This window comes from Arthrobacter sp. StoSoilB19, from assembly GCF_019977275.1.
Classification (GTDB): Bacteria; Actinomycetota; Actinomycetes; order Actinomycetales; family Micrococcaceae; genus Arthrobacter.
Map to the genome: position 1 here is coordinate 3538397 of NZ_AP024650.1, position 115084 is coordinate 3653480.

Sequence of the window (115084 nt, forward strand, 5' to 3'; positions counted from 1 at the left end):
ACGGTGTCGAACGTCCTGAATTATCCGGACCGGGTGTCGGCACGGACCAAGGAACGGGTCCTGCGCGCCATCGATGAACTTGGCTTTGTCCGAAACGACGCCGCCCGGCAACTCCGCGCGGGCCACAGCCGCACCATCGGACTCATTGTCCTGGACGTCGGCAACCCCTTCTTCACCTCCGTGGTCCGCGCCGCCGAGGACGCCGCCGCACTGCAGGGAAGCGCCGTCCTGCTGGGCGACAGCGGCCACAACGCCGGCCGGGAGGCCAATTACATCGACCTCTTCCAGGAGCAGCGTGTCCAGGGCCTGTTGATTTCGCCGGTGGGGGACATCACGGAGCGGCTGGACCTCCTCCGCGAGCGCGGGGTGCCCACGGTGCTGGTGGACCGGCTGGCTGACGAATCAAAGTTCAGTTCAGTCGCTGTGGATGACGACGCCGGCGGGTACCTCGCAGCCCGGCACCTGCTGGACACCGGCCGCCGCCGGCTCGCCTTCGTTGGCGGCCCCACGTCCATCCGGCAGGTGGCGGACCGCCTCCAGGGTGCCCGGCGGGCCGTGAAGGAGGAGCCGGACGCCACGCTGGAGGTGCTGGATTCAAAGGGGCAGACGGTCCTTGCGGGACGCAGCGTGGGCGACATGCTGGTGCAGCGCGGCCGGGCGGAACTGCCGGACGGGATCTTCTGCGCCAACGATCTTCTGGCCCTGGGTGTCATGCAGTCACTGACCATGACGCACACGTTCCGCATTCCTGAGGACGTGGCCTTGATCGGCTACGACGACATCGATTTTGCCGTCTCCGCCGTGGTGCCGCTCTCCTCCATCCGCCAGCCCACCGAGCTGCTGGGCCGGACAGCCATCGAGCTGCTGGCCGAAGAAGTGGAGTCCCAGAACCCCGTCCATCGGTCAGTGGTCTTCACGCCTGAGCTTGTCATCCGGCAGAGCACGGCAACGACCGCCGGCTGACAACCCCACCGGCCAGGCTAGTTTCCGCCCTGCTGCAGCCACTTCATGGACTCATCCCGCGAAGTGAAAAAGCGGGTGGGGCAGGGTGGGATGTGGACGCCGAGGAAGAAGTTGGCGATGATCCGGTCCACCGGACTTGCCCCGAGCAGCGCGATGCGGTTGGCCGCACATGGAATGGAGAAGACCGACCGCGCATCCCTGCTGACGGCCTCCGTGGTGGCCATATCCACCAGCATGGGGTAGCTGCCATCCCCGGCTATCCGGTTCACCGTCGCCATGGCCGCCTGCGCATCCTGGAGTTCTATCCGGACACGAGGTTCCCAAATGAGATGGATGATGCCATCGGTGCGCAATTCCACGGTGCCCTTGCCACCGTCGACCGTTACGGGCTCCATGACGCCGCCTCCCTCCAGTGGGCAGTTGCTGAACCCCTCTATCTTGCCCCACGCATGGACAGCCAGGCGCGCGCCACTCCCCGGACCACGGGCCTGCCCTCCGACGGGCTTGACTGATCAGCATGCTTACTAATAGGTTGGTCGACGTGCCCGTGGCCTGGATCACCAGTCAAACGCCACGTGTCGCGGCCCGCCAGGGCTGCATTTGAAATGAACTGCATTTGAAATAAACAGTTCCGCCGGGGTTCTCCATGGGGGCGGAGCCTCGGAGGATTCATTGCGCCGCCACCCGGCGCTGAAAGGATTTACCGAAAATGCGAACCAAGGTCTCAGCTTCAATCACCGCTCTCGCCCTCTCCGGCGCCATGCTCTTTGGCATGGCAGGCCCGGCCACGGCAGCAGCACCCGCGGCTCCTTCTGCCGCCTCCCAGTCATCAAAGGTTGCCGGCGTTACGGGCACCATCAACCAGACCATCGACGGCGTAGGCAGCTTTGCCGGCTCCTTCACCCCCACCGGCTTCGATGCCCAGGACGGCCAGCTCATGGTCACCGGCCTGGTGCAGGGCACCTTCACCGACCTCGCCGGCAAGGCCACCCAGGTGAGCCAGACGGTAACCACAACCGCCGCTGCTGCACCCACCACCATGGCCGGCGGCGGCGGTGGCGGCTGCGACGTGGTGAACCTTGTCCTCGGCCCGCTTCACCTCGATGTCCTGGGACTCAACGTCGACCTGAACCAGGTGGTATTGGACATCGTGGCGCAGTCCGGCGCAGGCAAGCTGGTGGGCAACCTCCTGTGCGCCATCACCGGACTCCTGGACGGCGGGACCGGCCTGAGCGGCCTGGCCAACCTGCTCAACCGGGTCCTGGGACTGTAGTCTCCCAGCACTCCAACAACCAGGTATTGCCAAGAGCGGGCGGCCCTTCGAGGCCGTCCGCTTTTGCGCTGTCCCCCCAAGTTTTTGCGCTGTCCCTAAAGCCTCTCCACCACCAGGTTCCGGTAGGCAGCCCGGAGCGGAGCCATCTGCCGGAAGCCGATCCGGCCGCCGCCAAGCACCCTTCCCGAGGGATCGTCCCACTCAAAAAGGAGCAGGCCGTTGATGGAGAATGCCACCCGGGGCCCGTCCTTCACCACCTCCAGCCGGTAGAAGCCGGCGGCATCCTCCGCGGGCGGCAACGGGTCCGCACCCTGCGCCACCAGCTCAAATCCCGCGCTCTTGCGCAGGTTGCAGGTACGGAAGGCACGCTCGGACGGGTGCTTGTGCCGGAAGTAGGAGACGTGCAGGGTGTTGATGTCGCCGGAGTGGTACTGGGGATAGAAGCCCGTCCGGGTCGCAAGGGCCGGGCTGAACAGGTCCAGCCCGGCCTGTCCTGTGGCTGCAAGGAACAGCATGGCCAAGCCGGGCTCCGCGAGCGGCCGGAAGTCCCAGCTGATGCGGATGCCGTCCGGGAAGTCCCGGGGGCACCAGACCGTCCAATGCGCGTGGTCGCCGAACTCCTGGTCGTCCAGTGCGCCGGACAGCTCCAGGGCTCCTTCATGGCTCCCCATCCGCAGCGGCCCTTCCGCCACCCAACCGGCCACGTCATCCGGTCCTGCCAGCGGGTTGCTGTAGAGGATGCCCGTCTCCAAGCCCGTCGTGCCCACCTAGCCGCGTCCCGCCGTCGTACTTAACTCTTTGGTGCCGGCCGCGCCGTATCCCAGCGAACCAAGCTGCCGGGCCACTTCCCCCGCCACCAACGCAGCCCCGGACTGGGAAAAATGGGTGTTGTCCGCCAGGCCGGCAGGCCAATGTGCGTGCTCCCCGGGCCCGAAGTGGCAAAAGAGCTCCCGGGATCTGTCCGGCCCCAGCCGGCGGTACAGGCGCCGGGTCCAGGCATTCAGGTCCACGACGGGGACCGCCAGCTCCAGGCCGAGTTCGCGGACCACCTCCGGATAGTCCTCCAGGCTTTCCGCCAGGACAGCGTCCGACGACGGCGCGTCCAGGAAGTGCCGCCGCTCCACGGAGGTGCACAGCACCGCAGCCGCGCCCCGGTCCCGGACCTCCCCCACCATGGCGCGCAGGTTGGCCGCGTAGCCGGTCCGGGCGGCCAGGTGCTGCTTCTTCTGGTCGTTGTGGCCGAACTGGATGAGCACCGCGTCGCCTTCACCGGCCTCCGCCAGCAGCGCCGCCCACAGCCCGTCATCGCGGAAGGACTCCGTGCTGGCCCCGCCCTTGGCGAAGTTGTGGACCGCTCCCCACCTGTACGTGAGCGGAGGCAGGTGTGCACCCCAGCCGCTCATGGGGAACTCATGGGTGGGACAGTTGGCCACGGTGGAATCTCCGGCCAGCAGGATCTTCATGGTGTCTTTCCTCAACGGGCGGATCAGCCTTTCACGGAACCGATGAGCATGCCCTTGGCGAAGTGCTTTTGCAGGAACGGATAGAAAATAAGGATGGGCAAAGTAGCCACGACGATCACGGCGAACTTGATGCCCTGTTCCGGCGGAATGTAGTTGGGGTCCACGTTGCCGGTTCCCAGCAGGTCCGAGGCGGCGGTGACCTGGCGGAGGTACATCTGGAGCGTCCACTTGGAGTTGTCGCTGAGGTAGAGCAGGGGCGACATGAAGTCATTCCAGATGCCCACGGCGTAGAACAGCGCGAACGTTGCCAGGACCGGTTTGGACAGCGGCAGCAGGATCCGCCAGAGAATCCCAATCTCGGTGGCGCCGTCCATCTTGGCTGATTCCTCAAGCTCCGCGGGGAGTTCCTGGAAGAAGTTCTTGATAATGATCAGGCTGAACGGGTTGATGGCCGCGGGCAGGATCAGGGCCCAGTAGGTGTTGAGCAGGCCCAGGTCCTTGACCAGCAGGAAGGTAGGGATCATGCCGCCGGAGAATACCATTGCGAAAACCACCAGGGACAGGATGACGTTCCTGCCGCGGAGGGTTTTCTTGGCCAGCGGGTAGGCCATGGTCACGGTGAAGGCCAGCTGGACCAGGGTGCCCACCGCGGTGACCAGGATGGTGGTCACCAGAGCGCGGATGAACGCCGGGGTGGCAAAGATGTATTCGTAGGAGCCCAGGGTGAACTGCTCCGGCCACACGAAAAAGGCCCGGCGGGTGATGTCGGCTTCGTTGGCGAAGGACCCGGCGAAGACGTAGACGAACGGCAACAGCGTGATGATGCCGATCAGGGACAGGAAGACGTAGTTGACGGCATCGAAGACGCGGCCGCCGCGGGTGTTGTGGATTTTCATGGCTAGAACAGTCCGCTCTGGTTGAATCGCTTGGCCAGGGCGTTGGTGCCGAAGATCAGCAAAATGCCCACCAGGGATTTGAACAGGCCCACCGCGGTGGAGTAGCTGTAGGCACCCTGGGTGATGCCCACGAAGTAGACGTAGGTGTCAAAGACATCCGCCACTTCCCGGTTCAGGGCATTGGTCATCAGGTAGATCTGCTCGAAGCCCGTGTTGAGCATCTGCCCGATGGCCAGGATCAGCATCACGATGATCGTGGAACGGATCGCGGGAAGGGTGATGTGCCAGACCCGCCGAAACCGGCCGGCGCCGTCGATGATCGCCGCCTCATACTGGTCCTGGTCCACGGTGGACAGAGCCGCCAGGAAGATGATGGTCCCCCAGCCCGTGTTTTTCCAGATTTCCTGCAGCACGATCAGGGGCCGGAACCACGCGGGGTCGGACAGGAAATCAATGTGGGTGCCCAGGACGTTGTTCAGGAGCTGGAACAGCGGGCCAATATCCAACGCGAACAGCAGGAAGCTCAGCGATGCCACGATGGTCCAGGACAGGAAGTGCGGGATATACACCAGCGTCTGGACCGTACGCTTCAGGATGGACAGCCGGACCTCGTTGAGCAGCAGCGCCAGGATGATGGTCAGCGGAAAGGCCACGCCCAGGTTCAGGAAGGCCAGGATCAGGGTGTTGCCCAGCAGCCGGGGAAAGTCGGGGTTCGCGAAGAAGTCCTCGAAGTTCCGGAACCCCACCCAGGGGCTGCCGTTCACGCCAAGGAACGGGACGTAATCCTTGAACGCGATGGACACCCCGTACATGGGGGCGTAGCGGAACACCGCGAAGTACACCACACCGGGCAGGAGCAGCAGGTACAGCCACTTGTAGTGGGCGAAATGGACAGAGAACCTGCCCCCGGTCCGGGGAGCGGTGGCATTCCCGCGCGTCTGCTCCCCGGCGAGGGTGTCAATGACAGGGGCTGCCATTTACTTGTTGTCCTGCCACAGCTTGTTGATCTCTTCCTTGACCTTGTTGCCGCCGCTGGTGCCCCACAGCTTGATGGCGTCCTTGAGGCCCTGCTCATCGATCTGGCCGGCGAGGTACTTGATGCGCGCATCGGCCACAATGTTGTCCAGCTGCGCACCCTTGGCAACGTAGGTTTCTGAGACGTAGGGGGCGGCCGGGTTGTAGACGGCGCTCTTCAAGTCTTCCGCCATCACTTCGGTGCGCTTGTCGAACACCTGCTGCTCGTAGCCGGTGGGCTGCTTGACCGGGTAGAACTGGTTGCCCGCCACATTCATGCCAAGCTGCGCGTAGCTCTTGATATCGGTGGTCACAGCCTTGCCCTCAGCGGTCTCGGGCTTGATGGTGGCCGCTTTGCCGTCCTCCACCGTGAAGTTCACGCCTTCGATGCCGTTGTTCAGCAGGACGGCCACGTCCTTGCCGTTCATGGTGTTCAGGAACTGCAGGACCTTGCCCAGCTCGGCCTCGCTCTTGACACTGGCCTTGGGAATGGCCAGGAATCCTGAGTAGCCGTCGGTGGGGTGCGCGTGCAGTTCGCCGTCGGGTCCTTCGAGGTTGCCCACGAAGCCCACCTTGTTCTGGAAGTTGTTGGGGTCTGCCTGCTTGAACAGGTTGATCAGCACGCTCACCCGGGAATCGACGTCGACAATGATGCCGCCCTTTCCGTTGAAGAACGGTTCGTTCCACTTGGTGCTGTCAAAGGTGGCGAAGTCCGGGTTGATGAGTTTTTCGTCCACCATCTTCTTGATGAACCGGTCCGCCTCGAGGAATTCGTCCGTTTCGAAGCTGGGGATGAGTTTCCCGTCCCGCTCCGTCCAGCGGTTCCCCGCGCCGTACCACTCCTCAATCACGTCGTAGGGGCTGTTGGTGCCCAGCGCACCCCACTTAGGGATGGTGATGCCGTAGGTGTCGTTCTGGCCGTTGCCGTCCGGGTCCTGTTCGGTGAAGGCCTTGGCCACCTTGTACAGGTCCTCCACGGTCTTGGGCGGCTGGAGACCCAGCTTGTCCAGCCAGTCCTGCCGGAACATGACGGCCGTACGCATGGGGGCGCGGCCCCGGAATACCCCAAAGACCTTGCCGTTGACGCTGGCGTTCTTCTGGATGTCCGGAAGAGTTGTCTTGAGGTTGGGGTACTTGTCCAGCTTGTCCGTGAGGTCCCAGAAGGCGCCGGCCTGGGCGTTCTTCACAAAGCCGGGTGTCTTGCCCTGGATCACCATGACCTGCGGGATGTCGGATCCGGCCAGCGTGATGTTGGTCTTGTCCTCATAGGAGGCGTTGGGGGCCCAGTTGATCTTGACCTGTTTGCCGGTCAGTTCTTCCAGCTTCTTCTGGACCGCGCCGTCCGCTGCTGGCGGCTGCGCCTCCAGGAACGGGGCCATGATGGAGACCGAGGTGAGGTCCGCAGCGGGAGTGTTGCTCCCGCTGCAGGCCGTGAGACTCAGTGCCGTGGCGGTGACGACGGCGGCGGCCAGGGAAAGTTTCCTGCGGATCATATTCTTCCTTTTCCACTTCGTTGGGGTACTTGGGGGTTGTTCCGCCCCTTGTTGATACGTTTCAGTCACGTGTCCGGGCAGGTCTGGGCCACATCAATGCAAGCGGCCGGCTGCCCGGGGGAAGTCAGGCAGTCGAGGCCTGCTGGAGGGCTGGCGGGACGGCTGGTTCCGCCACAGCTGCTACGGCCGCGTCATTGGCGGTGAAGAAGCGGTCACACAACCAGCCGGTGAGGTAGAGCCAGACGCCGATACTGAAGAACGGGATCAGGCCCGGAAGGCTGCCGCTGGCATAAACCACCGCGGCCGAAACAAAGAGCAGGATCACCGTTCCCGCCAGGTGCCGCACCGCAAACCGGGAGGACACCAGCAGGTACTGCGCCATTGGGAGCTCATACCGCGCATACATGGGGAACACGTAGCAGGCGGCACCGGCCACGAAGATCGCCGCAACGAAAATGCCGGCCGCCATGAGCTGCGAAAAGAGGCCTGCGCCCCGGGAGAAGTAGTTCCAGTTCAGGACAAGCGCCGCTGCGATGGCCATGACCGGGAGTGAAAGCATGTTCGCCCTGGGGAAGCTCCGGAAGTATGCGGCGGTGAAGCCACGCAGCAGAGGAGCGGCGTCCCCAGCGGCCCGCTTGCGCACCGCAATCTGGGCGGCGGCAGTAGCCGGTCCAGCACCGAAGACCCCCAGACCCAGAACGGTGAAGGCGATCCACAGCAGATTGAGGCAGGCTATCCATACGAGCGTGTCAAAAAATGAGTAGGCGCGCGCACTCAAGGTTCCGGACAGCATGCCGCAATCCCCCTTCTCCATCGTTGCAGAGGCGAAGCGGAAAGTGGTCCGCATCACGCCAGTAATCGGTTCCTCGAAAATCTAGCCCTCCCTCCACACCCGGGTCAAGCGGGATTTTGAATCGTTACATAGCTGGACGGGGGACGCCTGCATACCGCACACTAAAAGGTGGAAAGCGCTTGCTGGACTGCTGCGCACCTCGATGCTGGTACCCGCAGGCCGGTGCCCGGGCAGAACGGAGAACCATTGGGAACAGCAACGGAAGCCGCCGGCGGCGGCGCCGGGACAGTCGCCGCACCTGCTGCGGCAAGGATTGCCCTGGTGGGGGTGCACGGCTTTGGCACCCATCACCTTCGGAACCTCGAACGCCTCCAGGCGGCCGGGAGCGTTGAACTGGTGGCCGTGGCGGACCCGCAGCCGCCGGCACCCGGCGCCGTCCCGCCGTCGGCCGCTGTTTACCAGGGGCTCGATGACCTCCTCGAGGCGACCCGGGACCTGGACCTGATCATTGTGGCTACGCCCATCCAGACCCATGCCCCGCTGGCCCTGGCCGCCCTCTCAACGGACGCTGAGCTGTACCTGGAGAAGCCTCCCGTGGCCTCCCTCGTGGACTTCAACCGGCTGTGTTCGGCGGCATCGCAACCGCGCCGGGAGGTACAAATCGGCTTTCAAAGCCTCGGCTCGCACGCCCTGAAAGCCATCGAAGAACTGGTTGCCGCCGGAACCATCGGAACCCTGGAAGGCATCTCCGCCACCGGCCGCTGGGTGCGGGACAAGGCCTACTTCAAGCGCTCCCGCTGGGCGGGAAAACGGAGCATCAATGGGGTGGACGTGGTGGATGGTGTTGCCACCAATCCACTTGCGCACGCCGTGGCAACCGCGCTGCGGATTGCCGGGGCGCGCACCACCGCGGACCTCGCTTCCGTGGAGACCGACCTGTACCGTGCCAACGACATCGAGTCGGATGACACGTCCGTGATCCGGATCCGCACCGCTACGGGCCTGCCGATCACCTGCGCCCTGACCATCTGCGCGTCGGAATCCGTGGAGCCCTATGTCACCCTTCAGGGCTCGGCCGGCAGTGCGGTGTTCCACTACACCGAGGACCGGCTCACCATCGAGACGGCGTCCGGGCGCACGGAGGAGACCTACGGCCGCGACGACCTGACGGAGAACCTCCTGGCCCACCGTGCCCACGGCGTTCCGCTGATCAGCAGCCTGGTGGACAGCGGGGCGTTCATGCTGGTGCTTGAGGCCGTCAGGACAGCACCGCGTCCCGTTCCCATCGATCCAGCGCAAGTCCGGTGGGAAGGCGAAGGCGATGCAGCCCATGCCGTGGTGGTTGGCATCGAGGACGCCCTGGAGCGCGCGGGCCGGCAGCATGCCACGTTCAGTGAGCTTGGCCTCCCCTGGGCTGCCGCCAAACCAACTTCCTTCGAAATCCCGGCCTCATGAGGGGCGTGGAGGAAGCCCCAGACCGCGAGGCCGCAGCGATTTCGGAAGACGCAGGGCAGCTCCACGCCATCAACCTCCTGACGGACGGGCTTGCCTCGTGCCTGACCGCCGCACTGTCACCTCAGTTCAGCTGGCAGCTGGGGCAGGGCGACGACGGCGATCCCGCCATTGCGCGGCAGACCGGCTACGAGCTTGAGGTCCAGGATGCCCCGGGCGCCGTGCTGTGGAACTCGGGGCAGGTGCCGGCCTCCTCCCAGCGTGGGGTTCCGTACGGCGGTTCCCGCCTTGACGAGGACACCGACTACGCCTGGCGCGTGCGCATCCGGGACGCCACCGGTGTCCCCGGTCCCTGGTCCGCCCTCCAGCCCTTCAGCACCGGCCTCACGGACAGTTCGTGGCGGGCCGGCTGGATGGGACGCGTCCCGGGTGGACGGGCCCCGCTGGAAGTGCTCGACCACGCACTCCGGGTGGCAGGTTCCCCCTTCCTCCCTGTTCCCTGCCCTGCGCTGCCCAGCTTCCGGATTGACGCCCGGGTACGCCCCGTGATGGGCCGGGCCGGCCTGCTCCTGCGCAGCAGCGGCCCCGGCACCGGCCTGCTGCTGGAACTGGGCGCCACGGGGAAAGTGGTGCTCCGCCACGCCCCTGCATGGGAGATCCCCTCCCCCGCGGCTCCGGAGACGGCATTAATAGCCAGCGCCCAGGCCACCAACGCGGCGTCCGGCACCTGGCGGAACCTTGCGGTCAGCGATGATGGCCGGATCATCCGCGTCGCCGTGGACGGCGCCGAACTGCTGGCGGTTGACCTCCCTGTTGACGAAGGCGGCGCAGCCATGCTTGCGCTGCACCAGGGCCCGCGGAGCCAGGCCGAGTACGCCTCCCTGCGCGTCGCCGGGACTGCCGGTGGACGCGAAAACCTGCTGCTGGACCACCGTTTCGACACGGACGCTGACCAGGCCCTGGCATGCCTGGCGCACTGGCCCCGAACCACCCTTCACCGCCAGCCGGATGAGTGGACCCTGTTCCGGACCACCTTCACACTCGGCGGGACCGTGCGGCGTGCCCGGCTCTACGCCGCAGCCCACCATCACGGCCAGTTCTCCGTGGCAGGAACGCACTGCCTCAGCACCACCTCGTTCGGCTACCCCGGCGAGGGCTATTACGACGCCGCCGACCTTACGGAGCTCCTCGCCGGACACCCCACGGACACGCCCGTGCCGGTGACGGCCCTGCTTCACTGGTACGGCCCGGGCCAAGGCCGCGCCGCCGGCATCCCCGGCCTCCTGGTCCGGCTCACCGTGGACTACGACGACGGGCGCCGGGAAATCCTTGCCTCGGGCCCTGGCTGGTCCGCCGGCGAGGCGCCGTACCGCCAGGCCGGCTACCGCAACGACGAGGGCGATCCCGTCGAGCACCTCGACGGACAGGCAGCCGCGTCCCTTGACGCGGCTTTTGACCTGCCGGCCGCCATCCCCATTGCCGGCCACCCGTCGTCGGACTTTCCCCGGCTGCACCCCCGCAGGACCTTCCTTGCCGGCGGGTTCGTGGCGCCACGGCAGTTCCTGACGGCCGACGACGGCACAATGGTTGCCGACTTTGGCCAGGTCATCGCCGCGCGGCCGGAGGTGGACTTCCTGGACGGGGTGCCCGGGCGCACCGTGATGCTCCGGGCCGGCTACGTCCTGCGCCCCGATGGCAGGGTGGACGCCGGGAAGACCGCCAGCCAGAACACCGACATGTCCTTCCCCTACACCCAGGCTTCCGGGCCCCAGCAGTACCGGGCCTCAGTGCATCTGGGCTTCCGCTACCTGGAGCTTCCCGGCGTGGATGCCGCGGAAGTCTCACGCGTTGGCGCCGCCATCGTCCATGCCAGCCACCCCGCCGAGGGCAGCTTCAGCAGTTCGGACCCAACCCTGGACGCGGTGTTCGGCCTGCTCCGCGATTCTGCGCTGCATGGCATCCAGGAACAGTTCGTGGACACTCCCACCCGGGAAAAAGGCCAGTTCCTGGCCGACGCCGCGAACATTTCCTATGCCACCATGGCGCTGTTCGGCGAACACGCCTATACGGCGCAGGCGCTGCGGGAGTTCGCCTGGTCAGCCTGCCGCTATTGGCATGACGGGGAGGAGAAGGGGCGCTACAACGCTGTCTATCCCAACGGCGACGGGAAGCGCGACATCCCCGATTTTTCCCTGATGCTGCCGGAATGGGCGGAGGAGTACCACCTGCGCACGGGTGACCTTGCCCTGGTCCGGGAGTTGCTGCCGCACCTGCGCGACACGGCCGACTATGCGCTCCGGTACATTCCGGCGGAGGGCCCGACGGCGGGACTGGTCACCAGGCTGGGCGGCGGCTCCGGACCCTACCTGCACGGCATCGTCGACTGGCCGGCGCCCGGCCGGTTCGGCTACGACATGGACTGCGCGGCCAAAACCACCGTCAACGCCCAGGCCTACTCGGCCCTGGTGTCCACCGCCCGGCTCTGCGGCGCGGCCGGCGACCAGGACGCGGCGGCCCACTATGCCGGCATGGCCCGCACCCTGGCCGGCGCGATCCGCAGCCGGCTGCGCGTTGGCGGGGTGATGGTGGACGGGCTCCACGAGGACGGGACACCCAGTTCCCACGCTTCCCAGCACGCCACGTCCTTCCCGCTGTCGCTCGGCATCACTGACCCCGCCTATGCTGCTGCGGATGCCGCCCGGATTGCCGGAATGGGAATGCGGCAGGGACCCATGACGGTCCACCGGCTGGTCCGCGCGCTGGTGGACCAGGGCATGACGGACGCCGTGCTGGACCTGCTCACCGGCAAGGGGCAGCCCGGCTGGGCACGGCTCCTGGACCGCGGGGCCACCTTCACGTGGGAGGCGTGGGACCTGGTTGACGGCAGCGACTACAGCCAGTCGCATGCCTGGTCCGCGTCCGTGCTCAAGGAGATCCTTGAGCACCTGCTCGGCATCCGGTACGCCGTGGCCGGCGGCACCGAAGTAGTGGTCGAACCACCGCTCTGCCGGCTGGAGCATGCCCGCGGCAGCGTCCCTACCGGCAACGGATACGTTCAGGCCGGCTGGCACCGGCGCGGCGGCCTGGTGGAACTGGAATGCACCATTCCACCCGGAACCACGGCAATCGTCCGGCTGCCCGACGGCGCCTACGGGGTGAAGGGGCCCTCCGCGGATGCCGTCGTCGTACCTTCCGTCCCGTTGCTCGCAGCGGCCGGCGCCGCCAGGGAATTCCGCGTGCACACCGGCACCTGGACGTTTACGGCCCGGTAGTTGCCACGGGAGGACGGGTGCGCCGCCCGTGCCGCCAGAGCAGGAAGCCGATGACCACGGCGGACAGCATGCCCAGGCAGCCGGTGACCACCAGCCCGGCCCGGACACCGAACTGCTCGGTCAGCCAGCCGGCCAGGAGGCCGCCGCAGGCATGCCCGCCCAGCAGGAGCGGCAAATACAGGGCCATCACCCGGCCGCGGATAGCGGGACCGGCTTCGAGCTGGACGGCCGTGGCGGCGGAGGTCAGGAACAGCAGCGTCATCACACCCACCACCAGCAGCATCGCCACGAACAGCACCAGGGTGGGCATGAGCGCGGCCACCAGCTGGGACAACCCGAAGAGGGCCGCCGCGGCCACGATGCCCTTTCGGCCCATGCTGCCCAGCCGTGCCGCCAGGAGTGCGCCTGCCAGTGCGCCCAAGGCGCTGACCGTGTTGAACAGGCCAAAGCCTTCCACCCCGTTGTGCCACACCCGCTCGGCAAAGGCGGCAAGGACCACCGGCCCGTTCATGCCAAAGGCGCCCAGCAGCCCGGCCAACACAATAAGGAGCAGCAGGCGCGGCCTCTCCCGGACATACCGGAAGCCGGCAAGGACCTGGCCCCGGCCCCTTTCGGCCGGTGCGCCGGGGTGCAGTTCGTGCAACCGGATGCCGGCAATCAGGCCGAGCACCACAACCCCGATCAACGCATTCAAAGCGAACGCGGCCGCCGGTCCTGCCTGCGCAATCACGATGCCGCCCAGCGCAGGCCCGGCCATGGCGCCCAGTTGGGACAGGGCGTTGTTGAGTCCGATCGCCGGGCGCAGGGCGGCGTCGCCCACCACTTCATTGACGAAGACCTGCCTGGTGGGCTGGTCCACTGCGGCGGTGACGCCCAGGGCGATACAGCTGCCGTAGACCACCCAGACGGTCAGGGTGCCGCTTGCCGCCCATGCCGCCAGCCCAAGGCCCAGGAGCACGATGACGGACTGGCACACCATCATGATCCGGCGCTTGGGGAAGAGGTCCACCACCAGTCCGGCCAGCGGGCCCACCACCAGCATGGGCAGGAACTGCAGGGCGACGGCGGCCCCCACCGCCGCGGGGCTTCCGGTCAGCTGCAGCACCAGCCAGTCCTGCGCCAGCCGCTGCATCCACACGCCAAGGCTCCCGGCCAGCTGCATGGCCAGGAACAGACGGTAATTGTGTTGGCTGAGGGGGTGGTACCAGCGGGCCCGGGTGGTACCGGGACTGGCGGCGGGTCCGGAACGGGTTCGTCGGGAAGGCACAGCTACCGGAGGGTGCGGTGGGAACGGAGTTTGACTGCGGCCGCGGCGAGGATCAGGGTGCCGGGGACCACCACGAAGAGCGCCGCGAGCATCCAGACGAACACCACGGCGCAGAACAGCGCGGCCGCGAGGAGCAGCGAACCGGTCCAGTCGCGCAGGGAGATGTCCTTGCCGGTACGGAGGGCCTGGTGCCACATGTTGTTGCCGGTGGCGCCGGTGGGCTGTCCGTCGGACCAGGCGGAGGCGGTGCGGAGCAGCACGATCGCCGCCCCGGCCGCCAGGACCAGGGTGGCAGGCAGCACCACACCACGGCCGGGAAGCTGCCCCACCCAGGCCAGCAGGAGGTTGAGGACAATCACGACGGCGGCAGCCGCCGTCGTGAGGCCCAGCTTCCAGCTGCCCGGCAGGGCCTCCTTGAAGAGGCTCCAGAGTCCGCGGACCGAATCATCCCGGCCCGCCAGGTGGCGTTTCAGGTGGGCGATGCCGGCGGCGTAGGCGGCGGGGATAGTGACCAGCGGGATGGACAGCACCAGCACCAGCAGTCCTGCCAGGAGGGTTTCGGAGAACAGGGCAAACCTGTTCACCGGGATGGGCTCGTGCTGGTGGGCTGCCGGTGTGGTGCTGTCCATGATGCTCATTTTTCTCTCCGTTGACCGTTAGCCCTTGAGGCCCTGGGTGGAAACGCCTTCGACGATGTACCGCTGGAAGATCAGGAAGAAGATCAGCACGGGGAGCAGGGCCAGGACGGACATGGCGATCATGGCGCCGTAGTCCGAAGACTGGGTTTGGTCCACGAAGAGGCGCAGGGCCAGGGGCAGCGGGTATTTGTCGGGGGTGTTCAAGTAGAGCAGCGGGCCCAGGAAGTCGTTCCAGCTCCAGATGAAGGAGAAGATCGAGGTGGAGATCAGGGCCGGTTTCATCAGGGGCAGCATGATGGAGGTGAAGATCCGGACGTGCCCTGCGCCGTCGATGCGGGCTGCTTCGTCGAGTTCGGAGGGAAGGTTTCGCATGAACTGGACCATGAGGAACACGAAGAACGCGTCTCCGGCGAGGAACTTGCCGATGAGCAGGGGAACGTAGGTGTCCACCAGTCCGAGCTGCTGGAAGATGATGTACTGCGGGATGATCACCACGTGGAACGGCAGCAGCAAGGTGGCGATCATCATGCCGAAGAACACGCTGCGGCCGGGGAACTTGATCCGGGCGAAGGCGTAGGCGGACACGCTCGCTGAGAGGATGGTGCCCACGACGGCGCCGACGGCCAGGATCAGCGAGTTGGTGAAGAACTGCAGGGTGGAGACCCCGCCGATGCCGTCCATCGCGGTGGCGAAGTTGTCAAAGCTGAAGTTGTTGGACCACAGCGAGGTGTTCTGGCCGCCGATTTCCGAGTTGGGTTTGAACGCGGAGGCGATCATCCACAGGGCCGGGTAGAGCACCACGCAGGTCAGCACGAGCGCTGCGGCGTGGAAGATGGTGCTCTTGGCGCGTTTTGCGCTGCTGGATTCGGATTTCGGGTTGTAGGCCGGGGCGGTGGCGCCCGGGGCCGGCTGGACGGGGGTTGCCGTGGTTGTCATTTTGCATCACCGCTGTAGTGGACCCAGGACTTGGACGTGCGGAAGAAGATCAGGGTGATGATGCCTACCACGATCACCAGCAACCATGCCATGGCTGAGGCGTAGCCCATCCGGAAGTCGCTGAAGCCCCGCAGGTACAGGTAGAGGGTGTAGAAGAGGGTGGATCCGGCGGGGCCGCCTTCACCGTTGGAAATGATGTAAGCCGACGCGAAGATCTGGAACGCGTGGATGGTTTCCATCAGGAGGTTGAAGAAGATCACCGGGGAGAGCATGGGCCAGGTGATGTTGAAGAACTTCCGCACCGGACCGGCACCGTCCATCGATGCCGCCTCGTAGAGTTCGCCCGGGATCTGCTTCAGGCCGGCCAGGAAGATCACCATCGGGGCGCCGAACTGCCACACGGTCAGCAGGATCATCATGGGCATGGTCATGGACGGATTCCCCACCCAGCCGCCGATGTTGATCCCGAAGAAGGACAGGCCCTGGTCAACGGGTCCGGAATCGCCGAACATGGCCTTCCAGACGATCGCGATGGACACCGAGGCCCCAATCAGGGACGGGGCGTAGAAAGCCGACCGGTAGAAGCCCTGGCCGCGGCGCTTGCTGTTCAGCAGCATCGCCACCGCCAAGGCCGCGGCGAGCTTGAGCGGGGTGCCGAAGACCACGTAGGACAGGGTCACGCCCACGGACTGCAGGAACCGCTCGTCCTGGAAGAGGGTGGCGTAGTTGTCGAAGCCGATCCACTTGGGCGGCTCGAACAGGTTGTAGTTGGTGAACGACAGGTACAGCGAGGAGATCATCGGCCCGACCGTCAGGGCGATGAAACCCAGCAGCCAGGGCAGCAGGAAGGTGTAACCGGCGCGGGCATCCGCCCCGCGCTGCCGCGACTTGCGCGGCAGCGCGGTACCGGAGTGCCCCTGGCGCCTGCTCAGGGTTGGGCTTTGAGTCACGAGTTCAATCCGTCAGTCGTGAACACTCGATCGGCACTGGCCGGATCAGGCATTCTGCTTGATGAGGTCTTCGGCTTCCTTGAACCACGCGTCGACGGCACCGTCAACGGTGAGCTTGCCGTAGTTGAGGTCGGAGGCGATCCGGCCGAACGACGCTTCGAGCGTGCCGAAACCGACGATGGGCGGCTCGGGTGCGTCCTTGAGGTACTGCTCGATGGACTTCTCGTAATCAACCACCAGCTTGTCGGCGCCATCGAACGTGGTGCCGTCGCGCTGGGTCTTGGAGGCCGGAACGCCGCGGGAGGTCTTGAAGATCTGGCCCACCTCGGGGTCGTTGACCATGAAATCGATGAAGCGTGCGGCAGCGTCCTTGAACTTGGTCTTGGCGCTGGCCACCATCAGCATGGACGGCTTCAGGAACAGGCCCAGGTTGTTCGGGTCGTCCGAGGGTACCGGTACCAGCTTGAGTTGCTTGGCACCGCTGTCGGCCAGGTATCCGGCCATGAAGTTGTCCCAGGTAACCTCGGCGGCACTGACGTTGGAGCCGAACGGCGACTTGGGCTTGAGCTGGGTTACCCGGTCTTCCGGCACGAGGGCCTGGGTGCCGCGCAGCTTCGAGTTGAGGTTCCACCAGGTCTTCAGGTCGTCCTTGCTGAATCCCAGCTTCCCGTCGCTGGTGAAAGCCTGGATGTTCTTCTGCCGGAGCCAAATGTTGAACTGCCACCACACGCCGGTGAAGTCCGTGGAGCCGTACAGGGTGCCGTTGCCTTTGTCCCCAACTTCCTTCAGGAATACCTGGAATTCGGACCAGGTCCACTTACCGGTGGGTTCGGCGATGCCCAGGGAGGCCAGCTTGGCGGGATCGTAGTAGACCGCGAAGGCGTTGGTGCTGGTGGGGATGCCGTAGGTCTTGCCCTTGATCTGGCCGGACGGCAGGAGTGACTTCTCGAACGCGGAGGTATCGATCTTCACTGTGCCCAGGTCCAGGAGCTGGTTGCGCTGGCCGTAATCGCGCAGGTAGGACAGGTCCCACTGCATCACGTCAGGCAGGCCGCCGCCTGCCGCTTCGGTGGCGCGCTTCTGCCAGTAGCCGGCAAAGTCCGTGAAGTTGCCGTTGACCTTGATGTCCGGGTTCTTCGACTCGAACAGGGCGATGGCTTTGCGGGTCCGCTCGGCGCGGTCGTCGTTGCCCCACCAGGTGTAGTTGATGGTCACGGGTTTTTCAGCGGATCCGGTCTGGCCGGACGAGCTGCCTCCGTTCCCACAGGCTGCCAGGGCTGCGGCAGATGCCGTGCCGATGGCCACGGTTGTGAGGAAATGCCTTCTGTTGATCACGGGAGCCTCCTTGCTCTACGGGTGCCTGGCCTGGCTCGGTCTACAACGTAAGTAGTGAGCTGGCTAACATGGCGTCTGAAACGATACAATAGCTGCATTCGGATCAATGGGCAAGCGTTTTCCAGGCCCTCAGGCAAGCGTTTTCCAAGAAAGCGTTTCCTTACTGTAAGGCAGCACCTCAGTCGACAAAGGAGTCCCATGACACAGCAGGAAAGCACCCGCCCGTCCAAAGTTTGGAGCAACGTCGGGGGCATCGCATTCGGGGGCGACTACAACCCCGAGCAATGGCCCGCGGGTGTCCGGCTGGAGGATCTGGAACTCATGCAGGAAGCGGGCGTGAATTTCCTCAGCGTCGGCATCTTCTCCTGGGCCCTGCTGGAACCCGCGGAAGGGCACTACGAGTTCGGCTGGCTGGACGAAGTCATGGACAACCTCGCCGGGGTCGGCGTTAAAGTGGCCCTGGCCACCGCCACCGCCGCGCCTCCCGCCTGGCTGGTCCGCAAACACCCGGAAATCCTGCCGGTAACGGCTGACGGGACCGTGCTGGGACCAGGCTCACGGCGGCACTACACGCCGTCGTCGGCCGTGTACCGCCGCTACGCCGCCGGGATCACGCGCGCACTCGCCGAACGGTACAAGAATCACCCCGCGCTGGCGCTGTGGCACGTTGACAACGAACTGGGCTGCCACGTCTCGGAGTTCTACGGGGAAGAGGACGCAGCCGCCTTCCGCGCCTGGCTCGAACGCCGGTACGGGAGCATCGATGCCTTGAACGCCTCCTGGGGCACGGCATTCTGGTCCCAGAACTACAGCTCCTTCGACGAAATCCTGCCGCCCGCCGTCGCCCCGTCCACCCTGAACCCGGGCCAGCAACTGGACTTCCAGCGGTTCAACTCGTGGGCGCTGATGGACTACTACCGGGAGCTGGTGGCCGTCCTTCGCGAGGTGACCCCGGACATCCCCTGCACCACCAACCTGATGGCCTCAAGTGCCACCAAATCCATGGACTACTTCAGCTGGGCCAAAGACCTGGACGTCATCGCCAACGACCACTACCTTGTGGCCGCGGACCCGGAACGCCACCTGGAACTCGCGTTCAGCGCGGACCTCACCCGTGGTATCTCGGGGGGCGACCCGTGGATCCTGATGGAGCATTCGACGTCGGCCGTTAACTGGCAGCCGCGCAACCAGCCCAAGATGCCCGGCGAGATGCTGCGCAATTCACTGTCGCACGTGGCACGCGGGGCCGACGCCGTGATGTTCTTCCAGTGGCGGCAGAGCTATGTGGGCTCCGAGAAATTCCATTCAGCGATGGTCCCGCACGGCGGACGGGACACGCGGGTGTGGCGTGAGGTGGTGGAGCTCGGCGCGGCACTGAAACGCCTCGAACCCGTGCGCGGTTCGCGGGTCCAGTCGCGTACCGCCATTGTGTTCGACTACGAGGCCTGGTGGGCCACTGAGATCGACTCCAAGCCGAGCATCGATGTGAAGTACCTGGACCTGCTGCGGGCGTTCCACCGGTCGTTGGTCCTGCGCGGAGTCTCCGTGGACCTGGTGCATCCGTCAACGTCACTGCAAGGCTACGACCTGGTGCTGGTGTGCACGCTGTACGCCGCGTCCGATGAGTCCGCTGACAATGTCGCCGCTGCGGCCGACTCCGGCGCAACGGTGCTGGTCAGCTACTTCAGCGGGATCGTGGACATGCAGGACCATGTGCGGCTGGGCGGCTATCCGGGCGCCTTCCGTGAGCTCCTGGGCGTAAGGGTGGAGGAGTTCCATCCGCTGCTGGCCGGGGCGCAGCTGAAGCTGGGCGACGGCACTGTGTCATCCGTCTGGAGCGAACACCTGCACCTTGCCGGCGCCGAGGCCATCCAGACCTTCACCGAATACCCGCTGGAGGGCGTCCCTTCCCTCACCCGCCGGCCCGTGGGTTCCGGGGCTGCCTGGTACTTGGCCACGTTCCCCGATGCCGACGGGATTGAGGCCCTGGTTGACAAACTGCTGGCCGAATCAGGCGTATCCCCCGTTGCCACTGCCGATCCCGGAGTGGAAGTGGTGCGACGCCGGTCCGCCGACGGGCGCAGCTTCCTCTTCGCGATCAACCACACGCGGGCGGATGCCGCCGTCACAGCCGCCGGTGTGGACCTGCTGACCGGTGAGCAGTTTCCGGGTACAGTTCCTGCCGGCGGCGTCGCAGTGGTGGCTGAAAGCCAGGCGCAGCAAGCCGGCAGCCGTACAACTGCGCTTTAAACAACTCCGCCCCGGAAAGGAACCATCGGTTCCCGCCGGGGCGGAGCTGCCACCCGCCGTCGGACATCTGGGTGGGGAGGCACCCACCCATGTTGTCCGGAGCCGTGTTGGCGGTGTGGAGTCCTACTTGCTGATGGCCGACTTCATCTCGTCGGTGGCCTTCTTGCCGGCATCATCCGGGGACAAGCGCTCGAAGAGGACCTCAGAGGTGTAACGCTTGATGATCTCCTGGATGGCACCGGCTCCCTTCGGCGGCGGCGCCGGCGCCTCGCCGAGCTCGTCTTTGATCTGGTCGATGAACTTGACCACCTTGACATCGGCCGGGGTGAGTTTCGGCTGGATCGCGGCCCGCACGTCGGAGTTGGGGTAGACACCCCGGTCAGCGAGGAGGGCCTCGCCGGCTTTGACATTGTTGGTCAGGAAGTTGATGAACTTGGCCGTTTCCTGCGGGTGCTTGGTGCGCGAGGAAGCTGACCAGAACTGCGACGCTTTGTACCAGAGGCCTGCATCAGCGGCAGAGCCGGTCTTGGTGGGGAACCGCAGGATCTTCAGGTCCCCGCCGCTTGCCTTTTCCAGGGCCGGCGCCTGGTTGGACCACCAGAAGGCCATTCCGTTCTTGCCTGTTGCCAATCCGCTCTGGTCAAGCGGGGCAGCCTCGGCTTCCACTACCTCGGACGCGGATGGGACTGCTTTCTTCTGGCTCAGCTGCTTCAGGAATGCCCACCACTCGGCGATATCGCTCGGCTCGAAGCCCAGCTTTCCATCGGAGGTATACAGGGATTTGCCGTTCTGCCGAAGCCAGACACCCAGGGACGCCTCGTCAGTTCCATAGGCTGCAGCGCCGTAGGTCCCCTTGGGCGACTTGGCGGTGATCTCAGCGGCAATGCGGCCAAAGTCGTCCCAGGTCCACTTGCTATCGTCCGGGAGCGGAACCCCGGCAGCCTGGAAGACGGCAGGATTGGCCAGGATGGTGGCCGCGTTAATGCCGGCGGCAATCCCCGTCAGCCCCTTCTCGCCCTTGCCTGCGTTGAGTGCTGCCTCGTCCAGCTTGGACGTGTCGATGTCGTACTTGGACAGGTCAAGAAGGGCGCCGCGGCTGGAGTACTCCGTGATGTACTTCTCGTCCATCTGAATGATGTCCGGGGCATCGTTGGCTGCCACCTGCGTGGCCAACTTGTCCCAGTAGCCGCTCCAGTCCCCAAACTCCGGCTTGATCTTGATCTTGGGATTTTCGGCTTCGAATTGCTTGATGGCTTCCTGCGTCAGTTGGGCGCGTTTGTCGCCGCCCCACCAGGAGAAGCGAAGCTCAACGGTTCCGTCAGCGTTCTGGGGAGTGGCTCCCCCGCCGCAGGCGCTGAGGGCAAGGACGGCGGCGACGGCAGCGGCGACCGCACCTGCTGTACGGGTTCGGCGCAATGGGCGTGAAGGTGGTACCCCTGCCGGCTGCTTGGCAGCGGATGCAGGACGGGGAAATAGCGGCACTGTTTGACTCCGATCTTCTTTGATCCAGGTGCGGTGATGTTGGGGCTGGCCGGTGGCATAGCCGTCGAGGTTTCGAAGGCCGGCCACAGTCCGCGAAAGCGCTTTCTGTACCTAATGCTACAAGTTCATTACTTGTATTACAAGATGCGGACGAACTGCGCCCGTCCTGTGACGCACGAACGGCCCGTCGCTGGCGACGGGCCGTTCGAACAGATAGTGCAGGGTGGTAGCGCGGCGACGGGCGAGGCCTGCCGTTATTTGATTCCGGTGGTGGCGATGCCCTTGATGAGGAACCGCTGGCCGAAGAGGAAGACCAGGAAAACCGGCAGCAGGGACACGATGGACATGGCAAACAGGGAGCCCCAGCTCGTGGCCGACTGCGAATCCACGAAGGCCCGCAGGGCCACCGGAACCGTGAACATGTCCGGGTCCGTGAGGTAGATCAGGGCGCCGAAGAAGTCGTTCCAGGTCCAGATGAAGGTGAAAATGGTGGTGGTGGCCAGGGCCGGCACCATCAGCGGCAGAATCACGCGAAGGAAGATGCGCGGGTGGCCGGCTCCATCGATTCTGGCGGCCTCGTCAAGCTCCTTGGGGATGCCGCGGATGAACTGCACCATGAGGAAGACGAAGAACGCATCCGTGGCGAGCAGTTTGGGGACGATCAACGGCCAGAAGGTGTTCACCCAGCCGATCTGCGAAAACAGGATGTACTGCGGAACGATCACCACGTGGAACGGGAGCATGATGGTCAGCAGCATGATGCCGAAGAACAGCTTCTTGGCGGTGAACTGCAGGCGGGCGAACGCGTAGGCAGCCATCGAGCATGAGACCAGGTTGCCCAGGATCGATCCAATCACCACGATCGCGGAGTTGATCATGTAGTGGCCGAACGGATGGGTCAGGGCCGACCATCCGGACGTGTAGTTGCTCATTTCCAGGCTGTTCAGCCACAGGCCCGGTTCACGGAAGATCATCTCGTTCGGGCGCAGCGAGGACACCACCATCCACAGCAGCGGGTAGATCATCAGCGTGCCGGCGAGGATCAGAATGCCGTGCTTCATCAGCGATTTGCTGCGCTGGGCACGGCTGAAGGCCAGGGTTCCCCGGGACTCGCGGACCCTGGGCTTGCGGTTCGTAGGCTTGCCGGCGCCCCCGGACTTCTTCTCCGGGGTGGGCAGCGTCTCAAGCTTAGTCGTCATAGAAAACCCAATACTTAGAAGCGATGAAGTTGATGGCAGTGAAAACGCCGATGATAAGCAGCAGCACCCACGCCATGGCTGAGGCGTAGCCCATGTCGAACTGGCCGAAGCCCTTTTGGTAGAGGTACAGGGTGAAGAACATCGTCGAGTCGGAAGGTCCGCCGTTGCCGCCGGAGACGATGAACGCCTGGGTGAAGGACTGGAACGAACCGATGATCTGCAGCACCAGGTTGAAGAAGATAATCGGGCTCAGCATCGGCATGGTGATCCGCCAGAACTGCTGCAGCGTGGTGGCACCATCCACCCTGGCCGCCTCATAGTACATATTTGGGATCTGTCGCAGCCCCGCGAGGAAGATGATCATGGGAGCGCCAAAGGTCCAGACGTGCAGCAGGATGATGGATCCCAGGGCGGTGCTGGGATCCGAGATCCAGCCGGGACCCTGGATCCCGAACATGGCCAGCACCTGGTTGACCAAGCCCGTGGTACCGAAAATCTGCTTCCACAGGATGGCGACGGCCACCGAACCGCCCAGCAACGACGGAAGGTAGAACACCGAGCGGTAGAACGGAAGGCCGCGGAGCCCCTTATCCAGGACGAGCGCGATCAGCAGTGCAACAGCCAGCTGCAGTGGAACACCCACCAGGACGTACGTGAACGTAACCCGCAACGAGTTGTGCAGCCGGGCATCGCTGAGCATCCTGGTGAAGTTGTCCAGCCCCGTCCATTCAGGCGGCTGCAGCAGGTTGTAGTCCGTAAAGGACAGGTAGAGGGACATCAACATGGGGCCGATGGTGATGGCCACCAGGCCCACCAGCCACGGGAGCAGGAAGATGTAGGCGGCCTTGTTGTCCCGCCTGTTGGCCTTCTTCTCCTCAGCGGTGGCTTTGCCCTTCCGCCGGCTCAGCGAAGACAGTTCGCTGATGGCGCTCACGGTTGCTGCTCCGTCACGGACAGCAGGCACGCTGCCGCCGGCAACTGGGCCGGACGGCGCGTCCTGGGAATATGTTTTGCGGCCATGTGGTCTCCTTCGGTCATCGTGGCCTCCACGTTTCGGTCATCGCCAGGCGATGGGGGATCGGGACTCCCTTTGCGGGCCCGCTGCATGCCCGCCAGGGCTGGAGCGGTTCCGCCCGCCGGGAGCGTCGTTTTAGAAAGCGGCTCCGTACCAAAGTAAACGGTTTCTTGACTCCTGTACAGCCCTTTGTTAGTTTTTGAGAAAACGTTTTCTGTTACATGTGGCAGGGGGACGTGACTACCAAATATGAGGGGACAACAATGAGGTTTGGTCTCAGGAAATCGGTAATGGGAATCACCGGCGCCGCCGCCGCACTGGCTATGGTTCTTACCGGCTGCGGCAACAGCCCGCAGGCCGGGAAAGTAGGGACTGCGGAGGATCCCGTCACGATCCGGTTCGCATGGTGGGGCAACGACTCCAGGGCAAAGACCACCATGGAGGTCATCAAAGCCTTCGAAGCCGCCAACCCCACCATCAAGGTCCAGGGCGAGAACACCGAATTCAGTTCCTACTGGGACAAGATGGCCACCCAGATCGCCGGCGGAACCACCCCGGACGTGATCGCCATGAGCGGCGCCTACCCCAGCGAATACTCCAGCCGCGGCGTCCTCCTGGACCTCGACAAGGTCAAGGACCAGATCGACACCTCGAAGTTCGCCGACGGGACCGTTGACTTGGGCAAGATCAACGGAAAGCAGTACACCATTACGGCGGGCGTCAACTCCATGTCCATGGTCCTGGACCCCAAGGTCTTCGAGGCCGCCGGGGTGCCGCTGCCGGACGACGAAACCTGGACCTGGGACGACTACGCGCGGATCGCCGCGGAAATCACCAAAAAGTCGCCCGCCGGCACCTTCGGCACGACCCCCATGGCCAACGACTCCTTCCTTGCCGTCTGGGCGCGCCAGAATGGCCAGGAGCTCTACACGGACGACGGCAAGAAAATGGGCATCAGCGAGGACACGCTCGCCAAGTGGTTTGAGCTCAACAAGAAGCTGATGGAAACCGGAGGCGCCCCCTCCGCGTCCCAGACCGTTGAGGACGGTTCCGCGCAGCCGGAACTGACGCTGATGGGACAGGGGAAACAAGGCATGAAGATTTCCTGGAGCAACCAGATGACGTCCTACTCGGGTGCACCCCTGGTCATGGCCAAGCTGCCGGGTGAGAGCAAACAGCCTGGCGCCTGGCTGCGGTCCTCGATGGAATACGCCATCTCGTCCAAGTCCGCGCAGCCCAAGGAAGCGGCCCTTTTCATCAACTACCTGGTCAACAACATGGATGCAGCGTCCAAGATCAAGAGCGACCGGGGCATGCCTGCCAACACCGAGCTGAAGGCGGGCATCACTCCCCTGCTCAAGGAAACACAGCAGAAGGAGGCAGCGTACCTGGACCGCATCGCCGCCCTGAAGGTCGAGGCCCCCAAGCCGTTCCCGGCAGGATCATCCGCAACCCTGGAAGTTTTGAACCGTTACAACACGGATGTACTCTTCGGGAAGATCTCCCCAAGGGACGCAGCCAAGGGCATGATCTCCGAGGTTAATCAGAACCTCGCGTGAACCGGACCGACCGCGCTGTAATAGCAGAATCACCGCCGAAAGGAGGCAGGCTGGATGACCCCGACAGCACGCCCCAGTGCCATTGCCGGCTATGAAGACTGGCCTGCCTACGTCCGGAACCATCCACGGCATCAGGCCTCCGCCCCTCCTGCGCAGGAGTTCTCGGACGCCTTGGGTGTTCCCGGCGCATGCGCACCTTCCGGACCAACCGTGCACTGGGAGGAAACGCACGACGGCGCCACCACCTCCCAGCTCAGCTGGCAGTTGGGCTTCGGCCCACGGACCACGGGCTGGCTGGTCCGGCCGGCCGGAAGCTCCGGGCCCCTGCCGGGGGTCCTGGCGCTGCACTGCCACGGCGGCAACAAGTTCGGCGGCGCCGACCGGCTGGTGGAACTGCCGGACAACCATCCGTCGGCGGCGGCAGCCCGCGCCGGCCACTACGACGGCCACGCCCTGGCCACCGACACCGCTCGCCGCGGCTTCGCTGTGCTGGCCCATGACTCTTTCGCCTGGGGCAGCCGCAAATTCGACCTTTCTGCTCCCCCCTGGCGCACTTCCGCCGCACTGGACGCGCGGCGGGCACAATGGCGGGAGGACGGCGTCGTACCTTCCGACGCGGACGATTACAACGCTGCTGCGGGCTTTCACGAGGACACGGTGGCCAAGGCCGCAGGGCTGCTCGGCAGCAGCCTGGCAGGCATGGTGGCACACGACGACCTCGCCGCGCTGGACATCCTGGCGTCCCTGCCGGACGTCGACCAGGACAGGCTGGGCTGCATCGGATTCTCCGGCGGCGGCGGCCGTTCCCTGGCCCTGGCAGTCCTTAGTCCGCGTATCCGGGCCGCCGTGGTGTCCTGCATGATGACCACCTTCGAGTCCCTGCTCCCGGCCTACCTGGACGCCCATTCGTGGCTGCTGCAGACTCCCGGGCTGTGGAAGCTGGGCGACTGGCCCGAACTCACCGCCCGCGCAGGAGCCGCCCGGTTCCTGGTGCAGTACGCCCTGGCCGACGATCTCTTTCCGGAAGACGGAATGCGCCAGGCGCACCGGATACTGGAATCCCTGTACGGGGGCACCGACAGGTACACGGGCAGCTTTTGGCCCGGCGGGCACGTCTTCACCGCGCCCATGCAGGACGAAGCCCTTGAGTTCCTGGCCAAGACGCTGGCCTTCTGACCCTCTTCCACAACCTCCCCAAGGACCCACGTGACCACACAGCATTCGGCGGAATCCACACACCGGCAGCCCCCGTCCACAGACCTCCCCAGGGTGGCCCTGGTGGGCGTGCACGGCTTCGGCGAGCGGCACCTTGCCAACCTGGCCCGCCTTGAACAGGCAGGCGCCCTTGAACTGGTGGCCGTCGCCGATCCCAACCCGCCGCAGCCCGGCAGCCTGGCCGGTTCGGTGGCTGTGTACCCGGACATGGACGGGCTGCTGGCCGCCCAGCCGGGCGTCGACGTCGTCATCATTGCCACCCCCATCCAGACCCATGCTCCCCTGGCCCTCGCCGCCCTGTCAGCGGGCAAGGACGTGTATGTGGAAAAGCCGCCGGTAGCATCCCTCGCCCAGTTCCAGGACGTGCTGGCAGCCGCCGGGAAAGCGGGCCGCCTGGTCCAGGTAGGCTTCCAGAGCCTGGGATCGCACGCCCTGCCCGCCATCAGGGACCTGGTGGCCGCCGGGGACATCGGCACCGTCCTGGGCATCAGCGCCACCGGCCAGTGGCTCCGGACCACGGCATACTTCAAGCGCTCGCGCTGGGCCGGGAAGCGCAGCCTCGACGGCGTGGACGTGGTGGACGGCGTGGCCACCAATGCCCTGGCACACGCAGTGGCCACCGCCCTGCATCTGGCCGGGGCACCCACCCTGGCGGACATTGCCTCCGTGGAAACGGACCTGTACCGGGCCAACCAGACCGAAAGCGACGACACCTCCGTGCTGCGCGTCCGCACTTCCCAGGGAACCACGCTGCTGTGCGCCCTCACGCTCTGCGCCCCGGAACAGCTGGACCCCACCGTGACCGTGCACGGAACCCTGGGTGAAATCACCCTTTCCTACACCAGCGATGAGGTGGTCATCACCACGCCCGACGGCGAGCGCCGGGAGACCTACGCGCGGACGGACCTGCTGGAGAACCTGCTCGAGGCCCGGGCCACGGGGGCTCCCCTGCTCTGCGCCCTTGAGGACACCGGCGCGTTCACTGCCGTCCTGGAGGCCATCCGCACCTCTCCGGCACCGGCCCCGATCGACGCCCGGTACGTCTCCTGGGAGGGCGGGGGCGACGACGCCCACCCCGTGGTCCCGGGCATCACCGACCTGATGGCCCGCGCCGTCAAGGCGCAGGCAACGTTCGCCGAACTCGGCGTCCCCTGGGCCCGCACCCTGCCGCCCGCCCGCACCCTGACCCTGGACGGGCACCCGGTGGCGGACTACCAGGACGGCAGCCACATCCGTGCAGTGTCCTCCCCCCGCCCCTACCTGCACCCGGTCCGGACACTGGCCGGAACCGTGGTGACGGACCACCAGCCGCTGGACCACGTGTGGCACCTGGGGGTTGGGGTGGCGCTGCAGGACGTGGACGGGGTGAATTTCTGGGGCGGCCGCACCTATACCCGGGAAGCCGGGCAGTACGTCTGGCGTCCTGACCATGGCAGCATCGTCCGCACCGCCACCACGGCGGTGCAGGCCGACGCCGGCGAAGGGCGTGCGGGCAAGCTCCAGGAAACCCTGGACTGGAACGGGCCCGACGGTGCCCCCATCCTGGTGGAGGAGCGCTCCTGGGCGTGGTCCGGCGTCGCGCCCTCCATCTGGCGGCTGTCCCTCGACTTCGCGCTGTCCCCCGCCGGTGACAAGCCGGTCAGCCTGGGCAGCCCGGGATCGAACGGACGCTTCGAGGGCGGTTACGGTGGCTTCTTCTGGCGCCTGCCCCCTTGCGGTGACGCCGCGGTCTGGACGCCCGCCGGTTCCGGCGAGGCGGAGACCCACGGAAGCGTCACGCCCTGGCTCGCCTGGTCAGGAAAGTTCGACGGCGGGCCCGCCACCCTGGTGTTCGTCGCACCGGAAGGGTCCACGGATCCCTGGTTTGTCCGGGTGGACGGCTACCCCGGAGTGGGCCAGTCCCTGGCATGGGACGCCCCCGTGATGGCCCGGCCGGGCAGTCCCGTGCGGCGGCGCGTCACCGTCTTTGTGGCCGACGGAATCCTGTCCACAACCGACATCGAAGATTTGACCAACCAGCAGGGGGAGCCGTCATGAGCCAAACAACAACATCAGCCGTTTCCGGGCGGGAGGCGCGGGTGGCTCCCGGGTCCAGGACGGACCGGGCCATCAAGCGCCAGCGTGTCCTGGACATTCTCGACGCCGCCGGGCATGACTCCGTGCTTCTCACCACGAACACCGCCCTGACGTGGTACCTGGACGGCAGCCGCGTCCACATCAGCCTGGCCGGCGATCCCATCGCCGCCCTGCTGGTGGACCGGGACGGCGACCACCTGGTCACGTTCAACAACGAAGCCGGCAGGATCGCGGCCGAGGAGCTTCCCGGCGGCGTCAACCTGCACACCGTGCCCTGGTACGGGAACCTGCACCAGGCCGCGGCCGCCGTCGGAAACGGCTCCCGGCCGCTGGCGGAAGCGGACGTCTCTTCGCAGCTGCGGGCCGCCCGCCAGCGGCTCCTTCCCGCTGAAAGCGCCCGCTATTCCACCCTCAGCGCGGAACTGGCCGCCATGATGACCGATGTCCTGTCTGCCGCCCGCCCCGACACCACGGAATTCGAGCTGGTTTCGGCCCTGGCGGGCCGGGTGGTGGCCGCCGGCGCGGAGCCGCTGGTCCTGCTGTGCAACGGCAGCTCCCGCACCACCTTCCGGCACCCGTTGGCCACGCACTCCCCCCTCGGCAGGCGTGCCATGGCCGTCGTGTGCGCCCGCCGCGACGGCCTGGTTGCCAACATCACCCGCTGGATCAGGTTCGACGCCGGCACCCAGGAAGAGCGCGACGCCGAGGCGCGCATCGCGGCAGTGGAAGCGGATGTTTTTGACGCCACCGTCCCGGGAGTCGGGCTGGACAGGATTTTCGCCGAGATCCAGGCATCCTACGTGCGGCACGGTTTCGGGGCGGACCAGTGGGAGCAGCACCACCAGGGTGGTCCGGCCGGCTACGCGGGCCGTGACCCGCGGGTGACATCCGAAGCCACCGACACTGTGGTGCTGGACCAGGCCTTCACTTGGAACCCTTCCGGCCCCGGCGTCAAGATCGAAGACACGGTACAGCTCACGGAATCCGGACTTCGAGTGCTCACCGTGGACCCGCGCTGGCCTGTGGCCACCGTGAATGGGCTGGACCGGCCGGTGACGCTGCAGCTGTAAGGCGCTTCTGCAGGCATCACGTAAGCCCCGGGACCTTGCGGTCCCGGGGCTTAGTTGATGGTCCTGCCGGCCCTTGGCTTACGGAAGCTGCAGTTCACCGTCCACGCGGCGCGGGATGCCCAGGGGGTTGTCCTCACGCAGTGCCGGGTGCAGCACTGCCTCCGGGGCGTCCTGGTAGGCCACCGGCCGCTGGAACCTGCGGACCGCCGTCGCGCCCACCGAGGTGAACAGTGACGTGGTGGCCGGGTACGGGCCACCGTGCTGCTGGGCCCAGTTGACGGCCACGCCCGTGGGCCAGCCTTCGAACAGGACGCGTCCTGCAAGTCCGGACAGCTGCTCCACCAGGCCTGCGATGTCCTCACCGGGCTGGGCGTGCAGGGTGCCGGTCAGGCTCCCCGGGACCTTGGCCAGGACGGCGGACAGTTCGTCCTGGCCCGTGTATTCGATGAGGATGGTGGTGGGGCCAAAGCACTCCTCCAGCAGCTGCTCCGGGCGTTCCAGCACCTTGGCGGCGGTGGTGGAGAAGACCACCGGAGCGGCGCCGTTGGCGGCCGCGTCCTGGTCCACGGTGCCGCTGACCACCTCCACGCCGTCGACTGACGCGAAGGCGCGCAACCCGTCCGGGTAGGCTTCCGCGATCCGGCTGGTGAGCATGCCCAGGGCTGGCTTGTCCTTGCTGGCCTCCGCCACGGCCCCGGCAAACTGCGTCCCCGCGGGGATGAACACCAGGCCCGGCTTGGTGCAGAACTGGCCCGCCCCAAGGGTGAAGGAGCCCGCCAGTCCGGCGGCGAGTTCCGCGGAGCGTGCCTCCAGTGCCGCCGCGGTGATGACCACGGGGTTCAGGCTCCCCAGTTCCCCGTAGAACGGGATGGGGTCGGGGCGGGAGGTGGCAAGGTCGAACAGGGCCCGGCCGCCGGGGATGGACCCGGTGAAGCCCACGGCCTTGATGGCGGGGTCCTGGACCAGGGCTGTTCCCACTTCACGGCCGTGGACCAGGGCGAACAGGCCGTCCGGTGCACCCGCGCCGCGAAGCGCCTCCGCCACGATCTCCGCCGTGCGTTCGGACAGCCGCAGGTGGCCTGAGTGTGCCTTGACGATGACCGGGCACCCGACGGCGAGGGCCGAGGCGGTGTCACCGCCTGCCACGGAGAAGGCAAACGGGAAATTGGAGGCGGAAAAGACGGCAACAGGGCCGATGGGCTTGAGGATCCTGCGGAGGTCAGGCCTGGGCGGGGTGGCAGCGGGATCCGCGTGGTCGATGATGGCTTCAAGATAGGAACCCTCAGTGATCACCCGGGCGAACAGGCGCAGCTGGCCGGTGGTGCGGGCCACCTCCCCCGTCAGCCGCGGGGCACCCAGGCTGGTCTCGGCGTCCGCGATGTCCACCAGTTCAGCAGCATTGGCGTCCAGGGCGTCAGCCACCGCGTTCAGCCAGCCGGCGCGCTCTGCGTCAGGGGCTGCGGCCGAGATCCTGGCTGCTGCTGTGGCCGCAGCGGTGAGCTCTGTCAGGGAAAGCGTTGCAGTTGTCACGTCAGGTACCTGTTCGTCGTATGGAAGTTCATGGCTGCGGGGTTTCCCGGAAGCGGAAGCCCAGTCCGGGCCGGTCCGCCAGGGCCACCCTGCTGTTGGCGAACCGCACCGGCGACGGGCCGGCCAGGATCCCCAACTGTTCGAAGGATGCCTCCTCGACGTCCTCCACCATAGTGGGCTCCGCCAGGGTCAGGGCCAGCTGCCCGGACAGTTCGGGCAGCAGGTGCGGCATGATCTTGATGCTGTTGGTCCGTGCCAGCTCAACGATCCGCCGGAACGGGGTAATGCCGCCCACCCGGATGATGTTGGGCTGGATGATGTCCACCGCCTCCGCCTCTATGAAATCGCGGAACCGGTAGATGGTGTGCAGGTTTTCGCCAAGGGCGATGGGCACGGGCGAGTGCTTCCGGAGCCTGCGGTAGGCCCAGAGATCGTCCGCGCGGATGGGTTCCTCCAGCCATTCCAGCCCGAATTCGGCCAGCACATCGAGGGCCCGGAAGGTGGTGGGCAGGTCCCACCGCTGGTTTGCGTCGATCATGAGCCTGCGGTCCGGGCCCAGGACGGAGCGGACGGCGGCAACGCGTTCGCGGTCCTCGCGGAGGTCCGGTTTGCCCACCTTGATCTTCACTGCCTGGTGGCCGGCGGCAACCCAGCGTTCAGCCTGCGCCACCAGCTCGTCCAGGGTGTAGTGCAGGTTCACGCCGGAGCCGTAAACCTCGGCTGATTCCTGCCGCTGGCCCAGCAGGCCGGTGACCGACGTCCCGGCACGGCGGGCCTGCAGGTCCCACAGCGCCAGGTCCACACCAGCCATGGCGATGGTGGTGAGCCCTCCGCCGCCGGCCTCGTGCAGCCGCTTCCAGAGCACGTCCCACACCCCCTCGGGGGTGGCGGGCAGACCGGCGATGAAAGGGGCGATGTCGTGATCAAGCAGCGCCTTGACTGCCTGGGGACCGATGGTGGGCGTCCAGGAGAAACCAAAGCCCGTGCCGCCGTCGTCCGTGTGAACCTCCGTGGCGATCACGTGGTTCTCCGGCGCCTCTGCGCCCCAGCTGCGGCGCAGCGGAACGGTGAGGAGCCGCGTCGACAGGCCGGTGATGCGCGGAACGGTACGGACGGCTTCGGCCGCCGGTGCGCCCATCAGTGCCCGGCCAGCTCGTAACCCTTGGCCAGGATGGCCTTGAGCTCCACGAGCTGTTCCTCCGTGGGGTCCACCAGCGGCGGGCGGACGGAACCCACCGGCATTCCGCCCAGCCGGAGGCCCGCCTTGATCAGGGAAACGCCGAAGCCGGGGGTCTGGTCCCGCAGGCGTACCAGGGGTGCGTAGAAGCCCTCAAGGAGGGCGTTGCGCCGTTCCTCGTCTCCGGCAGCGTAGGCATCGTAGTAGGCCTTGGCGATCTCCGGGGCCATGGCGAAAGCCGCCGAGGAGTATAGCGGGATGCCCAGACCGCGGTACGCGCCCTGCGTCAGTTCGGCGGTGAGCAGGCCGTTGAAGAAGGCGAAGTCCTTGCGGCCCGTTGCCTTGACCGCGGACACGATTTCCTGGGCGAGGCCCACGTCGCCAAGACCATCCTTGAAACCGATGACCTTGGGGTTGGCGGCGAGCTTGGCCATTGACGCCGCGGTGAATTTGGCGTTGCCGCGGTGGTACACGATGACCGGCAGGCTGCTGGCGTTGGCCACGGCCTCGATGTAGGCCACCAGCCCGTCCGTGGGGCCGGTGACCAGGTACGGCGGAAGCACCAGCAGCGCGTCGGCGCCTGCTTCCTCGGCAGCCCGGGCGGCTGCGAGGGCGTGGCCCAGGGGTCCGCCCGCACCGGCCACCACAGGGACTCGCCCGGCAACGACCTCGACGGCGGCCGCCACCACGGTGCGGACCTCCCCGATGCTGAGGGCGTGGAATTCGCCGGTGCCGCAGGCGGGGAAGACGCCGCCCGGGCCGAAAGGCAGCCGGGAGCTGATGTGTTCCTTGAGCAGTTCCACGTCAACGGCACCTTCGGCCGTGAACGGGGTGACGGGGAAGAACAGTACGCCGTCGAATTTCATGATGTCTCCTTGCCTCCGGCGCTGGCGGTAACCAGCGTGGAAGCCTCGTCGTTGAGGGTTGGGTGGGACTTGAGTTCTGTGCGCCAGCTGCGCTTGGGCTGCCAGCCGAGCAGTTCCCGGGCCTTGGCAATGGAGAACGCCGGGTTGGTTCCGGTCAGGCCGGCGCTGAGCGCTTCGCTTCCCGGCAGGAATTTTGGCATCAGCTCCGCCAGGGGCGCGGTGGCCAGTGCGTCGGCTGCCCCTACGAAGAAGGTTTCCCCGTTCGGAATGTCCGCCATTTTCTGCAGCAGCAGGTCCAGGAAATCAGCCACATCCCGGGCGTCCACGTAGTTGAACAGCGCCGGAGCGGAGAGGGCGGGGTCGGCCAGGCGTTCGGCGAGCGTGTGCCCCTGCTGGGTGGGGGCACCGTCCCATTCCTCCGGCGAGATGACAAAGCAGGGACGAAACGCCGCGTACCGGATCTTCTCTCCCTGCGCCGTGGCGAACATCTGCATGGTCTGCTCGGCGATGAGCTTGGACAGCGCGTAGGCGTTCCAGGGCTTGGGCGGCGTGCGCTCGTCCAACGGGAACGACGGCGGCAGCCACCCCGCCGGGCATCCGTAGCCCAGGACCGTGGGGCTGCTGGCGGTGACGATTTTGCCAACGCCCAGTTCCGTTGCGGCGCTGATGACCGCGAAGGCGAGCCGGGTGTTGGTGGCGAAAATGACGTCCTCGGGTGCGCTGAACGGTACCGCGATCGCCGCAAGGTGGATGACGGCGTCGGGCCTTGCATCCCGAAGGAGGCGCAGTGCCTCGCCCGGCGCCAGGAGGTCCGCGGTCTCCTGGACGACGCCGGCCGGCAGGAGCCCGGCGGGGACGGCGTCACGGTCAACCGAGACCACCTCATGGCCCGCCTGGGCCAGCCCCGCCACCACGCTGCGGCCAAGGCGGCCCGCGCCGCCGGTCACGAATATCCTGCTCATGGTTTTTCCTCTACTTGGCGCGGCGAAGGTCGACGCCGAGGTCCAGGTCCTCGACCCGGACGGGCAGGGACGATTCCAGGGAGCGGTTGCCTGCGATGCCCACGGACACTGAACGCAGGCCGTCCAGGTAACCGGAGGGCCGGCCCAGGGGGTCCTCGCCCGGTCCGTTGAAGAGGTCCGACAGCAGCAGTTCGTCACCGCCGCCGTGCCCGCCTTCGCCGTTGACGATCGGCACCTCGTAGGCGGCCTCCCAGTGGCGCTGGACCACCAGCCGCTCGCCGTTGCGGCGCACGGCGTCCTCTTCCTCCACGGGGGTTGCGGAAGGGTCCACGACGGTTTTCTGGTCGGTGCTGTGCAGGACGGCGGCGCGTTCCACCACTTCAAGCTCCGCCCGGCCCTCGGTGCCGTTGACCGCCACCCGGTAGCCTTCCCAGGGGCTGTGCGCGTTCAGCGAGTAGCTCAGGCGCGGCCCACCCTGGTACTCCACCACCAGGGCCAGGTTGTCCTCAATGGTGATGCCGGCGGTGAAGACATCCTGGTCGCGGCGGTAGCCGTCGTAGTGTTCGTTGTCCAGGAACAGTGCCTTGAGCCGCTCGTCCTCGCGCAGGTCCAGCGCGAAGGGGTCCTTCTCGCCGGCGGGGGCATCGGCGTCGGGCGTTCCCCGTTCCGGGCGTGGGCCAAGGCCGCGCTCGGCAGCGTTCTTGTCGCCATAGAACTTCAGGCCACCGGAAGCGAAGACCCGCTCCGGGACGTCGTCGATCCACCAGTTGACCAAGTCAAAGTGGTGCGACGCCTTGTGGATGAGCAGCCCGCCGGAGTTCTTCTTCTCACGGTGCCAGCGGCGGAAGTAGTCCGCGCCGTGGACGGTGTCCAGGACCCAGCTGAAGTCGACGGACGTGACTTTGCCGATCACGCCGCTCTGGATGATTTCCTTGAGCGCGCTGTTGCGGGGCGAGTAGCGGTAGTTGAACGTGACCACCACGTTCCGGCCGGTTTCCTGGACGGCCTGGGTGATGCGGCGGCAGCCTTCGGCATCGATGGTCAGTGGCTTTTCGACCACGACATCCGCTCCGGCACGAAGACCCTCAACAATATAGTCCGCATGGGTGTAGTCCGGGGTGGTGACAATAATCCGGTCGATGCCGTTGGCCTGGATAAACGCTGTCAGGTCCGCGGGATCAAAGGACGCCACCGGTCCCGGCGCGCCCAGTTCCTGGATGAGCTTCTGGTAAAACTCCACGCGTCCGGGATTCACATCGGAGAACGCCACCAGTTCGGCGGTATCGGCGTGCTTGCCGAAGATGGCCCGGATGTACATCTCGGAGCGGCCACCGGTGCCGATCAGGGCGATGCGGGTCTTCCCGCCGTCCTTGGCAGTGGCCTGGGCGGCAGCTGCGGCCGACGTCGTCTCGGCTGTGTTGACCATGGGGTCCCTTTCGAAAGCTCATTGAACGGCCGTGGGAACGGCGGCTGTGGATCAGCGGCGGCACTCTGCTGCACCGGTTGGAAAAGCAGGCGAGAAAGCGTTTTCTCAGTTGTCTATAAAAGTTCTACCAACCCCGCGGGGCATTCGTCAACCATTTCCCGCGCTGAGGGAAAGCGCTTTCTTCGCTCCCGGCGCAGGACATCTGCCGGCGGTCCGGGAAAACGGCTGGGAAAAGCATAGAAATCGCTTTCCTACGCCCGTATATGCTGTCTTTCAAAGCAGGTTGCCATCACGGCCGGCCGCCCGGGCACCAACCGGTCGCGGCAGCTCCGGCGGATGGCGCAAACGAAGGGTTCCCCATGGCCAGGAAATCGGCAAGCGGCAGGATCGGCATCGCAGATGTCGCCGTGAAGGCGGGAGTCTCCCATGCCACCGTTTCGCGTGTCATGAACGGAAACTTCACCGTGGACCCGGACATTGCCGCCAGGGTCCGTGCAGCGGCCGCCGAACTGAAGTACCAGCCCAATCCCGTGGGCCGCAGCCTGGCCCTGGGCAAGACGGACACCATCGGCATTGTGGTGCCGGACCTGGCCAACCCCACCTTCCAGGCGATCCTCCGCGGCCTGAGCCGGGCAGCCGCCCAGGACGGTTACCGCGTGCTCATCGCGGACTCATTCGAAGTGTCCAGCGAGGAGTCCATCCTCGCGGGCGAGGCGCGCCGGCGCTGCGACGGGCTGGTCCTGTGCGCCCCGCGCATGTCCGATGCGGAACTGGAGGAGATCGCACCCTCGCTGCACCCGCTGGTGCTGATCAACCGCACCACCTCCACTCCGAACGTGCCCAGCCTGGTGGTGGACTACGGCCAGGGCGTCCAGGACATCGCGGGGCACCTTGTGGAATTGGGCCACACCCGCCTGGCCTTCCTCGCGGGCCCGCCCCGCAGCGCCTCCAATGAGATGCGGCTCAAGGGCCTGGAGGCCTTCAGGGCCGCCCACCCCGAGGTGGAGGTGACCATGCTGGAGGGCGGCTCCGACTTCGACACCGGGCACGAAGCGGTGGATGCCGTCCTGGCGAGCGGGGCCACAGGCATCCTGGCATTCAATGACCTGGTGGCAATGGGCCTGATGAGCGGACTGCATGAGCGCGGCCTGGACGTCCCCGGGGACATTTCCGTGACCGGCTTCGATGACATCCCCTTCGCCAGGTACACGACGCCGGCCCTCACCACCGGTGCGGTCCCCATCACCGAACTGGGCGAGCAGGCCTGGCACCAGCTCCGGGCGCTGATCCGGAAGGAAGGCAATGCGTCCACGGGCAGCCGCTACCAGCCGCGGCTGGAAGTGCGGGCCAGCACCGGGCCGGCCAAGGCGCCGCGCAGCACGGTCCACGGCTGAGCCTTTCTGTACGCTCCGCCCAGGCTTATCCCGCGCCCAGCCCGGCCTCTTTGTAGAATCCCTCGATGTGGGCCGCCACGAGTTCCGCGGCCCGGGCGCCGTCCCCATTCCTGACCGCAGCGAGGATGGCGTGGTGTTCGGTGCGCAGGCGCGACGCTGTGGCTTCCCAGTCCGGCAAGGTGGCCGTGAGTTCGGCAGCGTAGCCCTGGATGGCTTCCCGGAGCGACCCCATCATGGCACTGACCACCGCATTGCCGGCGGCGTTGGCCAGGGCCAGGTGGAACCGGACATCGAGGGCCAGGAAATCGCTGGCCGAGAGTCCGTCCGGGGCATCCATGGCCGCCAGGAGCGCGGCAGCCCCGTCAAGTTCGGGTGCGTCCTGCGGGGCTTTCGCCGCAGCCCATGACTCCAGCAGGACCCGCGTTTCCACGATGTCCGCCACGGGCAGGTGCTGGGTGGCCACGTGCAGCCGCAGGGCGGATCCCAGCGCCGCGGTGGGGTCCGAAATCACCACCGTCCCGGCTTCCGGCCCGGACCCGACGCCCGCGCGGACCACTCCCATTGCCTCCAGAATCCGGATCGCCTCGCGGACCGATGTGCGGGAGACCTTGAGCTGTTCGGCCAAGGTGCGCTCCGCCGGCAGCCTTCCACCCACGGCCAACCGGCCGGCCGAGAGTTGGTCCTCGATCCAGGACAGGACCAGCTGATGGGTACGCATAGGCCAATGGTACTTGATGTGGTTGGACCACATCACCTAGAGTGTGGTTGGACCATAGGAGGACCCATGACGCATACCATCCAGCCCAACAACCCTGAGGCGACCCCGGCGCCGGACACCACCGACATCCCCGCAGCGCCGGCACCCGCCCCGGCACCGTCGTCGTCCGCGCTGCCCGCAGCCCTGAAGCGCCGCATTCCCAAGTACTCGGACCTGGCGCCGCTGATGCAGTTCAAGAAGCCGGAGTTCAGCAAGGAGGCGCGGCTGAAGCGGGCCAGCACCATCTGGGAACTCCGCGACATCGCCAAGCGCCGCACCCCCAAGGCGCCTTTCGACTACACCGACGGCGCGGCTGAAGAGGAGATCACGCTCCGCCGCGCCCGCCAGGCCTTCCTGGACATCGAGTTTCGGCCGGGCATCCTGCGGAACGTCTCCGCCATCGACCTCAGTACGGAGATCCTGGGAAAGCCCTCGCGGCTTCCCGTTGGCATCGCACCGACAGGGTTCACCCGGATGATGCAGTCCGAGGGCGAATACGCAGGGTCGCAGGCAGCGGAGGCCGCAGGCATCCCCTACACCCTGTCCACCATGGGCACCGCCTCGATCGAGGACGTCGCCGCTGCCGCACCCAACGGGCGCAACTGGTTCCAGCTGTACCTGTGGACGGACCGGGACCGGTCGCTGGAACTGATCGAGCGCGCAGCCAGGGCGGGCAACGACACCCTCATGGTGACCGTGGACACTGCCGTGGCCGGCGCCCGCCTGCGCGACGTCCGCAACGGCATGACCATCCCGCCGGCGCTCACGGTGAAGACCGTCCTGGATGCCTCCTACCGGCCGGCCTGGTGGTTCAACTTCCTCACCCACGAGCCGCTCACGTTCGCCTCGCTCTCCCGCTACACCGGCACCGTGGCCGATCTCATCAACTCCATGTTCGATCCCACCCTCACGTTCGAGGACCTGGACTGGCTGCGCGAAACCTGGAAAGGCAAGCTGGTGGTCAAGGGCATCCAGACCGTTGAGGACGCCCGCGAGGTAGTGGACCACGGCGCCGACGGCGTGGTCCTGTCCAACCACGGCGGCCGCCAGCTGGACCGGGCCCCCATCCCGTTCCACCTGCTGCCCGGGGTCAAGGAGGCCTTCGCGGCGGACAACACCGATGCCGCCATCATTCTGGACACCGGGATCATGAGCGGCGCGGACATCGTGGCCGCCCTGGCCCTGGGCGCGGACTTCACCCTGATCGGCCGCGCCTACCTCTACGGCCTGATGGCCGGCGGACGGGCGGGAGTGGACCGCACCCTGCAGATCCTCGAGAAGGACATGGCGCGGACCATGGCGCTGCTGGGCGTCAGCAAGGTGTCCGAACTCACCCCGGACCACGTGCGCCTGCTGGCCAAGTAGGCTGCGCTGCGCTTACCGCTCCGCGGGGATTACTTCTTGCGGCCGAACTTAGGGAGGTTGGGCAGGTTCGCCAGCAGGTCGGCGGCCTTGGTGGCGGCGCGGCCAACAGTCCTGCCGATCTGCTGGGGCACGCTGTCATCGCTCAACGGGGCGGCCGTCCCGCCGGGAATCACGACGGCGGGGCTCAGCTCGGCGCCTTCGCGCACCAGGACGGGCGCCGGGACTTCCTCCCGGGTCTGCGACGTGCCTGGCCCGGCAGCGCCGGCGGCCCGGGACAGGGAGGGGGCCGCGGCGGCGACGCCTTCGGTCAGGTGGGCAGCGCCCGCTGTGGCACTGCCCGCCTGGGCCGGGACTGCCTGATCCGGGATTTCCTGATGATGGCCACGCGGTGCCGTGGCGGCTTTGGCTCCAGGGCCGACGTCGAACGTCTCCAGCCAGCTGGCGATGCCCTCCAGCGGCCCGCGGTTCAACGCGTAGTACCGCTTCTGGCCTTGGGCCCGCATGCTGACCAGCTGTGCTTCACGAAGGACTTTCAGGTGCTTGGAAATGGTGGGCTGGCTCGCCGCCAGTTCCTCCACCAGCTCCCCCACGGCCTTGTCTCCTGCCCGGAGGGCCACCAGGATATCCCGCCGGGTGGATTCCGCTATGACGGCAAATACGTCGTCTGTCACCATGCCTCCCACCCTAGCGACATATGCCCCGAAAGGCATCAACTATTTCGGCCGCCAGGGAGCCTAGTCGAACCAGGGGTCCAGCCCGTGCAGCGGGAACACTGCCTTGCGGGTGGCCATGACAGTGCGGTCCACGGCGTCGTTGGGGTCGAAGCCCACTTCCCAGGACCGCCACCACAGCTCCACGTCATCCCCCATGAGGGCCGGCGCCTCCCTGCCGAACTTCTCCGTCACATACTGCCGCCAGTCCCCGGGCACGGGCGTCCGCAGCGGCACGGGCCGTCCGGCGGCGATGGCCACCAGGTGGCTCCAGGCCCGCGGCACCACGTCCAGCACGTTGTAGCCGCCGCCGCCGGTGGCGATCCACCGGCCACCGCAGTAGCGCTCGGCCAGATGCCCGACGGCGTTCGCTGCCTCCCGCTGTCCGTCCACGCTGAGGTTGAGGTGCGTCAGGGGATCGCTGCGGTGTGAATCGCAGCCGTGCTGGCTCACGATCACCTCGGGTTCGAAGGCGCCCACCAGTTGCGGCACCACGGCGTAGAAGGCGCGGAGCCACCCGGCGTCACCGGTGCCCGCAGGCAGGGCAACATTCACTGCGGTTCCTTCTGCCGCCGGGCCGCCGATCTCGTTGGCGAACCCGGTCCCGGGAAAGAGGGTCAGCCCTGTCTCATGCAGCGAGAGGGTGAGGACCCGGGGATCATCCCAGAAGATGTTCTGGGTGCCGTCCCCGTGGTGGGCGTCGACGTCGATGTAGGCCACTTTGCGTACGCCGCCGTCGAGCAGCTTCTGCACCGCAACCGCTGCGTCGTTGTAGATGCAGAATCCGCTGGCACGGTCCCGGGACGCGTGGTGCATGCCGCCGCCGAAGTTGACGGCGTGGACGGCCGACCCCTCCAGCACGCGCGATGCCGCCAGCAGGGAGCCGCCGGCCAGGCGTGCCGCGGCCTCATGCATGCCGGCGAACGCGGGATCGTCCTCAGTTCCCAGCCCCCGGGACTCGTCCGGCCGGGAGGGGTCCGTGCTGACACGGCGGACCGCCGCCACGTATTCCGGCGAGTGAACGGACTGCAGGTCGGCGTCCGAGGCCACCTCCGGCGCCGCGACGTCAACATGGTCCAGGTCGAACAGACCCAGGCTGCGGGCAAGGCGGGCCGTCAGGTCCATCCGCTCCGGCGCCATGGGGTGGCCCGGACCAAAGTTGTAGGCTGTCATGTCAGGACTCCACGCCACCATCGTTGGCGGCGCGGGCTGGCTGAGGCCGGGCATGTATGTCATCAATCACAGGCTACCCGAGCCCGCACGGCCGCCCACCCGGCCATGACGCGGGCTTTAGTGGTTTACTACTGGGGGAAGCCGTTACAACCGAGGAAAAGCCACACATGACCCAGAGCCAGTCGAGGCCCCGGACGCCGGCCACCTGGCACCCCCCGGCGCAGGAGCGGGAGGGCCTCCGGGTCCTCACGCGGCTGCGCGACTTCATTGACGACATTGCCAACACCACACCCGCACGGCTGGCGCTGACGGCGTTCGCCGCCGTCTGCACGGTGTTCACGTTCCTGCTGTCCCTGCCGGTCTCCTCAGCTGACGGAACCCCCACGCCTATCCACCAGGCGCTGTTCACCGCGGTCTCTGCGGTGTGCGTCACGGGGCTCACGGTGGTGTCGACGGCGGTCCACTGGTCCTTCTTCGGCCAGCTGGTGATCCTGGTGGGCATCTTCATCGGCGGCTTGGGCACCTTGACGCTGGCGTCGTTGCTGGCACTGATGGTGAGCAAGCGGCTGGGTGTCCGGGGCAAGATCATCGCGGCGGAGTCCATGAACAACGCCGGGCGCCTGGGCGAGGTGGGCACCCTGCTGCGGATCGTCATCACCACGTCCGTGGTCATCGAGGGTGTCCTGGCGCTCGCGCTGGTCCCCCGGTTCCTCACCCTGGGTGAGCCCTTCTGGCAGTCGGTGTGGCACGGTATTTTCTATGCCATCTCGTCGTTCAACAACGCCGGCTTCACGCCGCACTCGGACGGGATCGTGCCCTACGAGACGGACCTCTGGATCCTGATCCCCCTCATGGTGGGGGTCTTCATGGGCAGCCTGGGATTCCCCGTGGTGATGGTCCTGCAGCAGAACGGCCTGAACTGGAAGAAGTGGAATCTCCACACCAAGCTCACCATCCAGGTTTCCCTGATCCTCCTGGCGGCAGGGGCGTTCCTGTGGGCGCTGATGGAGTGGGACAACGCCCGGACCATCGGCACCATGAGCGTGGGCGACAAGATCACCCACGCGCTCTTCGCGTCCGTGATGACGCGTTCGGGCGGATTCAACCTGGTGGACCAGAACCAAATGGACTCCACCACCATGCTGCTGACCGATGCCCTGATGTTTGCCGGCGGCGGCTCCGCCTCCACGGCCGGCGGCATCAAGGTGACCACCATCGCCGTCATGTTCCTGGCCATCGTCGCCGAGGCCCGTGGCGACGCCGACGTCAAGGTCTACGGCCGGACCATCCCGCAGGGCAGCATGCGGGTGGCCATCTCTGTGATCGTCGCCGGCGCCACCCTGGTTTCCGTGTCGGCTTTCCTGCTGCTGCACATCAGCGGCCAGTCACTTGACCGTGTGTTGTTCGAAACCATCTCCGCGTTCGCCACGGTGGGACTCAGCACCAACCTCAGCGCGGAGGTGCCGCCCGCCGGCGTCTACGTCCTCACGGCGCTGATGTTCGCGGGCCGCGTGGGTACCGTTACCCTCGCCGCTGCCCTGGCCCTGCGCCAGCGCAGCCAGTTGTACCACTATCCCGAAGAGAGGCCGATCATTGGCTAGTTCCACAGACGCCCCCCGGCGCCCCGCCCACAATGCCCCTGTACTGGTGATCGGGCTGGGCCGCTTCGGATCATCCACGGCTGAACAGCTGGTGAAGCAGGGCCGGGAAGTCCTCGCGATCGAACGGGACCGGAACCTGGTGCAGAAATGGGCGCCCCTCCTGACCCACGTGGTGGAGGCGGACGCCACCAACATCGATGCGCTCCGCCAGCTCGGCGCCCAGGAGTTCAGCTCCGCCGTCGTGGGTGTGGGCACCTCCATCGAATCCTCCGTGCTGATTACCGTCAACCTGGTGGACCTCGGCATCGAGCACCTGTGGGTGAAGGCCATTACGCCCTCCCACGGCAAGATCCTGACCCGCATCGGCGCCAACCACGTGATCTACCCGGAAGCCGACGCCGGTGTCCGCGCCGCGCACCTGGTCTCCGGGCGCATGCTGGACTTCATCGAGTTCGACGACGACTTTGCCATCGTGAAAATGTACCCGCCGCGCGAAACCGTGGGTTTCACCCTGGACGAGTCAAAGGTCCGTTCCAAGTACGGCGTGACCATTGTGGGCGTGAAGTCCCCCGGCGAGGACTTCACCTATGCCCGGCCCGAGACCAAGGTGTCCTCCCGCGACATGCTCATCGTCTCCGGCCACGTGGACCTGCTCGAACGGTTCGCCGCGCGGCCCTAGCCGAGCTGCCTGGTAATCTCCGCTGCCCGGTCGGCTGCCGCGCGGGCACCGGCCGCAATGATGGCCGGGATGCCCTGTTCGTCGAAGGTGGCAATGGCGCGTTCGGTGGTGCCGTTGGGGCTGGTCACGGCTTTGCGCAGCGCTGCCGGGTCCGCTCCGGGCTGGGCGAGCATGAGGCCCGCACCGGCAACCGTTTCGCGCGCCAGCAACAGGGACAACTCCCGGTCCAGGCCCAGTTCCTCCCCGGCGGACGCCATGGCCTCGGCGAGGTAGAAAGCGTAGGCCGGGCCGGACCCGCTGATGGCGGAGAGCGCGTCCACCTGCTCCTCCGGGACCTCCACCACGGTGCCTGCGCCCTGGAGGATGTCCTTGACCTTCTGGAGCTGCCCAGGGCTGCAGTGGGTTCCTGGCGAGACGGACACGACGCCGCGCCCCAGTTTTGCCGGCGTGTTGGGCATGGTCCGGATGACCGGCTGCCCTTCCGGGAGGGCTGCCTCGAGTTGGGCGATCGAGACCGCGGCGGCGACGCTGACCACCACGGTGTCCGGCGAAAGTGCCGGGCTGATCTCCCGGGCAAGGTCCGCGATGCCCACCGGCTTGACGCCAAGGATGACGACGGCGGACCCCTTGGTGGCTTGCCTGTTGTTGTCAGGTTCCTCCTCGCCGGCAATGGCAGTGATCCCCGGGTAGCGCTCGGCCAGCTCGGATGCACGCTCCGCGCGGCGGACCGTGGCCACCACATCCCCGGGATCCGTCCCTGCCTCCAGCAGGCCGCCAAGAATGGCCTCGTTCATGGATCCACAGCCAAGGAATGCGATTCGGTTGCTCATGCCTCCATCATTGCAGGAGGCAGGCATTCACAGGCAACTCCCATCTTCACCGCAGGCAGCACACAACTTGCGGTCCTAACGTAGTTATTACCTCATTGAGGGTGCGAGTGATGCGGCAGGCATGGGGATGCCTGCCAGGGCACCGGCGGCGCGGCGACAGGTTTTCCCCCATTTTCCTGTTGCCCGCCCCGGTGCTTCCGCTTTTAACGGCCGCGGCAGCGGGGGCGTCGGGCCCCTAGACCGGTGCTTCCACCGGCCGGGAAGCGGCCACATGCGGTGCCGGCTCCAGCGGACCGGAAAATACCAGCTGGTCCAGGCGCCGGAGGATGAGGCCTTCACGCAGTGCCCAGGGGCAGATGCGGAGCTTCTTGAACTTGAACATCTCAAGCGCGGCTTCGGCCACCAGCGCGCCGGCCAGGAGCTGATGGGCCCGCGCCTCGGAGACGCCGGGAAGGTGCAGCCTGTCCTCCGAGCTCATGGCCGAGATCCGCTGGGTCCAGATCCCCAGGTCCGAGGCGTGCAGTTCCCGTTTGACGTACGGGCCCTCAGCGCTGGGGGCAGCCCCGGCGATCCGGGCCAGGGAGCGGAAGGTCTTGGAGGTGCCGGCCACCACATTGGCCCGGCCCAGGCCGTCGAACCCGCGGACGGCGGGCTTGAGCGTCGCCCTGATATAGCGCCGGAGTTCCTTGACGCTTTTGGCCGACGGCGGATCCTCGGCGAGCCAGTCCCGGGTGAGGCGGCTTGCGCCGAGCGGCACGGACGTGGCCACTTCGGGGAGCTCGTCCTGGCCGAAAGCCATTTCAAAGGAACCGCCGCCGATGTCCAGGTTCAGGATGGGTCCGGCGCCCCACCCGTGCCAGCGCCGCACCGCGAAGAACGTCATGGACGCTTCCTCGCTTCCGGTGAGTTCCTGGAGGGTCACCGTGGTTTCGTGCTTGACCCGGGCCAGCACTGCCGGGCCGTTGGTGGCCTCGCGGATGGCTGACGTACAGAAGGCCAGCAGGTCCTCGGCCTTGTGCCGGGCAGCAAATTCCCACGCTTCCAGCACGAACTCGGTCAGCTCGTGCTGGCCCTCGTCGCTGATGCTGCCGTCCGGCTCCAGGTACTGGACCAGGGACAGCGGCCGCTTGTGGGACGCGAACGGGACCGGCTGCGCGCCGGGGTGGGCATCCACCAGGAGCAGATGGACAGTATTGGAACCGATATCGAGGACGCCTAGACGCATGGGGACATTATTGCTCGTCAGCGCGCTTGAAGTCGCGCCTGATGTTGGCCACGCCTTCGGGGTTGATCTCGAAACCATAGGCAGCACCGGGGTTGATCACCATGCCGAGTTCATCGCCAAGGTTGGCGATGATGGCGGCGCCCTGGGTGCCCAGCACGTTGGGTGCAGCTTCAAGGTACTGCTGGTCCACCCGGCTCGGGTGCGAGAACACGGCAAGGACGGGGTCGCCGTCGGCGTTGGCAAGGACCAGGGGCTCCACCTGGGAGTCGATGCCCTCAACCGTGTCCGAGCTGATGATGTAGACCTCGCTGTTCAGGAACGACAGGATGACGTCCACGGGGTTCGCGTCGGGTTGTCCGCCGGTGGCGAGCTTCTCTTCGAGGTCGTTGAGCGGCTGGAGGTCCGTGTGCGCTGGCTGTTCAGTCATACGACTAGCCGATCACGATCCGGTGGCCGGCGCAAACGCGCCGGCCACGGGCTACTTCTTCGCCGTTGCCTTCTTCTTGGCCGGAGCCTTGCGGGTGGCGGTCCGCTTGACCGGACCCTTGGCGCGTTTCTCGGCCAGGAGTTCCACGGCCTGTTCGCGCGTCAGTTCCTCGAGGGGCGTGGCCCGCGGAACCGTGATGTTGGTGATCCCGTCGGTGATGTAGGGGCCGAACCGGCCTTCCTTCACCACGATGTTCTTCTCGGACACCGGGTCCGGGCCGAACTCTGCCAGCGGCGGAACCGCGGCGCGGGCGCCCCGCTGCTTGGGCTGGGAGTAGATCTCCAGCGCCTGCTCCAGCGTGATGGTGAAGATTTCCTCTTCCGAGCCGATGGACCGGGAGTCGGTTCCCTTCTTCAGGTACGGGCCGAACCGGCCGTTCTGCACCGTGATGAGGTTGCCCTCGGCGTCCTCGCCCAGGACGCGGGGCAGGCTCATGAGCTGCAGCGCCTCGTCCAGCGTGACCGATTCGACGGTCATGGATTTGAACAGCGAACCGGTGCGCGGCTTGGCCTTGACCGGCTTCTTGGGCGGCTTGGGCTTGCCGTTCTTGTAGTACTCCACCGGCTGCGCCGCAATTTTTTCCTCGGTCATCTCCGGGATGATCTCGGTGACGTAGGCGCCGTAGCGGCCGTTCTTGGCAACAACGGTGTGGCCCGTGTGCGGGTCGGTGCCCAGCACGCGTTCCTCCGGCGCCGCCGTCTCCATCAGTTCGATGGCCTTGGCGGCGGTGAGCTCGTCGGGGGCCAGGTCCTCGGGCACATTGGCGCGCGCCGATTCGACGATTTCGCCGGTCTTCGGGTCCACCACTGCCGCCGAGCTTTCCAGGTAGGGGCCAAACTTGCCCACCCGGAGGGTGATGTCGTCGGTGATGGGGATCGAGTTGATTTCCCGGGCATCGATCTCGCCCAGGTTGTTCACGATGCTCAGCAGGCCGGGGTCGGAGTCCTCGCCGAAGTAGAAGTGCCGCAGCCATGACGCGCCGGCTTCCTGGCCGTTGGCGATCTTGTCCAAATCGCCTTCCATGTCGGCGGTGAACTCGTAGTCCACGTAGTCGGAGAAGTGCTGCTCCAGGAGCCGGATGACCGAGAAGGCGATCCAGCTGGGCACCAGCGCGGAGCCCTGCTTCCGGACGTAGCCGCGGTCCTGGATGGTGGAGATGGTGGAGGCGTAGGTGGACGGGCGGCCGATGCCCTTCTTTTCCAGTTCCGCGGTCAGGGATGCTTCGGTGTAGCGCGGAGGCGGGGAGGTCTCATGGCCCACGGCCTGGATGTCCGCAGCGGTGAGGGAGTCGCCCTTGGCCACGTTGGGCAGGCGGCGCGCTTCGTCGGAGTCGTCGTCGCCGCGCGTCTCGTCCTTGCCTTCCTCGTAGGCGGCGAGGAAGCCGGGGAAGGTAATCACGGTGCCGGAGGCGGAGAATTCCGCGTCCCGCCCGTCGGTGGCCACGGCACCCAGGCGGATGGTCGCCGTCGAACCCTTGGCGTCGCCCATCTGGGAGGCGACGGTGCGCTTCCAGATCAGTTCGTACAAACGGAATTCGTCGCCCGACAGCTGCTTGGCCACCTGGGCCGGGGTGCGGAACGAGTCGCCGGCGGGGCGGATGGCCTCGTGTGCCTCCTGCGCGTTCGCTGCCTTGCCGGTGTACACGCGCGGTGACTGCGGGATGTACTCGGGGCCGTACAGCTCCGAAGCCTGCCGGCGGGCAGCGGTGATGGCTTCGTCACTCAGCGCGGAGGAGTCCGTACGCATATAGGTGATGTAGCCGTTTTCATACAGCCGCTGGGCGATCTGCATGGTGCTCTTGGAGGAGAAGCGCAGCTTCCGGCCCGCCTCCTGCTGCAGCGTGGAGGTGGTGAACGGCGCCGCGGGACGCCGGGTGTACGGCTTGGTGTCAACGGAGCGGACCCGGAACTCCGCATCCTGCAGCCCTGCCGCCAGGGACGTTGCCAGTTCCTCGTTGAGGTGGGCCACGTTCCGGGAAGTGAGTTCGCCGTTGTCGTTGAAATCGCGGCCCGTGGCCACCTTGGCGCCGTCAACGGCGGCAAGCTTGGCCTTAAAGGAGCCGGAGTCGGCACCGAACTGGCCGGTCAGGTCCCAGTAGGAGGCTGCCTTGAAGGCCATGCGTTCGCGTTCACGGTCCACCACCATGCGGGTGACCACGGACTGCACGCGCCCGGCGGACAGTCCCCGCGCCACCTTGCGCCACAGCACGGGGGAGATTTCGTAGCCGTAGAGCCGGTCAAGCACGCGGCGGGTTTCCTGGGCATCCACCAGGTCCTGGTCCACGTCGCGCAGGTTGCCCATGGCGCGCTGGATGGCTTCCTTGGTGATTTCGCCGAACGTCATCCGGTACACCGGGACCTTGGGCTTCAGCACTTCCAGCAGGTGCCACGCGATGGCTTCGCCTTCGCGGTCCCCATCGGTTGCGAGATAGAGTTCGTCGGCGTCCTTGAGCGCAGCCTTGAGCTCGGTCACCTTTTTCTTCTTGTCCGGGGACACCACGTAGTACGGCTTGAAGTCGTGCTCAATGTCCACGGCGAACTTGCCCACCGATGTCTTCTTCAGCTCGGCAGGGAGTTCGGACGGCTGCGGCAGGTCGCGGATGTGACCAATGGAGGCCTCAACGATGAAGCCCTCGCCGAGGTACTTGGCGATGGTCTTGCTCTTGGCCGGAGACTCCACAATCACGAGTTTCTTGCCGGTTTTGGCCTTGCTTGGCACTGTGCTCCTACAGAAAAAGGTTGCTGGGGCAGATGAGCCCATGTTCGCCTAGTTCACCATATTTTGGGGAATCGTGCGCATTCATGTGGAAAAGACGGGGTTCCGGCGAGCGTCTTAGGGGGCCTCCCGTCAGGCTGGGCTCCCTGCCGGAATGAGGAAGCCGTCGCGGACCAGGTTGGCCACGTCGGCGAGCAGCGCACCCTGGAAGGATCCGGCGTCGAACCCTTGCTCCCCGTCCCCGCCGGCGTCCAGGGCCCCACCCAGGAGGGCCTCCAGGGCACCGGCGATCTGACCGGCGGTGAGGTCGCCGTCGCACGCGGACACGAAGCCCGCCAGCTCGGTGCTCATCAGGTTGGTGCGCCGAAGCCCGGCACCCTGCCGGAGCAGGATCACGCCCGGGTGTTCGGCGCCGGGGCGCTGGTGGCGCTCCTCGGTGACGTCGTCGGCCACCAGCAGGTGCGTGCCGGCAAGATCATGCGCGGCCAGCCAGTCGCTGCGTTCGACGGCGGCACCCAGGTGGGGTCCGATGGGCTGCTCGATGGGGTAGCTGATTTCCTCGAAACGGCTGATGGCGGCCGGGCCGCCGTGTGCGGGGCGCCGCAGCCACACCATGCCGAAACCGATCCCTGCCACGTTCCGGGAGGCGAAGTCGTCAAGGTAGGCGGCGTACGCGTCCCGGTAGTGCTGCCGGTCCCGGGATTCCGAGGCGTCCTGCAGCCAGGTTTCGGCATATTGTTCCGGGCTGACCTGCTCGCGCTGGATAAACCATGCGTCAGTTCCCGCCCGCACCCACGACTTTGGCCGCTCGTCCCAGCCAGAGCCGGCCGGGACTTCCCAGTTGCCCAGCATCTGTGCCGAACCGCCGGGGGCCAGGATCCCGGGCAGGTCCGCCACCAGGGAGGCGACGATGTCATCGCCCGGGAGGCCGCCGTCGCGGTAGGTGAACTGGTCCGCGGCATCCTCGCCGGAACTGCGCGGGGTGATGACGAACGGCGGATTGGAGACCACCAGGCCGAATTCCTCACCGGTTACAGGCCCCAGGAGGGAACCCAGGCGCAGGCTCACCCGGTCCTCAAGCCGGTCGGGATCGACGGACAGCGCCTCTGCATTGAGCAGGATGTTGAACCGGGCGTAGGCCAGGGCTCGCTCGGAGATGTCGGTGGCGGTCACGTGCTGGCAGTGGTGGAGCAGGTGGAAGGCCTGGATGCCGCAGCCGGTTCCCAGGTCCAGGGCGCGCTCGGTGTGGCGGCGGATGGTGGTCTGCACCAGGGTGGTGGAGGCCTGCCCGATGCCCAGGACGTGGTCGTGCCGCAGCACCCCGGCCTGCTGGTGGGCGGCAAGGTCGCTGGCCACCCACAGCTCGGCGCCGCCGCTGCCGTCGTCATTCCTGTCCCATCCGTACGGCCGCAGGTCGGCCTTGGCGGTGAGCAGGCCCGAGCCGGGAACGGGCTGTACCAGCCCAAGCTCGAGGAGGCCTTCCACGCCTGTGCCCGGCAGGGCGGCGTCGAGCGTTTCCCGTTCCTGGGGCTCGGCAAGGAGCCACAGACGGACGACGGCGGCAAGCGGCGCTGCTTGGTTGTCCTGCCGCACTGCCCGCTCGGCAGCGAGCAGCGCGGGGATGATCTGGTCCCGGTTCAGTGCCGCGGAGGCGGTGGGGCCAAGCAGCCGGGCGACGCCGTCGAGCGTGTAATCGAGGCGGCGGAGGTCTGCGGCTAGCGCCGCCAGCAGGCCGGGAAGGTCGCTGCGGGGAGCGTCGGGGGTGTTGCCGGCGGTGAACTCGTGAGGGGATCTAGGCACCGCTCAAGTTTAGTCCGGCCTGCCTGCGCGGTACGGTGGAGCCATGCCTTCACGTCCTGCCCTCCTTCCGCGCGCCCGCATGGCAGCCGCTGCGGTGCGCCGGCCGCTGCCGGGGACTCTGTTTGCCGCGGTCCTCGCCCTGGCCGTTGCGGGGTGTTCGCCCGGGACCTCCGTGGAGAATGCGGATGTCCCCAAGTGGCGGGCCACGGCCCTGCCCTCCTCCTCAGCGGCCGTTGTGCTCCAGGACTCGGGCAAGATCCTTAACCGCGACCGGATCGTGCAGGCGGCCGCAAGGGTGCCTGCCGGAAGCTACACGCTGACGGCAGTCTGTGACGGGACGGGGAAGGCCTTCTTCGCGGTGACGCTGGACGGCAAGCCCGTGGCGGAAGCCGGGGCCGCCTGCAACGGCCGGCGCGAGACCACGAAAATCAGCCTGCCGGCTGCCGGACGGGTAGAAATCAGCAGCTCCAGCGTGGACGCTCCGCTGCTTTACGCCTACCAGCTGGTACCGGCCCAATAACGCCCGCTCGGGCTATGGTCCGCCGCCCGCTGCGGGCATAAAGTCTGACTATGCCCAGTGTGCGGAGAATCTCCGCGCCCCTTCCCCGAGGGAGAGCACGGGCGCCGCTGGCACCGAAGCCCGCCGCCGCCGTCGCCCTTGGGCTGGTGCTTGCGGCAGGTGCGCTGGCCGGCTGCGAATATACGTACGACGACGCCCGGACCGGCACCGTGCAGGGCACCGCCAGCGCCGCCCCGGCGCCGGCCTTCACCCGTGACCCGTTGCAGCAGGACCCGGTCAGCGAGGCGGAACTGGGCGATTGGGTGTCGCGGGCGCTCCCCGACGGCACCGGTCCGGTGGTCCAGGCCGATGCCGGGCTCCTGGCCCCCGCGGAAGTGCGGACCATCTCCTCACCGGTCCTGAAGACCGGAACCTACACCCTGGCCATCGCCTGCAGGAGCCAGCGCCGGGTGACCTTCACGGTGCGCACTGAGACCCTCACGCTGGTGGACCTGGGCCTGCGGTGCGGCATCAACCGCGAAAACGTCATCTACCTGTCCACGGACAGCGTCCTGACGGTCAGGGTGGAGGCCAGGACCGCGGCCAACTATGCGTTCTGCGTGTACCGGCTCTGACGGCCGGGGTCGTCCCGGCGGGGGCCTCACCCTGGCTTGGCACCTGCGTCCGGAGCGGCACCGTCCTCAGGCGGCGGTGCAGCCTTGGGGGCAGCGCAACGTCTCGGGACTGGCGGCACACTCCGTGCAGTACAGCGTCAGCGTGCGGCAGGTGGGATTGGAACAGTTCTCGAACTTGCTGGTCGGCGCGGAGCAGCGGGCGCACTGGCCAATGGTCTTGGCGTCGTCGCTGAACTCCAGGTGCATACGCTTGTCAAAGACGTAGAGCGAGCCTTCCCACAGTCCCTGGTCCTTGAAGGCTTCGCCGTAGCGCACGATGCCCCCGTCCAGCTGGTACACCTCTTTAAAGCCGCGGTTCACCATCAGGCTGGAGAGCACCTCGCAGCGGATGCCCCCGGTGCAGTAGGTGACCACCGGCTTGTCCTTCAGGGAGTCGTACTTGCCGGAGTCCAGTTCCTTGATGAAGTCGTGGGTGGTGGCCACGTCCGGGACTACAGCGTCCTTGAACCGGCCTATCTCAGCTTCGAACGCGTTGCGGCCGTCGAAGAAGACGACGTCCTCGCCGTCCTTCTTCCTGGCATCCACCAGTTCATGGAGTTCCTCGGGTTTGAGGTGCTTCCCGCCGCCCACCACGCCGTTGGCGTCGACCTTGAGTTCTCCGGGTGCGCCGAAGGAGACGATCTCGTCCCGCACCTTGACGCTGAGCCGGGGGAAGTCCTCTGCTCCGCCGTCGGACCATTTGACGTCGATGCCGCGGAACCCGGCGTATTCGCGCGTGGTCTTGACGTACTGCTTAACGGCGCCGATTTCCCCGCCCACGGTGGCGTTGATTCCGTCCTTGGAGAGGATGATGCGGCCCGTAAGGCCCAGCTTCTCGCAGAGGGCGCGCTGCCAGAGCCGGACGGCGTCCGGATCGGTGATGGGGGTGAAGCCGTAGAAAAGCACAATTTTGTTCAAAGCCACGCATTTAAGGGTACCGGCTGCAGCGGCGGCCTGGTCCTGCTTCACAACGCCCGGAGGAGGGCCTCATTACGATTGCATAAGCGATTCCCTACCCCCTGTTGCTGGCGATCGGGCTGGAATAGTCTTCTTGCCATGAGTCCGGAAACCGCTGTTGAAGACATCACTGGCCTGCTTGAGGTGTGGGTTGCGGGCTGGGCCGGGTGTCGCGGTTACCAGACCGCCAAGGAGGGCCGCTTCCCGGCAGCACTCCGTGCTGATACCAGCGGCGAGTGGGAAGTCTTCGCCTCAGAACCTACTGATGACGAGTTCGCCACGCTGGCCGCCCGAACCGCAGAAACCCCCGCGCGGGTGCTGACCATCCTTACCAATGACCCCTCCCGCTATGCGGCAATGGCAGGCCGGCAGGGCCTGAATGTCACCTCGGATTCGCAGGCGATGATGATCGTTGACATGGAAACCCAGGACGCGGAGGACCCGTGGCTTTCCGATGACGACCTGAGACTTTCCACGTACGAAAGGGACGGCGTGTATTACGCCGAAGTCCTTTCGGGGGACGCGGTCGCGGCGGGCGGCCGGGCCTTCGTGGTGGGTGATACCGCCGTCTTTGACAAGATCATCACCCAGCCGGCATTCCAGCGCAGGGGCCTGGGGAGCCTGATCATGCGGGCGCTGGCGGCGCAGGCGTCCGGCCGCGGCATCCGGACCGGCCTCCTGCTGGCGTCCGTGGACGGGCAGAAGCTCTATTCGCACCTCGGCTGGAGCACCATTGCCCGGGTCCTGATGCTTTCGGCATCGCATGACGGATCGGATCTGTCGCTGAGCTGAGCCGGCCCGTCCGGCGGAGCCGGGCTGCGGGGTTCCCGTTGGTGACCCGTGACCTGCCGCGGTGCATCGGATGAAAGAATGGTGGGGTGAACCCCCATGACTCCCTGATTCCTCTGCTGGGCCGCGGCCCGGACCCGGAACAGCTCCGTCATGTCCGCAGGATCCCGGCGCGGGAGGCAATCCACGCGCCGTGGCCGGCCTGGGTGCACCCGGACATTCTCGGGGCGTACGGGTCGCTTGGCATCCGCGAGCCGTACCGGCACCAGGTGGACGCGGCCAATGCAGCATATGCCGGGGAGCACGTTGTGGTGGCCACCGGAACCGCGTCCGGGAAGTCGCTGGCGTACCAGTTGCCGGCGCTGGATGCGATCCACCGTTCCGAGCTGCGCGTGCTGGCGGAGCCGGGAAAGATTCACGACGACGGTGCCGTCACCCTTTACCTTTCCCCCACCAAAGCGCTGGCGGCCGACCAGCTGAACGCCATCCGGGCCCTGAGGCTGCCCACGGTACGGGCGGAAACGTACGACGGCGACACGGATCCGGCCGCCCGGCGGTGGATCCGGGACCACGCGAATTTCATCCTGGCCAACCCGGACATGCTGCATTTCGGCATCCTTCCCAACCATGCCTGGTGGGCCGGGTTCTTCCGCCGGCTGCGCTACGTCATCGTGGACGAGGCACACAGCTACCGTGGCGTCTTCGGATCGCATGTTGCTAACCTGATGCGCCGGCTCCGCCGGATCTGCGCGTACTATGGCGCGGGCACCTCGTTCCCCGAACCGGTCTTCATCGCGGCTTCCGCCACCGCCTCCGAGCCTGATGTCTCCTTCTCACGCCTCATCGGCGCCCCCGTGAAGGCGGTCTCCGAGGACTGCTCGCCCCACGGGGCCACCACCGTGGCGCTCTGGGAACCGGCGCTGACCGAGGTCCGGGGCGAGAACGGGGCCAAGGAGCGGCGGACGGCAGTGGCCGAAACTTCTGACCTGCTCGCCAACCTGGTGTCCGCCCGGATCCGGACCATTGCCTTCATCAAATCCCGCCGCGGCGCCGAGACCATCTCCGCCATCACCAAGCGGCTCCTTGACGAGGTGGACCCCAGCCTCCCGCAGCGGGTGGCCGCCTACCGCTCCGGATACCTTCCGGAAGAGCGGCGCGCGGTGGAGAAGGCGCTGCGGTCGGGCCAGCTGCTGGGCGTTTCCAGCACGTCCGCCCTGGAGCTGGGAATCGACATTTCCGGTCTCGATGCGGTCTTGGTGGCCGGCTGGCCCGGGACGCGGGCTTCCCTGTTCCAGCAGATTGGCCGCGCCGGCAGGGCGGGCCAGGATGCCATCGCCGCATTTGTGGCCAGCGATGATCCGCTGGACACCTTCCTGGTGAACCACCCGGAGGCGATTTTCGATGTCTCGGTGGAGGCCACGGTCTTCGACCCGTCCAACCCCTATGTGCTGGGACCACACCTCTGCGCCGCGGCAGCGGAACTCCCCCTGGGACCGGCGGAGCTGGACCTTTTTGGCGGAACTGCCGAAAAGCTCCTGGACCGTCTGGTGGCGCAGGGATATTTGCGGCGGCGTCCCGCCGGCTGGTTCTGGACCCACTCGCAAAGCGCCGCGGCCATGGTCAATCTCCGGGCCGACGGCGGCGGTCCGGTCAGCATCGTTGACGCCGAGACCGGCTCGCTGCTGGGGACCATGGACTCGCCCCAGACCCATTACCAGGCCCACACGGGCGCGGTATACGTCCACCAGGGCGACACCTACGTGGTGGAGGACCTGAACGAAGACGACCACTCTGTCATGGTTCGCCGGGCAAACCCCGACTACTACACCACAGCACGGGACGTGACCCAGATCGAGGTCCTGGACACGGTGCGGACCATGCAATGGGGCGATGTAACCGTCCACTTCGGCGATGTGAAGGTCACCACGCAGGTTGTCTCCTTCCAGCGCAAGGCCTTGATTTCCAACGAAGTCCTGGGTGAGGAGCCCCTTGAGCTGGGTGCCCGGGAGCTCTTCACCAAGGCCGTATGGTTCGTGGTGGACAACCGTTCCTTGACGCGGGCCGGCCTCATCGAAGCCCAGTTCCCCGGTGCCCTCCACGCCGCCGAGCACGCCGCGATCGGGCTCCTTCCCCTCGTCGCCTCCAGCGACCGCTGGGACATCGGCGGGGTCTCCACGGCACTGCATGCGGACACCGGGGTGCCCACCATCTTCGTGTATGACGGGCACCCCGGCGGGGCGGGGTTTGCCGAACGGGGCTTCGACAAGGCCATGGTGTGGCTGGCGGCAACCCGGGACGCCATCAAGGCCTGCGAGTGCGAGTCCGGCTGCCCGTCCTGCGTGCAGTCCCCCAAGTGCGGCAACAAGAACAATCCGCTGGACAAGGCCGCCGCGGTGACCCTGCTGGATGTCCTGCTCAAGGATGCCTCCGAGACGTCCCGTGTGGATGTGGAGGCGAGGAGCTGACGCCCGATGCCGGCGTCATCGCTATGGCGGCGGCCCTGCCCGGGCATGTCCGGTTGCGGCTCCCAGCAGCGGGCGCTCGCCGAGCCGGGTCCGCACCTCAATGGTCTGGCCCGCGCCCTCGGTACAGCTAAGGACCGTGGCGGCGTGCCGCGCGGCGACCTCGGCGGCAACACTGCAGGGCTCGCCCGTGGTGATGCCGCGGAGCGCATCCGCTGCGGCAAGGGCCGCCAGGTCCGCAGCCGCTGCCGCCCTGCTGGCCAGCACGGCGGACTGGGCCAGCAGCAGCATGACGGCCATGGCCGTCATGACCACAAGGGCCAGCCCTGCGGCCAGGACTGTGCCCGAACCGCGTTCGCGGCCGTCATGCCTTCCCGCCCCGCGCCTGCCCTTGGTGGTGTGGCGCCTGGCGGCGGCAGTGTGGGGCCGTCCGGCATCGGCCATCATTTGGCGGCCTGGCCATGCGTGGAGCCCCTGAGGGCACCGGCGCCGATGCCGGCTCCCGTCCCGGCTGTTTCGCTCCGCATTGACGCACGCGCGGTGAGGGTCCACGGGATGGATGCTCCCAATGGCCCAGGCACGCGGTCCGTGACCGTGATGTTGAACCACTCGCCGTCTGCAGCAACTGACGCAGCCGCCGTACCGCCGGCGAGCGTCCGGACCGTCCGTTCCACTGCCACGGTGTCATCGCCCCGGGCCAGCGCCCTGGCACCGGCCCTGGCTCCCTCCTCGATGCGCAGTTGCGTCATCCCCGCGGCGGCTGCTGCAAGCAGCATGGCCAGCAATGCCAGTACGGCAGGCAGTGCCACGGCGAACTCTGCGGTAACCGCGCCGCGGGCGTTTGCACCGGCGTCCGCCGTCTTCCGGTCATCGTTGCCGCCGGCGCTGCTGCCGACGACGGCCGTGAGGGGTCCATGAATTCGCAGCCCCGCCGGCAGAGGTGTCACGGCAGCGCCAGCGCGGTGCGGATGAGGTTGAGCAGGAAACCACGTACCTCGTCGCTGCGGAGGATGAACACAAGCAGCCCGGCGAACCCGACGGCGGCCAGGGTAGCAATGGCATATTCCGCGGTGGCCATGCCGGCCTGGGAACCCAGCAGCCCCGTGGGGCGCCATGTCTTGGGCCGGAGACTTCCCGAACCAGGGTGGAGTTCGACGATCCTGCCTGCCTCCGGGAGGGAAGTCTTTGGGCCCAAGGCAGGGGCGGAAGCGGATGGGATGCTGCTGGTGCTGCGCGGGGCGCCGTCCTTTTTCGTGGGCTTCTGGCCGGACGCGGCGAACGCGGAGGTTCCTGCCGTGTAGTGACGGCGGTGGTGGATGGACATGTGGTTTTCCTTTCCATTGGTTTCCGGTGGTTTCCCGGCTGTCTTGACTCTTCCCCGCCCAGCGGGAGCAGGTAAGGGAGGGGATGCGCTAAGTGGAAAAGGTGGGCCGTCCCGGTGTTGTGGAGGAAGGGATCGGCCTTCGCGGTGGCCACGGCAGCGGCAGGTTATCCGGTGGGAACCAGGGCAAGCAGCACGGGGACGACGCCAAGGCAGATAAAGGCAGGGAGTGAACACAGGCCCAGCGGAACTACCAGCTTCACGCCAAGCGAAGCGGCCCGCTTTTCCGCGGCCCGGAACCGTTCCCGGCGAAGCCTTGCTGCCTGGGCGTAGAGGATTGCAGACGATGGCGCCCCCGTGAGCGCGGCGAAGCCCAGCGCATCCCGGAGCTCCAGGATTTCGGGGAGCCGGACGGCGGAGCTGCGCCACGCTGTTTCCCAGTCGGCCCCGATGGCCAGCGCCGAGACCACCGGCCGCAGTGAGTCCCTGTACTGCGGCGCGGCCGAGGCAGCCACCAGTTCGAGCGATCGCCCGATGCCGGCTCCGGCATCCAGCATCGCCGCCACGAGTTCGAGCATCATGGCAGTGTCCTTCAAGCCTTCGCCGCGGCTCCCTGCGGGCCACTCGGCTTCGGCCACCTGCTGCGCCCCCGGGACGGCATGAAACAGGTGGCGGAGCCGGTGACACGACCGGTTAAAGCCGGAACAGGCAAGCCAGGCACTTGCGGCGAGCAGCAGGAACAGTGCAAAGCCTGCAGCCAAACCCGGGGTCATGGCACTCCTGTCCCTGCGGCCGCCGCAACAAGCCTGGCGGACCACGCCCTTCCTGCTGCCGTGAGCACCGCGCCACTGAACAATGCGGCCAGTCCCAGGGGTGTTCCCAGCAGGGTGGCCAATGGATCCACGCCCAGGGCAGCACCCAGTCCAAGACCCATCAATGGAAGCCAGGTCAAGAGACGGACCGTGGCTTTGGGGCCGGCGAGGGCGGTCTGCCTGGCTGCATCCGCATCATCCTCCGCTTCCAGCTGGGCCACGAACCGGGTCAGCACGTCGGCGAGCGGACATCCACTGGCTTCGGCTATGTCAAAGCAGGCAGCAAGCTCAGACCAGGTCCTGGCCTCCCGGTCCCTGTGAGGCAACGCCGTGGAAACCGCACGCCGGATGGCCTCCGAGACAGGGGCTCCGGTTGCCGCGGCCGCGCGTGCGGAAGCCAGGACGGCAGTTGAACCCTCTGACAGCGCTGGGGATGGGAGCGCCGCGTGGTCATGCCATTGCCCGTCCTGCGGCGTGCCGTACACGGACCACAGCTCGTCCCACAGCCGCCCGGGTGTCCGGCCGCCCCTGAGCAGCGCCGCCAGCTGCTGCACCACCAGGGTCAGTCCAGGGCCCCGCATTTTCGCCGAGCCCCGTCCGCCTGCGCTGCCCCAGCGCAGTATCCGGCTCTGCCGGGATCCCGGTGCCTTCTGGCTGCTGCCGCCTGCTGCACGCAACCTGGACGCAGCATCCAGGGGCGGCTTCAGGAGCAGCACCACAGCGGCGCCCAGAACTCCGATGAGGAGGATCGTCACAGGGTGACCCCGGAGTCCATTCCCAAACGGGCAGCCAGCGCCGGCCATGCGGGACCCGCCACCCCCGATTCTTCAACCGCCGGCACCACCGTCAGCCCCTCCGGGCCGTCGCCGATAAGTCCGATGCAAAGGACTTCCCTCCCCCGGGACGTCCTGCCCACGTGGATCACAGCGTCAAGGGCGCTGGCAGCCTGGAGCCGAACAGCCTCGGGTCCCAGCCCGGCGAGCGCGCCCAGGGCGTTGAGCCTGGCGGGGACTGCTGCTGCCGTGTTGGCGTGGATGGTTCCTCCACCGCCGCTGTGCCCGGTGTTCATCGCGGTAAGGAGCTCGCGGACTTCCGCGCCCCGGCACTCGCCCACCACCAACCTGTCCGGACGCATGCGAAGTGCCTGCCTGACGAGTTCCCCCAGGTCCACTGTCCCGCCGCCTTCGAGGTTTCCGTGCCGTGATTCCAACGCGACTACGTGCGGGTGGACAGGATTCAGTTCGGACGCATCCTCGATCAGGACCAGCCGCTCCTCCGCCGCACACAATCCCAGGAGCGTAGACAGCAGCGTGGTCTTCCCGGAACCCGTGGCACCGCTGATCAGGAAGCTCAGCCTCCTGTCCACGACCTTCTCAAGCACCGCCTGCACTCCCGGGCCGAACATGCCCCCGGTGCGCAGCTCCTCCATGCTGAAGACCTTCTCCCTGCGGATCCGGACGCTCAGCAGCGTCCCGGACGTGGAAACCGGCGGCAACACGGCATGGACACGGTAGCCGCCGGCGAGCCTGACATCGACACAGGGCGAGCCGTCATCGAGGCGGCGCCCGCCTGCAGCGACGAGCCTGCAGGCCAGCGCCCGCAGCTGTGCCTCGCCGTCGAACAGGACGGGGACCCGCTCGATGCCGCGGCCCCGGTCCACCCAGACGGAGTGGGGAGCGTTGACGAAGATGTCGGTGACGGCGGGATCCCGGGTGAGCTCCTGCAGCGGCCCCAGCCCGTTGAGTTCGGCACTGATCCGCTCTACGGCGGCAAGGGATCCTGCGGTGCCCAACAGCTTGCCGGTGGCCTGGACTGCCGCGGCAACCCGTGACGGCGTCACGGCACCGGCCTCTGCCATCATCGATTCGCGGACGGATTCCAGCAGCCCTGAATCGATGGTCCTGCCGCTGCCGGCGGTTCCCCTGCTGCGCGTCAGGCGGCCTGCCTGGTTTGCTTCCAGGATGCGGACGCTGCGCCGTGAGCCCAGGCCTCCCGCCCCCGCTGCGCTGCCCGCTTTCCCGGCCGGAGCCGACGGATTACCCGGCGCCGGGCTCATGCCAACTCTCCAGCCGGCAGGTCATCGCCAAGCCAATCGAGCACAGATGCAGCGAAGCGCCGGATGTTCCGGCGCTTCCCCAGGTCCAGCAGCCGGCCGGATTCCATGGCTCCGCCGACGCCGCGGACTTCTGGTATCCGGCCCTGGACCGGCAGTCCCACGGCGTCAGCGATCAGCGAACTGTCCAGCGCGGAGCCCGGCCGGCCCCGCACCAGCAGGGCCGCCTCCACCGGCGGAAGCTCCTGCATCAGGCGTACGGCCGCCACTGCTGCCTTCAGTTGTGCGGGTACCACCATCATGATCCGGTCGCAGTCCCAGGCCACCGTATGGAGCGGCTCTGCCCCCCTTCCCACATCGAGCAGGACCAGTTCATAGCCACGGCGCGCAGCATCAAGCACACCTGCTGCGGCTGCGGCGGCGACGGGAAGGGGTTGCTCCCGTGTGGCAGGCCAGGACAGGAAGGAAAAGCCTCCCGCAACGGGTAGGGAATCCGAGAGCTGCAGGGGGTCGATGCTTCCCCTGGCCTCGGCGAGGTCCGGCCATCGGAGCCCGGGGGTTTCCTCTGCTGCGAGCGCCAGCTCCAGGCCGCCACCCCATGGGTCGCCGTCAACCAGCAGGACCCGTACCCCCAGCCCTGCTGCCGCCTGCGCTATCCAGATGGCGGCGGTGGTGGCTCCTGCACCGCCGCAACCCCCCGTGATGCCAAGGACCATTCCGCCCGGGCCCGGCGACCGCGACCGGCTCAGATGGTCTGCCAGCCAGGCGGCGGCATCCGGCAGTACGGCAACACGCTCTGCCCCGAGGGCCGCCGCCAGGTGCCAGAGGCTGTCGCCCTCGCCGTCGAGGCCCACCATGACCGCAGGCGTGCTGCGCCGGGGCGGCAGTTCACGCACGTCACTGCCCACCAGGACGGCAGCTGCCGCCTCCCAGTAGCGGCCTGCCTCCACTGCGTCCGGGACAACGTGCAGGTGCGCGCCGGCGGCTGCCACAATACGCTCCACTTCGGCACGGAGGACGCCGGAGGAGGTCACCAGCAGAACCTCTCCTGCACCATCCGGCCGAATCCCGGCGGGCATTGAACCCCCAGGCATTGAACCCCTGAGCCCTGAACCGACAGGCCTTGAATGCTCCGGCAGCCAGGCGGCCTCGGACGCTTCCCCGCTGTCCGCAACAGGACCCCCGCGGGATGGTGGCGCCGTGTTCGTTGGCCGCCACGAGGAGCCGGAGGCCTGTCCCGGACCGGATGTGGATGCGTTCAGCTGGTGCCTGCTCATGGAGCCACTCTGCCGCGGCGGTGCGGCCTGGTTAAGGGAGCAAGTCCCGTATGTGGACAACCTGCAGCGCGGACACCTCAACGAGGCACAGCCTCCAACAAGGCACAATGGGAACATGTACCTGCTGCTCGCCGCCCACCCCCGCGGCGCGGCGCTCCAGGAACTGACGCAGGCGGGCCTCGCCCAGCCGGCCAATCCCGAACCCCGCGTTGTGGCACTCACCGACCTTGCCGCCGTCGTCCGCGAACTGGAGGCACGGCGCCCCGGTGGCCAACCGCCCCGCTGGATATGGCACCGGACCCAGGACTGGTACCCGGCGCTGCTCGCATCCGAGGTGGAGGTGGAGCGCTGCTACGACCTCACCCTGTGCGGCAACATCCTGGCCTTCTCGCAGTTCAGCGCGCACACCGACTACGCCCGGAACACGGACAGGGTACCGGTGGAGGATCCCGCTCTTCCGCCAAAGGCGCTGCAGCCGCCGCGTCCCCCTGCAGACCAGGGCGCGCTGTTCGATGATCCCGCAACCGGGCTGCCGCCGGGGGCGCCGCTCGAGGAACTCCGTTCCGAATACGCAGCCCAACAGAGTGCGCTGGCAGGCGTGGGCACGGAGGAAAACCGCCGGAACCGCCTCCAGCTGCTGCTCGCGGCGGAGTCGGCGGCAGCTATTGTGGCCGCCGAGATGCAGCACGCCGGGGTCCCCTGGCGGGAAGACCTGCACGAACAGATCCTGGCCGGCCATCTGGGACCCCGCCCGCCCGCCGGGCAGCGTCCCGTGAAACTGGAGGCGCTGGCGGCGGAGCTGCGCGTCATGCTCAACTCACCCGGGCTCAACCCGGACTCCCCGCAGGACCTGATGCGCGCCCTGCACCGCAACGGGATCGAGGTCAAAAGCACCCGCAAGTGGGAGCTGAGGGAGTCCAGCCACCCCGCCATCGAGCCGTTGCTGGAGTACAAGAGGCTTTCCCGCCTTCACACCGCCAACGGCTGGTCCTGGTTGGACGCGTGGGTGGACGGCGGCCGGTTCCGCCCGGAATACGTGGTGGGAGGCGTGGTGTCGGGCCGCTGGGCATCCCGCGGCGGCGGGGCGCTGCAGATTCCGCGCCAGGTCCGCGGCGCGGTGCACGCCGACCCTGGCCACAAGCTCATCGTTGCGGACGCCTCGCAGCTGGAGCCGCGCGTCCTGGCGGCCCTGGCGCAGGACTCGGCCATGGCTGAGGCGGCGCGGGACCAGGACCTGTACGCCGGGATCGCCGCCAAGGGATTTGGCGGCGACCGGGCCAAGGCGAAGATGGCCCTGCTGGGCGCCATGTACGGCGCCACCTCCGGCGAGGCCGGCCGCCTCATGCCGCAATTGGCCCGCATCTACCCGCGTGCCGTGGACTTTGTGGAGCGGGCGGCGCGGGCGGGCGAAGCGGGCGGGACGGTCACCACCAGGCTGGGCCGCAGCAGCCCTCCGCCGTCCGGGCAGTGGTTCCTCAGCCAGCGCTCGGCCACGGCGGAGGAGCAGCGGAGGGCAGAGTCGATCGCGCGGTCCCGCGGGCGCTTTACCCGGAACTTCGTGGTCCAGGGCTCGGCAGCGGACTGGGCGGCCTGCTGGCTGGCAGAATTGCGACGGCGGCTGCGCGCCTTGCGGCCGGCAGGAACCGGCGGCAGCGGCGGACCTGTGGGGGCCCAACTCGCCTTCTTCCTGCATGACGAAGTCATGGTGCACGCGCCCTCGGACCGCGTCGATGCCTGCATCGCGGCAATCGAGGAATCGGCCAAGGCCGCCAAGGAATTGCTGTTCGGTCCCATCCCGGTGGAGTTCCCCGTCAGCATGGCCGTGGTGGACTCCTACGACCTCGCCAAATAGGGCGGAGCGCCTCCCGTGCTGCCTCTCTTACTGTCGTCGAGACGATAAGTAATCTACCCGGCGGTAGCTATGCGCGCCCGGTGACGGACGTTACAGTCGAAGCGGGGCTGATGCAGACCGGTCCACACGCTGATGCAACGACGCATACCAGGGAGGTCCCCGTCCATGGCGGGAAGATTTGAAATTCACCGTGCAGGCGATGAGTCGTACCGGCTGCGGCTGACCGACGCCGAAGGCAATATCGTTGCGGTGTCACCAACCTTCAGGTCCCTCAGCTTGCTCCGCGACGGGATCAACGCCATGCGCGAGAATGCCGCCACCGGAATCGTGGTGGATTTGCGCCACCAGCAGGCCTGAAAACTAGACCCCGATCGGGTGCAGCCTGGTGCGGTCCCATGGAACGGACCAGCCGAGCTGGTCGAAGAGGCCGCTCAGCACAATGCCGGTGAAGCCCCACACCACCACGCCGTTGACAGTGAAGGCAGGGCTGTCGAACGTGCGGCCTGCGCGGTGGACCGTGGCCATCACCCTGTTGTCCGGGTCCAGGAGGTCCCTGACCGGGACGCGGAATACCTGGGCAGATTCGGCGTAGTCCACCACCCGGACCGGCGACGGCGAGTGCCACCATCCGAGCACCGGCGTCACCAGGAAGTTGCTGTGCGCCAGGCCCAGTTCCTGGAGCGTGCCGAGGACTTCCACCCCGCCGGTGTCCAGTCCGGTTTCCTCCTCGGCTTCCCGAAGCGCAGCCGCCACCGGCGTTTCGCCCCGGTCGATGCTGCCGCCGGGAAACGCCACCTGCCCTGGATGGGAACCCAGGGTGTGGGCGCGCTCCAGGAGCAGGACGTCCAGATCCGCCGGCGCCAGTGGCTTGCCGGACGCGGCCGGGACGTCGTCGAGCACCCCGAAAAGCATCAGGACCGCGGCCCTGCGGGCGCGGGAGGCATCTACTGTCAGTGCAGCCCAGCGTGGATCAGGGGGCCCGGCCGTCCCGGCTTCCGCCCGCTGGACCAGCGCGGCCAGGTCTTCCCTTGCGCTCACGTGGCCCTCGCCTGGGAGGCCATCCGGATCTCCGCAGCCCGCTGCTGTTCAGACAGGTACTGCTCCAGCAACGCCTCGCTGCCGGGCGCAAGTTCATACTTGAGGAGCTTGGCTGCTTTGACGGGGTCGGTCTCCCCCAGGCCATAGCTCGGGCACCAATTAGCCACGGGACAGGCACCACAGGCGGGCTTCCGGGCGTGGCAGACGCGGCGGCCGTGGAAGATCACACGGTGGGACAGCATGGTCCAGTCCCTGCGGTCAAACAACTCCGCCACGTCCTGTTCGATCTGCACAGGGTCCTCGGACTGGGTCCACCCAAACCGCTTGGCCAGCCGGGCGAAATGGGTATCGACGGAGATGCCCGGGATGCCGAAGGCGTTGGCCAGCACCACGTTGGCGGTTTTGCGGCCCACCCCGGGCAAGGTGACCAGGTCTTCCATCCGCCCCGGGACCTCGCCGTCAAAGTCATCCACCAGGCGGGTGCACAGCGCCAGGACGTTCCTCGCTTTGGCGCGGAAGAACCCCGTGGGCTTGAGGATGGTTTCAAGCTCCGTGGGGTCCGCCTCGGCCAGGGACCGGGCATTGGGCCAGCGTGCGAACAGCACTTTGGTGACCTGGTTGACCGTGACGTCGGTGGTCTGGGCGGACAGCACGGTGGCCACCAGCAGTTCGAAGGGGTTGCGGAAGTCCAGTTCCGCGTGGGCGTAGGGATATTTTTCGGCCAGGGCCCGGTGGATGCGCCGTGCCCGCCGTTTCAGCGCCAGGACGGATTCGGACGAAACCACGGGCATCCCCGCGGCCTGCCCGTTCTTGCTGCGTGGCCCGGCCACGGCGTCAGCCGCGCTCGATGTTGCTGAGGTCGCGCAGGACGCCCAGCCGTCCGTCCGTGTGCTGGACCAGGAATTCGTGGCCCCGGTCCTCAAGCGCCAGTACCCAGCCGCCGGGCTCGATCACGAAGGCAGGCGCACCGGTGCGGGGGTCGTAGGCGGTGCGGTGCTGGGCGACGGCGAACCAGAAAGCCTCATGGATGGGCTGCCCGTCGGTCTCGTCATGGCGGGTGGACGGGTCCACTGTCGCGCCGATGGGCTGCTCGGAACGGACCTGCTGGTGGACAGCGGTGGCGGCCGGCGGCTCCCACGCTGCCTGCGGAGCGCCCGCGGCGGGGACGGCACCGTGCTGGGTCTCCTCGGCTGCCGGGGCCGTGGTTGATTCAGGACGGACGACGTCGGCCGCCTGGGTGGGCGGGCCGGCGTCCTGATGCGGCGTGCCGGCATCCCGGTCAGCGGCTTCGGGGGCGGTTGATACAGGGGTGGATGATACAGGGCTGGTTGATACAGGGGCGGTTGGCGCCGCGGGGGTAGAGGCAGCCGGACCCGCGGCGGTGCCCGCAGCTGGAGCGCCGGCAGCTGCAGCGCCGGTCCCTGCAACGGCAGCCCCGGCATTGGCCACGGGGACGGCGGCAGTGGCGGGCGTGTGGGTGGAACGCGCCGGCGCAGGGTTGGGGCTGGAAGATCCCGGCTCGACGGCGGAGGAACCTGCACCGGCCCCACCGAACAGGGTGGCACCTTTGAAGCCGCCCTTTGACTGGTTGGAGCCGGACTCCGGCTTGGGGGCTTTGGGGGTGCGCGGCTTCCGCAGCGGGACCGCGGCCTCGCGGGCCACAATGTGCGCCGGCGTCTCTGGCCGGTCCTTGAAGTCACCGGAAAGGTACGGCAGGAACCGGCCCAGCACGGTGGCGGCGAAGAGGACGAGCGAGCCGATCAGGCCCACCAGCAGGCTGGTGACGTAGCCGCCTGCAACGGACAGGAAGAAGAAGGCCAGGGCGAAGGAGGCCACAACGGAGGCGAACTGGTCGATCGAGAGCGACCCCACGCGGATCCTTGTGGCGGGTGCCAGGCGGCGCGCCGCGAACAATGCGCTGGCGATCAGCGGCAGGACGATGCCCAGTCCCAGGAAGAACAGGTTGTTGAGGTTCCACAGGTTGTACCGGGCGCCGAAGAGGGGAAGCAGGGACGCGACAAAGAGGATCAGGGTGCCTGCGAAGACGGCCAGGTCGCGCACGGTGAACGGACCGAGGACCGCCTGGTTGGCGTTCGGGTCGATCTTCCCGGAGCCGGCCTTCTGCCCTGCAGCCTGCCCCTTGGCGGCGTTGCCGGCCGGTGTCGCGTGCGCGGATCCTCCCACGGCAGGCCCGGAGGCTCCTGGCCCTGCCTTGGTGTCCGGACCCGTTCGCTGGCCGTAACTCTGCTGGTTCATTCTGCTCTCCTTAGCGTGGCGGCACCGGGCCCGGTCCGGACCCGAAAACTGTGCCGTCTTGACATGCGGTCCGGGCCCGGCAAGGCGCTGTTTGCGCCCGGCCGGAGAGGTCCGAAGTGAAGTCACAATTCCATCTCAGCCTAGTCAACGGCCCGGCCGATCACTAGCTGGGGCAGGCCTCCGGCGGTGCCTGGCGAGTCATGAAGAGACCATTCACCGCATAAAAAATGCCGCTCATGGCCGCGTATGTGACGGGGCACACAGCGGATGCACCGTAAGCATTAGGCTTGGTTGCGGAACAGCTCTTTGCGGTATGCCCGCCCCCGGCTGGAGCCCAATGCCGTGCGATCGGCGGGCCATGCGGTGGCGGCGTCCCGCGCGGCAAAGATCGATGAATGATGAGGTTCACATGTCCCAGGACACTCCCAGCTCCACGGCTACCGTTCCGTCCGCTTCCGCCCAGCCGGCAGGACAGCAAGGCCACCAGGGCGACGCCTTCGCGAACCTGCTGCATGAGACGCGGGCCTTTCCACCCTCCCCGGAATTCGCGGCCGACGCCGTTGTCACCGCCGCCGAGTACGGGGAGGCGAACGCCGACCGGCCCGCGTTTTGGGCGAAGAAGGCCCGGGAGCTGCTGACGTGGTCCAAGGACTTCACACAAGCGCTGGACTGGTCTGATCCGCCGTTCGCCAAGTGGTTCGTTGGCGGCGAAATCAACGCGGCGTACAACGCGCTGGACCGGCATGTGGAGGCCGGCAACGGCGACCGCGTGGCCATCTACTTCGAGGGCGAGCCCGGCGACACCCGCACCTATACCTACGCCCAGCTGACCGAGGAAGTGAAGAAGGCGGCCAACGCTTTCGAGTCCCTGGGCGTTGCCAAGGGTGACCGGGTTGCGGTGTACCTGCCCATGATCCCGGAGGCCGTGATCACGCTGCTGGCATGCGCACGCATCGGCGCGGTCCACTCGGTGGTGTTCGGTGGATTCTCGGCGGAGGCCCTCCGGTCCCGGATCGACGACGCCGAAGCCAAGCTGGTGGTGACCGCCGACGGCACCTACCGCCGAGGCAAGCCGAGCCCCCTGAAGCCGGCCGTCGATGATGCCCTGGCCCACGATGGCCACACGGTCCAGAACGTGGTGGTGGTCAAGCGCAACGGCCAGGACGTGGACTGGCACGAGGGCCGGGACCACTGGTGGGCGGACACGGTGGGGACGGCCAGCGCAGAGCACACCGCAGTGGGCCACGATTCGGAGCACCCGCTCTACATCCTCTACACGTCCGGTACCACCGGGAAGCCCAAGGGCATCCTGCACACCACCGGCGGCTACCTCACCCAGACCGCCTACACCCACAGGGCGGTCTTTGACCTGCATCCGGAAACGGACGTGTACTGGTGCACGGCCGACGTCGGCTGGGTCACCGGCCACTCCTACGTCGCCTACGCCCCGCTCATCAACGGCGCCACGCAGGTCATGTACGAGGGCACGCCGGACTCCCCGCACCAGGGCCGCTGGTGGGAGATCGTGGAAAAGTACAAGGTCTCCATCCTGTACACCGCTCCCACCGCCATCCGCACCTTCATGAAGTGGGGCGCGGAGATCCCGGCGAAGTACGATCTTTCCTCCCTGCGGGTGCTGGGTTCGGTGGGCGAGCCCATCAACCCCGAGGCCTGGATGTGGTACCGCAAGGTAATCGGCGGCGACAAGGCGCCCATCGTGGACACCTGGTGGCAGACCGAAACCGGCGCACAGATGATCGCCCCGCTTCCCGGGGTCACCGCCACCAAGCCCGGCTCCGCCCAGGTGCCGCTGCCCGGTATCGCCGTGGATGTGGTGGATGAAATGGGCGAGTCCGTCCCCAACGGCCACGGCGGTTTCCTGGTGATCCGCGAACCCTGGCCGGCCATGCTGCGCGGCATCTGGGGCGACCCGCAGCGGTTCAAGGACACCTACTGGTCCCGCTTCGAAAACATGTACTTCGCCGGGGACGGCGCCAAGAAGGACGAAGACGGGGACATCTGGCTGCTGGGCCGCGTGGACGACGTCATGAACGTCTCCGGGCACCGGCTCTCCACCACAGAAATCGAATCCGCCCTGGTGAGCCACCCCGCCGTGGCGGAGGCCGCCGTCGTGGGCGCCACGGACGAAACCACCGGCCAGGCCGTGGTTGCGTTCGTGATCCTCCGCGGCGATGCCGTGAACCACGGCGACGCCACCGTACAGGAGCTGCGCAACCACGTGGGCAAGGAAATCGGGCCCATTGCCAAGCCCAAGAACATCCTGGTGGTGCCCGAACTGCCCAAGACCCGGTCCGGCAAGATCATGCGCCGGCTCCTCAAGGACGTGGCGGAAGGCCGCGACCCGGGCGACGCCACCACGCTGTCCGACCCCACGATCATGCAGCAGATCGCGGCCAGCCTCCGGAAGTAGCAATACGGCGACGGCGCTTCCCCAGCCGGGGAGGCGCCGTCGCCGTATGCTGGGAGCACCCTTGCCACCCGCGTTGAAGGATCCGCCTCCATGCTGCCTGCCGCCCGACACCAAGCAATCCTGGATGCCGTCCAGCGGGAGCGGGTGGTCCGGGTCTCGGACCTCGCCACCCAGCTTGGCGTCTCGTTGATGACGGTGAGGCGGGACATCGAGCTGCTCGAGGAGGGCGGCAAGCTGGAACGAATCCACGGCGGCGCCAAGCTGCCGGGGGATGCAAGCACGCATGAGCCCGGTTTCGAGCTGAAGTCCACGCAGTTGACCGCGGAGAAGCGCGCCATCGCCGTGGAGGCGGCCGCCCTGGTCCACGAGGGCATGGCGGTCGGCCTGGGTGCCGGCACCACCACGTGGGCATTGGCCAAGGAACTGGTTGGAGGGCCGCGGATCACGGTGGTCACCAACTCTGTCAGGATCGCGGACCTCTTCCACCACGCTGCCTCGTCCGGCTCGGCCCGTTACTCCTCCACCGTGATCCTGGTGGGCGGCGAGCGCACGCCCTCAGACGCCCTGGTGGGGCCCATCGCAACGGGCGCCCTCAAGCAACTGCACCTGGACGTGCTGTTCCTGGGCGTCCACGGGATGGATGCCGAGGCGGGCTTCACCACACCCAACCTGCTCGAAGCCGAAACCGACCGGGCCTTCATGGCAGCAGCGCGCAAGACAGTGGTGCTGGCCGACCACACCAAATGGGGAATGCTGGGCATCAGTTCCATCGCCGCCCTGGATGACGTGGATGAGGTCATCAGCGATTCCGGACTTGGCCCGGAGGCCCGGCGGGTCCTGCAGGAGCGGACCAGGCTGCGCCTGCCCGCCATGCAGTCGGCCGGCTAGGGGCAGCCGCAGGATTGGCGTACGTGCAGTTTGGTGGGAAAGATCCGGTGCCGCGGGTCCTCCCCCCGGCTGGCTCCAACGAGTGCCGCCACGGCAGCCTCCGCCATGGCCGCCACCGGCTGCTCAACGGTGGTCAGCGGCGGCCAGGAGTATTCAGAGTCGGCCGAGCCGTCAAAAGACGCCACGGCAATGTCGCCCGGAACAGACAGTCCCGCTTCATGGATGGCCCGCAGCAGTCCAATCCCCTGCATATCGGACGTGGCGAAGACGGCCGTTGGCCGGTTCACTGACGCCAGGAGGCGTTGCCCGGCCACGTACCCTCCGGGCCGGGTGAAGGCACTGTAGGCAATGGGCCCCTCGGGCAGACCAGCTTCCTGGAGCGCTTGCCGCCAACCTACTTCACGGCCGTCGGTCTCCCCGGAGACGTTGGTTCCCATGGCCAGGCCGATGTTGGTGTGGCCATGGCTGATCAGGTGTTCCACCGCGATCCTGGCTCCGGCCGCCAGGTCCACACCGATGCTGTTGAAGCCCGGGGCGTCACGTTCCTGGTTGAGCAGCACGGACGGGATGTCCGCCGTTTCCAGCGCCTCGAGATCGGGTTCGAAAAGGACGCTGGCCAGCAGGACGCCGTCCACCTGCCGGGCGGCGAGGTTCCGGATGTTGCGGCGTTCCTTGGCCAGGTTTCCGTCCGAGTTGCTCAACACCAGCGCGTACCCCAGGTCTGCGGCGGCATCCTCCACGGCGTGCGAAAACAGTGAGAAGAACGGGTTCGAGATGTCCGGGACGATAAGCCCCAGGGTCTCGCTTGAGCCGAGCTTCAGCGCCCGCGCGGCGGCGTTGGGCCGGTAGCCCAGGACGCGGATGGCGTCCTGGACCTTGGCTTCGGTTGCCGGCGCCACTTTCTTGGGTCCGCCATTGACCACGTAACTGACGACGGCGGTGCTGACGCCGGCATAGCGCGCCACATCCTTGCGGGTCACCGGGCCGCCGCGGGAGGCCTGCGCGGCCGGGGAAGTCATGCTGTCCATGCTAACCACTCATACCCGGCGCATCCCCAAAGTCACGGATGGGAAGCCGTACGCCGTTTTGCAGGGCGGACTGGTGGGCCACGATGCCCGGGAGGGTGAAGCGGGCGGCCACCCACGCATTCACGGGCGGCAGTGTGCCGTCATTGACCGCCGTGACGAAGTCGTCCACCAGGAAATGGTGGCTTCCCTCGTGCCCGTTCGGTGCGCCGCGGAACTCCTCAGGCAACCGTCCGGCGTCGTGGACGGGAGCGAGTCCCGACACGAATGCGTCCCGGAGTTCCGGGGCCACGTTGGCCAGTGAGGGATCGTCCAGGGACATGCTGGGCCGGGTTTCCATCTGCTCGGAGATGTCGTGGACATTCTGTTTGTCCTGCCAGACGGTGACCCTGGCGAGCTGTTCAAAGCTTGCCTCCGTGCCAAAAAACCGGAAGCGCGATTCGCGGATGTGGGACGGATAGCCCACGCGGCGCATCTCGTTGGTGCGCATCACGCCGCCGTCGTTCAGTTCAAAGAGCGCCGTGGCGTTGGAGAAGTCATTGCCGAACATGCTGACGTCCTTGTCGAATACCCCGTCATCCCGCTGGTCCTTGACGCCCACGCAGCTGACGCTGACGGCGTGCGCCGGGATGGCCCCCAGCACCCCGCCGATCGCATGGGTGGGGTAGAGCATTGGCGGGTAGCTTGCCGTCTCCTTCCACCGCTCGCCCCCGCTGTACTGGTAGGCGTCATAAAAGCCGAGGTCCATGTCGTGGACGTAGTCGCCTTCGGAGTAGAAGACCCGGCCAAACCTGCCGGCCGCCTGCTGTTCGCGGGCATACACGGTGGCGGGGTTGTAGTAGCTGGTCTCACCCATCATGTACACCTTGCCGGTGTCCCGGACGGCCTGGATGATGCGGGCGATCTCCTCTTCGGCAACCGCCATGGGCACGGCTGAGTAGACGTGCTTGCCGGCGCGGAGAGCACGCTCCACCAGGGGTCCGTGCGTCCAGCGCTGGGTGAAGACCGCCACGGCGTCGACGTCGGAGGCCAGAAGGGCGTCAAAGTCGGGCACGACGCCGGCAAGATCCAGCCTTCGGACCACGGATTCAGCCCGCTCCGGCAGCTCGTCCACAACATAGACCGCACTGACGCCGGGATGCAGGTTGAACAGGTGTGCGAACTGGCTGCCGAACTGGCCCGCGCCCACGATGCCGATGGAGAACGTCATTGTTGCCTTCCGATTGAAGTTTATCCGAGTGTTTCATCCGCATCTACTCGAGTCAATATCCAGTCACTGGCGTAATTGCCCTGGTTTTGAAACATTGAAATAAGCCCTTGCCGTCGAATATCTACTCGTGTAGATTTCTTTCCAGCCTGTTACTTCCATCACACTCAGGAAAGGGTCGACGATGACCACCCTTACCAGGAACGCCAGCCCGGCAGTGCACGCAGCGCACCGGCCGCTGAAGCGCCGGGGACAGAGCGACCTGAAGATCGCATTGTTCTTCATAGCCCCGGCGATGATCGGATTTATCGTTTTCTACCTGGTGCCCACCCTGCGGGGCATCTACCTCAGCTTCACCGAATACAGCATCCTCGGCGACCCGACGTGGATCGGTGCCGCCAACTATGAGGCCATCGCCAAGGACCCCCTGTTCTGGAATGCGCTGGCTGTCACCGGGCAGTACGTCCTAATCAACATCCTCCTCCAGACCACGCTCGCGCTGGGGCTTGCCCTGCTGATGCACCGGGTAGCCAAATCAACCGTGATCCGCGGCGCGCTTCTGCTGCCGTACCTGATGGCGAACGTGATCGCCGCCCTCCTCTGGTTCTGGCTCCTGGACTACCAGATCGGCATCGTCAACTACTTCATCGACGCCATCGGCCTGCCCAAGGTGGCATTCTTCGGCAGCGAGGAATGGGCCATCCCCACCCAGGCCCTCATCAACACCTGGCGGCACATGGGCTACACCGCCCTGCTGCTGTTCGCCGGCCTGCAGGCCATTCCCAGCCACGTCTACGAAGTGGCCAACCTGGACGGCGCCTCACCCTGGCAAACATTCCGCAAGATCACCATGCCGCTGCTGCGCCCGGTGCTCGCGCTGGTCCTGATCGTCACCGTCATCGGTTCCTTCCAGGTGTTCGACACCGTTGCCGTCACCACCCTGGGCGGACCCGTCAATGCCAGCCGGGTGCTGCAGTTCTACATCTACCAAAAGGCCTTCACGGAATCGGACTTCGGCTACGGCTCCGCCCTGGCGGTCATCCTCTTCGTCATCCTCGCCCTGGTGGCCTTCATCCAGATGAAGTTCCTCAAGGGCAACGAATCAGACCTGGATTAAGGACACTTCCATGACCACCGCAAAAGTCTCCGCACCCGCCCGGCCCGCCACCCGGCGTCGTCCGTTCAACTGGCGCCGCACCGCCGCCTGGTTCCTTGTGGCCATCGCCGTGGCTGTCTCGGTCCTCCCCTTCTACTGGATCCTCCGGACGGCACTGTCCACCAACGGGGCCCTGGCCGGCAACGCCACCAACCTGCTGCCCGCAGAATTCAGCCTGGGCGCATTCCAGCGCGTCTTCGGCCTGCAGTCCCCCGAAGAGGCAGTGGCCCAGGGCGGATCCGGCGCGCAAATCGACTTCTGGATCTACCTGCGCAACTCCGTGCTCTTTGCCTCCATCACCACCACCGGCGCAGTGTTCTTCAGCGCCATGGCCGCCTACGCCTTCGCCCGGCTGCGGTGGCGGGGACGGAACCTGGTCTTCAGCCTGTTCCTGGCCACCATGATGGTGCCGCCGATCTTCACCGCGCTGCCCAACTTCCTCCTGATCAAGAACCTGGGCCTGCTCAACACCATGGCGGGGCTGGTACTCCCCTACATCTTCATGACCCCGTTCGCCATTTTCTTCCTCCGGCAGTTCTTCCTGAACATGTCCCGCGAGGTGGAGGAAGCGGCAATGCTCGACGGCGCCAAGCACCTTCGGATCTTCTTCCAGATCATCCTGCCAAACGCCGCCGCCCCCATCGCCACCCTGGCCCTGCTCACCTTCATCGGCCAGTGGAACGAGTACTTCTGGCCGCTGCTGGTGGGCCAGGAGGAGTCCGTCCGCGTCCTCACGGTGGGCCTGGGCGTGTTCAAGTCCCAATCGCCGCAGGGAGCGCCGGACTGGTCCGGCCTCATGGCAGCCACGCTGGTCTCCGCCCTTCCCGTCCTGATCCTGTTCGCCGTCTTCGGCAAGAAAATCGTCAACTCCATCGGCTTCTCCGGCATCAAGTAATCACCCCTTCCCTCGTAATTCCCCCTCCCGGCGCGCGCCACGGCGGCCTGCCCGGAAGCACCCTGAAAGGACCCCCATGAACCTGAACAAGAAAGCACTCGGCTCCCTCGCAGCAGCCGCGGCAGCAGTCCTGGCCCTCTCCGCCTGCGGAGGCGGCGGCTCCGCGGAAGCCGGCAAGGGCGAGATCAACTACTGGCTCTGGGACGCCAACCAGCTCCCCGCCTACAAGCAGTGCGCCGACGACTTCCACAAGGCCAACCCGGACATCACCGTCAAGGTCACCCAGCGCGGCTGGGACGATTACTGGGGCACCCTGACCAACGGATTCGTGGCAGGCACCGCCCCGGACGTCTTCACCGACCACCTGGGCAAGTACCCCGAATTCATCAAGAACAAGCAGCTGCTCGCCCTGGACGACGCCGTCAAGAAGGACAACATCGACACCGGCATCTACAACTCCGGCCTGGCGGACCTCTGGGTGGGCCAGGACGGCAAGCGCTACGGACTTCCCAAGGACTGGGACACCATCGCGCTGTTCTACAACACCAAACTTGCCGCGGACGCCGGCGTCACCCCGGAGCAGATGGCCAACCTGACGTGGAATCCGAAGGACGGCGGTTCATACGAAAAGACCATCGCCCACCTGACCGTGGACAAGAACGGCAAGCGCGGCGACGAGCCCGGCTTCGACAAGAACAACGTTGCCGTCTACGGGCTCGGCCTCAACGGCTCCGGTTCCGGCCAGGGCCAGACCGAATGGAGCTACCTGACCGGCACCACCGGCTGGACGCACACGGACAAGAACCCGTGGGGCAAGCACTTCAACTACGACGACCCCAAGTTTCAGGAAAGCATCGACTGGTTCGCCGGGCTGGTGGAGAAGGGCTACATGCCCAAGCTCGAAACCACGGTGGGCGCCAGCATGGCCGATACCTTCGCCGCCGGCAAGTCCGTCATCAACGCCAACGGCTCCTGGATGATCGGCCAGTACACCGGCTACAAGGACGTCAAGGTGGGCATCGCCCCCACCCCGGTGGGTGTCAACGGCAAGCGCGCCAGCATGTACAACGGCCTGGCGGACTCCATCTACGCCGGCACCAAGAAGCCCGAAGCCGCCATCAAGTGGGTCGAATACCTCGGCTCCGCCGCCTGCCAGGACGTGGTGGCTTCCAAGGCCGTCGTCTTCCCCGCCATCAAGACCTCCGCAGACAAGGCCGTGGAAGCCTTCAAGGCCAAGGGCGTGGACGTCACCCCCTTCAGCCAGCAGGTCAAGGACGGCACCACGTTCCTCTACCCGATCGCTGACAACGCCGCGAAGGTTGACGGCATCATGAAGCCGGCCATGGACTCCGTGGTCTCCGGCAAATCCAAGGCCAGCTCCCTGACGGCCGCCAACGACCAGGTCAACGCCCTCTTCAAGTAACCCCCGCACGTGGCTGCGTATGTGGTCGCAGCCACCCGGCCGGGTGCCGCCGTCCCCTCCTCGCGGCGGCGGCACCCGGCCTCCCCTTCCCGTGATTTTCCTTTTGCGCGTTCGTGACGACGCAATCCCTGAACACTGAAAGAGACTTCCCTATGGATCCCTTGCACCTCCGTTCCGCCGGCACCAGCCTGGTGATCAGCTTCGACAGCGGAGAGGCCGAAGTCATCCACTGGGGCGCCGAGCTGGGCGCAGACCTGCCGGACCTGGCCATCCTCACGGCTGCGGTGCCGCCCTCGTCGATCGACGTCCGCGTTCCCGCGGGCCTCCTCCCCCAGGCTTCCTCGGCCTGGCGCGGGCGCCCGGCCCTGCGTGGCCACAGGATCACGGACAGCGGCGCCGGCCGGGACTTCTCCTCCCGCCTCCGCGTCACCTCCGTCAGCACCGAAGGATCCTGCGCCACCATCGTGCAGGCCGACGGCGACACGGGCCTGAGCGTCGCCACGTCCCTTGCGCTTCATGCGGGCGGCCTGCTGGAACTGCGCCACACCATCACCAATGAGGGAACCACGCCTTTCCAGGTGGACGAGCTGGCGACCGTCCTGCCCGTGGCACCGGACGCCGTCGAACTCCTTGACCTGACCGGGCGCTGGTGCCGCGAGCGGCATCCCCAGCGCCGCCCCATCCAGCAGGGCACCTGGGTTCGCACCGGCCGGCACGGCCGCACCGGCCACGATTCCTCCCTGCTGTTCGCCGCCGGCACCAAGGGCTTCGGCAACCGGCACGGCAGGGTGTGGGCCACCCACCTGGCCTGGAGCGGCAACCATGAACAGTTCGCCGACACCATCGGCGACGGCCGGACCATGATCGGCGGTTCCGAGCTGCTGGGTCCCGCCGAAGTCATCCTTGAACCAGGTGCCCGCTACACCACCCCCGCTTTGTTCGCCGCCTACTCCGACCACGGCCTGGACGGCATTACCGAAGCGTTCTACAGCTGGTTCCGCTCCCGTCCCCACCATGTCCTGCCCGCCGCGTCCACCGGCCTGCCCGCCGGCAAGCCGCGGCCCGTCGTCCTCAACGTCTGGGAGGCCGTCTACTTCAACCACAACCTGGACATCCTGACCGAACTGGCGGAATCGGCCGCCGACCTCGGCGTGGAGCGCTTCGTGCTCGACGACGGCTGGTTCCGCGGCCGCCGGGACGACCATGCAGGCCTGGGCGACTGGTACGTGGACGAAACCCTGTGGCCCAACGGCCTGGCCCCCCTCATCGACGCCGTCACCTCCCGCGGCATGGAGTTTGGGCTGTGGGTTGAACCGGAGATGGTCAACCTTGACTCGGACATCGCGCGCGCCCACCCTGACTGGATCGTGGGCCCGTCGGCGAAGGCACACAAGGACGGCGGCCGGCTGCCCCTGGAGTGGCGCAACCAGCACGTCATCGACCTGGTGAACCCGGACGCGTGGCAGTACATCTACGACCGGATCGACGGGCTCCTGTCCGGCAACAACATCAGCTACCTGAAGTGGGACCAGAACCGCGACCTCGTGGAACACGGCCACGCCGGCGCCCCTTCCGTCCACGCGCAGACCCTCGCCGCGTACCGGTTGTTCGACGAGCTCCGCAAGGCACACCCCGGCGTGGAGATTGAAAGCTGCTCCTCCGGCGGCGCGCGCGTGGACCTGGGCATCCTGGAGCGGACCGACCGGATCTGGGCCTCGGACTGCAACGATGCGCTGGAACGGCAGACCATCCAGCGCTGGACCGGCGCGGTGGTCCCGCCCGAGCTGGTGGGCAGCCACATCGGCCCCACCACGTCGCACACCACCGCCCGCACGCACGACCTGTCCTTCCGGGCCATCACCGCCCTGTTCGGCCACTTTGGCATGGAATGGGACGTCCGGAGCGTCCAGGGCAAGGAGCGCGACGAACTTCGGCGCATCGTGGGCCTGTACAAGGAACACCGGGACCTGATCCACAGCGGCCGCCGGGTCCACGCGGACGTCGCCGATGATGCCTTCCTGCTGCACGGCGTGGTGGCGGACGGGTCCATCGCGGACAGCACGACGGCGGCCCTGTTCGCCGTCGTGGGCACGCGCACCTCTGCCGCGGAGCAGCCCGGACGCATGGGCCTCCCCGGCCTGGAGCCGGAGCGGAATTACCGGGTTGCGGTCCTCGCCCCCGTCCAGGAGGACGCCGACTACGCGCACACCTTCACCCAGGCGCAACCGCCGGCGTGGCTTGCCGGTGGAGCCGTGGCCAACGGCCGTTTCCTCGCGGAGGTAGGGCTGCCGATGCCGGTGCTGAACCCCGAGCATGCCCTGCTGCTGAAGGCGACGGCCCTCTAAACAGCCATCGGACCCCCTGCCCGCCGCGCATCCGGACGTAAGAATGCGCGGCGGGCAGGGCCAACCGATAGATTTGCAGGCATGACTGAAGCCTCCTCCACTGTCGAAGCCGGCCGCGGCACCATCCTGGTCATCAATGGCCCCAACCTGAACCTGCTGGGTACGCGGGAGCCGGAGAAGTACGGCACCTCCACCCTTGCCGATGTGGAGCGGCTGGCCGCTTCCGCCGGAGAGCGGCACGGTTTCGCAGTGGAGTGCGTCCAGTCCAACCACGAAGGCGTCCTGCTGGACACCATCCACGCCGCCCGGGGCACCGCGGTGGGCATTGTCCTGAACGCCGGCGCCTTCACGCACACGTCCGTGGCTCTTCGTGACGCCCTGGCCGCCGTGCAGGTGCCCACCGTCGAGGTGCACATCACCAACGTGCACCAGCGCGAGGAATTCCGGCACCACTCCTACCTGTCGCCGGTCTGCGCGGCGGTGATCGTTGGTGCCGGGGTGTTCGGCTACAAACTTGCCATCGACTACCTGGCCGAGGTCCTGTAGCCGGGAGCCGCTACTTCTGGATGCACTGCCCGGAGGAGACGGGTGTGGACAATGCGGGTGCCTGCTCCGCGACCGGGTCAAGATCGTTCATGGTGATGGCGAACCCCACCTCGGCGTCAGAGGTTGCCTTGGCAAAGACCACCCCGGCCACCTGGCCGTCAGTGGTCAGCAGCGGGCCGCCCGAGTTTCCCGGCTGCACGTCCCCGGCAAGGCGGTAGATGTCCTCCGGGGACGGGTTGTTCCCGTAGATGTCCGGGACCAGGACCGTGGCAATGTCCTGCACGGTGGCGGGCTTGGACTGGAAAGGCCCGCCGTGCGGGTACCCGGCGAACGCGGCCTGGCTGCCGCCGGGCAGGTCGCGGCTCAGCGGCAGCGGCCGGGACGGCAGGTTGTCCACCGCCAGGACCGCCAGATCCCGCTTGGTGTCGAAGTAGACCACGCGGCCGGGCATCGCACCGCCGTCGGGCATCTCCACTACCGGCTGCGACACGCCCGCAACGACGTGGGCGTTGGTCACCACGCGGTCCGGGGAAACCACGAAGCCGCTGCCGGTCTGGTTCTGGCCGCATTCGTAGGCAGTGCCGGCGATCCTCAGGACGGACTGCGCCGCTTTGTTCAGCGCCGGAGTGTTGGTGCTGGTGTTGGGCACCTGGACCGCCTGGCCCTGGTCCAGCCCTTCGATCAACGTGGGAATGCCGTTGCCGATCACGGTGGACCGCAGCTGCGCCATGGTGGCCTTGACGGGGGTGGGGGTGAGCCCGTCGATGAAGCGGATCACCTTGGACTCGGCCAGCTGCCGGGACACGAAAGGCACGCCCAGGGAGCTGACGCTGAACGCCAGCATGGACATGACCAGCGCGGAGACCACCAGGTTCAGCGCCCCGCCCACCAGCCGGTCCACCGCCCGCAAGGGACGGATCCGCACCACGCCGCGCAGTTGCCGCCCGGCCATGGTGCCCAGGCCATGTCCCACGGCCATCAGCACGACGGCGGCGGCGATGATGGCGGTAAGCCTCCACCCGGAGTCCTCGACAAAGGTGCTGACGAGGGGGACGGCAAAGAATGCGGCGATGGCACCGGCAGCAAACCCGGCGAGGCCGCCGACAGTGACCAGGAACCCGTTGCGGAGGCCATAGATCAGGTATGACAGCAGCGCCAGGATCAGGACGATGTCCAGGACAGTCAGGCCGACCACAAAGGCTCCTTATTTACAGTTGAACCCCCATTCTAGTGGCGGACGCTGACAATCTTCTGTGGCGTGCACCGCCCTCCGGCAGACCTGCATTCGGCTGCCCGCAGGCGTTTCGGCTGCCAAGTTCGTCACAGAACGTTGAAAATTCTGAAACAATGGCACAAGCGCCACAGCCGATACTTTTACTCAGGAGATTTCATGGACATCGAGGTACTGCGCCGAGCACCCCTTTTCGCCACGCTCGACGACGACGCATTCCGGCTGCTGACGGACGAGCTCACCGAGGTGGACCTGTCCCGCGGCGCTTCGGTGTTCCGCGAAGGTGACCAGGGTGACCAGCTGTACTTCATCGTCTCCGGCAAGGTAAAGCTTGGCCGCACCTCGCCCGACGGCCGTGAATCGCTCCTGGCCATCCTCGGCCCGGGCGAGCTCTTTGGTGAGATGGCGCTGTTCGACCCCAGCCCCCGCACCGCCACCGCCACCGCGGTCTCCGAAACCCGGCTGGCCGGGCTGAAGAACGAGAGCCTGAACGCCCTGCTGCGCACCCGCCCGGAGGTTTCGGCCCAGCTGCTGCAGGCCCTGGCCCGCCGCCTGCGCCGCACCAACGACTCCCTCTCGGACCTTGTGTTCTCCGACGTCCCCGGCCGCGTGGCAAAGGCGCTGCTGGACCTGGCGGACCGCTTCGGCCGGCCGGCTACCGACGGCGTCCTGGTGGCCCACGAGCTCACGCAGGAAGAACTGGCGCAGCTGGTGGGCGCCTCCCGCGAAACGGTCAACAAGGCCCTGGCCGAGTTCGTCCAGCGCGGCTGGCTGCGCCTCGAAGCCCGCGCGGTGGTCATCCTGGACATGCAGCGCCTCCGCCAGCGCTCCCGCTAGGACCAACAAAAACCAGAACCAAGAAATACCAAGCCCAACAAAAACCAGGCCCAACAGGAAAGGCCGCCCCTCGGGGCGGCCTTTCCTGTGCCTGACCTTTTGTGCCTGACCTTTTGTGCCTGGAACGTGGGTCAGTTCTTCGCCACGTCCAGTTCCACCACAGCCCACGACAGGGCGGGAAGTCCCAGCCGGAGCTCAGATCCGGTTGCCTTGGCTCCCTCAAGCGGCTTCAGGCCCACCCGGTCGGGTTTTTCCTGGTTGTTGATGGTGAAGCGGTCGCCGCCTTCCGGGATCTCGAGCACCTCCGCCCTGACCACCCGCCGTGCGTCGAAGCCCCGCAGGCTGACCTCCACGTCCGCGGCCTCTTCCAGGCCGCGGTTGGCCAGGAACAGGGCCACGCGGCCGGTTTCCTCGTTCCAGGTGGCGCTGACATCCACCAGGTCCGTGTCACCAAACCGGCTGTTGGCGTACTGGTCCGAGTCCACGGACAACCGCAGGATCTGGCCCTTGGCCAGCTCTGCCATCCGGGCGAACGGGTGGAAGATGGTCTGGCGCCAGGCCGGGCCGTTCTCCTCGCTGAAGATCGGGGCGATGACGTTGACCAGCTGCGCCTGGTTGGCGATTTTGACGCGGTCGCCGTGGCGGAGCAGCGAGTTCAGCAGGGTTCCCACCACCACGGCATCCGTCACGTTGTACTTGTCCTCGATAAGCCGGGGGTGCTCGCGCCAGCCGGCCTTGGCGACGTTGCGCAGCTGGTCCTCGGTGTCCCGGCCGCGCTGGTACCAGACATTCCATTCGTCGAAGGAAAGGTTGATGTGTTTCTTGTGCTTTCCCTTCGCCCGGACGGCGTCGGCGGTTGCGATGACTGACTCGATGAAATAGTCGGTGTCGACTGCGCTGGCGAGGAAGCTGCCCACGTCGCCGTCGTGCTCCTGGTAGTAGGCGTGGAGGGAGACGTAGTCCACCTCGTCGTAGGCATGGGTCAGGACAGTCTGCTCCCAGGCGCCGAAGGTGGGCATGCCGGAGTTGGAACTTCCGCAGGCCACCAGTTCAATGTCCGGGTCCACGAAACGCATGGCCTTGGCGGCTTCCTGGGCCAGACGGCCGTATTCCTCTGCGGTCTTGTGGCCGATCTGCCACGGCCCGTCCATCTCGTTGCCCAGGCACCAGAGCTTGATGTTGAACGGATCCTTGTGGCCGTTCTTCGCGCGGAGGTCGGACCAGTAGCTGCCGCCGGGGTGGTTGGCGTACTCGACGATCTCGCGGGCCGCGTCCACTCCCCCGGTGCCCAGGTTGATGGCTTCCATGATTTCTGTGCCGGCCTGGCGGGACCAGTCCACGAATTCGTGGAGGCCGAACGCATTGGTCTCCACGGTGTGCCAGGCGCCGTCCAGCCGGCGGGGCCGGTTTTCGCGGGGGCCGATGCCGTCTTCCCAGTTGTAGCCGGAGACGAAGTTGCCGCCCGGGTAGCGGATGACGGTGGCGCCGAGTTCCTTGACGAGTTTGAGGACGTCCTGCCGGAAGCCGTTTTCATCCGCTTCAGGGTGGCCCGGTTCGTAGATGCCGGTGTAGACGCAGCGGCCCATGTGCTCCACGAAGGAGCCAAAGAGGCGTCGGGGGACTTCGCCGATGGTGAAGTCGCGGTCGAGGGTGATCCGTGCGCGGGACATGTGAGACATCTCCTTGGTTGTGGTTGGTTCGCAGGTGTGGGTCTGGATGGGCGGAAGGTGCCGGCTCAGGTTCCGGCGAGGCCCGTCGTCGCGACGCCCTTGATGATCTGGCGCTGGAAGAAAAGGAACACGAGGATGAGCGGCAGCGCCGCGAGCAGGGCGGACGCCATGTTCTGCGCGTACTGGATGCCGTAGGCGCTCTTGATGGTTTGCAGGCCCACCGGGAGGGTGAGCAGCGAGGCGTCGTTGGTGGCGATGAACGGCCACAGGAAGTTGTTCCATGCGCCGATGAACACAAAGATGGCGACGGCGGCCAGGATGGGCCGGGACAACGGCAGGATGATCTGGGTGAAGATCCTCATGCGGCTGGCACCGTCCATCACCGCGGCCTCCTCAAGTTCGCGGGGAATCTGGTCGAAGAACTTCTTGAGTACGAACACCATGGCCGGGTGGATGACCTGGGGCAGGATGATGGCCCATGAGGTGTCCACCATGTGCAGGGCGAGCATCTGGTAGAAGAGCGGAATGATCAGGACCGGCGGCGGGACGATGATGGAGGCGATGATCACCGTCATCAGCACCTTCTTGCCCTTGAAGTCGATCCGGGACAGGGCGTAGGCCACGAGCGCCGAGATCACCAGGGTGATGGCCGTGATGGCGGCCGAAGTATAGAGGGAATTCCACGTCCAAAGCGGGATGTTTCCGTCCTGGAAGACCTTGACGAATGCGTCGGCAGTAAAGCCCGACGGCGGCAGCCAGCTGACCTTCGGAGCTGCGGCATCCGTCTCGCTCTTGAAGGCGGTGGCGGTGGCCCAGGCGAACGGGACCAGCCACAGGACCGCGATGGCCGCGGCCACCACCAGGGTGGCGATCTTGCCCGGGGTCATCGTCTTGCGGGGCTGGCGGGTTTCCTGGCTGGTGTTGGTGCCCGGCCGGGGCCGGCTGATGGTCTGGGTTGCCATGGTTATGCACTCCTGCGGCGGGTGATGACGAACTGCATGACCGAGACGACCACGATCAGTCCGAAGAAGATGTAGGAGATGGCTGCGGAATAGCCCAGCCGGTAGCCGGTGAACCCGGTTTCGAAGATGTACTGCACCACCGGCCTGGTGGACCCTCCGGGCCCGCCGGCGGTCATCTGGTACACCTGGTCGAAGATCTTGAGCGAGGCAAGGACCTGGAGGAGCACGATCATCACGGTGGTGGGGCCCAGTTGCGGCAAGGTGATCGAGAAGAGCTGGCGCCAGGCTCCGGCGCCGTCGAGGGATGCCGCCTCATAGTGCTGCTGCGGGATGTTCTGCATGGCCGCCAGGTACAGCAGGAAGTTGAACCCCACCGTCCACCACAGCGTGGCAATGACGATGGCCCACATGGCCACGTTGGGGTCGTTGAGCCAGGCGACTTTGGGGATGCCGATCCTGGACAGGGAATCGTTGATGAGGCCCAGCTGCGGGTTGTACATCCAGCTGAAGAACAGCGAAACGACGGTGGACGCGAGCAGGTACGGGGCAAAGTAGGACAGCCGCCACAGCCACTGCGCCGGCAGGCCGGCGTTGAGCAGTGCCGCCATCACCAAAGCGACCAGCACCAGCGGGACCGTGCTGATGACGGTGAAGTAGAGGGTGTTGCCGAGCGAACGCCACATGTCGGCATCGGCGAAGGCTTCGGCGTAGTTCGCGAAACCGATCACGCTGTCGTTGGCTCCGGTAAGGGACTTGCCGGTGAGGCTCATATAGATGCCGTAAAGAACCGGCCACACCAGGAAGACGACGAAGAAAGCCAGGAAGGGCGCCGCAAACCCCCAACCGCTGAGGTTGCTCCTGGCGAGGCTCCCGGTCCTGCGCCGGGCTGCTGGTGAAGAACTCATGAAGGACTCCTTTGTCGCTCGGGCGGTTAGACCGGATTTGGCCGGGAAAGAAGGGTGTTGGTGCGCTTTTCGAAGGCGTCCCATCCGGCCGCTGCCTTGTCGCGGCCTAGGAGGACGTTTTGGACGTTTTCGGCAAAGTAGGTCTGCCAGTCGGAACCGGAGCCGCTGAACCAGGCTTCGGGATCGTAGGCAATGACGTCCGCGGCGTTGGCGTAATGCACCTGCGGTGTGAGGGCCTTATACGCCTGGGACTGGACCACGGGCTGGTAGGCGGGGATGTGTCCTGCCTCCGCCCAGGACAGCGATCCTTTGAGGATGTCGCTGACGAACTTGTAGACATCGCGCCGCTTCGTATCGTCCACGTTCAATTGCCGTGGCAGGACGAAGGAATGCGAGTCCGCGTACGCGGCCGGGGTGCCAAAGAGCGTGGGGATCGTTGCAGCGTCCACCGGGAGGCCTGCCTTCTTCATGGTCGGCAGTTCCCAGACGCCGCTGAACAGCATGCCCGAGCCGCCGCGGGCGAATTCCGCGATGCCGGTGCTGATGTCGCCGCTCTTTGCCGCAATGGTGTCGTCGAAAAGCGATGCCATGAATTCCAGCGACTCAATGGCGGCGTCCCGGTCAACCTTCATCGGCTGGCCCGGCGTCAGCGTCATGTCCGCGCCGTGCTGCTTGTAGAGCGTGTAGAACAGCCGCCACATCTGGGATCCGCTGCCGAGGTAGCCAAAGGACAACCCGTGGGCCTGCGTGACCTTCTGCATTTCCTTGGCCATGGCCATGAACCCCTGCGGGGACGTGACCTCCTGCAGCTGCCCGTTACCACCCAGGACGCCGGCCTTGCGGGCAATGTCCGTGTTGTAGAACATGATGAACGGGTGCGAATCCAGGGCGATGGAAAACACCTTGCCGTCCTGCTGGCTCTTCTGCCAGATCCGCGGGGCAAAGTCGGCGCCGGTGACGCCGTGCTCTGCCAGCAGCGAGAGGTCCCAGGGCTCAATCAGGCCGCCCGGGGCGTAGCCCGGGACACGGCTGGCGTGCATGATGGCCAACTCCGGCGGCCGGCCGCCAGCCGAGGCCATGGCGAGCTTGGTGTAGTAGGGCGGGCCCCACGCAAGGACGGTCGGGTGCACCTTGAACCCGGGGTTGGCTTCGTTCGCCTTGTTGATCATGGCCTGCATCTTGATGCCGTCGCCGCCGGACAACAGATGCCAGAACTGGATGTCCCTGGCGGCCGCTGCGGAGGCATTCCCACCGCACCCTGCCAGGGCCGCCGCAGCAATGACGCTGCCCATTGCTGCGGTTCCCGACAACAGCTGCCGTCTCGACAGCTGCCTGCCTGCGAAAAAATCAAACTGCTTCACCCGTCACTCCTTTGGATGGGTCCGCTGAAAGTCATTCCCGCGCCACAAACCGTTGCTGCCGCATGCTGGGCAGCCATGCCCCGCGGGGCCCCCGGTGTGACGCACGCCTCACATTACATCGATGTAATGGCCACCGCAATGGATAATTGTTAGCGTTCGCAAAGTGACCCGCCACTCTCGATTAGGGCTCCCGCGCCAGGATCCCGGTCGGAGGGCAGGAGCCTAGGAGGTACTCTGCCGTTCCACGATCCGGTAATCGATGGCCACTACCTTCTGCGGGCCCTCACGGTCGGCCATGCGCTCGGTCAGGAGGCGCAAGGCCTCCCTGGCCACCTGGCGCTTGTCAAAGGAAACGGTGGTCAGCGACGGCACTGCATACCTGGCGTCGGCGATGTCGTCGAAGCCGGCTACGGCCACGTCGTCGGGCACCCTGATGCCCCGCTTCCACAGCACACTGAGGGCCCCGATGGCCATGGAGTCGGTGAAGCAGAACAAGGCCTCGGGCAGGGGATGCGAGTCAAGGTAGGTGGACAGCGCTTTCGCCGCCGTATCCGGGCTCCACTTTTCGCAGGGGATGATCAGTGAGTCATCCCAGCCAATGCCAAGTTCTTCGAGTGCAGCCTGGTACCCACGGGTGCGGAGGACGGCCGCCGCCGAGCCCCTGCCTTCCGCGGCCCCCAGCACGGCAATACGGCGCCTGCCGGTGCTGCCCAGCGCCAGCGTCATGTCCCGTGCGGCGGCAACACTGTCCACCCATACACGGTCAGCCAGTTTCTGCGTCACCTCACCCAGCAGGACCACCGGAGGCAGGGCAACCCCCACCTTCACGGCACTCTCGTCCAAAACCACGGGGTTGAGGATGAGCCCGTCGATGAGGTTGGACCGCGCCCGCGACATCAGCTCGTATTCGCGCGTGGGATCGGACCCCGTCTCCTCGATCTGCACGCTCCACCCCTGCTCGTGGGCCACCTCCACCACGCTGTGTGCGATCTCGGCGGAGTACGGCGTGGCCAGATCGGGCAGGGCCAGGGCGATGACGCCCGACCTTCCGTTGCGCAGTCCCCGGGCAGAGAGGTTGGGAACGTAGTCCAGTTCCGCCATGGCCTGCTCCACCTTGATCCTGGTGGGGCCGCTGACCGGAACAATGCCGTTCATGACGTTCGAGACGGTCTTTGGCGAAACCCCTGCGAGGCGCGCTACGTCCTTGACCGTTGCGCGCAAAGGCGCCCCCTTGCTCCCGGTGTGGCTTTGGTGAAGATTTTACCCGGCTCCGTGGAGCGTCAGCGTTCGCGCTGGTGGTCCCCCGCCACGGTCTTGGCAGCCTCGACTTCGAGCATGAGCCTGCCGTCCTCTTCAACCAGGGTTGGCTGGTAAACGTGGGGCTTGCGCTTGTAGCTCAGGTAGGCAATGCAGCCGTTGGCCGCGGCCATCTTCTCGAGCATGATTTCGGAACCCGGGACCAGCAGTTCGCCCAGCGGGCGGCCCACCGTGTTCTCCTGGCCTGCCTCGTCGCCCAGCGCCGTGGAGTTCCGCTCCTGGATCACCTGCGCGGCGTTGACCCACCTGCCCCACACGCCCTTGCCGTCCAGCAGCGAAGGTTCCTGGCCCAGCGGCACCGTGGCGGCGAAGTAGCGGGTGTCGAAGCGGCGGTGCGCGAAGTCGGGGCTGCGCCAGTTGACGAGGGACTTGAGCAGGTCGGTGCGCAGGGAGAGCCCGCGCTTGCCCAGCACCTGGGCAAGCGTCTTCTCCTGGTCGGCCACCGCCACGCGTGCCCGCATCCACTTGGACGTGGACGTGGCCTCCACCGTGCTGGACATGTCGGGACCGGCCAGGAGCACGCCGGTCTCCTCGAAGAGTTCCCGGATGGCGCCCACCACGTGGCGGCGGGCCAGCCCGACGTCGTCCGTTCCCATCTGCTCGGCCCAATGCTGCGGTGAGGGTCCCAGCCAACCCATGGCGTCGTCGTCGGCCGGGTCAAGGGACCCGCCGGGGAACGCCAGGACGCCCAGCGGCGAGGAGCCGGGCCGGTAACCCAGCCAAGTCTCCAGGCCGGTGGGTGAATCACGCAGGAGGACTACGGATGAGGCGTAGCGCGCGGCCCGGGGGGTGCGCTCGCCGTGTTCGAGCCAGCTTTGCGCCGCCCCTTCAAGGTCTTGGGGAAGTGCAAAAAGGCGTCGTGCGAGGTGCGGCAAGGGAAGTGTCCGGTCTTAGCTGAATTCGGCAATGAGCTCGACCTCTACGGGAGAGTCGAGCGGAAGAACGGCAACGCCGACGGCGGAACGTGCGTGCTGCCCGGCGTCACCGAGGACGCGGCCCAGCAGTTCCGAGGCACCGTTGACGACGGCGGGCTGGCCCGTGAACGAGGGATCCGAAGCGACGAATCCCACCACCTTCACGATCCGGGTGATCCGGTCCAGGTCCCCGATGACGCTCTTGACGGCGGCCAGGGCGTTGACGGCGCAGACCGCTGCGAAGCGCTGCGCGTCCTCCGGGGAAACGGTGGGCTCGTCGGCGTACCCTTCGGTGCCCGCGGACACCTTGCCCGTAGCTTCGAGTTTGCCGTTAATAAACGGCAACTGGCCCGAGGTGTAGACATGGCTCCCGGAGACGACGGCGGGAACGTAGGAGGCCACCGGGGCGGCGACCTCGGGCAGGGTGATGCCGAGTTCCGCGAGGCGCTGCTCGACGGCGGATACGGGCGCCGCTGCGGCGCTGGACTGGGCTTCTGCGGGGGTGCTCATGCTACTGCTTCTCCCTTTTGAGGTAGGCGACAAGGCCGTTGCCGTCAGGTCCGGGGACTACCTGGACGAGCTCCCAGCCGTCCTCTCCCCACTGGTCCAGGATCTGCTTTGTGGCGTGGATAATGAGCGGAATCGTCGCGTACTCCCATTTGGTCATGAAAGAAAGCGTAGCCCTTGCCGGTAAAGTGGAAAACATGGCGACTCGCAAGAACCCCTTATTCGACACTGCCACCACACTGGGTAAGATCCTTCTTTTCCTTGGTGTGAGCGCAATTTGCGGTGTCCTCGTGGCAGGCCTCCTGGTGCCTGCCGCGGCCGTCTCCGGCAGCGCGGCAAGCGGTTCCATCGACTTTTTCGATTCCCTTCCGGCGGAGCTGAAGGTAGATCCCCCCAGCCAGACCACCCGGATCCTGGCTGCCGACGGCAGCGAGATCGCCAGCGTCTATACCGAGAACCGCACCAAGGTTCCGCTGGACCAGATTTCACCGAACATGAAGAACGCCATCCTCGCCGTCGAGGACAGCAGGTTCTATGACCACGGCGGCGTGGACACCACCGGCATCCTCCGCGCGCTGGTCAGCACCATCCGAGGCAACAAGCAGGGTGCCTCCACCATCACTCAGCAGTACGTCAACAACGTTCTCAACGCCAACCTCGCCGCCGCCGGCGAGGAGGACCAGATCAAGCTGAACGGCGTCAACAAGGGTGTTGGTGACAAGCTCCGCGAGATGAAGCTCGCCATCGCCCTGGAGAAGGAGTTCAGCAAGGACCAGATCCTTGAGGGCTACCTGAACATCGTGTTCTTCAACCGTGATGCATATGGCATCGAGGCCGCTTCCAGGTACTTCTTCAGCACCACCGCCAAGGACCTGACGCTCCCCCAGGCAGCGCTGCTGGCCGGCCTGGTGAACAGCCCCTCCGCCTTTGACCCCATCATCAATCCCGAGAAGTCAAAGCAGCGCAGGGACCTGGTGCTGGGACTGATGCTTGACCAGAAGAAGATCACCCAGGCGGAACACGACGCGGCCGTCGCCACCCCGGTGGAGCCCAAGGTGACCCAGCCCAAGCAGGGCTGCGCCTACGCGGCCTCGGCCCCGTACTTCTGCGACTACATCCTGCACCTGCTGGAGAACAACCCTGCCTACGGCGCGGACGTCAAGGAGCGCCAGCGGCTGATCTACGGCGGCGGGCTGACCATCACCACCACACTGGACCCCAAGGCCCAGGCCACGGCCCAGGAGCAGGCCAATGCCGCCGCCGGCGCCAACCCCGACAAGTGGGGCGCCTCCATGGTGTCGGTGCAGCCGGGTACGGGCAAGATCATCTCAATGGCCCAGAACACCACGTTTCTGCCCGGCCAGGGCTTCGATTCCCAGCTCAACTTCAACGTGGACAAGCTGGATAAGGACGGCAACGACCTCAACGGCATGGGCGGCGCCCAGCCCGGGTCCACCATGAAGCCGTTCACCTTTGCCGAGTGGCTCAACGAGGGCAAGTCCATGAACACCATGGTCAACGCGGCCCAGCGCGTCTACCCGATCGGCTATCCGTGGCGCAACACCTGCGGCAAGGTCCAGGGTGCCTACAGCACGGCGCAGAAGAACGCGGGCCTGGACGCGGCTGACGACCTCCAGAACGCCGAGCCCCAGTGGTACAAGCCGCTGTCGGTCCTGGAGGGCCTTTACAACTCGATCAACACGGTGACGTTTGCGTCCGCGGCACAGCTGGACTTCTGCGGCATCCAGAAGATCGCTGATGCGGTGGGACTGCACAGCGGCTTGCCCTCAGCGGACGGCAGCGAGCCGAACCCCAAGGTGAACATGATGACGCTGGGCAACCTGCTGGGGTCCACGCAGACCTCTCCGCTGACCATGGCCAGCGCGTTTGCCACCTTCGCTAACGACGGCAAGTACTGCGAGCCCATCGCCATCACCTCGGTGACGGACGCCACCGGCAAGCAGCTCCCGGCACAGTCCAGCAGCTGCCGTGACGCCATCAAACCGGAGGTTGCACGCGGCGTGAACTACGCGCTCCAGGAAGTGCTGAACAGGGGCTCCGGTTCGCTGATCCAGCCCCGGATTTCCACCAAGACCAGCTTCCCCATTGGCGCCAAGACCGGTACGTCCAACAACAACGGCTCCACCTGGGTTGTTGGGCACACCACCGGCCTGGCAACGGCCGCCTGGTTCGGCGACCCGCTGGGAGCACAGGACCGTGCAGGGCAGAACATCACGGTCAACGGCAAGTTCTATAAAGGCATCGATGGTTACATGATCGCCGGTCCCATGTTCTCCAGCTACATGGCGAAGATCGCCCCGGCATACGGCACCAACCCGTTCCCGGCACCGCCGAGCAACATGGTCAACGGAACAACCACTACTTCGCCTGGAAGGACCACCCCGCAGGCCACCCAGGCTCCCGTACCGTCCACGCCGGCAACGCAGGCGCCCGCCACCCAGGCGCCGGCCCCCGCCCCCACCAGCAATGGCAACGGGAATGGAAAGGGCAACGGCTAAGCACGCATGAGCATCGACAGCCTGGCAGGCCGCGCCCGCGCAATCGGGCGCGGCTTTGCCGTCACTGCAGGCGCCGGGGCCGCGGCCGGAATGGCAGCCTTCGGCTACGGCCTGTGGGAGAAGAACCAGTTCGTCCTCCGGGAGGAAACCCTGGCCATCCTCCCTCCCGGCCGCGGTCCGTTCCGCATCTTGCACCTGAGCGACATCCACTTCGTGCCGGGGCAGCGGAAGAAGGCTGATTGGCTAAGGTCCCTGGCGGACCTCAGGCCGGACCTGGTGGTGAACACCGGCGACAACCTCAGCCACGTGAAGGCTGTGGACCCGCTGCTGGATGCCCTGAAACCGCTGCTGCAGTTCCCCGGCGTCTTTGTCCCCGGGTCCAACGACTACTTCGCGCCCAGCCCAAAGAACCCTGCGTCCTACCTGCTGGGGCCGTCCAAGGCGAAGCCCAAGCCGGTTGCCCTCGACTGGCCGCGCCTGCGGTCCGGCTTCGGCATGAGCGGCTGGGTGGATCTGACCAATCGCCACCAGTCATTGGTCCTCAACGGCATGCGCTTCGATTTCTCCGGCGTCGACGACCCGCACCTGAACCGGGAACGGTACGCCGGCTGGCCCCGTGGAACGGTCAGCCAGGATGCCAAGGACCACCTCAGGATCGCGGTCATCCATGCACCGTACCAGCGGGTCCTGGACCACTTCACCGAAAGCGGCGCGGACCTCCTGCTGGCCGGCCACACACACGGGGGCCAGCTGTGCATCCCCGGGTATGGCGCCCTCGTGGCCAACTGCGACCTCCCCACATGGCGGGCGAAGGGCCTCAACGACTGGTCAAGCAACGGAAGCACGACGCCGGTTAATGTGTCCGGCGGCATCGGCACCTCACGCTTCGCCCCGGTAAGGATCGCCTGCAAACCCGAGGCCGTCCTGCTGACCCTTACCTCCCCCAACTGAACCGAAAGCATTACGGTCTGCAATAACTGGGCAAGCAGCTGGCCAGCACCGCAAATCCCTGTGAACCGCCTCACGCCAATGGCATAGGGTAGTTGCTAGAGGAAACTACATTCGTTTTAGAGCTTGAGAAGCGGGCATGGCCAAGCAGACTCCATTTTTCCGATCCATCAGCCGTCTTTATCCGCACGTCCGGCCCATCATCCCCAGGCTCCTGCTGGGACTCCTGTGCGCCCTGCTCGCCAGCGTCGTGGCGCTGACCATCCCCCAGGTGCTGCGGGTCCTGGTCAATACCGCGCTGCAGCCAGGGGCCACGCCGGAGGCGGTCTGGGTGTCGGCTGCCGTCATCCTGGTCCTGGGCATCGCAGAAGCCGGACTGGTGGCGCTGCGCCGGCAGTTCGTCATCAACCCCGCCACCACCGTGGAGACCCGCATGCGGGTGTCCCTCTACAACCATCTGCAGGACCTGACCGTCTCCTTCCACGACCGGTGGGGATCCGGCCAATTGCTGTCCCGGGCCATGACGGACCTGAACTTCCTGCGCCGCTGGATGGCTTTTGGCGCCATCATGCTGGTGGTCACCACCCTGACGGTGATCATCGGCGTCGTGGCCATGTTCGCCATGAGCTGGCAGCTGGCCCTGATCTTCCTGGCCGCCGCCGTTCCCATCACCATCAACAGCTTCCGGTTCCGCACCCGGTTCAGCAAGGTGGCGCGGCGAAGCCAGGACCAGGCCGGCGACCTTGCCACCACCGTGGAGGAATCGGTCCACGGCATCCGCGTGCTCAAGGCCTTCGGACGCAGCCGGGAAGCCCTGGAAAACTTCAACGAGCAGGCAGAGGGCCTGCGCCAGACTGAGATCGAGAAGGCACGCCACCAGGCAACGTTCACCATGGTGGTCACCCTGCTTCCTGAACTCGCCCTGGGAGCCGGCCTGATTGTCGGGGTCATGCTGTGCGCCAGCGGCCAGCTGAGCATCGGCTCCCTGGTGGCGTTCTTCGCCACCGCGGCAGTCATCGCCTCCCCCGTGGAATTCTCCGGCATGCTGCTGGCCATGGCACTCACCGCCAAGACCGCCGTCGACCGCCACTACGAAGTGATGGACACGCAAAACACCATCACCAGTCCTGCCCAGCCCCGCCGGCCGGCTGAGCTGGCCGGGGCACTGCGCTTCAACAACGCAACCTTCGCCTTCGAGGACGCCCCGGACAAGCCCATCCTCAAGGACATCAACCTGGACATCCGGCCCGGCGAAACCATGGCCCTGGTGGGCATCACCGGCAGCGGCAAGAGTGCGCTGATCCAGCTGGTGCCGCGCCTGTACGACGTCACCGGCGGCGCCATCACCATCGACGGCGTCGACATCCGGGACTTCGGTGTGGAGGAGCTGCGCCGGATCGTGGGGGTGGCCTTCGAGGAGACCACGCTCTTTTCCAATTCCGTGCGGGACAACGTCCTGCTCGGCGCCCCGGCCCGCACAGAGGAGGTCCTGGACGAGGCCCTCGATGTGGCGCAGGCGCACTTCGCCTATTCCCTGCCCGGGGGTGTGGACACGTTGATCGGCGAGGAAGGCCTGAGCCTGTCCGGCGGCCAGCGGCAACGGATCGCCCTGGCACGTGCCATCGCCGCCCGTCCGCGGATCCTGGTCCTGGACGACCCGCTGTCAGCCCTGGACGTCCACACCGAGGAGCTGGTGGAGGCCCGCCTCCGCGAGGTCCTGAAGGACACCACCACCCTGATCGTGGCCCACCGGCCGTCCACCGTGGCCCTCGCGGACCGGGTGGCCCTGCTGGAGGACGGCCGCATCGCCGCCGTCGGAACGCACACCGAACTGCTGGCCCATAACCAGCACTACCGCTACGTCATCGCCAGCCTGGACCGGGAGCCGCGGGACCTGGACTCTGAACTGTCGGCACTTGAAGACAATGCTGAGGAAGTGTCCCGATGAGCACTGCAACGTTCGGCACCGCAAATGAAGACAATGCCCACCTCAGCAAGAGCGACAGCCGGGCAGTACGACGGCGGTCACTTGCCCTGCTGCGATCGCTGATCCGTCCCGTGCGGGCGCGGTTCTGGCTGACCATCGCCATGGTGGTCCTGTCCCAGGCCGCGCGGGTGGCCGGCCCGGCACTGATCGCGTTCGGGATCGACCATGCCCTTCCCGCCCTCCAGGCCGGCAACAACGCCCCCTTGGTGTTCACCGGCGTCGCCTACCTTCTGGCAGCCATTGCGACGGCGGGACTCACCGCCCTGTACGTCACCTCCACGGCGCGGCTCAGCCAGGCGATGCTGCTGGACCTCAGGGTGCGCGTCTTCCGGCACACGCAGCGGCTCAGCCTGGAGTTCCACGAGAAATACACCTCCGGCAGGATCATCGCCCGGCAGACCTCAGACCTTGAAGCACTGCGCGAACTCCTCGACTCGGGGGTCAGTTCACTGGCTTCGGGAATGCTCTTCATGGCCTTCACCGCCGTCACCATCTTTGCCCTGGACTGGCGGAGCGGTTTGCTGGTGCTGGCCGCCGGCGTGCCGATGTTCTTCCTTTCGCGCTGGTACCAGAAGCACTCGCAGATCGCCTTCAGGGAGTCCCGCGTGGTCTCCGCCCGGCTGATCGTGCATTTCGTGGAGACCATGACCGGCATCCGCGCCGTCAAGGCCTTCCGCAAGGAGAAGGAGAACTCGGAGCGCTACGGGAAACTCGCCGAGGACTACCGCGCGGTCACAGTCCGCTCCATCAACCTCAACGGCATCTTCCAACCGGGACTGGTGCTGATTGGCAACGTCTGCGTTGCCGTGGTCCTGCTCTTCGGCGGATTCCGGGTGCTGGACGGCGGCCTGGCAGTGGGCGTACTCCTGGCCCTCATCCTGTCCACCAAGCGCTTCTTCCAGCCGGTGGACCAGATGGCCATGTTCTACAACTCATTCCAGAGCGCGCAGGCAGCACTGGAGAAGGTGTCCGGACTGCTCGAAGAGGTTCCCACGGTCCGGCCACCCAGGAACCCGGTGGCCCTGCCCAGCGCCACGGGACGCATCGACTTCAACGGCGTCGAGTTCCGCTATGGCGACGGTCCGTTGGTGGTGCCGCGCCTGGACCTGCACATCCCGGCCGGACAGACAGTGGCGCTGGTGGGACAAACGGGCGCTGGAAAATCCACCCTGGCCAAACTCATCGCCCGGTTCTACGACGTCACCTCGGGAACGCTCACCCTGGACGGCGTGGACCTCCGCGACCTGGCCACCACCGACCTCCGCCGGAACATCGTCATGGTCACCCAGGAGGCCTTCCTGTTCAGCGGCTCGGTGGCGGACAACATCGCCCTGGGCCGGCCGGAGGCATCACGCGCCGAAATCGAAGAGGCCGCCAAGGCAGTTGGCGCCCACGAATTCATCCTTGAACTTCCCGAGGGCTACGACACCGACGTCAACAAGCGCGGCGGCAGGGTCTCCTCCGGCCAGCGGCAGCTGATCAGCTTTGCCAGGGCGTTCCTGGCGCAGCCGGCCGTGCTGATCCTGGACGAGGCAACCTCCTCACTGGACATCCCGTCCGAACGCCTGGTGCAGGCCGCACTGGCCCGCCTGCTGGCCGGCACGGAAGCCAGACGCCGGACGGCGTTGATCATCGCCCACCGCTTGTCCACGGTGGAGACGGCGGACCGTGTCCTGGTGGTGCACGACGGGCGGATCGTGGAGGACGGCACGCCGGAGGAACTGATCGGCGGCGGCGGACGCTTCGCCGACCTGCATGGGGCGTGGAAGGACTCCCTGGTCTGACCCGCGTCCCGCCCCGGACCGGGCTGGACCGGGCTGGATTTCGCATCGGGACCCGGAATCGGCTATCCTTGTAAAGTTGCTTTTGCAGCGGATCGGGATGTAGCGCAGCTTGGTAGCGCGCTTCGTTCGGGACGAAGAGGTCGCAGGTTCAAATCCTGTCATCCCGACCATAACGAAAAGAGGGTCTCCTTGCGGAGGCCCTCTTTTTTGTCTCGATGTGGTCACGGCCCGGCACCCCGGGATTAAAACGAGTGGCCCCGGAGCTGTTGCTCCGGAGCCACTCCCGCCTCCTGTGTGAGGAAGCTGTTTAAGCGGGATCAGGCCAGTTGCCCACGTACGTTGTGTAGGTAGTATCGGTCTTCTTGTCCTTCTTCACCTTTGCTGAGGCGGGATCAGGCCAGTTACCAACAGCTACCGACACACCCGAATTATCGGCGACGGAACCTGAAGCCAGGACGGCCGGAGCCGCCGCAGAAAAAGCCAGGGCCCCAGCCAGGACGGCCGCGGTTGCGATCTTCTTCAACATATAAGTTCCTCAATACGAGTCGGATTCGTTACAAAGCCAGCACTGTCCTTGTTGACACACATTGTAAAATATTTTCCACAGGGGCTGTCAAGCATTCGGCAGCCCAAGTGTCCAGAAGGAGGAAACGCGTGGGCAACGGGTTCGGAGAAAAGCTCCGCGCGGAGCGCCTGGAGCGTGGACTGACACAGGCCGAACTGGGCAAGGACCTGTATTCACCCAGCTACATTTCGCTGCTGGAAACCGGCCGCCGGGAGCCGACAGCCGAAGTAATTGAAGAATTGGCACGCAGATTGGAACTGGCCCCCAAGGCGCTGGAGGCTTGGAGCCAGCCAATTTCCGTGAGCGACGCCGAGTACGTGCTGGCAGGCCTCTATGCCCGCCAGGCGTGGGACCTTCGTGATTATCCACTGGCGGCAAGCCACGCTGCCACGGCCGCGAAGATTGCCCTCGAGGGGCGGAACACCAGCGCCTGGTGGAACATGACCTATATGCAGGCCGAATGCCTCATCAAGCAGGGAAACTGGCGCGAAGCCCAGAAGATCATGGAGCACTTGCTGGAGCACCCCATGGCCAGGGAATCCGCCGGCCTTGCCGTACGGGCACACCAGATGCTGGCCGGTATCTACCAGGGACAAGGCCAGCTGAGCCTTGCCGTGGACCAGGGGATCCAGGCAGTGGACCTCTGCAGGCAGCTGCCCAAGGGATCCACCCTGATCATCAACGCCCATCACGCGCTGATCGGGGCGCTTGCAGAAAGCGGGCGGCTCGACGAGGCCTGGAAGTATTGCCAGGCCATGATCGACCACGTGGATGAGCTTTCCATGACGCAGCTCGCCGGCGAGGTGGCCTGGGTTGTGGGGAACGTTGCGTTCATGCGGCATGACTACACGGAAGGCGTCAAACACCATGAGCGGGCAGCACGCCTGCTCTCCCCCGCCAATGACATCGAACTGTGGGCCCGGTTCAACAAGGCCTCCGCAGCCGTCCGGCTTTCCTCGGGCATCGTGGAGCCGGAGACCCTGTCGGCAATCGAACGTGCCGAACTGGCCTTGTCGATTGTGGGTGGGAACAAGTCCGATCAGCTGGAGGTCGCCTTCATCCGTGCCCGCTGGCTGTACCTGACCGGGGACATTGTGGCCGCCGTCGAAAAGCTGCGGGAAATCCACGCCGAACGCGCGGAGCTCGCCAAGCACACCGCGGGTGAAGTTTCCCTCCTCCTGGGCAAGTCCCTCAAGGCCGCGGGTGATACGGACGAAGCACTGGTGCATCTCGAGGAAGCCCAAAAGGCCTTCGCCACTGCCGGCGCCCAGGACCGGGTTCAACAGGCGCTGGACGCGATCCTCGAGATTAAGCTGGCGCAGAAACGCGCCGCCGCTGCGGCTGCGAAAGCCAGCTGACCAGGCCAGGTAAACCCGCAGTGCGGGCTTACCTGGCTTCCGGTTGTTCTAGGAGAACGCCTTCCCCGTGATCTTCTCGTATGCTTCGACGTAGCGGCTGCGGGTCCGTTCCACTACTTCAGCGGGGAGCGCCGGCGGCGGCGTGTCCGAGGCCTTGTCCCAGCCGGACTCCGCCGATGTCAGCCAGTCCCGCACATACTGTTTGTCGTAGGACGGCTGGGCCTGGCCCGGCTTGTAGGTGGCAGCGTCCCAGAAACGCGAGGAATCCGGGGTCAGCACCTCGTCGCCCAGGGTGATCGACCCGGAGGCTGCGTCGTAGCCGAACTCCACCTTGGTGTCCGCCAGGATGATGCCGCGCTCCCGGGCGATCTTTTCCGCCGTCGTGTAAATCTTCAGCGTCAACTCACTGAGGCGGCCCGCGATGTCGTCGCCCACCAGCGCCACTACGGCGTCGTAGGTGATGTTCTCATCATGCTCCCCGATCAGCGCTTTGGCCGACGGCGTGAAGATGGCGTGCTCCAGCCGGGATCCGTCCACCAGCCCTTCCGGCAGCGGGATGTTGCATACGGTTCCGGAGGCCTTGTACTCCTGCAGGCCGGAGCCCGTGAGGTAGCCGCGGGCGATGCATTCCACCGGGAACATGTCCAGCTTCTTGCAGATCATGGCCCGGCCTTCAACCTCGGCCGGGACGCCGTCCTCCACCGTGGAGCCGAGCACATGGTGTTCCACGCCCAACTGGTCGAACCACCAGAGGCTCAGTTGCGTGAGGATGCGTCCCTTGTCCGGGATTTCGCTGGACAGCACATGGTCAAAGGCGCTGATGCGGTCGCTGGCCACCACCAGTACGCAGTCCTGCCCAACGCGCTGCAGGATGGATTCGTCGGCGGGCTCATAGAGGTCGCGTACCTTGCCGGAGTAGACGTGGGTCCAGCCGGGAAGATCCAGTGTTTTGGTGGCGTAGCCGCGGTTCTCTCGGTTTTCAGTCATGTCAGGCCTTTGCTTTCACGATGGGCATCGAACCGGTGGCGCCGTAAGGAACCTTGATCTCGCCACGGGCGGCTTTGCGGGCGATGTCGGTGCGGAACTGCGCCCCGTCCAGCTGGACCAGCTCCACGCCGTCGTACGCTTTCTCGCGCGCCTCCACCAGGTCACTGCCCAGGGCGACAACCGCCAGGACACGGCCGCCGGCGGACACCACCTTGCCTTCCTTGTCCAGGGCGGTTCCGGCGTGGATAACGTGCACGCCGTCGAGCGCTTCCACTTTCTTGAGGCCACGGATCCGGTCACCGGTGCGGGGCGTGTCCGGGTAGTTTTCGGAGGCAATAACGACGGCGACGGCGGCCTCCTTGGACCACCGCAGCTCCTCAGCCTTATCCAGTTCGCCCTTGGCGGCGGCCATCAGCAGCGCACCGAGGGGGGTCTTGAGCCGGGCGAGGACGGCCTGGGTTTCCGGGTCGCCGAAGCGGACGTTGAACTCGATCACGCGGGTGCCGCGTGACGTGAGGGCCAGGCCGACGAACAGCACACCGACGAAAGGGGTGCCGCGGCGGGCCATCTCGTTGACGGTGGGCTGGGCCACGCGTTCAAGGACTTCCTGCACCAGCCCCTCGGGGGCCCACTCAAGCGGGGTATAGGCACCCATGCCGCCGGTGTTGGGCCCTTCGTCATTGTCGAAAATGCGCTTGAAGTCCTGGGCGGGCGAGAGCGCCACCGTGTTCTGCCCGTCGCAGAGCACAAAGAGGGAAACCTCCGGGCCGTCCAGGAACTCCTCGATGACCACGGAGCCGCCGGCGTCGAAGCAGGACTGGGCATGCGCCAAAGCTTCATCGCGGTTGCGGGTGACAACAACACCCTTGCCCGCGGCGAGTCCATCGTCCTTCACCACGTAGGGGGCGCCGAAGGTGTCCAGTGCCGATGCTGCTTCCTCGGCGTTGGTGGCCACCATGGCCATCGCCGTGGGGACGCCGGCTTCCGCCATGACCTCCTTGGCGAAGGCCTTTGAGGCCTCCAGCTGGGCTGCTGCCTTGCTGGGTCCGAAGACGGGGATCCCGGCTTCGCGGACGGCGTCCGATACGCCTGCGGCCAGCGGAGCTTCCGGGCCCACCACCACGAGGTCCACACCGAGCCGTGCGGCCAGCCCGGCGACCGCGTCGGGATCGTTGCCGTTGATGTCGTAGGTGGGAACCAGTTTGCTGATGCCGGCATTGCCAGGTGCCGCGTGGACCTCGGACACGTTGGGGTCGGCGAGCAGGGAGCGGACAATGGCGTGTTCGCGGCCTCCGGGGCCAATGACGAGTACCTTCACAGTGTCCAAGGGTACTTTGTGCACCCTCCCCGCTCCTAAGCTGTGTCCTCCCCCGCCTGGTCAATCCGGAGTCCCGCCCGCTCCGAACCATACATATGACAAAGCTGCGAAACAGGATGACAGGCGCCGGAACCATGGCCGCGTTGGCAGGCGTGGTGGCAGCCGCCGTCGTACTTGCCGTTGCGGAGCTGATTGGCGCATTTTTTACCGCCCGCGCCACCCCCCTCTTTGCCCTGGGGTCCACCTTCATCGACTTCACGCCGCCGTGGCTCAAGGACTTTGCGATCGCCACGTTCGGCACCAACGACAAGACAGCGCTATTCGTGGGCATGGGCCTGACCATTGCGGTGCTCGCCTGCATCCTGGGCGTGGTGGCCTACCGGAAATGGGCCCTCGGCGTCCTGGGTGTACTTTTCATGGGGGCCGTGATCGTGGCCAGCGTGGTGACCCGCGCCGGCGTCGGCGCCGCTGACGCCATCCCTTCGGTGCTGGGAACCCTGGCCGGACTGGTGGTCCTGCACCGCCTGATGGTGCCGCTGTGGGGGCTGAAGGCGTGGCCGGAAGCGCCGGCGGATACAGCGTCCGACGGCGGCGAACGGCCTGGGGGCGAAGGCACCAGCCGCCGGCGCTTCTTCGCCACTGCCGGGATCACGGCCGTAGCCGCGGGCATCGCCGCCACCGGTGGGCGGCTGCTGGCTGCGGCGCGCAGCAATGTGGCCCAGGCCCGTGAAGCGTTGAGCCTGCCAACGCCGGCGAAAGCTGCAGCCGCCGTACCGGCCGGGGTCCAGTCCACGGTCCCCGGCGTCCCGCCGTGGCTGACGCCCAACGGCGAGTTCTACCGGATCGATACGGCTTTGAGCGTGCCGGAAATCAACGTTGACGACTGGGAACTGCGCGTTCACGGGCTGGTGGAGCAGGAAGTGACGCTCACCTTCCAGGACCTGCTCGACGCCGAGCTGATCGAATCCCACGTCACGCTCACCTGCGTGTCCAATCCAGTGGGCGGCAACCTCGCCGGAAACGCCAAGTGGCTGGGCCTGCCCATCCGTGAGGTGCTGGCGCGCGCCAAGCCCAAAGAAGGAGCAGACATGGTGCTGTCAAAGTCCATCGACGGCTTCAGCGCTTCCACTCCCCTTGAGGTCCTGCAGGATGACAGGGACGCCATGCTGGCCATCGGCATGAACGGTGAGCCGCTTCCGCTGGAGCACGGCTACCCCGTGCGGATGGTGGTCCCCGGACTGTACGGGTTTGTGTCCGCCACCAAATGGGTGGTGGACCTGGAGGTCACCCGTTTCGCGGACAGCAAGGCCTACTGGACCGAGCGCGGCTGGTCCGAGCGCGGCCCCATCAAGACGATGGCCCGCGTGGACGTGCCCAAGTCCTTCGCGAAGGTGCCGGCCGGAAAAGTCGCGGTGGGCGGCACCGCATGGGCCCAAACTCGCGGCATCAGCAAAGTGGAAATCCAGATCGACAACGGCGGGTGGGCGGAAGCCACCCTCTCCGCCGAAGCGTCCACCGTTACCTGGCGCCAGTGGTCCTACGAGTGGGACGCCACGCCCGGCCCCCACTACATCAAGGTACGGGCAACCGACGGGACCGGGGCGGTCCAAACCGACCAGCGCGCAGATCCCGTGCCTGACGGTGCGTCAGGCTGGCAGTCGATAATGGTCACCGTGCAGTAGGCCGCAGCCCGGAGTGCCCGGGCTTCTGCGGGGCTGGCCCATAGACTGGCAGTATGCCGCATAATCCGCATGCCACCTTCACTGTTGACTCCGCCGTCGAACTGGCCGTGATCGAACGCAGCGGCTTTGTGGAGTCGCGGCACATCGGTTCCGCCGTGCTCCTGTCCGCCGACGGCTCGGTGGTCACCGAACTCGGAGACATCAACACGCCCATCTTCGCGCGGTCCACGCTCAAGCCGTTCCAGGCATTGGCCGCCATGCAGTCCGGGGTTCCGCTGCGGGGCGCGCAGGTGGCCATTGCCTGCGGAAGCCACACGGGCTCCCTGGACCACATGGACGTGGTGGCGGGCATGCTCAAGGCCGCCGGAGTCCGTGAAGACCAGCTGCAGTGCCCCGAGGCCTGGCCGCAGGATGAAACGGCCCGGAACTGGCTGGTGCGCTCCGAAAAGGGCAAGTCGCGGCTGGCGTACAACTGCTCCGGAAAGCACGCCGCTTTCCTGTGGGCCTGCACGGAAAACGGGTGGGACACGCACAGCTACCTGGAGCCGAACCACCCGCTGCAGCAGCGCGTGCGCACCGTTGTGGAGGAATACACGGGTGAGAAGATCGCCCACCTGGGGATCGACGGCTGCGGCGCCCCCGTGGCGGCTGTCTCCCTGAAAGGCCTGGCCAGGGCTTACTCCCAGCTCGCCAAGGCTCCCGGGGACCAGAGCTTCAGCGCCAGGGCCGCCACCATCGCCACTTCGATGCTCGATTACCCATGGGCGGTACAGGGCCGTGGCGAGGCCAACACCCTGGTGATGGACGAGCTGGAGATCATCGCCAAGATCGGGGCAGAGGGGGTGCTGGCCATGGCCACTCCGCAGGGCGTGTCCGTGGCCGTCAAGATCCTGGACGGAAACATCAGGGCCACCTCGCTGGTGGCCCTGACGCTGCTCGCCGCGGCGGGGGCCGTGGAGATCCCGGGAGTTGCCAGCGCCCTGGAGCAGGTTGTGGAACCGGTGATGGGCGGCGGACGGCCGGTAGGAAAGATCCGCCTGGGCCCCGCTGTTTCCGCCCTCCTGGACTGACACCCCTTCCCACACCAGACATCAAAGGAAGGCTGACCGCATGGCCGTAGCCCGCCGTCGTATTGACGTCCAGCAAGGCAAAGCAGCACTGAACGCATGGCTGGAAGCTGCCCAGCCGTCGTCGGACGCTCCCTTGCCGCGAACCGTCCTGGCCACTGCCGTCAGGTACTCGCTGGAGGAGCTGACGGCGCGTGCACCGGGAAACTCCGTGGAGGTGCGCGTCCCGCCGTTCGGCGTCACCCAGTGCGTTGAGGGCCCGCGGCATACGCGCGGCACCCCGCCCAACGTGATTGAGTGCGACGCCGCCACCTGGCTTGCGATGGTGACGGGACAGATGGAGTGGGCCGACGCAGTCAGCGCCGGAAAGGTGGCCGCGTCCGGGCTGCGGGCGGACCTGTCAGCCCTGCTGCCCCTCTAGCCCCTCCGGCCCTTCGCGCTGCTCCGGCCCGGCAGAAGCCTTAGCCGCGGCCGATGAAGGGCATGCCCGCAGCGGTGACCACTACTGACCCCACGCTGGCCGAGGCCGGCATGTTGGCCATCATCAGTACTGCGCGGGCCGCGTCCGCCACCGGAAACATGGGCTCCACCTTGCGGCTGCCGTCTGCCTGCAGGGCCCCCGAGCCGACGCCGATGGTGTCCATGATGTCGGTGGCGGTGTTGCCGATGTCGATCTGCCCGCAGGTGATGCCGTAGCCCCGGCCGTCCAGTTCGATGCTCCTGGTCAGGCCTGTCATGGCATGCTTGGTGACCGTATAGGCCACCGTCCGCGGCCGCGGTGAATGCGCCGAGATGGAGCCGTTGTTGATGATCCGGCCGCCCTGCGGTTCCTGCGATTTCATGGTCCTTACCGCCGCGGCGGCGCACAGCATGGACCCGGTGAGGTTCACGGCAAGGGTGGCGTTCCAGTCTTCCAGGCTGATCTCATCCACCCCGGCGGCGGGACCGAACACGCCGGCATTGTTGAACAGGACGTCCACCCGCCCCCACTTCCGGCGCGCTGCCTCGAAAAGCCGTTCGACGTCGTCGCGCCGGGTGACGTCGCACGGCACCACCAGGGCCTCCGCGTGGCCGTCCGCCGTTTCAGCAAGTTGGGCCTCGCGGCGGCCGGCCAGCACCACGCGATAGCCGTCGGCCAGCATCTGCCGGGCAACCTCCCGGCCAATGCCGGAGCCGGCCCCGGTCACTACGGCGACGCGTGCTGTGGGAAGGGAAGTGGTCATGCGGTCTCCTGGCCTAAAACTGCGCCGGCACGGCCGGCTTGTTCAGCGGCCAGCCTATGACGGTCTTGGGACGCGGCGCAGCGAAGGTCCGCACCTTGGAGGTGGAAAGGCCCATCCGGACCAGCGATTCGGCGATGGTTACGGCCGAGGCCACACCGTCCACTACGGGAACGCCTGCCCGTTGCCGGATCTGTTCGTCCAGCCCCGCCATCCCGCCGCAGCCAAGGACAATCACCTCGGCCTTGTCCTCAGTGACGGCCAGCATGGCCTGGTTGATGATTGCCTCAACGGCGCGTTCCGGTTCCTCCTCGAGTTCCAGGACCGCCATTCCGCTGGCACGGACGGAAGCACATCTTGCGTCCAGGCCGGCCAGCTTCAGCCGGTCCTCGATGAGGGGAACCGTCCGGTCCAGCGTGGTGACCACCGAGTATTTGTGGCCCAGGAACATGGCTGTGCCGGCGGCAGCCTCGGTGATGTCGACCACCGGCACGTCCAGCAGTTCCTGGAGCCCTTCCCTCCCGTGCTCGCCGTAGCCGGCCTGGATGACGGCGTCAAACGTTCCCGGGAAGGAGGTGACGGCGTCCATCACGGCGATGGCAGCCAGGTAGCTTTCGAAGTTGCCTTCGCAGGAGTCCGCGCCGAACCTCGGGGTGATTCCCACGATTTCCGTGCCGGGAGCGGCAACACTGCGTGCCGAGGCCGCGATGGAGTCCGTCATTGATTGCGTGGTGTTTACGTTGGCGACAAGTATGCGCATTGGGTAGGTCCTTGGCTTGTGACTGGCTCAGTGGGTACTGACGACGGCGATGGCTTCCCCGTCGTGGTCGTCCAGCCTTTGGTTGCGGTCGGCGATGAAGAAGTACAGTGCCGCCGCAATGCCCGCTGCGAAGAACCAGGCGAAGGGTGCCGCGGCAGCCAGTGCCGGTACGAAGGCGATCAGCAGGGCAAGGACGGCGGCCGGAACCATGGCGATGACCGCCCGGGGGTTGACGCCCTTCCTGTAGAAGTACGCGCCCTCCGGTGATGCCGTGTAGAGCTCCGGGACGTTGACCTTGCCACGGCGGATCAGCCAGTAGTCAGCCATGACGACGCCGAACAGCGGGCCGAGCAAGGCACCGAGGCCGCCCAGGAAGTACACGATGACCAGCGGGTTGTTGTAGAGGTTCCAGGGCAGGATGACCAGGCCGATGGTGGCGGAGACCATTGCTGCCTTGCGGAAGTTCAACCGCCGGGGGAACAGGTTGGTCAGGGCGTAGACAGGGGCGACGAAGTTGGCCATGAGGTTCACTGCGATGGTCAGGATCAGCAGGGCAAGGCACGCAAGGACCAGGAAGAGCGTGTTGGGGATGGTCTGGACGATATCCGAGGGGCTTTTGATGATGGTCCCGTTGATTTTGAACTGGCCACCGGCCATGACCACCACGATGGCGCCGAACACGAGCATGTTGATGGGGATGCCCCAGAAGTTTCCGCGGACCACGGCCTTCTTTGAGACGGCTGAGCGGGTGAAATCGCAGAAGTTCAGGACGAAGGTGCCGTAGATCGAAACCCAGAGGGCGCCGCCGGCGAAGATCGTGAGCCACATTTCCGGCCCTTCCAGGGCCTTGTTGGAGGACCAGGCGATGCTTCCGCCGGCTTCCACGAAGATCCAGACAGCCATTGCGGCCATGGTGGCCAGGATGACGGGGCCGGCGAAGGCCTCGTATTTGCGGATCATCTCCATGCCGAAGCTGACGATGACCAGCTGGACCACCCAGAGGGCCACGAATGCCATCCACCCCAGCGTGGACAGCCCCAGGAGGGAGTCCTGGTCCAGGTCGTGGAGGCCCGGGAACATGGCCACGAGCATGACGCGGAAGACAACGGACGCCAGGTACGTCTGAATGCCGAACCAGGCCACGGCCACCGCGCCGCGGAGGAGGCTGGCGATCTGGGCGCCCCTGATGCCGAAGCTGATGCGGCTCATGACCGGGAAGGGGACGCCGGTCTTCACCCCCATGAAGCCGGAAAGGGTAAGGAGGCCGAACAGCAGCGCGGCACCAATGCCGAGTGCCATCAGGATCTGCCACCCGCCCAGCCCCAAAGCGAACAGCCCGATGGCGAAGGCGTAGTTGCCCAGGCTGTGCACGTCATTGGCCCACAGGGTGAAGATGCTGTAGCTCGTCCAGCTGCGGCCCGTGCGTTTGGTGGGGGCAAGGTCTGCATTGTAGAGGGAAGGGCTGATGCTCTTGCCGGAAGCCGCGCTGGCCGATTCGCACAGGGCTTCGACACTGCCGGCCGGGTGGACCGGCCCGGCTGACGGCGCTGTCAGGTCCAGGTCCGCGTCAACGCCCGCCGATGGAGGGGTCTGCATAGGGGTCTCAATTCTTTGGTGGATTCCGTGTGGTGAGGCCGACCTTGGGTCGTTTCTGTTATTCCACATTGCGGAATCGAGATATTGAATAGTGAAATAAGAGTATGACCTGCGTCACGGGGGCGTCAAGCAATGCCGGCATGGGCGGGCAGTCACAAACTGTTTCTTCCTCCCGGCCTGCGCACTCTGCGGGCTCAGGGGCATCGGTCACATTGACCATACCCCCGCGTCTGACTAATCTCATCTAGCAATAATGTTTTCTCGTAATATGAAAACTTAAGCCGAGCATTCGAAGATGAAAAGAGGCTGCCGTGGCTGCAGGAGAAGATACCTCCCATATCCTCAGCGGGTTGACTAACCAGCTGCCTGATCGTGATCCGGAAGAGACTGCCGAGTGGGTTGAGTCCCTGGATGCGTTGATCAGGGAACAGGGCACCGAGCGTGCCCAATACATCATGCGGAGCCTGCTGCAGCGCGCCGGCGCGCAGAGCGTCGGGGTGCCGATGGTGACCACCACCGATTACGTGAACACGATCCCGGTGGACCAGGAAGCCCAGTTCCCGGGCAACGAGGAGTACGAGCGCCGGTACCGGGCCTACATGCGGTGGAACGCTGCGGTCATGGTCCACCGGGCGCAGCGGCCCGATATCGGCGTCGGCGGGCACATCTCCACCTACGCCGGTGCCGCGACCCTGTACGAGGTCGGGTTCAACCACTTCTTCCGCGGCAAGGACCACCCCGGCGGCGGGGACCAGGTCTTCTTCCAGGGCCACGCCTCCCCCGGCATGTACGCCCGGGCGTTCATGGAAGGACGCCTCTCCGAGGAGGACCTGGACGGGTTCCGGCAGGAAAAGTCCCGCGAGGGCCACGCCCTGTCCTCCTACCCGCACCCGCGCCTGATGCCGCACTTCTGGGAATTCCCCACCGTGTCCATGGGCATCGGCCCGATGAACGCGATCTACCAGGCGCAGAACAACCGGTACCTGCACAACCGTGGCCTGAAAGACACCTCCGACCAGCAGGTCTGGGCGTTCCTGGGCGACGGCGAAATGGACGAACCCGAATCCCGCGGCCTGCTGCAGCTGGCGGCTAACGAAAACCTGGACAACCTGAACTTCGTGATCAACTGCAACCTCCAGCGCCTGGACGGGCCGGTGCGCGGCAACGGCAAGATCATGCAGGAACTCGAAGCGTTCTTCCGCGGCGCGGGCTGGAACGTGATCAAGGTCGTCTGGGGCCGGGAATGGGATGACCTGCTCACCCGCGACACCGACGGGTCCCTGGTGAAAATCATGAACGAAACCGTCGACGGGGACTACCAGACCTACAAAGCCGAATCCGGCGGGTTCGTCCGCGAACACTTCTTCGGCAAAACCCCGCAGACCAAAGACCTCGTCGCGGACCTCACCGACGACCAGATCTGGAACCTCAAACGCGGCGGCCACGACTACCGCAAGGTCTACGCAGCCTACAAAGCCGCCACCGAATTCAAGGGCAAACCCACCGTCATCCTCGCCCACACCGTCAAGGGCTACGGCCTGGGACCGCGGTTTGAAGGCAGGAATGCCACGCACCAGATGAAGAAGCTGACGGTCGAGGATCTCAAGGACTTCAGGGATTACCTGCGGATCCCCATCTCGGACGAACAACTGGACGCCGACCCATACCGGCCTCCCTATTACCACCCGGGCCTGGATGCACCCGAGATCGCCTACCTCCTTGAACGGCGGCGGGCGTTGGGCGGATCGGTTCCCGAGCGCCGCAGCCGATACAGTGCTGTGGAGCTTCCGGATGAAAAGTCCTACGAGGTAGCCAGGCGGGGTTCTGGCAAGCAGCAGGCCGCCACCACCATGGCCTTCGTCCGCCTGCTCAAGGATTTGCTCCGTGACAAAAAGTTCGGGGGCAGGATTGTGCCCATCGTGCCGGATGAATCACGCACGTTCGGCATGGATGCGTTCTTCCCCACCGCGAAGATCTACAACCCCGAGGGCCAGAACTACCTCTCCGTGGACCGCGACCTGGTCCTGGCCTACAAGGAATCCCCCGCCGGGCAACTGATCCACCCCGGCATCAACGAAGCCGGCGCCGTGGCAGCCTTCACCGCCGCCGGGACCTCCTACGCCACCCACGGCGTGCCCCTGGTCCCGGTCTACGTGTTCTACTCCATGTTCGGCTTCCAGCGCACCGGCGACGCCTTCTGGGCCGCAGCAGACCAAATGACCCGCGGCTTCATCATCGGCGCCACCGCAGGCCGGACCACCCTCACCGGCGAAGGCCTCCAGCACGCCGACGGCCACTCCCCCCTGCTCGCCTCCACCAACCCCGCCGTGCTCACCTACGACCCCGCCTACGGCTACGAAATCGGCCACATCATCCGCTCCGGCCTCGAACGCATGTACGGGCCGGACTCAACGGACAAGAACGTCATGTACTACCTCACCGTGTACAACGAACCCATCGTCCAGCCCGCCGAACCCGAAAACCTCGACATCGAAGGCGTCATCAAGGGCATCTACCTGCTCGCACCGGCAAAGATCGACGGTCCCCGCACCCAGATCCTCGCCTCCGGCGTCTCCGTTCCCTGGGCCATCGAAGCCCAGCGCGTCCTGGCCGACGACTGGAACGTCTCCGCCGACGTCTGGTCCGTCACCTCCTGGAACGAACTGCGCCGCGACGGCCTCGCCGCCGAAGAAGAAGCCTTCCTCAACCCCGGCCAACCCGCCCGCACCCCGTTCGTCACCCAGCAACTCGAAGGCGCCACCGGCCCCATCGTCGCCGTCTCCGACTACATGAAAGCCGTCCCCGACCAGATCCGGCAGTTCGTCCCCAACGAATTCGCCACCCTCGGCGCCGACGGCTTCGGCTTCTCCGACACCCGCGCAGCAGCGCGCCGCTACTTCAAGAACGACACCCACTCCATCGTGGTGAAAGTGCTGCAAATGCTGGCGGCGAGGGGCGAGGTTGAGGAGGGCGCGCCGTCGTATGCCCTGGACCGCTACAAACTCCTGGACGTCAACGCCGGCACCACCGGTGGCGCGGGCGGCGACGCATGAGACGGGGAACCGCGCCAAATTCCGGAGGCCTTTGGGCCTATTGACGACGGTGCAGCTGCGGTCTGTACTTGCCCTGTAAGCCCGTCCCTGTTGTGTGAAGGAGCAGCGGTGGAGTCCGATGCTGCGGACGTCTTTTTGTAAACTCCTCGGAATTGACTACCCCATCATGCAGGCGGGAATGGGGCCCTTCGGGAGCGATGCAGCACTGGCTGCTGCTGTTTCCAACGCAGGCGCTTTGGGCAGCCTCGGCGGTGCACTTCGCACCGCCGAGGATCTTCGCGGCAGCATCCGGCGAATCCGGGAGCTCACCGGGCGGCCTTTCGCGGTGAACTTCACCCAGCCCTGGCTGCAGGGCCACCCCGAGTCCTTCGACATAGCTGTGGAGATGCAGGCGCCTGTGATTTCCATGGCGCTGGGCGATCCGTACGGGTTCCCGGCAAAGGTGCATGCAGCGGGTGGCCTTTTTGTACAGCAGGTCCACACTGTCCAGCAGGCCCGGCTGGCTGCGGACCGCGGCGCGGACGTGATCATTGCCCAGGGAGCTGAAGCCGGCGGGTTCGGCGGGAGTATCTCCACGTTGGTCCTGGTGCCGCAGGTGGTGGATGCGGTGAATCCCTTGCCGGTTCTGGCTGCGGGTGGAATTGCAGACGGCAGGGGCTTGGCGGCTGCCCTCATGCTGGGCGCCCAGGGAGCCAATATGGGGACGCGTTTCCTGGCGTCGACAGAAGCATCGATCAGCGAAGGCTGGAAACGCTCCCTGGTAGCCGCCGAAGCCCAGGACGCCGTCAAGGTGGAGGTCTGGGACGATATCTTCACGAAACCGGGGAGCGGTGCCTTCGATGTGGTTCCCCGCGCCCTGCGGACCCCTTTCATAGATCAGTGGCAACCCAACCGGGCTGGAGCGGTGCAGCAGTCGGCCCGGCTCCAGGAAGATATTGGAACGGGAATCCGGGAGGGGCGGATGGAGGAGTATGTACCATTCACCGGCCAGTCCGCGGGGCTGGTCAGCAGCATTCTCCCGGCCGCAGGGATCGTGCAGGAGCTCGTGGCTGGAGCCGTTGACGCATTGCGGCGTGCCCGGGAACTTGGTGTGTAAAAGGCCACCGCCTCGGAAGCACTACAGTGCAGCTATGACGAGCATGGATGCCCGCGGAACGGAATCGGCTGGCCCCGGGGTGACGGGCATTGTGCTGGCAGCCGGAGGCGGGACACGGCTGGGTTTGGGCCCCAAGGCCCTGTTGCCGTATCGCGGTCGGCCACTGGTTGAGGCCATCGCAGGCAGGCTGCTCGACGGCGGTTGCCGGGAAGTGGTGGTGGTCCTGGGGGCTGGAGCAGCTGATGTTGAGGCTGCTGCCCGTTTGGACCAGTGCCGCGTGCTGACCAACGTGGAATGGCAGTCAGGCATGGGCAGTTCCTTCCTGCTCGGGAACCAGGCCGCGGCTCCGCAGGATCACCTGCTGGTTGCGCTGGTGGACCAGCCGGGCCTGACCTCCGAAACCGTGGAGCGGCTGCTGGACCGCCACCGCCCCGGACGGATTACCGCTGCCGCCTATCGCCGACGCGACGGCCCCGGCGAGGGCGGGGACGCTGAACTCCAGCGCGGCCATCCCCTGCTCATCGACGTGTCCCTACGGGAAGCGGTGTGTGCAACAGTGAAGGGCGACGCCGGCGCACGCGGCTTCCTGCGGGCGCATCCGGAACTGGTGGATGAGGTGGATTGCAGCGACCAATCAACGGGTGAGGATGTGGATACCCCGGACCAGTTGGGGCTTCTCCGTTAGCAACCGAGGGTGGTCAGGCATGGGCGTGCAGGAACTTCTCAAGGGCATCCTCCCAGGGGGACGTGCCGTGGTGAACGATGTCGATGCTGCCCGGCTGTGGTCGTTCCGGCCACCTTGGTGGTTCCCAGTCCTGGTGTTCGCTTGTGTAGTGGCGGCCGGTGGGTGAGGTCCAGCCGGGTGGTTCGTTCGTGCTGGCCGGGGTGGGTTTCCAGGCGGTGGTGTGCCGGAGCCTGTGGTGTTTCGGGCAGGGCTGTCCCAGGTTGCTGATGCCGGTGGTGCCGCCGTGGTGCCAGGCGAGGAGATGGTCGGCCTCCGTGTCCAGGGAGGTGTTGCTGCAGCCCGGGAACGGGCATTTCCCGTCCCGCATCCGCAGCCAGGCCCGCATCGCCCTGGGAATCCGGTAACTCTTCCGGCCAATCTCCAACGGCGCCCCGTCCCGCGGGTCCACCAGGACCCGGTAGAACGAGCCCGCCCCGTCCGCGACCAGTCGCCGCGCCATCGACGCCGGCACCGGACCATACCCGTCCAGCATCGCCGGTTCATCGGTCAGGCCCATCAGCGCGAACACCGGAACCGTAACCAGGACCTCGGCGCGGACCGGCGACGAATGGTGGCCAGTTCCCGATGCGGCGCTGGTACCGCTGCCGCTGGTGCCGGCGCCCGGCCCCGCAGCAGCCACGACGCCGGCAGTGGCACGGCTGAGACTGGTGCTGCCGCCCCGGGTGTCGCCGCTGCCGAGGAGGGCTGCGGCGAAACTGTCGGCCCGCAGCTGGGGCATGGTCCTGTCCTCGGCCGGGCCCTGCAAACCCCGCGCGGCAGCGGTGAGCCGGTTCCACCCGGACATGGCCTGGTCCGCGGGCAGGTACGCGCCCAGCCACGCCATCCCGTCCCGGTCCGCCCGGAACTCCACCCGCCGCTCCGCCAACCCCTGGCATGCCGCTTCTCGATCGATTCGGCGTGGTGGCGTTCCCGCCAGGTCCGGGCCTTGACCCGGAACCGGTGCGCCGGCAGCTCCCCAACCGGGCAGCCGCGGGCGGCGTCCTGTGCTTCAGGGTCCAGGAAATGCGCCTCCAACGCCGCCGCCCCCGCCGCATCAAGGGACGCCGTCTCGTCTGCCAGCACTATCGCGTGCTGCCACGACAGGGTCCCTGACTGCAGCGCCTCCAAAGTCCGCGGCAATGAAACAGTCAGGGCGTGGGAGGTGGCCAGGAACGACGCCGCCGCCCGCGGACCCAGGGCCAGCACGCACCCGATCTCCGCCGCGACCGCCATTTCCTGCGCCACCATTGGCACGTCCGGCCCCGCCACAGCATTCGCAGCCTCCGCGTACCCCACTGCAGCCTTCGCCTTCAACCCCGCAACCCGCGCCTCGACCTCCCGGGCCCCGGCGAGGATGTCCAGGCACCCATCCGCCAAACCGGCCAGCGGATCAGAAACCGCATCAGCATCCGAGAACGCCTCCAGACCCGCCCCGTCCACCTCAGCCTGAAGCACAGCAAGGGCAGCGCGAATCTCCTCGAACGCCCTCACCACCGCCGCCTTCCCCATAAACCCATCATGACAAGGGGGTCCGACATTCTGGCCGTGAAGAGTCAGGTCAATCCTGCGGCCTTCCCTCAAGCAACTCCTCGAGTCCCCGCTTGAAGCCGGACCGGCCGCCATGGGCAGGATGCCGGATCTTAGGGGCAGCCAGGCCGCTGCGCTGCAGGCTGTGCTGGGCAACATTTCCCACTGCCACGATGGAGCTGATCCCGAAGATCTCCGCGAGCTCCTGCCAGAAGGATGTTCCGAGCTTGGTTTCCGAGGGTTTTGGTGTGCGGTTGGACAAGGGCTTGCCGGGCTGGTGGGGGTGCCAGGGGAAAGCACTCCAGAGCAGCGGTACGAAGTCCACTTCTTCGAGGACTTGCCACAGCACCGTTGCAGTAGGTTCGGCGGCTATTCCCGCGGCGTCCGGCGGCAGCACATAGCCTTTGCCGGGGCCGAAGAGTCCAAACCTGTTGACGGGACCTTCGATGATGGTCCTGTTGGTGAAGGGCACGCCCGTGATCCGCATGCCCCTAAAGCCCGGGGCCTCACCCACCAGCAGTACCCTGGGCCGCCGGTCCAGCATTTCCTGCAGGTAGATCTCAAGGTTGCGCCGGCGCAGCTCATTCGCCGGGACGGAACGGTTGAAGAAGTTGTTGCAGACCGGCCCGGCCTCGACGGCGGCCAGCCGCTCAACGAAGGCTTGAATTGCTGGCGCTGTCATCCGCCGGAGTGGTCCAGGATCGCCGCAACGCGTTCCGCTGCCGGTGCGTCCGCGCGGGACAGCCGGGCTTTCCGAAGGTTTTCGCGCACGATCCAGCGGACATCCTTGTCCTGGCTGGCTGCCCACCGCTCCAGCCGCGCGAAGCCCAGGGCAGGGGAAGCGGCCGCGGCAACGCTCCAGCAATAGCCGAGCCCCTGGCGCAGCACGCGGAATTGATCCAGCTTCCGCGATTCCGGGCCGGTTCCTTCGACCGACGCCGTGATCCGGTCGAGGGTTTCCACTGCCTTGGCTGCATCTTCCGGTACGCGGAGCAGCCGTGGTTCGCAGACCCCGGCTGCAAGGGCACGTTGGACCAGGGGCTTCCCGTCCACCCATTCCCTGGCCAACGCCCACAGTGCCCGCATGTCCGCGTCTCCCAGCCGCTGCAGGGCCATGGCAACACCTTCACGAACCCGCCAGCGCCCGTCCTCCGCCAAGACCCTTAGTGTTTCCGCGGCGCGCTGGTCACCCGCGGCAAGCAGGCGGCCGAGGCCGACAGCAGCGCACGTGGCAAGGTACTCGTCCGGACTGTCAACGAGCCGTCGGATGAGGCCGGGATCCGCCACGTCGGCGAACGCCGCAACCAGTTCAAGGTTGCCGCGCGGCCCCGGCAATCCTGACTCGGCGCGGAGGTACGCCTCCCATTGCGCCGACGGCAGCGCTTCCAGGACCGCCCGGTAGTCCGACGTCTTGGTCATCGTTCAACTCCCTGCCGCCCACAGGTGCTGCCTTACCAGCGGGGGTGGATGGCCTCACGGAAGTAGTGGTCGTAGATCCAGCGGACGCCGGCGTCGAACTCTTCGCTGATGCTGACCGTGGCCGCAGCGGCGTTCGCCCTGGCCTGATCCACGTTGCGCGCGCCGGGGATCACCGACGTGACGCCGTCCTGCGCGGCAATCCACGCAATGGCCGCCTGCGCGGTGGTGGCGCCCTCCGGCACCAGCTGTTCGAACTCCGCCACGGCTTTCAGGCCCAGTTCGTAGTCCACGCCGGAGAAAGTCTCGCCAACGTCGAACGCCTCGCCCTTGCGGTTGTAGTTCCGGTGGTCGTTCTCCGCGAAGGTGGTCTCTTTCGAGTACTTCCCGGACAGCAGGCCGGACGCCAGCGGCACGCGGGCGATGATGCCCACCCCGGCCGCTTTGGCGGCCGGAAGCACCTCGTCCAGCGGCTTGAGCCGGAAGGCGTTCAGGATGATCTGCACCGAGGCAGTTCCCTCGTGGCGGATGGCTTCGAGGGCCTCGTCCGTCCGCTCCACGCTGACGCCGTAGTTACGGATGGCGCCTTCGGCCACAAGGGTGTCCAGGGCGTCGTAGACCTCGTTGTTGCTGTAGACCGGGGTGGGCGGGCAATGCAGCTGGACCAGGTCCAGGGTGTCCATGCCCAGGTTTTTCCTTGAGCGGTCCACCCATTGGCGGAAATTGGCCAGCGTGTAGTTTTCCGGCCGCTGTTCCATCCGGCGGCCCATCTTGGTGGCCACCGTGACGCCGAGGCCCGGGTTGTCCGCCAGGAACTTCCCGATAGCCTGCTCACTCTTGCCGTCGCCATACACGTCTGCGGTGTCGAAGAGGGTGACCCCGGCCTCCACGGAGGCGGCGAGGATGGCCTGCGCCTGTGCCGGGTCCACGTTGCCCCAGTCCGCGCCGAGCTGCCAGGTGCCGAGCCCCACGATGGAGACGTTCCGTCCGGTCTTGCCTAAAATCCGCTGTTCCATCCCCTGACTATATGCAACGATGCAACCCGCAGTCAGGTTGCCCCGCTGCGAACACCTTTTGGGCCTTCCGCACGCACGGTGCGGGCAGGGCCCCGGCGTTATGACCGGGCGTGCTCGAGCTTGGGCACCAGCCCCGCCTCCTTCAGCCCCAGGTAGATGCGGTCCCGGGAAATTGGCAGCGACGCGAAGCGCACGCCCGTGGCGTTGCGGATGGCGTTGGCCAGCGCCGGCGCCACCGGGTTGAAGGGGCTTTCGCTCATCGACTTGGCCCCCAGCGGCCCCATCTTGTCGTTGGTGTCCGCGAAGTACACCTCGCTGCGCGGCACGTCCGCAAAAGTAGGGATGTGGTACTGCCGCAGGATGTCCGTGGTGACCTTTCCGGCGTCGTCCACCACCACCTCCTCGTAGAGCGTGGCGCCAAGGGCCTGGGCGATCCCACCTTCGATCTGGCCGCGGCACTGCCGCGGGTTGACCACCACGCCGGCGTCGGCCGCCTGCACGCTTTGCAGGATCTTCAGCTCGCCGGTGCCGCGGTTCACCGCC

99 protein-coding genes, 1 tRNA gene and 1 pseudogene (2 of these 101 cut by a window edge) are annotated in these 115084 nt (G+C 66.6%); 40 read left to right on the plus strand and 61 right to left on the minus strand.

Features of this window, described 5'->3' with window-relative positions; genetic code table 11:
- Positions 1-963 carry the 3' portion of a LacI family DNA-binding transcriptional regulator gene (locus LDO86_RS16370; RefSeq protein ID WP_018768909.1) on the plus strand. 57 nt of this gene lie to the left of the window's left edge, so the window shows 963 of its 1020 coding nt (coding positions 58-1020); its start codon lies beyond the left edge, outside the window; the stop codon is at positions 961-963.
- Between the two features lie 17 nt (positions 964-980).
- On the opposite strand, the gene LDO86_RS16375 is transcribed toward LDO86_RS16370, so the two are convergent.
- Complete coding sequence (locus LDO86_RS16375) at positions 981-1358, minus strand: STAS/SEC14 domain-containing protein (RefSeq protein ID WP_043424831.1); 378 nt, start codon at positions 1356-1358, stop codon at positions 981-983.
- On the opposite strand from LDO86_RS16375, the gene LDO86_RS16380 reads away from it, so the two are divergent.
- Both LDO86_RS16380 and LDO86_RS16385 read left to right on the plus strand, forming a co-directional pair.
- Positions 1293-1475, plus strand: coding sequence for a hypothetical protein (locus LDO86_RS16380; RefSeq protein WP_018768911.1), 183 nt, complete (start codon positions 1293-1295; stop codon positions 1473-1475). The two genes, LDO86_RS16375 and LDO86_RS16380, sit on opposite strands and share 66 nt — an antisense overlap.
- Before the next feature lie 197 nt (positions 1476-1672).
- Positions 1673-2236 (plus strand): hypothetical protein, encoded by a 564-nt coding sequence (locus LDO86_RS16385; RefSeq protein WP_018768912.1) that lies wholly within the window; start codon positions 1673-1675, stop codon positions 2234-2236.
- Positions 2237-2331: 95 nt separating this feature from the next.
- On the opposite strand, the gene LDO86_RS16390 is transcribed toward LDO86_RS16385, so the two are convergent.
- The 6 genes from LDO86_RS16390 to LDO86_RS16415 all read right to left on the minus strand — a co-directional run bounded on the left by LDO86_RS16390 (position 2332) and on the right by LDO86_RS16415 (position 7949).
- A complete protein-coding gene (locus LDO86_RS16390; RefSeq protein WP_224084114.1) occupies positions 2332-2988 on the minus strand; it encodes a DUF1961 family protein in 657 nt (218 codons plus the stop codon).
- A 15-nt stretch (positions 2989-3003) separates the two neighbouring features.
- Positions 3004-3699: a rhamnogalacturonan acetylesterase gene (locus LDO86_RS16395; RefSeq protein WP_018768914.1), complete on the minus strand. Its 696-nt coding sequence runs from the start codon at positions 3697-3699 to the stop codon at positions 3004-3006.
- Positions 3700-3722: 23 nt separating this feature from the next.
- Positions 3723-4595 carry a carbohydrate ABC transporter permease gene (locus LDO86_RS16400; RefSeq protein WP_224084115.1) on the minus strand — a complete coding sequence of 291 codons (873 nt, stop codon included), beginning with the start codon at positions 4593-4595 and terminating at the stop codon, positions 3723-3725.
- A 2-nt stretch (positions 4596-4597) separates the two neighbouring features.
- Positions 4598-5572, minus strand: coding sequence for an ABC transporter permease subunit (locus LDO86_RS16405; protein WP_018768916.1), 975 nt, complete (start codon positions 5570-5572; stop codon positions 4598-4600).
- The gene (locus tag LDO86_RS16410) at positions 5573-7102 is read right to left on the minus strand and encodes an extracellular solute-binding protein (RefSeq protein ID WP_224084116.1); all 1530 of its coding nucleotides are present in this window, start codon (positions 7100-7102) and stop codon (positions 5573-5575) included.
- Between the two features lie 124 nt (positions 7103-7226).
- The gene (locus tag LDO86_RS16415; RefSeq protein ID WP_223992630.1) at positions 7227-7949 is read right to left on the minus strand and encodes a DUF624 domain-containing protein; all 723 of its coding nucleotides are present in this window, start codon (positions 7947-7949) and stop codon (positions 7227-7229) included.
- A gap of 192 nt (positions 7950-8141) precedes the next feature.
- Here LDO86_RS16415 and LDO86_RS16420 point away from each other — a divergent pair, with 192 nt between their 5' ends.
- Positions 8142-9350, plus strand: a complete 1209-nt coding sequence (locus tag LDO86_RS16420; RefSeq protein WP_018768919.1) for a Gfo/Idh/MocA family oxidoreductase — start codon at positions 8142-8144, stop codon at positions 9348-9350.
- A 5-nt stretch (positions 9351-9355) separates the two neighbouring features.
- Entirely contained in the window at positions 9356-12619 is a 3264-nt protein-coding gene (locus tag LDO86_RS16425) for a family 78 glycoside hydrolase catalytic domain (protein ID WP_018768920.1), read from the plus strand.
- Here the strand turns inward: LDO86_RS16425 and LDO86_RS16430 are convergent.
- The 5 genes from LDO86_RS16430 to LDO86_RS16450 are packed head-to-tail and all read right to left on the minus strand — an operon-like array spanning position 12606 to position 17745.
- Positions 12606-13886, minus strand: coding sequence for an MFS transporter (locus tag LDO86_RS16430; RefSeq protein WP_051081339.1), 1281 nt, complete (start codon positions 13884-13886; stop codon positions 12606-12608). The genes LDO86_RS16425 and LDO86_RS16430 overlap by 14 nt on opposite strands.
- 2 nt (positions 13887-13888) lie before the next feature.
- Positions 13889-14524 (minus strand): hypothetical protein, encoded by a 636-nt coding sequence (locus tag LDO86_RS16435; protein WP_018768922.1) that lies wholly within the window; start codon positions 14522-14524, stop codon positions 13889-13891.
- Positions 14525-14542: 18 nt separating this feature from the next.
- Positions 14543-15460, minus strand: a complete 918-nt coding sequence (locus tag LDO86_RS16440; protein ID WP_018768923.1) for a carbohydrate ABC transporter permease — start codon at positions 15458-15460, stop codon at positions 14543-14545.
- Positions 15457-16410, minus strand: coding sequence for a sugar ABC transporter permease (locus LDO86_RS16445; protein WP_018768924.1), 954 nt, complete (start codon positions 16408-16410; stop codon positions 15457-15459). The genes LDO86_RS16440 and LDO86_RS16445 overlap by 4 nt, the downstream gene beginning before the upstream one ends.
- Before the next feature lie 45 nt (positions 16411-16455).
- The gene (locus LDO86_RS16450; RefSeq protein ID WP_018768925.1) at positions 16456-17745 is read right to left on the minus strand and encodes an ABC transporter substrate-binding protein; all 1290 of its coding nucleotides are present in this window, start codon (positions 17743-17745) and stop codon (positions 16456-16458) included.
- A 198-nt stretch (positions 17746-17943) separates the two neighbouring features.
- On the opposite strand from LDO86_RS16450, the gene LDO86_RS16455 reads away from it, so the two are divergent.
- Positions 17944-19995 (plus strand): beta-galactosidase, encoded by a 2052-nt coding sequence (locus tag LDO86_RS16455; RefSeq protein ID WP_018768926.1) that lies wholly within the window; start codon positions 17944-17946, stop codon positions 19993-19995.
- A gap of 123 nt (positions 19996-20118) precedes the next feature.
- On the opposite strand, the gene LDO86_RS16460 is transcribed toward LDO86_RS16455, so the two are convergent.
- The 3 genes from LDO86_RS16460 to LDO86_RS16470 all read right to left on the minus strand — a co-directional run bounded on the left by LDO86_RS16460 (position 20119) and on the right by LDO86_RS16470 (position 23610).
- Positions 20119-21477: an extracellular solute-binding protein gene (locus tag LDO86_RS16460; RefSeq protein ID WP_026265709.1), complete on the minus strand. Its 1359-nt coding sequence runs from the start codon at positions 21475-21477 to the stop codon at positions 20119-20121.
- A 254-nt stretch (positions 21478-21731) separates the two neighbouring features.
- Positions 21732-22676 carry a carbohydrate ABC transporter permease gene (locus LDO86_RS16465; RefSeq protein WP_018768928.1) on the minus strand — a complete coding sequence of 315 codons (945 nt, stop codon included), beginning with the start codon at positions 22674-22676 and terminating at the stop codon, positions 21732-21734.
- Entirely contained in the window at positions 22666-23610 is a 945-nt protein-coding gene (locus LDO86_RS16470; RefSeq protein WP_018761806.1) for a sugar ABC transporter permease, read from the minus strand. Before LDO86_RS16470 ends, LDO86_RS16465 begins: the two co-directional genes overlap by 11 nt.
- Positions 23611-23981: 371 nt before the next feature.
- Here LDO86_RS16470 and LDO86_RS16475 point away from each other — a divergent pair, with 371 nt between their 5' ends.
- The 4 genes from LDO86_RS16475 to LDO86_RS16490 are packed head-to-tail and all read left to right on the plus strand — an operon-like array spanning position 23982 to position 29611.
- The gene (locus LDO86_RS16475; protein ID WP_018768929.1) at positions 23982-25250 is read left to right on the plus strand and encodes a sugar ABC transporter substrate-binding protein; all 1269 of its coding nucleotides are present in this window, start codon (positions 23982-23984) and stop codon (positions 25248-25250) included.
- A 54-nt stretch (positions 25251-25304) separates the two neighbouring features.
- A complete protein-coding gene (locus tag LDO86_RS16480; protein ID WP_018768930.1) occupies positions 25305-26426 on the plus strand; it encodes an acetylxylan esterase in 1122 nt (373 codons plus the stop codon).
- A 30-nt stretch (positions 26427-26456) separates the two neighbouring features.
- On the plus strand, positions 26457-28502 hold the full coding sequence (locus LDO86_RS16485; RefSeq protein ID WP_018768931.1) for a DUF6807 family protein: 2046 nt from the start codon (positions 26457-26459) through the stop codon (positions 28500-28502).
- Positions 28499-29611 carry an aminopeptidase P family protein gene (locus LDO86_RS16490; protein WP_026265710.1) on the plus strand — a complete coding sequence of 371 codons (1113 nt, stop codon included), beginning with the start codon at positions 28499-28501 and terminating at the stop codon, positions 29609-29611. The genes LDO86_RS16485 and LDO86_RS16490 overlap by 4 nt, the downstream gene beginning before the upstream one ends.
- A gap of 78 nt (positions 29612-29689) precedes the next feature.
- On the opposite strand, the gene LDO86_RS16495 is transcribed toward LDO86_RS16490, so the two are convergent.
- Genes LDO86_RS16495 through LDO86_RS16515 form a run of 5 tightly spaced genes read right to left on the minus strand, consistent with a single transcriptional unit; the run spans position 29690 to position 35572 of the window.
- Entirely contained in the window at positions 29690-31141 is a 1452-nt protein-coding gene (locus tag LDO86_RS16495) for an aldehyde dehydrogenase (NADP(+)) (protein WP_018768933.1), read from the minus strand.
- Between the two features lie 28 nt (positions 31142-31169).
- Complete coding sequence (locus LDO86_RS16500) at positions 31170-32279, minus strand: mandelate racemase/muconate lactonizing enzyme family protein (protein WP_018768934.1); 1110 nt, start codon at positions 32277-32279, stop codon at positions 31170-31172.
- On the minus strand, positions 32279-33184 hold the full coding sequence (locus LDO86_RS16505) for a 5-dehydro-4-deoxyglucarate dehydratase (protein WP_018768935.1): 906 nt from the start codon (positions 33182-33184) through the stop codon (positions 32279-32281). The genes LDO86_RS16500 and LDO86_RS16505 overlap by 1 nt, the downstream gene beginning before the upstream one ends.
- Positions 33181-34146, minus strand: a complete 966-nt coding sequence (locus LDO86_RS16510; RefSeq protein ID WP_018768936.1) for an NAD(P)-dependent oxidoreductase — start codon at positions 34144-34146, stop codon at positions 33181-33183. Before LDO86_RS16510 ends, LDO86_RS16505 begins: the two co-directional genes overlap by 4 nt.
- A gap of 10 nt (positions 34147-34156) precedes the next feature.
- Positions 34157-35572, minus strand: a complete 1416-nt coding sequence (locus tag LDO86_RS16515) for a Gfo/Idh/MocA family oxidoreductase (RefSeq protein ID WP_018768937.1) — start codon at positions 35570-35572, stop codon at positions 34157-34159.
- A 359-nt stretch (positions 35573-35931) separates the two neighbouring features.
- On the opposite strand from LDO86_RS16515, the gene LDO86_RS16520 reads away from it, so the two are divergent.
- Positions 35932-36966: a LacI family DNA-binding transcriptional regulator gene (locus tag LDO86_RS16520; RefSeq protein WP_018768938.1), complete on the plus strand. Its 1035-nt coding sequence runs from the start codon at positions 35932-35934 to the stop codon at positions 36964-36966.
- Between the two features lie 25 nt (positions 36967-36991).
- Here the strand turns inward: LDO86_RS16520 and LDO86_RS16525 are convergent, their stop codons facing one another.
- Positions 36992-37684 carry an FCD domain-containing protein gene (locus LDO86_RS16525; protein ID WP_026265711.1) on the minus strand — a complete coding sequence of 231 codons (693 nt, stop codon included), beginning with the start codon at positions 37682-37684 and terminating at the stop codon, positions 36992-36994.
- 66 nt (positions 37685-37750) lie between these two features.
- On the opposite strand from LDO86_RS16525, the gene LDO86_RS16530 reads away from it, so the two are divergent.
- Entirely contained in the window at positions 37751-39088 is a 1338-nt protein-coding gene (locus LDO86_RS16530) for an alpha-hydroxy acid oxidase (protein WP_018768940.1), read from the plus strand.
- Between the two features lie 29 nt (positions 39089-39117).
- Here the strand turns inward: LDO86_RS16530 and LDO86_RS16535 are convergent, their stop codons facing one another.
- Both LDO86_RS16535 and LDO86_RS16540 read right to left on the minus strand, forming a co-directional pair.
- Positions 39118-39762: a metalloregulator ArsR/SmtB family transcription factor gene (locus tag LDO86_RS16535; RefSeq protein ID WP_018768941.1), complete on the minus strand. Its 645-nt coding sequence runs from the start codon at positions 39760-39762 to the stop codon at positions 39118-39120.
- Between the two features lie 60 nt (positions 39763-39822).
- Entirely contained in the window at positions 39823-41034 is a 1212-nt protein-coding gene (locus LDO86_RS16540; protein WP_026265712.1) for an acetoin utilization protein AcuC, read from the minus strand.
- Positions 41035-41138: 104 nt separating this feature from the next.
- Between LDO86_RS16540 and LDO86_RS16545 the strand changes: the two genes are divergently transcribed.
- Entirely contained in the window at positions 41139-42572 is a 1434-nt protein-coding gene (locus LDO86_RS16545; RefSeq protein ID WP_018768943.1) for a potassium transporter TrkG, read from the plus strand.
- Positions 42565-43251 carry a TrkA family potassium uptake protein gene (locus LDO86_RS16550; protein WP_026265713.1) on the plus strand — a complete coding sequence of 229 codons (687 nt, stop codon included), beginning with the start codon at positions 42565-42567 and terminating at the stop codon, positions 43249-43251. Before LDO86_RS16545 ends, LDO86_RS16550 begins: the two co-directional genes overlap by 8 nt.
- Here the strand turns inward: LDO86_RS16550 and proC are convergent.
- From proC to LDO86_RS16575, 5 genes are all read right to left on the minus strand, one after another.
- The gene (gene proC / locus LDO86_RS16555) at positions 43248-44081 is read right to left on the minus strand and encodes a pyrroline-5-carboxylate reductase (protein WP_018768945.1); all 834 of its coding nucleotides are present in this window, start codon (positions 44079-44081) and stop codon (positions 43248-43250) included. The genes LDO86_RS16550 and proC overlap by 4 nt on opposite strands.
- A gap of 235 nt (positions 44082-44316) precedes the next feature.
- On the minus strand, positions 44317-45306 hold the full coding sequence (locus tag LDO86_RS16560; RefSeq protein ID WP_018768946.1) for a Ppx/GppA phosphatase family protein: 990 nt from the start codon (positions 45304-45306) through the stop codon (positions 44317-44319).
- A gap of 7 nt (positions 45307-45313) precedes the next feature.
- Positions 45314-45733 (minus strand): SseB family protein, encoded by a 420-nt coding sequence (locus LDO86_RS16565; RefSeq protein ID WP_018768947.1) that lies wholly within the window; start codon positions 45731-45733, stop codon positions 45314-45316.
- A 51-nt stretch (positions 45734-45784) separates the two neighbouring features.
- Positions 45785-48511 carry a type I DNA topoisomerase gene (gene topA / locus LDO86_RS16570; protein ID WP_224084117.1) on the minus strand — a complete coding sequence of 909 codons (2727 nt, stop codon included), beginning with the start codon at positions 48509-48511 and terminating at the stop codon, positions 45785-45787.
- A gap of 129 nt (positions 48512-48640) precedes the next feature.
- Positions 48641-50308, minus strand: a complete 1668-nt coding sequence (locus LDO86_RS16575) for a methyltransferase (RefSeq protein ID WP_018768949.1) — start codon at positions 50306-50308, stop codon at positions 48641-48643.
- A 43-nt stretch (positions 50309-50351) separates the two neighbouring features.
- Between LDO86_RS16575 and LDO86_RS16580 the strand changes: the two genes are divergently transcribed.
- Both LDO86_RS16580 and LDO86_RS16585 read left to right on the plus strand, forming a co-directional pair.
- Positions 50352-50828, plus strand: a complete 477-nt coding sequence (locus tag LDO86_RS16580) for a hypothetical protein (RefSeq protein WP_018768950.1) — start codon at positions 50352-50354, stop codon at positions 50826-50828.
- Positions 50829-50878: 50 nt separating this feature from the next.
- Positions 50879-51442, plus strand: a complete 564-nt coding sequence (locus LDO86_RS16585) for a hypothetical protein (protein WP_026265714.1) — start codon at positions 50879-50881, stop codon at positions 51440-51442.
- A 66-nt stretch (positions 51443-51508) separates the two neighbouring features.
- Here LDO86_RS16585 and LDO86_RS16590 read toward each other — a convergent pair whose 3' ends face one another.
- A complete protein-coding gene (locus tag LDO86_RS16590) occupies positions 51509-52405 on the minus strand; it encodes a rhodanese-related sulfurtransferase (protein WP_026265715.1) in 897 nt (298 codons plus the stop codon).
- A gap of 132 nt (positions 52406-52537) precedes the next feature.
- Here LDO86_RS16590 and LDO86_RS16595 point away from each other — a divergent pair, with 132 nt between their 5' ends.
- A complete protein-coding gene (locus LDO86_RS16595; RefSeq protein WP_018768953.1) occupies positions 52538-53230 on the plus strand; it encodes a GNAT family N-acetyltransferase in 693 nt (230 codons plus the stop codon).
- Positions 53231-53316: 86 nt separating this feature from the next.
- Positions 53317-55692 carry a DEAD/DEAH box helicase gene (locus tag LDO86_RS16600; protein WP_018768954.1) on the plus strand — a complete coding sequence of 792 codons (2376 nt, stop codon included), beginning with the start codon at positions 53317-53319 and terminating at the stop codon, positions 55690-55692.
- A 21-nt stretch (positions 55693-55713) separates the two neighbouring features.
- On the opposite strand, the gene LDO86_RS16605 is transcribed toward LDO86_RS16600, so the two are convergent.
- From LDO86_RS16605 to ssd, 7 genes are all read right to left on the minus strand, one after another.
- The gene (locus LDO86_RS16605) at positions 55714-56136 is read right to left on the minus strand and encodes an Rv3654c family TadE-like protein (protein WP_018768955.1); all 423 of its coding nucleotides are present in this window, start codon (positions 56134-56136) and stop codon (positions 55714-55716) included.
- Positions 56133-56636, minus strand: coding sequence for a TadE family type IV pilus minor pilin (locus LDO86_RS16610; protein ID WP_018768956.1), 504 nt, complete (start codon positions 56634-56636; stop codon positions 56133-56135). The genes LDO86_RS16605 and LDO86_RS16610 overlap by 4 nt, the downstream gene beginning before the upstream one ends.
- A complete protein-coding gene (locus LDO86_RS16615; RefSeq protein ID WP_018768957.1) occupies positions 56633-57013 on the minus strand; it encodes a DUF4244 domain-containing protein in 381 nt (126 codons plus the stop codon). The genes LDO86_RS16610 and LDO86_RS16615 overlap by 4 nt, the downstream gene beginning before the upstream one ends.
- Positions 57014-57177: 164 nt before the next feature.
- Positions 57178-57783 carry a type II secretion system F family protein gene (locus tag LDO86_RS16620; protein ID WP_018768958.1) on the minus strand — a complete coding sequence of 202 codons (606 nt, stop codon included), beginning with the start codon at positions 57781-57783 and terminating at the stop codon, positions 57178-57180.
- A complete protein-coding gene (locus LDO86_RS16625; RefSeq protein WP_018768959.1) occupies positions 57780-58577 on the minus strand; it encodes a hypothetical protein in 798 nt (265 codons plus the stop codon). The genes LDO86_RS16620 and LDO86_RS16625 overlap by 4 nt, the downstream gene beginning before the upstream one ends.
- Positions 58574-59878 carry a TadA family conjugal transfer-associated ATPase gene (locus LDO86_RS16630; protein ID WP_018768960.1) on the minus strand — a complete coding sequence of 435 codons (1305 nt, stop codon included), beginning with the start codon at positions 59876-59878 and terminating at the stop codon, positions 58574-58576. Before LDO86_RS16630 ends, LDO86_RS16625 begins: the two co-directional genes overlap by 4 nt.
- Positions 59875-60909, minus strand: coding sequence for a septum site-determining protein Ssd (gene ssd, locus LDO86_RS16635; RefSeq protein ID WP_018768961.1), 1035 nt, complete (start codon positions 60907-60909; stop codon positions 59875-59877). Before ssd ends, LDO86_RS16630 begins: the two co-directional genes overlap by 4 nt.
- Before the next feature lie 358 nt (positions 60910-61267).
- On the opposite strand from ssd, the gene LDO86_RS16640 reads away from it, so the two are divergent.
- Both LDO86_RS16640 and LDO86_RS16645 read left to right on the plus strand, forming a co-directional pair.
- On the plus strand, positions 61268-63004 hold the full coding sequence (locus tag LDO86_RS16640) for a bifunctional 3'-5' exonuclease/DNA polymerase (RefSeq protein ID WP_026265717.1): 1737 nt from the start codon (positions 61268-61270) through the stop codon (positions 63002-63004).
- 165 nt (positions 63005-63169) lie between these two features.
- Positions 63170-63361 (plus strand): DUF1508 domain-containing protein, encoded by a 192-nt coding sequence (locus LDO86_RS16645; RefSeq protein ID WP_018768963.1) that lies wholly within the window; start codon positions 63170-63172, stop codon positions 63359-63361.
- A 3-nt stretch (positions 63362-63364) separates the two neighbouring features.
- Here LDO86_RS16645 and LDO86_RS16650 read toward each other — a convergent pair whose 3' ends face one another.
- The 3 genes from LDO86_RS16650 to LDO86_RS16660 are packed head-to-tail and all read right to left on the minus strand — an operon-like array spanning position 63365 to position 66298.
- Positions 63365-64042, minus strand: coding sequence for a CoA pyrophosphatase (locus LDO86_RS16650; RefSeq protein WP_056392582.1), 678 nt, complete (start codon positions 64040-64042; stop codon positions 63365-63367).
- Positions 64039-64833 (minus strand): endonuclease III, encoded by a 795-nt coding sequence (nth, locus tag LDO86_RS16655; protein WP_018768965.1) that lies wholly within the window; start codon positions 64831-64833, stop codon positions 64039-64041. The genes LDO86_RS16650 and nth overlap by 4 nt, the downstream gene beginning before the upstream one ends.
- 43 nt (positions 64834-64876) lie before the next feature.
- Positions 64877-66298 carry a hypothetical protein gene (locus tag LDO86_RS16660; RefSeq protein ID WP_026265718.1) on the minus strand — a complete coding sequence of 474 codons (1422 nt, stop codon included), beginning with the start codon at positions 66296-66298 and terminating at the stop codon, positions 64877-64879.
- A 409-nt stretch (positions 66299-66707) separates the two neighbouring features.
- Between LDO86_RS16660 and acs the strand changes: the two genes are divergently transcribed.
- Both acs and LDO86_RS16670 read left to right on the plus strand, forming a co-directional pair.
- On the plus strand, positions 66708-68729 hold the full coding sequence (gene acs, locus LDO86_RS16665; protein WP_018768966.1) for an acetate--CoA ligase: 2022 nt from the start codon (positions 66708-66710) through the stop codon (positions 68727-68729).
- Between the two features lie 90 nt (positions 68730-68819).
- Positions 68820-69617 carry a DeoR/GlpR family DNA-binding transcription regulator gene (locus LDO86_RS16670; RefSeq protein WP_018768967.1) on the plus strand — a complete coding sequence of 266 codons (798 nt, stop codon included), beginning with the start codon at positions 68820-68822 and terminating at the stop codon, positions 69615-69617.
- Here the strand turns inward: LDO86_RS16670 and LDO86_RS16675 are convergent.
- Both LDO86_RS16675 and LDO86_RS16680 read right to left on the minus strand, forming a co-directional pair.
- The gene (locus tag LDO86_RS16675; protein ID WP_018768968.1) at positions 69614-70636 is read right to left on the minus strand and encodes a LacI family DNA-binding transcriptional regulator; all 1023 of its coding nucleotides are present in this window, start codon (positions 70634-70636) and stop codon (positions 69614-69616) included. The two genes, LDO86_RS16670 and LDO86_RS16675, sit on opposite strands and share 4 nt — an antisense overlap.
- Positions 70637-70646: 10 nt before the next feature.
- A complete protein-coding gene (locus LDO86_RS16680; RefSeq protein WP_018768969.1) occupies positions 70647-71852 on the minus strand; it encodes a Gfo/Idh/MocA family oxidoreductase in 1206 nt (401 codons plus the stop codon).
- A gap of 181 nt (positions 71853-72033) precedes the next feature.
- Between LDO86_RS16680 and LDO86_RS16685 the strand changes: the two genes are divergently transcribed.
- The 5 genes from LDO86_RS16685 to aroQ all read left to right on the plus strand — a co-directional run bounded on the left by LDO86_RS16685 (position 72034) and on the right by aroQ (position 78214).
- Positions 72034-72966, plus strand: coding sequence for a sugar ABC transporter permease (locus LDO86_RS16685; RefSeq protein ID WP_018768970.1), 933 nt, complete (start codon positions 72034-72036; stop codon positions 72964-72966).
- Between the two features lie 10 nt (positions 72967-72976).
- Complete coding sequence (locus LDO86_RS16690; RefSeq protein WP_018768971.1) at positions 72977-73900, plus strand: carbohydrate ABC transporter permease; 924 nt, start codon at positions 72977-72979, stop codon at positions 73898-73900.
- A gap of 76 nt (positions 73901-73976) precedes the next feature.
- Positions 73977-75323, plus strand: coding sequence for a sugar ABC transporter substrate-binding protein (locus LDO86_RS16695; protein WP_134164153.1), 1347 nt, complete (start codon positions 73977-73979; stop codon positions 75321-75323).
- Between the two features lie 152 nt (positions 75324-75475).
- On the plus strand, positions 75476-77668 hold the full coding sequence (locus LDO86_RS16700; protein ID WP_018768973.1) for an alpha-galactosidase: 2193 nt from the start codon (positions 75476-75478) through the stop codon (positions 77666-77668).
- Positions 77669-77749: 81 nt separating this feature from the next.
- Positions 77750-78214, plus strand: coding sequence for a type II 3-dehydroquinate dehydratase (gene aroQ / locus LDO86_RS16705; protein ID WP_018768974.1), 465 nt, complete (start codon positions 77750-77752; stop codon positions 78212-78214).
- Between the two features lie 10 nt (positions 78215-78224).
- Here the strand turns inward: aroQ and LDO86_RS16710 are convergent, their stop codons facing one another.
- Positions 78225-79409, minus strand: a complete 1185-nt coding sequence (locus tag LDO86_RS16710) for a MarP family serine protease (protein ID WP_223992638.1) — start codon at positions 79407-79409, stop codon at positions 78225-78227.
- Positions 79410-79604: 195 nt separating this feature from the next.
- Here LDO86_RS16710 and LDO86_RS16715 point away from each other — a divergent pair, with 195 nt between their 5' ends.
- Positions 79605-80282, plus strand: coding sequence for a Crp/Fnr family transcriptional regulator (locus LDO86_RS16715; protein WP_011775987.1), 678 nt, complete (start codon positions 79605-79607; stop codon positions 80280-80282).
- A gap of 131 nt (positions 80283-80413) precedes the next feature.
- Here the strand turns inward: LDO86_RS16715 and LDO86_RS16720 are convergent, their stop codons facing one another.
- The 8 genes from LDO86_RS16720 to LDO86_RS16755 all read right to left on the minus strand — a co-directional run bounded on the left by LDO86_RS16720 (position 80414) and on the right by LDO86_RS16755 (position 88078).
- Positions 80414-81952 carry an alpha-N-arabinofuranosidase gene (locus LDO86_RS16720; protein WP_018768976.1) on the minus strand — a complete coding sequence of 513 codons (1539 nt, stop codon included), beginning with the start codon at positions 81950-81952 and terminating at the stop codon, positions 80414-80416.
- A 65-nt stretch (positions 81953-82017) separates the two neighbouring features.
- The gene (locus LDO86_RS16725; protein ID WP_018768977.1) at positions 82018-82914 is read right to left on the minus strand and encodes a carbohydrate ABC transporter permease; all 897 of its coding nucleotides are present in this window, start codon (positions 82912-82914) and stop codon (positions 82018-82020) included.
- A 2-nt stretch (positions 82915-82916) separates the two neighbouring features.
- Positions 82917-83819 carry a sugar ABC transporter permease gene (locus LDO86_RS16730; protein WP_018768978.1) on the minus strand — a complete coding sequence of 301 codons (903 nt, stop codon included), beginning with the start codon at positions 83817-83819 and terminating at the stop codon, positions 82917-82919.
- Between the two features lie 26 nt (positions 83820-83845).
- Positions 83846-85180: an extracellular solute-binding protein gene (locus tag LDO86_RS16735; RefSeq protein ID WP_018768979.1), complete on the minus strand. Its 1335-nt coding sequence runs from the start codon at positions 85178-85180 to the stop codon at positions 83846-83848.
- 222 nt (positions 85181-85402) lie between these two features.
- A complete protein-coding gene (locus tag LDO86_RS16740) occupies positions 85403-86401 on the minus strand; it encodes a LacI family DNA-binding transcriptional regulator (RefSeq protein WP_026265720.1) in 999 nt (332 codons plus the stop codon).
- A gap of 59 nt (positions 86402-86460) precedes the next feature.
- On the minus strand, positions 86461-87372 hold the full coding sequence (locus LDO86_RS16745) for an NUDIX hydrolase (protein WP_224084118.1): 912 nt from the start codon (positions 87370-87372) through the stop codon (positions 86461-86463).
- 15 nt (positions 87373-87387) lie between these two features.
- Positions 87388-87921 carry a RidA family protein gene (locus tag LDO86_RS16750; RefSeq protein ID WP_018768982.1) on the minus strand — a complete coding sequence of 178 codons (534 nt, stop codon included), beginning with the start codon at positions 87919-87921 and terminating at the stop codon, positions 87388-87390.
- Between the two features lies 1 nt (position 87922).
- The gene (locus LDO86_RS16755) at positions 87923-88078 is read right to left on the minus strand and encodes a DUF4177 domain-containing protein (protein ID WP_009359196.1); all 156 of its coding nucleotides are present in this window, start codon (positions 88076-88078) and stop codon (positions 87923-87925) included.
- Between the two features lie 37 nt (positions 88079-88115).
- On the opposite strand from LDO86_RS16755, the gene LDO86_RS16760 reads away from it, so the two are divergent.
- The 5 genes from LDO86_RS16760 to LDO86_RS16780 all read left to right on the plus strand — a co-directional run bounded on the left by LDO86_RS16760 (position 88116) and on the right by LDO86_RS16780 (position 95326).
- Positions 88116-90437, plus strand: a complete 2322-nt coding sequence (locus LDO86_RS16760; RefSeq protein WP_043424879.1) for a transglycosylase domain-containing protein — start codon at positions 88116-88118, stop codon at positions 90435-90437.
- A 6-nt stretch (positions 90438-90443) separates the two neighbouring features.
- Entirely contained in the window at positions 90444-91388 is a 945-nt protein-coding gene (locus tag LDO86_RS16765; protein WP_018768984.1) for a metallophosphoesterase, read from the plus strand.
- A gap of 136 nt (positions 91389-91524) precedes the next feature.
- Positions 91525-93333, plus strand: a complete 1809-nt coding sequence (locus tag LDO86_RS16770; RefSeq protein ID WP_018768985.1) for an ABC transporter ATP-binding protein — start codon at positions 91525-91527, stop codon at positions 93331-93333.
- Positions 93330-95156 (plus strand): ABC transporter ATP-binding protein, encoded by a 1827-nt coding sequence (locus LDO86_RS16775; RefSeq protein ID WP_018768986.1) that lies wholly within the window; start codon positions 93330-93332, stop codon positions 95154-95156. The genes LDO86_RS16770 and LDO86_RS16775 overlap by 4 nt, the downstream gene beginning before the upstream one ends.
- 93 nt (positions 95157-95249) lie before the next feature.
- Positions 95250-95326: transfer RNA gene (locus LDO86_RS16780), tRNA-Pro, on the plus strand.
- Positions 95327-95463: 137 nt separating this feature from the next.
- Here LDO86_RS16780 and LDO86_RS16785 read toward each other — a convergent pair.
- The gene (locus LDO86_RS16785) at positions 95464-95682 is read right to left on the minus strand and encodes a hypothetical protein (protein WP_018768987.1); all 219 of its coding nucleotides are present in this window, start codon (positions 95680-95682) and stop codon (positions 95464-95466) included.
- Positions 95683-95810: 128 nt separating this feature from the next.
- On the opposite strand from LDO86_RS16785, the gene LDO86_RS16790 reads away from it, so the two are divergent.
- Positions 95811-97079, plus strand: coding sequence for a helix-turn-helix transcriptional regulator (locus LDO86_RS16790; RefSeq protein ID WP_018768988.1), 1269 nt, complete (start codon positions 95811-95813; stop codon positions 97077-97079).
- Between the two features lie 48 nt (positions 97080-97127).
- On the opposite strand, the gene LDO86_RS16795 is transcribed toward LDO86_RS16790, so the two are convergent.
- Positions 97128-98066: a phosphoribosylaminoimidazolesuccinocarboxamide synthase gene (locus LDO86_RS16795; RefSeq protein WP_018768989.1), complete on the minus strand. Its 939-nt coding sequence runs from the start codon at positions 98064-98066 to the stop codon at positions 97128-97130.
- A gap of 1 nt (position 98067) precedes the next feature.
- The gene (gene purD, locus LDO86_RS16800) at positions 98068-99384 is read right to left on the minus strand and encodes a phosphoribosylamine--glycine ligase (protein ID WP_018768990.1); all 1317 of its coding nucleotides are present in this window, start codon (positions 99382-99384) and stop codon (positions 98068-98070) included.
- Positions 99385-99479: 95 nt separating this feature from the next.
- On the opposite strand from purD, the gene LDO86_RS16805 reads away from it, so the two are divergent.
- The 3 genes from LDO86_RS16805 to LDO86_RS16815 are packed head-to-tail and all read left to right on the plus strand — an operon-like array spanning position 99480 to position 102554.
- Entirely contained in the window at positions 99480-101066 is a 1587-nt protein-coding gene (locus LDO86_RS16805) for a molybdopterin-dependent oxidoreductase (protein ID WP_026265721.1), read from the plus strand.
- A gap of 53 nt (positions 101067-101119) precedes the next feature.
- Entirely contained in the window at positions 101120-102136 is a 1017-nt protein-coding gene (locus LDO86_RS16810; RefSeq protein WP_018768992.1) for an asparaginase, read from the plus strand.
- A 40-nt stretch (positions 102137-102176) separates the two neighbouring features.
- Positions 102177-102554, plus strand: a complete 378-nt coding sequence (locus LDO86_RS16815; protein WP_018768993.1) for a sterol carrier family protein — start codon at positions 102177-102179, stop codon at positions 102552-102554.
- Positions 102555-102594: 40 nt separating this feature from the next.
- On the opposite strand, the gene LDO86_RS16820 is transcribed toward LDO86_RS16815, so the two are convergent.
- Genes LDO86_RS16820 through LDO86_RS16830 form a run of 3 tightly spaced genes read right to left on the minus strand, consistent with a single transcriptional unit; the run spans position 102595 to position 105709 of the window.
- The gene (locus LDO86_RS16820) at positions 102595-103356 is read right to left on the minus strand and encodes an SDR family oxidoreductase (RefSeq protein ID WP_018768994.1); all 762 of its coding nucleotides are present in this window, start codon (positions 103354-103356) and stop codon (positions 102595-102597) included.
- A 13-nt stretch (positions 103357-103369) separates the two neighbouring features.
- Positions 103370-104113, minus strand: a complete 744-nt coding sequence (locus tag LDO86_RS16825) for an aspartate/glutamate racemase family protein (protein WP_018768995.1) — start codon at positions 104111-104113, stop codon at positions 103370-103372.
- A 27-nt stretch (positions 104114-104140) separates the two neighbouring features.
- Positions 104141-105709 carry an NCS1 family nucleobase:cation symporter-1 gene (locus tag LDO86_RS16830; RefSeq protein ID WP_018768996.1) on the minus strand — a complete coding sequence of 523 codons (1569 nt, stop codon included), beginning with the start codon at positions 105707-105709 and terminating at the stop codon, positions 104141-104143.
- 311 nt (positions 105710-106020) lie between these two features.
- Between LDO86_RS16830 and aceE the strand changes: the two genes are divergently transcribed.
- The 3 genes from aceE (at position 106021) to nboR (ending at position 110543) form a co-directional block, all read left to right on the plus strand.
- On the plus strand, positions 106021-108762 hold the full coding sequence (gene aceE, locus LDO86_RS16835; protein ID WP_144601043.1) for a pyruvate dehydrogenase (acetyl-transferring), homodimeric type: 2742 nt from the start codon (positions 106021-106023) through the stop codon (positions 108760-108762).
- A gap of 166 nt (positions 108763-108928) precedes the next feature.
- The gene (locus LDO86_RS16840; protein WP_196804804.1) at positions 108929-109858 is read left to right on the plus strand and encodes a nitronate monooxygenase; all 930 of its coding nucleotides are present in this window, start codon (positions 108929-108931) and stop codon (positions 109856-109858) included.
- Between the two features lie 34 nt (positions 109859-109892).
- Positions 109893-110543, plus strand: coding sequence for a nicotine blue oxidoreductase (nboR, locus tag LDO86_RS16845; RefSeq protein ID WP_018772266.1), 651 nt, complete (start codon positions 109893-109895; stop codon positions 110541-110543).
- Between the two features lie 13 nt (positions 110544-110556).
- On the opposite strand, the pseudogene LDO86_RS16850 reads toward nboR, so the two are convergent.
- From LDO86_RS16850 to LDO86_RS16875, 5 genes and pseudogenes are all read right to left on the minus strand, one after another.
- Positions 110557-112091 (minus strand): annotated as a pseudogene (locus tag LDO86_RS16850) (DUF222 domain-containing protein).
- A 49-nt stretch (positions 112092-112140) separates the two neighbouring features.
- On the minus strand, positions 112141-112791 hold the full coding sequence (locus tag LDO86_RS16860; protein WP_018769709.1) for a uracil-DNA glycosylase: 651 nt from the start codon (positions 112789-112791) through the stop codon (positions 112141-112143).
- Complete coding sequence (locus tag LDO86_RS16865; protein WP_018769708.1) at positions 112788-113528, minus strand: HEAT repeat domain-containing protein; 741 nt, start codon at positions 113526-113528, stop codon at positions 112788-112790. Before LDO86_RS16865 ends, LDO86_RS16860 begins: the two co-directional genes overlap by 4 nt.
- A gap of 32 nt (positions 113529-113560) precedes the next feature.
- Entirely contained in the window at positions 113561-114541 is a 981-nt protein-coding gene (locus LDO86_RS16870) for an aldo/keto reductase (RefSeq protein ID WP_018769707.1), read from the minus strand.
- A 98-nt stretch (positions 114542-114639) separates the two neighbouring features.
- Positions 114640-115084: the end of a molybdopterin cofactor-binding domain-containing protein gene (locus LDO86_RS16875; RefSeq protein ID WP_018769706.1), read on the minus strand. The gene runs 2387 nt beyond the window's last position; only the last 445 of its 2832 coding nucleotides appear in the window; the start codon falls outside the window, past its right edge — the gene reads right to left on this strand; its stop codon occupies positions 114640-114642.

What these genes read in the sequence shown, in the direction of transcription:
- LDO86_RS16415 (WP_223992630.1), bottom strand. Translation starts at nt 7,949, where the DNA reads ATGCGGACCACTTTCCGCTTCGCCTCTGCAACGATGGAGAAGGGGGAT.
- LDO86_RS16465 (WP_018768928.1), bottom strand. Translation starts at nt 22,676, where the DNA reads ATGACGACTAAGCTTGAGACGCTGCCCACCCCGGAGAAGAAGTCCGGG.
- LDO86_RS16405 (WP_018768916.1), bottom strand. Translation starts at nt 5,572, where the DNA reads ATGGCAGCCCCTGTCATTGACACCCTCGCCGGGGAGCAGACGCGCGGG.
- LDO86_RS16535 (WP_018768941.1), bottom strand. Translation starts at nt 39,762, where the DNA reads ATGGTGACAGACGACGTATTTGCCGTCATAGCGGAATCCACCCGGCGG.
- LDO86_RS16725 (WP_018768977.1), bottom strand. Translation starts at nt 82,914, where the DNA reads ATGGCAACCCAGACCATCAGCCGGCCCCGGCCGGGCACCAACACCAGC.
- LDO86_RS16630 (WP_018768960.1), bottom strand. Translation starts at nt 59,878, where the DNA reads ATGAGCCCGGCGCCGGGTAATCCGTCGGCTCCGGCCGGGAAAGCGGGC.
- LDO86_RS16680 (WP_018768969.1), bottom strand. Translation starts at nt 71,852, where the DNA reads ATGACGTTCTCCATCGGCATCGTGGGCGCGGGCCAGTTCGGCAGCCAG.
- LDO86_RS16690 (WP_018768971.1), top strand. Translation starts at nt 72,977, where the DNA reads ATGACCACCGCAAAAGTCTCCGCACCCGCCCGGCCCGCCACCCGGCGT.
- LDO86_RS16410 (WP_224084116.1), bottom strand. Translation starts at nt 7,102, where the DNA reads ATGATCCGCAGGAAACTTTCCCTGGCCGCCGCCGTCGTCACCGCCACG.
- LDO86_RS16820 (WP_018768994.1), bottom strand. Translation starts at nt 103,356, where the DNA reads ATGACCACTTCCCTTCCCACAGCACGCGTCGCCGTAGTGACCGGGGCC.
- LDO86_RS16500 (WP_018768934.1), bottom strand. Translation starts at nt 32,279, where the DNA reads ATGGGCGCACCGGCGGCCGAAGCCGTCCGTACCGTTCCGCGCATCACC.
- LDO86_RS16775 (WP_018768986.1), top strand. Translation starts at nt 93,330, where the DNA reads ATGAGCACTGCAACGTTCGGCACCGCAAATGAAGACAATGCCCACCTC.
- nboR (WP_018772266.1), top strand. Translation starts at nt 109,893, where the DNA reads ATGACGAGCATGGATGCCCGCGGAACGGAATCGGCTGGCCCCGGGGTG.
- LDO86_RS16515 (WP_018768937.1), bottom strand. Translation starts at nt 35,572, where the DNA reads ATGGTCAACACAGCCGAGACGACGTCGGCCGCAGCTGCCGCCCAGGCC.
- LDO86_RS16660 (WP_026265718.1), bottom strand. Translation starts at nt 66,298, where the DNA reads ATGAACCAGCAGAGTTACGGCCAGCGAACGGGTCCGGACACCAAGGCA.
- LDO86_RS16585 (WP_026265714.1), top strand. Translation starts at nt 50,879, where the DNA reads ATGCCCAGTGTGCGGAGAATCTCCGCGCCCCTTCCCCGAGGGAGAGCA.
- LDO86_RS16435 (WP_018768922.1), bottom strand. Translation starts at nt 14,524, where the DNA reads ATGAGCATCATGGACAGCACCACACCGGCAGCCCACCAGCACGAGCCC.
- LDO86_RS16375 (WP_043424831.1), bottom strand. Translation starts at nt 1,358, where the DNA reads ATGGAGCCCGTAACGGTCGACGGTGGCAAGGGCACCGTGGAATTGCGC.
- LDO86_RS16785 (WP_018768987.1), bottom strand. Translation starts at nt 95,682, where the DNA reads ATGTTGAAGAAGATCGCAACCGCGGCCGTCCTGGCTGGGGCCCTGGCT.
- LDO86_RS16400 (WP_224084115.1), bottom strand. Translation starts at nt 4,595, where the DNA reads ATGAAAATCCACAACACCCGCGGCGGCCGCGTCTTCGATGCCGTCAAC.
- LDO86_RS16750 (WP_018768982.1), bottom strand. Translation starts at nt 87,921, where the DNA reads ATGAGCACCCCCGCAGAAGCCCAGTCCAGCGCCGCAGCGGCGCCCGTA.
- LDO86_RS16545 (WP_018768943.1), top strand. Translation starts at nt 41,139, where the DNA reads ATGACCCAGAGCCAGTCGAGGCCCCGGACGCCGGCCACCTGGCACCCC.
- LDO86_RS16765 (WP_018768984.1), top strand. Translation starts at nt 90,444, where the DNA reads ATGAGCATCGACAGCCTGGCAGGCCGCGCCCGCGCAATCGGGCGCGGC.
- LDO86_RS16530 (WP_018768940.1), top strand. Translation starts at nt 37,751, where the DNA reads ATGACGCATACCATCCAGCCCAACAACCCTGAGGCGACCCCGGCGCCG.
- LDO86_RS16395 (WP_018768914.1), bottom strand. Translation starts at nt 3,699, where the DNA reads ATGAAGATCCTGCTGGCCGGAGATTCCACCGTGGCCAACTGTCCCACC.
- nth (WP_018768965.1), bottom strand. Translation starts at nt 64,833, where the DNA reads ATGCCCGTGGTTTCGTCCGAATCCGTCCTGGCGCTGAAACGGCGGGCA.
- LDO86_RS16760 (WP_043424879.1), top strand. Translation starts at nt 88,116, where the DNA reads ATGGCGACTCGCAAGAACCCCTTATTCGACACTGCCACCACACTGGGT.
- LDO86_RS16520 (WP_018768938.1), top strand. Translation starts at nt 35,932, where the DNA reads ATGGCCAGGAAATCGGCAAGCGGCAGGATCGGCATCGCAGATGTCGCC.
- LDO86_RS16840 (WP_196804804.1), top strand. Translation starts at nt 108,929, where the DNA reads ATGCAGGCGGGAATGGGGCCCTTCGGGAGCGATGCAGCACTGGCTGCT.
- LDO86_RS16865 (WP_018769708.1), bottom strand. Translation starts at nt 113,528, where the DNA reads ATGACCAAGACGTCGGACTACCGGGCGGTCCTGGAAGCGCTGCCGTCG.
- LDO86_RS16380 (WP_018768911.1), top strand. Translation starts at nt 1,293, where the DNA reads ATGGATGATGCCATCGGTGCGCAATTCCACGGTGCCCTTGCCACCGTC.
- LDO86_RS16700 (WP_018768973.1), top strand. Translation starts at nt 75,476, where the DNA reads ATGGATCCCTTGCACCTCCGTTCCGCCGGCACCAGCCTGGTGATCAGC.
- LDO86_RS16525 (WP_026265711.1), bottom strand. Translation starts at nt 37,684, where the DNA reads ATGCGTACCCATCAGCTGGTCCTGTCCTGGATCGAGGACCAACTCTCG.
- LDO86_RS16540 (WP_026265712.1), bottom strand. Translation starts at nt 41,034, where the DNA reads ATGACATACATGCCCGGCCTCAGCCAGCCCGCGCCGCCAACGATGGTG.
- proC (WP_018768945.1), bottom strand. Translation starts at nt 44,081, where the DNA reads ATGAGCAACCGAATCGCATTCCTTGGCTGTGGATCCATGAACGAGGCC.
- LDO86_RS16620 (WP_018768958.1), bottom strand. Translation starts at nt 57,783, where the DNA reads ATGACCCCGGGTTTGGCTGCAGGCTTTGCACTGTTCCTGCTGCTCGCC.
- aroQ (WP_018768974.1), top strand. Translation starts at nt 77,750, where the DNA reads ATGACTGAAGCCTCCTCCACTGTCGAAGCCGGCCGCGGCACCATCCTG.
- LDO86_RS16440 (WP_018768923.1), bottom strand. Translation starts at nt 15,460, where the DNA reads ATGACAACCACGGCAACCCCCGTCCAGCCGGCCCCGGGCGCCACCGCC.
- LDO86_RS16805 (WP_026265721.1), top strand. Translation starts at nt 99,480, where the DNA reads ATGACAAAGCTGCGAAACAGGATGACAGGCGCCGGAACCATGGCCGCG.
- LDO86_RS16385 (WP_018768912.1), top strand. Translation starts at nt 1,673, where the DNA reads ATGCGAACCAAGGTCTCAGCTTCAATCACCGCTCTCGCCCTCTCCGGC.
- LDO86_RS16455 (WP_018768926.1), top strand. Translation starts at nt 17,944, where the DNA reads ATGACACAGCAGGAAAGCACCCGCCCGTCCAAAGTTTGGAGCAACGTC.
- LDO86_RS16605 (WP_018768955.1), bottom strand. Translation starts at nt 56,136, where the DNA reads ATGATGGCCGATGCCGGACGGCCCCACACTGCCGCCGCCAGGCGCCAC.
- LDO86_RS16795 (WP_018768989.1), bottom strand. Translation starts at nt 98,066, where the DNA reads ATGACTGAAAACCGAGAGAACCGCGGCTACGCCACCAAAACACTGGAT.
- LDO86_RS16505 (WP_018768935.1), bottom strand. Translation starts at nt 33,184, where the DNA reads ATGAAATTCGACGGCGTACTGTTCTTCCCCGTCACCCCGTTCACGGCC.
- LDO86_RS16480 (WP_018768930.1), top strand. Translation starts at nt 25,305, where the DNA reads ATGACCCCGACAGCACGCCCCAGTGCCATTGCCGGCTATGAAGACTGG.
- LDO86_RS16685 (WP_018768970.1), top strand. Translation starts at nt 72,034, where the DNA reads ATGACCACCCTTACCAGGAACGCCAGCCCGGCAGTGCACGCAGCGCAC.
- LDO86_RS16675 (WP_018768968.1), bottom strand. Translation starts at nt 70,636, where the DNA reads ATGACTTCCCCGGCCGCGCAGGCCTCCCGCGGCGGCCCGGTGACCCGC.
- LDO86_RS16560 (WP_018768946.1), bottom strand. Translation starts at nt 45,306, where the DNA reads ATGCGTCTAGGCGTCCTCGATATCGGTTCCAATACTGTCCATCTGCTC.
- LDO86_RS16645 (WP_018768963.1), top strand. Translation starts at nt 63,170, where the DNA reads ATGGCGGGAAGATTTGAAATTCACCGTGCAGGCGATGAGTCGTACCGG.
- LDO86_RS16830 (WP_018768996.1), bottom strand. Translation starts at nt 105,709, where the DNA reads ATGCAGACCCCTCCATCGGCGGGCGTTGACGCGGACCTGGACCTGACA.
- LDO86_RS16595 (WP_018768953.1), top strand. Translation starts at nt 52,538, where the DNA reads ATGAGTCCGGAAACCGCTGTTGAAGACATCACTGGCCTGCTTGAGGTG.
- LDO86_RS16810 (WP_018768992.1), top strand. Translation starts at nt 101,120, where the DNA reads ATGCCGCATAATCCGCATGCCACCTTCACTGTTGACTCCGCCGTCGAA.
- LDO86_RS16615 (WP_018768957.1), bottom strand. Translation starts at nt 57,013, where the DNA reads ATGTCCATCCACCACCGCCGTCACTACACGGCAGGAACCTCCGCGTTC.
- LDO86_RS16580 (WP_018768950.1), top strand. Translation starts at nt 50,352, where the DNA reads ATGCCTTCACGTCCTGCCCTCCTTCCGCGCGCCCGCATGGCAGCCGCT.
- LDO86_RS16825 (WP_018768995.1), bottom strand. Translation starts at nt 104,113, where the DNA reads ATGCGCATACTTGTCGCCAACGTAAACACCACGCAATCAATGACGGAC.
- LDO86_RS16715 (WP_011775987.1), top strand. Translation starts at nt 79,605, where the DNA reads ATGGACATCGAGGTACTGCGCCGAGCACCCCTTTTCGCCACGCTCGAC.
- LDO86_RS16695 (WP_134164153.1), top strand. Translation starts at nt 73,977, where the DNA reads ATGAACCTGAACAAGAAAGCACTCGGCTCCCTCGCAGCAGCCGCGGCA.
- LDO86_RS16640 (WP_026265717.1), top strand. Translation starts at nt 61,268, where the DNA reads ATGTACCTGCTGCTCGCCGCCCACCCCCGCGGCGCGGCGCTCCAGGAA.
- LDO86_RS16670 (WP_018768967.1), top strand. Translation starts at nt 68,820, where the DNA reads ATGCTGCCTGCCGCCCGACACCAAGCAATCCTGGATGCCGTCCAGCGG.
- LDO86_RS16870 (WP_018769707.1), bottom strand. Translation starts at nt 114,541, where the DNA reads ATGGAACAGCGGATTTTAGGCAAGACCGGACGGAACGTCTCCATCGTG.
- LDO86_RS16720 (WP_018768976.1), bottom strand. Translation starts at nt 81,952, where the DNA reads ATGTCCCGCGCACGGATCACCCTCGACCGCGACTTCACCATCGGCGAA.
- LDO86_RS16770 (WP_018768985.1), top strand. Translation starts at nt 91,525, where the DNA reads ATGGCCAAGCAGACTCCATTTTTCCGATCCATCAGCCGTCTTTATCCG.
- acs (WP_018768966.1), top strand. Translation starts at nt 66,708, where the DNA reads ATGTCCCAGGACACTCCCAGCTCCACGGCTACCGTTCCGTCCGCTTCC.
- LDO86_RS16565 (WP_018768947.1), bottom strand. Translation starts at nt 45,733, where the DNA reads ATGACTGAACAGCCAGCGCACACGGACCTCCAGCCGCTCAACGACCTC.
- LDO86_RS16755 (WP_009359196.1), bottom strand. Translation starts at nt 88,078, where the DNA reads ATGACCAAATGGGAGTACGCGACGATTCCGCTCATTATCCACGCCACA.
- LDO86_RS16860 (WP_018769709.1), bottom strand. Translation starts at nt 112,791, where the DNA reads ATGACAGCGCCAGCAATTCAAGCCTTCGTTGAGCGGCTGGCCGCCGTC.
- LDO86_RS16510 (WP_018768936.1), bottom strand. Translation starts at nt 34,146, where the DNA reads ATGAGCAGGATATTCGTGACCGGCGGCGCGGGCCGCCTTGGCCGCAGC.
- LDO86_RS16475 (WP_018768929.1), top strand. Translation starts at nt 23,982, where the DNA reads ATGGGAATCACCGGCGCCGCCGCCGCACTGGCTATGGTTCTTACCGGC.
- LDO86_RS16730 (WP_018768978.1), bottom strand. Translation starts at nt 83,819, where the DNA reads ATGAGTTCTTCACCAGCAGCCCGGCGCAGGACCGGGAGCCTCGCCAGG.
- LDO86_RS16490 (WP_026265710.1), top strand. Translation starts at nt 28,499, where the DNA reads ATGAGCCAAACAACAACATCAGCCGTTTCCGGGCGGGAGGCGCGGGTG.
- LDO86_RS16815 (WP_018768993.1), top strand. Translation starts at nt 102,177, where the DNA reads ATGGCCGTAGCCCGCCGTCGTATTGACGTCCAGCAAGGCAAAGCAGCA.